The sequence below is a fragment of the Pseudoalteromonas sp. Angola-7 genome (genome assembly GCF_028599255.1).
GTDB lineage: Bacteria > Pseudomonadota > Gammaproteobacteria > Enterobacterales > Alteromonadaceae > Pseudoalteromonas > Pseudoalteromonas atlantica.
Genome location: NZ_JAQREL010000009.1, coordinates 1 through 115,343 on the forward strand (window position 1 = coordinate 1; position 115,343 = coordinate 115,343).

At 40.9% G+C, this 115,343-nt stretch carries 106 protein-coding genes, 1 tRNA gene and 1 pseudogene (1 of these 108 running past the window's edge); 53 read left to right on the forward strand and 55 right to left on the reverse strand.

The window, feature by feature from the left end; all coding sequences use genetic code 11:
- Positions 1-276: 276 nt before the first annotated feature.
- The 6 genes from lpdA to ampD all read right to left on the reverse strand — a co-directional run bounded on the left by lpdA (position 277) and on the right by ampD (position 9,131).
- Positions 277-1,704 carry a dihydrolipoyl dehydrogenase gene (gene lpdA / locus PSH50_RS12795; RefSeq protein ID WP_054983299.1) on the reverse strand — a complete coding sequence of 476 codons (1,428 nt, stop codon included), beginning with the start codon at positions 1,702-1,704 and terminating at the stop codon, positions 277-279.
- Between the two features lie 175 nt (positions 1,705-1,879).
- Positions 1,880-3,790, reverse strand: a complete 1,911-nt coding sequence (gene aceF / locus PSH50_RS12800; RefSeq protein WP_273609707.1) for a pyruvate dehydrogenase complex dihydrolipoyllysine-residue acetyltransferase — start codon at positions 3,788-3,790, stop codon at positions 1,880-1,882.
- A 10-nt stretch (positions 3,791-3,800) separates the two neighbouring features.
- Positions 3,801-6,467 carry a pyruvate dehydrogenase (acetyl-transferring), homodimeric type gene (gene aceE / locus PSH50_RS12805; protein WP_024031395.1) on the reverse strand — a complete coding sequence of 889 codons (2,667 nt, stop codon included), beginning with the start codon at positions 6,465-6,467 and terminating at the stop codon, positions 3,801-3,803.
- Between the two features lie 90 nt (positions 6,468-6,557).
- A complete protein-coding gene (gene pdhR / locus PSH50_RS12810) occupies positions 6,558-7,307 on the reverse strand; it encodes a pyruvate dehydrogenase complex transcriptional repressor PdhR (protein ID WP_004588597.1) in 750 nt (249 codons plus the stop codon).
- Positions 7,308-7,711: 404 nt separating this feature from the next.
- Positions 7,712-8,563 (reverse strand): beta-lactamase regulator AmpE, encoded by an 852-nt coding sequence (ampE, locus tag PSH50_RS12815; protein ID WP_273609708.1) that lies wholly within the window; start codon positions 8,561-8,563, stop codon positions 7,712-7,714.
- A gap of 13 nt (positions 8,564-8,576) precedes the next feature.
- Positions 8,577-9,131, reverse strand: coding sequence for a 1,6-anhydro-N-acetylmuramyl-L-alanine amidase AmpD (gene ampD / locus PSH50_RS12820; protein ID WP_273609709.1), 555 nt, complete (start codon positions 9,129-9,131; stop codon positions 8,577-8,579).
- A gap of 215 nt (positions 9,132-9,346) precedes the next feature.
- Between ampD and nadC the strand changes: the two genes are divergently transcribed.
- The 8 genes from nadC (at position 9,347) to yacG (ending at position 17,588) form a co-directional block, all read left to right on the forward strand.
- Positions 9,347-10,192 (forward strand): carboxylating nicotinate-nucleotide diphosphorylase, encoded by an 846-nt coding sequence (gene nadC, locus PSH50_RS12825; protein WP_273609710.1) that lies wholly within the window; start codon positions 9,347-9,349, stop codon positions 10,190-10,192.
- Positions 10,193-10,666: 474 nt separating this feature from the next.
- Entirely contained in the window at positions 10,667-11,089 is a 423-nt protein-coding gene (locus PSH50_RS12830) for a pilin (protein WP_273609711.1), read from the forward strand.
- Positions 11,090-11,150: 61 nt separating this feature from the next.
- Positions 11,151-12,491, forward strand: coding sequence for an O-antigen ligase (locus tag PSH50_RS12835; protein ID WP_273609712.1), 1,341 nt, complete (start codon positions 11,151-11,153; stop codon positions 12,489-12,491).
- A gap of 89 nt (positions 12,492-12,580) precedes the next feature.
- Complete coding sequence (locus tag PSH50_RS12840) at positions 12,581-13,810, forward strand: type II secretion system F family protein (RefSeq protein ID WP_273609713.1); 1,230 nt, start codon at positions 12,581-12,583, stop codon at positions 13,808-13,810.
- 152 nt (positions 13,811-13,962) lie between these two features.
- Positions 13,963-14,865, forward strand: coding sequence for an A24 family peptidase (locus PSH50_RS12845; protein WP_273609714.1), 903 nt, complete (start codon positions 13,963-13,965; stop codon positions 14,863-14,865).
- A 1-nt stretch (position 14,866) separates the two neighbouring features.
- Positions 14,867-15,487 carry a dephospho-CoA kinase gene (gene coaE / locus PSH50_RS12850; RefSeq protein WP_273609715.1) on the forward strand — a complete coding sequence of 207 codons (621 nt, stop codon included), beginning with the start codon at positions 14,867-14,869 and terminating at the stop codon, positions 15,485-15,487.
- A 146-nt stretch (positions 15,488-15,633) separates the two neighbouring features.
- Positions 15,634-17,310, forward strand: coding sequence for a type IV-A pilus assembly ATPase PilB (pilB, locus tag PSH50_RS12855; protein WP_273609716.1), 1,677 nt, complete (start codon positions 15,634-15,636; stop codon positions 17,308-17,310).
- A gap of 47 nt (positions 17,311-17,357) precedes the next feature.
- Positions 17,358-17,588, forward strand: a complete 231-nt coding sequence (gene yacG, locus PSH50_RS12860) for a DNA gyrase inhibitor YacG (protein WP_004588606.1) — start codon at positions 17,358-17,360, stop codon at positions 17,586-17,588.
- A gap of 67 nt (positions 17,589-17,655) precedes the next feature.
- On the opposite strand, the gene PSH50_RS12865 is transcribed toward yacG, so the two are convergent.
- Complete coding sequence (locus tag PSH50_RS12865; RefSeq protein ID WP_029773363.1) at positions 17,656-18,147, reverse strand: Spy/CpxP family protein refolding chaperone; 492 nt, start codon at positions 18,145-18,147, stop codon at positions 17,656-17,658.
- 185 nt (positions 18,148-18,332) lie between these two features.
- Between PSH50_RS12865 and PSH50_RS12870 the strand changes: the two genes are divergently transcribed.
- Genes PSH50_RS12870 through PSH50_RS12880 form a run of 3 tightly spaced genes read left to right on the forward strand, consistent with a single transcriptional unit; the run spans position 18,333 to position 21,365 of the window.
- On the forward strand, positions 18,333-19,022 hold the full coding sequence (locus PSH50_RS12870) for a response regulator (RefSeq protein ID WP_004588608.1): 690 nt from the start codon (positions 18,333-18,335) through the stop codon (positions 19,020-19,022).
- Positions 19,000-20,415 carry an ATP-binding protein gene (locus PSH50_RS12875; protein ID WP_273587505.1) on the forward strand — a complete coding sequence of 472 codons (1,416 nt, stop codon included), beginning with the start codon at positions 19,000-19,002 and terminating at the stop codon, positions 20,413-20,415. The genes PSH50_RS12870 and PSH50_RS12875 overlap by 23 nt, the downstream gene beginning before the upstream one ends.
- Positions 20,416-20,417: 2 nt before the next feature.
- Entirely contained in the window at positions 20,418-21,365 is a 948-nt protein-coding gene (locus PSH50_RS12880; RefSeq protein ID WP_273587506.1) for an alpha/beta fold hydrolase, read from the forward strand.
- Here the strand turns inward: PSH50_RS12880 and PSH50_RS12885 are convergent.
- Positions 21,325-22,242, reverse strand: coding sequence for a cation diffusion facilitator family transporter (locus tag PSH50_RS12885; protein WP_029773365.1), 918 nt, complete (start codon positions 22,240-22,242; stop codon positions 21,325-21,327). The two genes, PSH50_RS12880 and PSH50_RS12885, sit on opposite strands and share 41 nt — an antisense overlap.
- Positions 22,243-22,350: 108 nt before the next feature.
- Here PSH50_RS12885 and trmL point away from each other — a divergent pair, with 108 nt between their 5' ends.
- Positions 22,351-22,815, forward strand: a complete 465-nt coding sequence (gene trmL / locus PSH50_RS12890; protein ID WP_029773366.1) for a tRNA (uridine(34)/cytosine(34)/5-carboxymethylaminomethyluridine(34)-2'-O)-methyltransferase TrmL — start codon at positions 22,351-22,353, stop codon at positions 22,813-22,815.
- A gap of 99 nt (positions 22,816-22,914) precedes the next feature.
- On the opposite strand, the gene gpsA is transcribed toward trmL, so the two are convergent.
- From gpsA to PSH50_RS12910, 4 genes are read right to left on the reverse strand one after another with little or no spacing between them, the layout of a single operon-like run.
- Positions 22,915-23,922: an NAD(P)H-dependent glycerol-3-phosphate dehydrogenase gene (gene gpsA, locus PSH50_RS12895; protein ID WP_024031407.1), complete on the reverse strand. Its 1,008-nt coding sequence runs from the start codon at positions 23,920-23,922 to the stop codon at positions 22,915-22,917.
- Between the two features lie 3 nt (positions 23,923-23,925).
- Positions 23,926-24,411: a protein-export chaperone SecB gene (gene secB, locus PSH50_RS12900; protein WP_004588614.1), complete on the reverse strand. Its 486-nt coding sequence runs from the start codon at positions 24,409-24,411 to the stop codon at positions 23,926-23,928.
- 34 nt (positions 24,412-24,445) lie between these two features.
- On the reverse strand, positions 24,446-24,703 hold the full coding sequence (grxC, locus tag PSH50_RS12905) for a glutaredoxin 3 (protein WP_004588615.1): 258 nt from the start codon (positions 24,701-24,703) through the stop codon (positions 24,446-24,448).
- 31 nt (positions 24,704-24,734) lie between these two features.
- Complete coding sequence (locus PSH50_RS12910) at positions 24,735-25,166, reverse strand: rhodanese-like domain-containing protein (protein WP_004588616.1); 432 nt, start codon at positions 25,164-25,166, stop codon at positions 24,735-24,737.
- Positions 25,167-25,746: 580 nt separating this feature from the next.
- Between PSH50_RS12910 and gpmM the strand changes: the two genes are divergently transcribed.
- The 4 genes from gpmM (at position 25,747) to PSH50_RS12930 (ending at position 30,698) form a co-directional block, all read left to right on the forward strand.
- Positions 25,747-27,291 carry a 2,3-bisphosphoglycerate-independent phosphoglycerate mutase gene (gene gpmM / locus PSH50_RS12915; protein WP_004588617.1) on the forward strand — a complete coding sequence of 515 codons (1,545 nt, stop codon included), beginning with the start codon at positions 25,747-25,749 and terminating at the stop codon, positions 27,289-27,291.
- 3 nt (positions 27,292-27,294) lie between these two features.
- A complete protein-coding gene (locus PSH50_RS12920) occupies positions 27,295-28,434 on the forward strand; it encodes a murein hydrolase activator EnvC (RefSeq protein ID WP_273609717.1) in 1,140 nt (379 codons plus the stop codon).
- 36 nt (positions 28,435-28,470) lie between these two features.
- The gene (locus PSH50_RS12925) at positions 28,471-29,736 is read left to right on the forward strand and encodes a S41 family peptidase (protein WP_273609719.1); all 1,266 of its coding nucleotides are present in this window, start codon (positions 28,471-28,473) and stop codon (positions 29,734-29,736) included.
- A 200-nt stretch (positions 29,737-29,936) separates the two neighbouring features.
- On the forward strand, positions 29,937-30,698 hold the full coding sequence (locus tag PSH50_RS12930; protein WP_004588620.1) for a divergent polysaccharide deacetylase family protein: 762 nt from the start codon (positions 29,937-29,939) through the stop codon (positions 30,696-30,698).
- Between the two features lie 153 nt (positions 30,699-30,851).
- Here the strand turns inward: PSH50_RS12930 and rpoH are convergent, their stop codons facing one another.
- The 4 genes from rpoH to ftsY all read right to left on the reverse strand — a co-directional run bounded on the left by rpoH (position 30,852) and on the right by ftsY (position 35,983).
- Positions 30,852-31,715, reverse strand: coding sequence for an RNA polymerase sigma factor RpoH (rpoH, locus tag PSH50_RS12935; protein WP_004588621.1), 864 nt, complete (start codon positions 31,713-31,715; stop codon positions 30,852-30,854).
- A 260-nt stretch (positions 31,716-31,975) separates the two neighbouring features.
- Positions 31,976-32,962, reverse strand: coding sequence for a permease-like cell division protein FtsX (gene ftsX / locus PSH50_RS12940; RefSeq protein ID WP_004588622.1), 987 nt, complete (start codon positions 32,960-32,962; stop codon positions 31,976-31,978).
- The gene (gene ftsE / locus PSH50_RS12945) at positions 32,959-33,636 is read right to left on the reverse strand and encodes a cell division ATP-binding protein FtsE (protein ID WP_004588623.1); all 678 of its coding nucleotides are present in this window, start codon (positions 33,634-33,636) and stop codon (positions 32,959-32,961) included. The genes ftsX and ftsE overlap by 4 nt, the downstream gene beginning before the upstream one ends.
- 232 nt (positions 33,637-33,868) lie before the next feature.
- Positions 33,869-35,983: a signal recognition particle-docking protein FtsY gene (gene ftsY, locus PSH50_RS12950; RefSeq protein ID WP_273609721.1), complete on the reverse strand. Its 2,115-nt coding sequence runs from the start codon at positions 35,981-35,983 to the stop codon at positions 33,869-33,871.
- Positions 35,984-36,190: 207 nt separating this feature from the next.
- Between ftsY and rsmD the strand changes: the two genes are divergently transcribed.
- The 14 genes from rsmD to PSH50_RS13020 all read left to right on the forward strand — a co-directional run bounded on the left by rsmD (position 36,191) and on the right by PSH50_RS13020 (position 52,411).
- Positions 36,191-36,796, forward strand: coding sequence for a 16S rRNA (guanine(966)-N(2))-methyltransferase RsmD (gene rsmD, locus PSH50_RS12955; protein WP_273609723.1), 606 nt, complete (start codon positions 36,191-36,193; stop codon positions 36,794-36,796).
- A 145-nt stretch (positions 36,797-36,941) separates the two neighbouring features.
- Positions 36,942-37,157 (forward strand): 30S ribosomal protein S21, encoded by a 216-nt coding sequence (gene rpsU, locus PSH50_RS12960; protein WP_002957797.1) that lies wholly within the window; start codon positions 36,942-36,944, stop codon positions 37,155-37,157.
- A 20-nt stretch (positions 37,158-37,177) separates the two neighbouring features.
- Positions 37,178-37,624, forward strand: a complete 447-nt coding sequence (locus PSH50_RS12965; RefSeq protein WP_004588626.1) for a GatB/YqeY domain-containing protein — start codon at positions 37,178-37,180, stop codon at positions 37,622-37,624.
- A 372-nt stretch (positions 37,625-37,996) separates the two neighbouring features.
- Positions 37,997-39,748 carry a DNA primase gene (dnaG, locus tag PSH50_RS12970; protein ID WP_024031414.1) on the forward strand — a complete coding sequence of 584 codons (1,752 nt, stop codon included), beginning with the start codon at positions 37,997-37,999 and terminating at the stop codon, positions 39,746-39,748.
- 124 nt (positions 39,749-39,872) lie between these two features.
- Positions 39,873-41,720, forward strand: coding sequence for an RNA polymerase sigma factor RpoD (rpoD, locus tag PSH50_RS12975; RefSeq protein WP_273609724.1), 1,848 nt, complete (start codon positions 39,873-39,875; stop codon positions 41,718-41,720).
- A 66-nt stretch (positions 41,721-41,786) separates the two neighbouring features.
- Positions 41,787-42,668 carry a 50S ribosomal protein L11 methyltransferase gene (gene prmA / locus PSH50_RS12980; RefSeq protein ID WP_004588629.1) on the forward strand — a complete coding sequence of 294 codons (882 nt, stop codon included), beginning with the start codon at positions 41,787-41,789 and terminating at the stop codon, positions 42,666-42,668.
- Between the two features lie 282 nt (positions 42,669-42,950).
- On the forward strand, positions 42,951-43,922 hold the full coding sequence (dusB, locus tag PSH50_RS12985; protein WP_004588630.1) for a tRNA dihydrouridine synthase DusB: 972 nt from the start codon (positions 42,951-42,953) through the stop codon (positions 43,920-43,922).
- Positions 43,923-43,941: 19 nt separating this feature from the next.
- Positions 43,942-44,232, forward strand: coding sequence for a DNA-binding transcriptional regulator Fis (gene fis, locus PSH50_RS12990; RefSeq protein ID WP_002957804.1), 291 nt, complete (start codon positions 43,942-43,944; stop codon positions 44,230-44,232).
- Between the two features lie 324 nt (positions 44,233-44,556).
- On the forward strand, positions 44,557-46,143 hold the full coding sequence (gene purH, locus PSH50_RS12995; protein ID WP_273609726.1) for a bifunctional phosphoribosylaminoimidazolecarboxamide formyltransferase/IMP cyclohydrolase: 1,587 nt from the start codon (positions 44,557-44,559) through the stop codon (positions 46,141-46,143).
- Between the two features lie 97 nt (positions 46,144-46,240).
- Positions 46,241-47,062: a class I SAM-dependent methyltransferase gene (locus tag PSH50_RS13000; RefSeq protein WP_024031417.1), complete on the forward strand. Its 822-nt coding sequence runs from the start codon at positions 46,241-46,243 to the stop codon at positions 47,060-47,062.
- Between the two features lie 16 nt (positions 47,063-47,078).
- The gene (gene purD / locus PSH50_RS13005) at positions 47,079-48,362 is read left to right on the forward strand and encodes a phosphoribosylamine--glycine ligase (RefSeq protein ID WP_273609727.1); all 1,284 of its coding nucleotides are present in this window, start codon (positions 47,079-47,081) and stop codon (positions 48,360-48,362) included.
- Positions 48,363-48,736: 374 nt separating this feature from the next.
- Positions 48,737-51,277 (forward strand): EAL domain-containing protein, encoded by a 2,541-nt coding sequence (locus tag PSH50_RS13010; RefSeq protein WP_273587513.1) that lies wholly within the window; start codon positions 48,737-48,739, stop codon positions 51,275-51,277.
- 28 nt (positions 51,278-51,305) lie between these two features.
- A complete protein-coding gene (locus PSH50_RS13015; RefSeq protein WP_055252638.1) occupies positions 51,306-52,115 on the forward strand; it encodes a DUF2797 domain-containing protein in 810 nt (269 codons plus the stop codon).
- 2 nt (positions 52,116-52,117) lie between these two features.
- Positions 52,118-52,411, forward strand: a complete 294-nt coding sequence (locus PSH50_RS13020; protein WP_004588636.1) for a hypothetical protein — start codon at positions 52,118-52,120, stop codon at positions 52,409-52,411.
- 49 nt (positions 52,412-52,460) lie between these two features.
- Here the strand turns inward: PSH50_RS13020 and PSH50_RS13025 are convergent, their stop codons facing one another.
- The 6 genes from PSH50_RS13025 to PSH50_RS13050 all read right to left on the reverse strand — a co-directional run bounded on the left by PSH50_RS13025 (position 52,461) and on the right by PSH50_RS13050 (position 57,422).
- Positions 52,461-53,378, reverse strand: a complete 918-nt coding sequence (locus PSH50_RS13025; protein ID WP_273587514.1) for a histone deacetylase family protein — start codon at positions 53,376-53,378, stop codon at positions 52,461-52,463.
- Between the two features lie 77 nt (positions 53,379-53,455).
- Entirely contained in the window at positions 53,456-54,997 is a 1,542-nt protein-coding gene (locus tag PSH50_RS13030) for a serine hydrolase (protein WP_138579473.1), read from the reverse strand.
- 11 nt (positions 54,998-55,008) lie between these two features.
- Entirely contained in the window at positions 55,009-55,503 is a 495-nt protein-coding gene (locus tag PSH50_RS13035; protein ID WP_273587515.1) for a gamma-glutamylcyclotransferase family protein, read from the reverse strand.
- A 15-nt stretch (positions 55,504-55,518) separates the two neighbouring features.
- Positions 55,519-56,145: a LysE family translocator gene (locus PSH50_RS13040; protein WP_273587516.1), complete on the reverse strand. Its 627-nt coding sequence runs from the start codon at positions 56,143-56,145 to the stop codon at positions 55,519-55,521.
- A gap of 11 nt (positions 56,146-56,156) precedes the next feature.
- On the reverse strand, positions 56,157-56,930 hold the full coding sequence (locus PSH50_RS13045; RefSeq protein ID WP_096740215.1) for a hypothetical protein: 774 nt from the start codon (positions 56,928-56,930) through the stop codon (positions 56,157-56,159).
- Between the two features lie 9 nt (positions 56,931-56,939).
- Complete coding sequence (locus tag PSH50_RS13050; protein ID WP_004588642.1) at positions 56,940-57,422, reverse strand: CreA family protein; 483 nt, start codon at positions 57,420-57,422, stop codon at positions 56,940-56,942.
- Positions 57,423-57,590: 168 nt separating this feature from the next.
- Between PSH50_RS13050 and PSH50_RS13055 the strand changes: the two genes are divergently transcribed.
- Complete coding sequence (locus PSH50_RS13055; protein WP_004588643.1) at positions 57,591-57,920, forward strand: 5-carboxymethyl-2-hydroxymuconate Delta-isomerase; 330 nt, start codon at positions 57,591-57,593, stop codon at positions 57,918-57,920.
- Between the two features lie 112 nt (positions 57,921-58,032).
- Here the strand turns inward: PSH50_RS13055 and PSH50_RS13060 are convergent, their stop codons facing one another.
- Together PSH50_RS13060 and PSH50_RS13065 are read right to left on the reverse strand one after the other, a co-directional pair.
- A complete protein-coding gene (locus tag PSH50_RS13060; RefSeq protein ID WP_273587517.1) occupies positions 58,033-59,913 on the reverse strand; it encodes a methyl-accepting chemotaxis protein in 1,881 nt (626 codons plus the stop codon).
- A gap of 195 nt (positions 59,914-60,108) precedes the next feature.
- The gene (locus PSH50_RS13065; protein ID WP_064387367.1) at positions 60,109-61,062 is read right to left on the reverse strand and encodes a LysR family transcriptional regulator; all 954 of its coding nucleotides are present in this window, start codon (positions 61,060-61,062) and stop codon (positions 60,109-60,111) included.
- 144 nt (positions 61,063-61,206) lie between these two features.
- Here PSH50_RS13065 and PSH50_RS13070 point away from each other — a divergent pair, with 144 nt between their 5' ends.
- Together PSH50_RS13070 and PSH50_RS13075 are read left to right on the forward strand one after the other, a co-directional pair.
- Positions 61,207-62,028 carry a DUF4437 domain-containing protein gene (locus tag PSH50_RS13070; protein WP_273587518.1) on the forward strand — a complete coding sequence of 274 codons (822 nt, stop codon included), beginning with the start codon at positions 61,207-61,209 and terminating at the stop codon, positions 62,026-62,028.
- A 355-nt stretch (positions 62,029-62,383) separates the two neighbouring features.
- Positions 62,384-62,731, forward strand: coding sequence for a hypothetical protein (locus PSH50_RS13075; protein WP_273587519.1), 348 nt, complete (start codon positions 62,384-62,386; stop codon positions 62,729-62,731).
- A 43-nt stretch (positions 62,732-62,774) separates the two neighbouring features.
- Here the strand turns inward: PSH50_RS13075 and PSH50_RS13080 are convergent, their stop codons facing one another.
- Positions 62,775-63,524: a hypothetical protein gene (locus tag PSH50_RS13080; protein ID WP_273587520.1), complete on the reverse strand. Its 750-nt coding sequence runs from the start codon at positions 63,522-63,524 to the stop codon at positions 62,775-62,777.
- 206 nt (positions 63,525-63,730) lie between these two features.
- On the opposite strand from PSH50_RS13080, the gene PSH50_RS13085 reads away from it, so the two are divergent.
- From PSH50_RS13085 to PSH50_RS13095, 3 genes and pseudogenes are all read left to right on the forward strand, one after another.
- A complete protein-coding gene (locus PSH50_RS13085) occupies positions 63,731-64,924 on the forward strand; it encodes a protein-glutamine glutaminase family protein (RefSeq protein WP_273587521.1) in 1,194 nt (397 codons plus the stop codon).
- A 62-nt stretch (positions 64,925-64,986) separates the two neighbouring features.
- Entirely contained in the window at positions 64,987-66,054 is a 1,068-nt protein-coding gene (locus PSH50_RS13090; protein ID WP_273587522.1) for a hypothetical protein, read from the forward strand.
- Between the two features lie 129 nt (positions 66,055-66,183).
- Positions 66,184-66,439: pseudogene (locus PSH50_RS13095) on the forward strand (site-specific integrase); the annotation flags it as partial.
- A gap of 3 nt (positions 66,440-66,442) precedes the next feature.
- On the opposite strand, the gene PSH50_RS13100 reads toward PSH50_RS13095, so the two are convergent.
- The 5 genes from PSH50_RS13100 to PSH50_RS13120 all read right to left on the reverse strand — a co-directional run bounded on the left by PSH50_RS13100 (position 66,443) and on the right by PSH50_RS13120 (position 69,598).
- Positions 66,443-67,390, reverse strand: coding sequence for a sce7725 family protein (locus tag PSH50_RS13100; RefSeq protein ID WP_273587523.1), 948 nt, complete (start codon positions 67,388-67,390; stop codon positions 66,443-66,445).
- Between the two features lie 27 nt (positions 67,391-67,417).
- Positions 67,418-68,284: a sce7726 family protein gene (locus PSH50_RS13105; protein WP_273587524.1), complete on the reverse strand. Its 867-nt coding sequence runs from the start codon at positions 68,282-68,284 to the stop codon at positions 67,418-67,420.
- A 177-nt stretch (positions 68,285-68,461) separates the two neighbouring features.
- A tRNA-Ile gene (locus PSH50_RS13110) sits at positions 68,462-68,538 on the reverse strand.
- 269 nt (positions 68,539-68,807) lie between these two features.
- Positions 68,808-68,966 carry a YqaE/Pmp3 family membrane protein gene (locus PSH50_RS13115; protein ID WP_004587604.1) on the reverse strand — a complete coding sequence of 53 codons (159 nt, stop codon included), beginning with the start codon at positions 68,964-68,966 and terminating at the stop codon, positions 68,808-68,810.
- A gap of 65 nt (positions 68,967-69,031) precedes the next feature.
- Positions 69,032-69,598 (reverse strand): BON domain-containing protein, encoded by a 567-nt coding sequence (locus PSH50_RS13120; protein WP_004587605.1) that lies wholly within the window; start codon positions 69,596-69,598, stop codon positions 69,032-69,034.
- Positions 69,599-69,915: 317 nt separating this feature from the next.
- Here PSH50_RS13120 and PSH50_RS13125 point away from each other — a divergent pair, with 317 nt between their 5' ends.
- Positions 69,916-70,572 (forward strand): LiaF domain-containing protein, encoded by a 657-nt coding sequence (locus PSH50_RS13125; protein WP_121638040.1) that lies wholly within the window; start codon positions 69,916-69,918, stop codon positions 70,570-70,572.
- 68 nt (positions 70,573-70,640) lie between these two features.
- Here the strand turns inward: PSH50_RS13125 and PSH50_RS13130 are convergent, their stop codons facing one another.
- Both PSH50_RS13130 and PSH50_RS13135 read right to left on the reverse strand, forming a co-directional pair.
- Positions 70,641-71,057 carry a VOC family protein gene (locus tag PSH50_RS13130; protein WP_004587607.1) on the reverse strand — a complete coding sequence of 139 codons (417 nt, stop codon included), beginning with the start codon at positions 71,055-71,057 and terminating at the stop codon, positions 70,641-70,643.
- Between the two features lie 71 nt (positions 71,058-71,128).
- Positions 71,129-71,305, reverse strand: a complete 177-nt coding sequence (locus tag PSH50_RS13135; RefSeq protein WP_273587525.1) for a hypothetical protein — start codon at positions 71,303-71,305, stop codon at positions 71,129-71,131.
- Between the two features lie 122 nt (positions 71,306-71,427).
- Here PSH50_RS13135 and suhB point away from each other — a divergent pair, with 122 nt between their 5' ends.
- Positions 71,428-72,231 carry an inositol-1-monophosphatase gene (gene suhB, locus PSH50_RS13140; RefSeq protein WP_024031435.1) on the forward strand — a complete coding sequence of 268 codons (804 nt, stop codon included), beginning with the start codon at positions 71,428-71,430 and terminating at the stop codon, positions 72,229-72,231.
- 53 nt (positions 72,232-72,284) lie between these two features.
- Here the strand turns inward: suhB and PSH50_RS13145 are convergent, their stop codons facing one another.
- From PSH50_RS13145 to queA, 7 genes are all read right to left on the reverse strand, one after another.
- Positions 72,285-73,094, reverse strand: coding sequence for an ABC transporter substrate-binding protein (locus PSH50_RS13145; protein WP_248443977.1), 810 nt, complete (start codon positions 73,092-73,094; stop codon positions 72,285-72,287).
- Positions 73,095-73,110: 16 nt separating this feature from the next.
- Positions 73,111-74,901, reverse strand: coding sequence for a bifunctional diguanylate cyclase/phosphodiesterase (locus PSH50_RS13150; protein ID WP_029772780.1), 1,791 nt, complete (start codon positions 74,899-74,901; stop codon positions 73,111-73,113).
- 318 nt (positions 74,902-75,219) lie between these two features.
- Positions 75,220-76,167 carry a protein translocase subunit SecF gene (secF, locus tag PSH50_RS13155; protein WP_004587611.1) on the reverse strand — a complete coding sequence of 316 codons (948 nt, stop codon included), beginning with the start codon at positions 76,165-76,167 and terminating at the stop codon, positions 75,220-75,222.
- 9 nt (positions 76,168-76,176) lie between these two features.
- Complete coding sequence (gene secD / locus PSH50_RS13160; protein WP_273587526.1) at positions 76,177-78,036, reverse strand: protein translocase subunit SecD; 1,860 nt, start codon at positions 78,034-78,036, stop codon at positions 76,177-76,179.
- Between the two features lie 19 nt (positions 78,037-78,055).
- Positions 78,056-78,391, reverse strand: a complete 336-nt coding sequence (yajC, locus tag PSH50_RS13165; RefSeq protein WP_004587613.1) for a preprotein translocase subunit YajC — start codon at positions 78,389-78,391, stop codon at positions 78,056-78,058.
- Between the two features lie 25 nt (positions 78,392-78,416).
- The gene (gene tgt / locus PSH50_RS13170) at positions 78,417-79,541 is read right to left on the reverse strand and encodes a tRNA guanosine(34) transglycosylase Tgt (protein WP_004587614.1); all 1,125 of its coding nucleotides are present in this window, start codon (positions 79,539-79,541) and stop codon (positions 78,417-78,419) included.
- Positions 79,542-79,716: 175 nt separating this feature from the next.
- A complete protein-coding gene (gene queA, locus PSH50_RS13175; protein WP_004587615.1) occupies positions 79,717-80,748 on the reverse strand; it encodes a tRNA preQ1(34) S-adenosylmethionine ribosyltransferase-isomerase QueA in 1,032 nt (343 codons plus the stop codon).
- Positions 80,749-80,949: 201 nt separating this feature from the next.
- On the opposite strand from queA, the gene PSH50_RS13180 reads away from it, so the two are divergent.
- Positions 80,950-83,481, forward strand: a complete 2,532-nt coding sequence (locus tag PSH50_RS13180) for an EAL domain-containing protein (protein ID WP_273587527.1) — start codon at positions 80,950-80,952, stop codon at positions 83,479-83,481.
- 187 nt (positions 83,482-83,668) lie between these two features.
- Positions 83,669-83,881 (forward strand): hypothetical protein, encoded by a 213-nt coding sequence (locus PSH50_RS13185; RefSeq protein ID WP_024031438.1) that lies wholly within the window; start codon positions 83,669-83,671, stop codon positions 83,879-83,881.
- A gap of 119 nt (positions 83,882-84,000) precedes the next feature.
- Here the strand turns inward: PSH50_RS13185 and PSH50_RS13190 are convergent, their stop codons facing one another.
- The 7 genes from PSH50_RS13190 to PSH50_RS13220 all read right to left on the reverse strand — a co-directional run bounded on the left by PSH50_RS13190 (position 84,001) and on the right by PSH50_RS13220 (position 92,641).
- Positions 84,001-84,921 carry a hydrogen peroxide-inducible genes activator gene (locus tag PSH50_RS13190; RefSeq protein WP_004587618.1) on the reverse strand — a complete coding sequence of 307 codons (921 nt, stop codon included), beginning with the start codon at positions 84,919-84,921 and terminating at the stop codon, positions 84,001-84,003.
- Between the two features lie 82 nt (positions 84,922-85,003).
- Complete coding sequence (locus PSH50_RS13195; protein ID WP_273587528.1) at positions 85,004-86,272, reverse strand: inorganic phosphate transporter; 1,269 nt, start codon at positions 86,270-86,272, stop codon at positions 85,004-85,006.
- Positions 86,273-86,312: 40 nt separating this feature from the next.
- On the reverse strand, positions 86,313-86,990 hold the full coding sequence (locus PSH50_RS13200) for a TIGR00153 family protein (protein WP_004587620.1): 678 nt from the start codon (positions 86,988-86,990) through the stop codon (positions 86,313-86,315).
- Positions 86,991-87,140: 150 nt separating this feature from the next.
- Positions 87,141-87,842 (reverse strand): phosphate signaling complex protein PhoU, encoded by a 702-nt coding sequence (phoU, locus tag PSH50_RS13205; protein WP_004587621.1) that lies wholly within the window; start codon positions 87,840-87,842, stop codon positions 87,141-87,143.
- A 45-nt stretch (positions 87,843-87,887) separates the two neighbouring features.
- Complete coding sequence (gene pstB / locus PSH50_RS13210; RefSeq protein ID WP_004587622.1) at positions 87,888-88,715, reverse strand: phosphate ABC transporter ATP-binding protein PstB; 828 nt, start codon at positions 88,713-88,715, stop codon at positions 87,888-87,890.
- A gap of 26 nt (positions 88,716-88,741) precedes the next feature.
- On the reverse strand, positions 88,742-90,391 hold the full coding sequence (gene pstA / locus PSH50_RS13215) for a phosphate ABC transporter permease PstA (RefSeq protein ID WP_004587623.1): 1,650 nt from the start codon (positions 90,389-90,391) through the stop codon (positions 88,742-88,744).
- 15 nt (positions 90,392-90,406) lie between these two features.
- Complete coding sequence (locus tag PSH50_RS13220) at positions 90,407-92,641, reverse strand: ABC transporter permease subunit (protein ID WP_273587529.1); 2,235 nt, start codon at positions 92,639-92,641, stop codon at positions 90,407-90,409.
- Between the two features lie 657 nt (positions 92,642-93,298).
- Between PSH50_RS13220 and PSH50_RS13225 the strand changes: the two genes are divergently transcribed.
- The 3 genes from PSH50_RS13225 to ppx all read left to right on the forward strand — a co-directional run bounded on the left by PSH50_RS13225 (position 93,299) and on the right by ppx (position 97,551).
- Entirely contained in the window at positions 93,299-93,805 is a 507-nt protein-coding gene (locus tag PSH50_RS13225) for a glycine cleavage system protein R (protein WP_024031441.1), read from the forward strand.
- A gap of 178 nt (positions 93,806-93,983) precedes the next feature.
- Positions 93,984-96,071, forward strand: coding sequence for a polyphosphate kinase 1 (ppk1, locus tag PSH50_RS13230; protein ID WP_256846222.1), 2,088 nt, complete (start codon positions 93,984-93,986; stop codon positions 96,069-96,071).
- Positions 96,064-97,551, forward strand: a complete 1,488-nt coding sequence (gene ppx / locus PSH50_RS13235; RefSeq protein WP_138611625.1) for an exopolyphosphatase — start codon at positions 96,064-96,066, stop codon at positions 97,549-97,551. Before ppk1 ends, ppx begins: the two co-directional genes overlap by 8 nt.
- 193 nt (positions 97,552-97,744) lie before the next feature.
- Here ppx and PSH50_RS13240 read toward each other — a convergent pair whose 3' ends face one another.
- The 8 genes from PSH50_RS13240 to PSH50_RS13275 all read right to left on the reverse strand — a co-directional run bounded on the left by PSH50_RS13240 (position 97,745) and on the right by PSH50_RS13275 (position 107,037).
- Positions 97,745-98,200, reverse strand: coding sequence for a hypothetical protein (locus PSH50_RS13240; protein WP_004587628.1), 456 nt, complete (start codon positions 98,198-98,200; stop codon positions 97,745-97,747).
- Between the two features lie 293 nt (positions 98,201-98,493).
- On the reverse strand, positions 98,494-101,616 hold the full coding sequence (locus tag PSH50_RS13245) for an efflux RND transporter permease subunit (protein WP_273609728.1): 3,123 nt from the start codon (positions 101,614-101,616) through the stop codon (positions 98,494-98,496).
- Positions 101,613-103,148, reverse strand: a complete 1,536-nt coding sequence (locus PSH50_RS13250; RefSeq protein WP_273587531.1) for an efflux RND transporter periplasmic adaptor subunit — start codon at positions 103,146-103,148, stop codon at positions 101,613-101,615. The genes PSH50_RS13245 and PSH50_RS13250 overlap by 4 nt, the downstream gene beginning before the upstream one ends.
- A gap of 4 nt (positions 103,149-103,152) precedes the next feature.
- The gene (locus tag PSH50_RS13255; protein ID WP_273587532.1) at positions 103,153-104,475 is read right to left on the reverse strand and encodes a TolC family protein; all 1,323 of its coding nucleotides are present in this window, start codon (positions 104,473-104,475) and stop codon (positions 103,153-103,155) included.
- Between the two features lie 260 nt (positions 104,476-104,735).
- The gene (locus PSH50_RS13260; RefSeq protein ID WP_273587533.1) at positions 104,736-104,933 is read right to left on the reverse strand and encodes a hypothetical protein; all 198 of its coding nucleotides are present in this window, start codon (positions 104,931-104,933) and stop codon (positions 104,736-104,738) included.
- A gap of 5 nt (positions 104,934-104,938) precedes the next feature.
- Entirely contained in the window at positions 104,939-105,100 is a 162-nt protein-coding gene (locus PSH50_RS13265) for a hypothetical protein (protein WP_273587534.1), read from the reverse strand.
- A 63-nt stretch (positions 105,101-105,163) separates the two neighbouring features.
- The gene (locus tag PSH50_RS13270; protein ID WP_273587535.1) at positions 105,164-105,769 is read right to left on the reverse strand and encodes a paraquat-inducible protein A; all 606 of its coding nucleotides are present in this window, start codon (positions 105,767-105,769) and stop codon (positions 105,164-105,166) included.
- A gap of 2 nt (positions 105,770-105,771) precedes the next feature.
- The gene (locus tag PSH50_RS13275; RefSeq protein WP_273587536.1) at positions 105,772-107,037 is read right to left on the reverse strand and encodes an EAL and HDOD domain-containing protein; all 1,266 of its coding nucleotides are present in this window, start codon (positions 107,035-107,037) and stop codon (positions 105,772-105,774) included.
- A gap of 145 nt (positions 107,038-107,182) precedes the next feature.
- Between PSH50_RS13275 and PSH50_RS13280 the strand changes: the two genes are divergently transcribed.
- The 3 genes from PSH50_RS13280 to PSH50_RS13290 all read left to right on the forward strand — a co-directional run bounded on the left by PSH50_RS13280 (position 107,183) and on the right by PSH50_RS13290 (position 109,509).
- Positions 107,183-107,941 (forward strand): ABC transporter substrate-binding protein, encoded by a 759-nt coding sequence (locus PSH50_RS13280; protein WP_273587537.1) that lies wholly within the window; start codon positions 107,183-107,185, stop codon positions 107,939-107,941.
- A gap of 69 nt (positions 107,942-108,010) precedes the next feature.
- Positions 108,011-108,577, forward strand: a complete 567-nt coding sequence (locus tag PSH50_RS13285) for an alkylphosphonate utilization protein (protein ID WP_273587538.1) — start codon at positions 108,011-108,013, stop codon at positions 108,575-108,577.
- A 116-nt stretch (positions 108,578-108,693) separates the two neighbouring features.
- A complete protein-coding gene (locus tag PSH50_RS13290) occupies positions 108,694-109,509 on the forward strand; it encodes an META domain-containing protein (RefSeq protein ID WP_138579535.1) in 816 nt (271 codons plus the stop codon).
- 43 nt (positions 109,510-109,552) lie between these two features.
- Here PSH50_RS13290 and PSH50_RS13295 read toward each other — a convergent pair whose 3' ends face one another.
- On the reverse strand, positions 109,553-110,392 hold the full coding sequence (locus PSH50_RS13295) for a 23S rRNA (adenine(2030)-N(6))-methyltransferase RlmJ (protein WP_055252599.1): 840 nt from the start codon (positions 110,390-110,392) through the stop codon (positions 109,553-109,555).
- A 238-nt stretch (positions 110,393-110,630) separates the two neighbouring features.
- On the opposite strand from PSH50_RS13295, the gene zapB reads away from it, so the two are divergent.
- From zapB to PSH50_RS13330, 7 genes are all read left to right on the forward strand, one after another.
- Positions 110,631-110,861, forward strand: a complete 231-nt coding sequence (gene zapB / locus PSH50_RS13300) for a cell division protein ZapB (RefSeq protein WP_024031454.1) — start codon at positions 110,631-110,633, stop codon at positions 110,859-110,861.
- On the forward strand, positions 110,861-111,163 hold the full coding sequence (locus tag PSH50_RS13305) for a cell division protein ZapA (protein ID WP_004587640.1): 303 nt from the start codon (positions 110,861-110,863) through the stop codon (positions 111,161-111,163). The genes zapB and PSH50_RS13305 overlap by 1 nt, the downstream gene beginning before the upstream one ends.
- Before the next feature lie 62 nt (positions 111,164-111,225).
- A complete protein-coding gene (locus PSH50_RS13310) occupies positions 111,226-112,248 on the forward strand; it encodes an MBL fold metallo-hydrolase (protein ID WP_273587540.1) in 1,023 nt (340 codons plus the stop codon).
- A 37-nt stretch (positions 112,249-112,285) separates the two neighbouring features.
- Positions 112,286-113,764 (forward strand): LysM peptidoglycan-binding domain-containing protein, encoded by a 1,479-nt coding sequence (locus PSH50_RS13315; protein WP_273587541.1) that lies wholly within the window; start codon positions 112,286-112,288, stop codon positions 113,762-113,764.
- A 67-nt stretch (positions 113,765-113,831) separates the two neighbouring features.
- On the forward strand, positions 113,832-114,320 hold the full coding sequence (locus PSH50_RS13320) for a peptidylprolyl isomerase (protein WP_273587542.1): 489 nt from the start codon (positions 113,832-113,834) through the stop codon (positions 114,318-114,320).
- A gap of 26 nt (positions 114,321-114,346) precedes the next feature.
- Positions 114,347-115,075 carry an SDR family NAD(P)-dependent oxidoreductase gene (locus tag PSH50_RS13325; protein WP_121638058.1) on the forward strand — a complete coding sequence of 243 codons (729 nt, stop codon included), beginning with the start codon at positions 114,347-114,349 and terminating at the stop codon, positions 115,073-115,075.
- Positions 115,076-115,085: 10 nt separating this feature from the next.
- Positions 115,086-115,343, forward strand: partial view of an amidohydrolase gene (locus PSH50_RS13330; protein WP_273587543.1) — the start only. It continues 585 nt past the right edge of the window; 258 of the gene's 843 nt are visible here — the first part of the coding sequence; its start codon is at positions 115,086-115,088; its stop codon lies beyond the right edge, outside the window.

Sequence of the window (115,343 nt, forward strand, 5' to 3'; positions counted from 1 at the left end):
ATCAGCTATCAGCTATCAGCTATCAGCTATCAGCTATCAGCTATCAGCTATCAGCTATCAGCTATCAGCTATCAGCTATCAGCTATCAGCTATCAGCTATCAGCTATCAGCTATCAGCTATCAGCTAGAAATTTTGCTCATATTAACTTACGTGTCAAGACGAGCTTGTCTTAAACTGACGGCTGACGGCTGACGGCTGACGGCTGACGGCTGACGGCTATAAAAACAAAAAACCCAAGCCGAGGCCTGGGTTTTTAAACAGTTAACTAAAAGAGTTTACTTCTTCTTTTTAACCGCTTTTTTGTTTGGTAAATCAGTGATTGAACCTTCAAAAATTTCAGCTGCAAGGCCAATAGACTCGTTCAATGTTGGGTGAGCATGAATAGTAAGTGCTAAATCTTCACCGTCTGCGCCCATTTCAACTGCTAAGCCGATTTCGCCAAGCATTTCGCCTGCGTTAATACCCACCATAGCACCACCGATTACACGGCCACTGTCTTTATCAAAGATAAGCTTAGTTTGACCTTCTGTACGTGCAGATGCAATTGCGCGACCTGATGCAGCCCACGGGAATACCGCAGTTTCAATGCTTAAGCCTTGCTCTTTTGCTTCTTTCTCAGTCACACCTACCCATGCGATTTCTGGATCAGTGTAGGCAATTGAAGGAATACATTTAGGGTCGAAGAAGTGCTTCTGACCAGAGATAACCTCTGCTGCAACATGGCCTTCGTGTACCGCTTTATGCGCAAGCATAGGTTGGCCAACTAAATCACCAATTGCAAAAATATGGTCTACGTTAGTACGTAATTGCTTATCAACATTAATAAAGCCACGCTCATCAACATTAACACCTGCTTTATCAGCATCAAGTAAGTTACCGTTAGGCGTACGGCCTACAGCAACAAGTACTTTGTCGTAACGTACTGGCTCAGCTGGTGCGTTTTTGCCTTCAAAAGTAACGTATAAGCCATCATCTTTCGCTTCAACGCCAACAACTTTAGTAGAAAGCATAACATTGAATTTTTTGTTTACGTATTTTTGGTAAACCTTGATGATATCTTTATCCGCAGCCGGAACTAACTGATCTGCAAATTCAACTACATCAATATCAGAACCTAGTGCGCGGTAAACCGTACCCATTTCAAGACCGATAATACCACCACCTAATACAAGTAGTTTTTCTGGTACGTCTTTAAGCTCTAATGCGCCAGTTGAATCAATTACACGGTCATCTTCTGGGATGAACGGTAAGCTAACAGGTTTAGAACCCGCAGCAATGATTGCGTTATCAAATGTAATAGTTGTAGTGCCGTCAGCACCTTCAACGTCTAAAGTGTTGCTGCCAGTGAATTTACCGTAACCTGGTACAACTTTAACTTTACGCATCTTAGCCATGCCGTCTAAGCCACCTGTAAGCTGGCCAACAACCGACTCTTTCCAAGAGCGAATTTTGTCTAAATCAATTTGCGGAGCGCCAAAAGTAACACCGTGAGATGACATTTCTGCAGCGTCATCAATCACTTTAGCCACGTGTAAAAGTGCTTTTGAAGGAATACAACCAACATTAAGACATACGCCGCCTAATGTTTCACGCGATTCTACTAATGTAACTTCTAAGCCCAAGTCAGCAGCACGGAAAGCCGCAGAGTAACCACCAGGACCACCGCCTAGTACAACAACTTGAGTTTTTAATTCGTTGCTCATGCTATTACCTTAATTGTTTGAACGGGACACTGCCCTAAAATTTAACTGCCATGTTTCTGCATGGGCAGAAAATCAGAGCAATTCACAAATAGTGCAAAGATTGTATCATTGCATATAGTAAGAATCCCAGCTAAAAACAACTGGCTGGGATTTGATTTTGTTCATATTGTAGCGATTACATCACTAATTGACGTATGTCGCTCATGTAGCTAGCAAGCATTGCGGTAAAGCGTGCAGCTAGAGCACCGTCAATCACACGGTGATCGTACGACATAGAAAGCGGAACCATTAATTTTGGTTCAAAGTCTTTACCATTCCACTTAGGCTTCATTTCAGATTTAGATACACCTAAAATTGCAACCTCTGGTGCATTAACAATCGGCGTAAATGCCGTACCGCCAATACCGCCTAAGCTTGAAATAGTAAAACAGCCGCCTTGCATATCAGATGACGTTAACTTACCTTCACGCGCCTTTTTAGAAATATCCATTAGCTCGCGAGATAATTCAATAATGCCTTTTTTGTCCACATCTTTAAATACTGGAACAACTAAGCCATTTGGCGTATCTACTGCCACACCAATATTGATGTACTTTTTAAGGATAAGGCTTTCACCGTCTTCAGACAATGACGAGTTAAACGTTGGAAACTCAGCAAGTACTTTCGCTACCGCTTTCATCACAAACACAAGTGGTGTGATTTTAACGCCAAGCTTTTTCTTCTCGCTTAACACGTTTTGTTCTTTACGGAACACTTCAAGGCTTGTGATATCAGCTTCGTCAAACTGTGTAACATGTGGAATTTGCACCCAGTTACGGTGTAGGTTTTTACCCGACAGCTTTTGAATACGCGATAGTTTTTTCTCTTCAATTTCACCAAATTTAGCAAAATCTACTTTCGGCCACGGAATTAAGCCAAGCTCACCACCGCCTGCATTGCCTTTACCAGCAGCTAATTGGCCTGATTCAACTTGCTTAACTAGGTTTTTAACATAGTTTTGCACGTCTTCTTTTACTACACGGTTTTTACGCCCTGAGCCTTTAACGTTTGCTAAGTTAATACCAAACTCACGCGCTAAGCGGCGAACAACTGGCGATGCATGGGCATATGCACTGTTGTTTTCAAAACCTTCATCGCTTGCTTTAGCCGCAGGTGCAGCTTGAGCTGGCGCAGACTCGGTTTTTGCTGGTGCAGCCGCTGGCTTTTGCTCAGCCGGGGCTGCTGCTTTTGCTGGCGCACTGCCTGCAACTTCAAAAACAAACACAAGTGAGCCAGTTTTGACTTTATCGCCAGCGGCCACTTTAATTTCTTTAACGGTACCAGCAAACGGGGCTGGTACTTCCATTGCCGCTTTGTCGCCTTCAACGTTTAAGATAGATTGCTCTTCTTCAACCGTATCACCAACAGCAACCATGATTTCAGTTACTTCAACTCCATCATCGCCAATATCAGGCACGTTTACTTCTTTTGTGCTTGGCTCGGCGCTTTGAGTAGTCTCTGCTGGCGCAGATTCTTGCTTTGGCGCATCTGATGCAGGTGCACTTGAGCCAGCTACTTCAAAAACAAACACTAAAGAGCCTGTTTTTACTTTGTCGCCTTCGGCTACTTTAATTTCTTTTACAGTACCGGCAAAAGGAGCTGGTACTTCCATAGATGCTTTATCGCCTTCAACACTTAAAATTGACTGCTCTTCATCTACGCTGTCACCAACAGCGACCATGATTTCTGTTACTTCAACTTCGTCGTCACCAATATCTGGTACGGTTACTTCTTTAGTTGAAGAACCTGAAGCTTCTGCAGGTGCAGACGCCTCAGTTTTAGCTGGCGCTTCTGGCTCACTTTGTGAACCTGACGCTTCGCCTTCAAAAATCATGATTAACGACCCTGTTGTTACAGTGTCGCCTTCGCTTACTTTAATTTCTTTGACTGTACCTGCTTGCGCAGCAGGTACTTCCATTGATGCTTTATCGCCTTCAACGGTTAGTAGCGATTGATCAACATCTACTTTGTCGCCAACGCTTACTAAGATTTCGGTTACTTCTACGTCATCGCCACCGATATCTGGTACATTAATTTCAATACTCATTGCAAACCTCTTATGCGTACAGTGGATTTAGTTTGTTTGTGTCAATGTCGAACTTTTTAATTGCTTCAACAACCACTGACTTTTCAACATCACCACGTTTAGCAAGTTCAGATAACGTAGCAACAACCACGTAGCTTGCATTAACTTCAAAGTGACGACGTAAGTTTTCACGGCTATCAGAGCGTCCGTAACCATCTGTACCAAGCACTTTATAGTTGCTGCTTGGAATAAATGAACGCGCTTGCTCTGCGTAGTTTTTCATGTAGTCGGTCGCAGCAACAGTCACTGAATCGTTTAATACGCTAGTGATGTAAGGCGTTTTTTGCTCGCTTTCTGGGTTAAGCATGTTGAAACGCTCAACGTCTTGACCGTCACGGGTAAGCTCATTGAATGATGTTACTGAGTAAACATCAGAAGCAATACCGTACTCTTCGCTTAAAATGGCTGCAGCTTTGCGCACTTCAGTCATAATAGTACCTGAGCTTAATAGCTGTACGTTGGCTTTTTTACCTTCGTAGCTTTCAAGCTTGTAAATACCTTTACGAATACCTTCTTCAGCGCCTTCTGGCATTGCTGGTTGATGGTAGTTTTCGTTCATAAGCGTTAGGTAGTAGTAAATGTTTTCTTGGTTTTCACCGTACATACGACGAATACCATCTTGAATAATTACCGCTACTTCAAATGCGTACGTTGGGTCGTAAGAAATACAGTTAGGAACCGTATTTGCAAGAATATGGCTGTGACCATCTTCGTGCTGTAGACCTTCACCATTTAGCGTAGTACGACCTGCTGTTGCACCTAATAAGAAACCACGTGCTTGCTGGTCACCCGCCATCCATGCCATGTCGCCAACACGTTGGAAACCAAACATAGAGTAGTAAATGTAGAATGGGATCATAGGTAAATCGTTAGTGCTGTAAGATGTTGCAGCAGCTACCCATGACGACATTGCACCTAGCTCGTTAATACCCTCTTGAAGTACTTGGCCTGATGTAGCTTCTTTGTAGTAAGAAACAATATCGCGGTCTTGAGGGGTGTAGTTTTGGCCATGTGGATTGTAAATACCGATTTGACGGAATAAACCTTCCATACCAAATGTACGTGCTTCATCAGCAATAATTGGCACAATGTTTTTGCCAATGCCTTTGTCTTTTAGTAACACGTTAAGTGCACGTACAAAGCCCATTGTGGTAGAAATATCACGTTTTTGCTCTTCAAGTAGCGGCTTAAACGCGTCTACTTCTGGCAGTTTTAGCTCTTCAGTAAACTTAGGAATACGTGTAGGTGTGTAACCTTTAAGTGCATCACGGCGTGCGTGTAAGTACTTGTATTCTTCTGAACCTTCTTCAAGCGTTAAGTATGGAAGATCTTTAATTTGCTCTTCTGATACTAAATCTTGTAGGCCTAAACGGTCACGTAAGTGTTCAACATGGCTCATGTCCATTTTTTTCACTTGGTGCGCAATGTTTTTACCTTCAGCCGCTTCACCCATGCCGTAACCTTTTACAGTTTTAGCAAGAATTACGGTAGGACGGTCGTTTGTTTGCTCAGCTTTTTTAAATGCAGCATACAGTTTTGATGGCTCATGACCACCACGCTTAAGCGCAAAAATTTCGTCATCAGTCATATCTGCAACAAGTGCAGCTGTTTCTGGGTAACGGCCAAAGAAATGCTCACGTACGTACGCGCCATCTTTCGCTTTATATGTTTGGTAATCACCATCAATTGTTTCGTTCATCAATTGTAGTAATTTACCTGATGTATCTTTAGCCAGCAGAATATCCCATCCGCTGCCCCATACAACTTTAATTACGTTCCAACCAGCGCCTTTAAATAGGCCTTCTAGTTCTTGAATAATTTTACCGTTACCCATTACTGGGCCATCTAAACGCTGTAAGTTACAGTTAATTAAGTAACATAGGTTGTCTAGCTTTTCACGTGCAGCAAAAGAGATTGCGCCGCGTGATTCTGGCTCATCCATTTCACCGTCACCTAAAAACGCGTATACACGTTGGTTTTTAGTGTCTTTTAAGCCACGGCCGTCTAGGTATTTTAAAAAGCGTGCTTGGTAAATAGACGCAATTGGACCTAAGCCCATAGATACCGTTGGGAACTGCCAAAATTCAGGCATTAATTTAGGATGCGGGTATGACGGTAAACCTTTACCATCTACTTCTTGACGGAAGTTATCAAGCTGTTCAGCCGTAAGACGACCTTCAACAAATGCACGCGCATATATCCCCGGAGAAATATGACCTTGGTAGTAAACTAAGTCACCGCCGTCGACCTCATTTGGCGCTTTGAAAAAGTGGTTAAAACACACTTCATAAAACGCAGCTGATGATTGGTAAGACGCCATATGGCCGCCTAAGTCGAGATCTTTTTTCGATGCACGTAATACAATCATGATTGCATTCCAACGAATAATCGAACGAATACGACGCTCAAGGTTTACATCCCCTGGGTACGCCGGTTCTTGATCTACTGGAATAGTATTAACGTAGTTAGTTGTTGTGCCAGTTGGCATATCAACGCCGTCTAAACGGGCTTGCTCTAACACTTGCTCAAGTAAATACTGAGCTCGTTCAACACCTTCTTCGCGCACAACTGATTCAAGAGCTTGTAACCACTCTTGTGTTTCTAGCGCGTCTACGTCAATTTTATTGACTTCAGACATATGGAGGTTTCCTTATGTTTAAAATACGAATGTTGTTAATTTAATACCACGTATACCTAATTTAGTGTGTTCTAAGTACAGCGTATTAGCTTAATTTTGTTTTGTGCGTCTTAAACTACGTTCAATTCGCGAATGCTCTTTACCCGCTTCAAGTAATGCTTCTTCAATAAAGGCTAAATGGGCATTACTTGCTAGTCGGGCTTGTTCTGGATTGCCCTCAATTACGGCATCCATTAATAAGCGCCGGTGCTGGGCTAATTGATTGCTAATATCTGGTTTTTTTAATAAAACCGTTAAGTTTTGCAATACATTTTGCTCCAGTAGCGCTTGCATGCCTCGCACTAAGTGAAGTAAAACCACGTTGTGTGAGGCTTCGGCTACACTAAAGTGAAACGCATTAATTGCTTTGGCTTTTAATTGTAAATCGTTATTAACTTGAGCAATTTTATCAAAGCTTTGTTTAACCTTGGTAAAATCGGTGCTGGTACCACGAAGCGCCGCATAATATGCAGCAATCCCTTCAAGTGCATGACGAAATTCAAGTAAATCGAACTGTGATTCAGGATGCTTACTGATCAAATCAAACAGCGGATCAGTGAGTCCCTCTTCAAGCTGATTTTTTACAAACGTGCCACCGCCTTGCCTGCGAGTGACCAATCCTTTTGCTTCTAGCTTTTGGATAGCTTCACGCAGTGAGGGGCGAGACACCTCAAACTGTTTTGCTAGTTCGCGCTCTGGCGGCAGTTTTTCACCTGGCGCTAATGAGCCCTCAAGAATCATATTCTCAAGTTGCTGTAAAATAACATCAGATAATTTTGCTGCTTTAATCTTTAAAGACATTAATCAACGTCCACGTTGCATAAATACTAAAAAGCCTAATTTTTAAGGCCTAGAGCTTGACGATTTACCCAAAAGGTAAATTGGTCATACCAAAAATTTTCAATAAGGTATCAAAAAGGCAAATCACTGTCAATTTACGGGTTATTTGAGCAATTAGAGTAGCGTAACGCATTTTGAACGAAGTTCAAACAATGCACAATTGAGGTTGTTTTATTCAAACGTTAACAAGATGAAAACAAATGGTCTGACCAGAGCTAATTAGAATATTCACTCTAGTTGAAATTATTGAAGAAATTAATTTTTGAATCAAAGAAGGTCGTAGCAGCGGGTTTACCCCGCGACCAACAGCCTCACCGCGATACTCACCCTAAGCGAGGTACACCTTGCGCGATATAAAATCGCGACTACGATAAACCGCCAAATAAAGTAAGCAGTGCAATAAGTACTAAATAAAAAAGCACGTTGCGTTTAACTAATTTAATCATACAAGTGGCTTCAATAGCACATCCGTAATAACGCTGCTCTACTTGCTCAGCCGCAAGCGCTGTACACGTAACTACTTTGCGGTTTGACGTTTTAAAATCCAATACATAATGCAACCAGCAGCTTGTACCTTTATTAAAGTTACCAATAACTAAGTAGCCAAAGCTTGCAACACGCGCTGGTAGCCAATCTAGCCAAAATAATAATTTGTGCAGCAGCGTAAAACGATTTGCAAACACCACTTTATGGTTTTCTTTGACTAAATCGGCCAACGTACGCACTATTGCATACAACACGGCTCCTGGGGCGCCAAGCATTACAAACCAAAAAATAACGGCGCAATAAAATCTAAAATTAATCCACGCTAAAGTTTGCCCAAATGTTTCTCCGCCCTCTTCATCCTCTAGGTGTTTTTGCCCCATTTGTAGTGCGTATAATGAGGCCGCGGTTTTATCATCCCGCGTTAGTGCATTTAAATACGACTTATATAAAGCGCGGTGCTTAGCACAACCAAAACAAACCAATAAAACCGCAACATTTATAGCTAACTGCCACAGTACAAAGTCAGAAAGTACATATATAAGCGCAACAGCCACTACCGGCAAAACTAACCAAATTAAAAAGCCAATTGCCGAGCTAAACAATCCGTTTTCACTAAGTAATTTACCCGAGCGATTTAAATAACCATTAACGTAATGGCTTATTTGCCAATACTGTGAGCGCGCACCTAAACGCTCAAGTATTAGTGCAATAATTATAGAAACTAAAATCATGATAGCGACTCACTTAATTTGCTTGTTCTAGCCTGCTTATATAAGCAGGCCAATTAAAACTTTCCCCAGGGTCGGTTTTTCGCCCAGGTGCTATATCGCAATGCCCTACTACTCTCTTAGTGGTTATAAGCGGGTAACGGGTCATAATTGCCTTTGTTAGATTATGTAAGCTGGTGTACTGCGCCTGAGTGTAAGGTGTGGTATCTCTACCTTCAAGCTCAATACCTATACTAAAATTATTACATGCGCTTTGCCCTTCATATTCAGATTGCCCGGCATGCCACGCACGTTTATTAAATGGCACATATTGAATAATCTCGCCAGTACGTTTTATAAAACAGTGCGCTGACACTCTAAGCCCATTTAAATCACAAAAACTGGGGTGCGCATTACAGTCAATCTCACCCATAAACAGTGCATCAACGTATTCGGTGCCAAATTGCCCAGCCGGCAAGGAAATATTATGAATTACCAACAGCGAAATATCGGTATTTTCAGGGCGCTCATCAAAATGCGTACACGGCCGCTGTGTTATATTAGCGACAACTCCGCTTGAATCTATCTGCATTATTTTAATACCACGGTATACATAAACTTGATGCTAAAGGATTTATATAAAGAATGATAGCCATTGCGGCTAGCTAACATTCAGCTGCTAGTATTACTTTTAGCAGCCATGCTATATATGTAGGTGTAATAACCCCTGCTCATTTAAAAGCACTTCTATTAGTTATTTAAACATAGTAAAATTTGCTTAATTTATTAACACTTATGAGCCTTCATATGTCAATTTCGCACACGCTTATTACTCAACTTGTCACCCTCGCCTTAGATGAAGATCTAAATTATCAATCAGCACAAGACGGCGACATTACCGCGCAGCTTATTCCACAAAACGAGCACGCAAATGCTAAAGTAATTACCCGCGAAGACTGCGTTTTTTGCGGTAAAGACATCATTATAGAAGTGTTTAAGCAAGTAGATCCAAGCGTTGAAGTAAACGTATTAGTAAATGATGGCGACTTTGTGCCAGCAAATAGCACCTTATTTACAGCTAAAGGTTCTGCCCGCGCTATTTTAACTGCAGAGCGTACCGCGCTTAACTTTGTACAAACGCTTTCGGGTACCGCAACCACAACTGCAAATTATGTAAAAGAGCTTAGCGGCACCACAACCCAACTGCTCGATACCCGTAAAACAATACCAGGACTCAGAGCTCTGCAAAAATACGCTGTTAAATGCGGCGGCGGTGCAAATCATCGTATAGGCTTATTTGATGCGTTTTTAATTAAAGAAAACCACATAGCAGCGTGTGGCGGAATTGATAAAGCAGTCGCACAAGCCAAGCAAAACCACCCTACAAAACCCGTAGAAGTAGAGGTTGAATCGTTAAGTGAACTTGAGCAGGCTATTGATGCCGGCGCCGACATAATCATGCTCGATAATTTTAGCGTTGAACAAATTCAGCAAGCTGTGGCCACTACTAATAAGCGCGCTAAATTAGAGGTTTCTGGCAATATGACGCTAGAAACGCTTAAAACTTACTCGCAGGCAGGTGTAGACTTCATCTCCAGCGGCGCACTTACAAAAAATTTACAATCAATCGATTTATCGATGCGTTTTGTATAAAAGCACGACAACAATTTAGTTTTATTGATGCTAATTAATTGACAAAACGCATGAAAAGACTTTTAATAATCCAAAAGGCTTACTTTGTAACATTTTGTTAAATAAAGTATCCTTTTTAGAAAATTTTGTGTGCTTTAAGCATAAAAAAAGTGTTAGACTAACCCTGTTGTATTACTTCCTTGAAAAATATAGTAATAAGTAACTGCTTTTTGTTTTAATCTTCAAAAAATACCTAAAAGATTAAAGCAAATGGTCAGTATGTTTCCTATATTTAGTCTACTTTGTGTTTAGGTAGCCTACGCAAGTTGCAACATAATGAACTCACATTTAGCTTTTGTGTTTCATACCTAAGGCTAAAAGTACGTGAAAATTTATTTTTAAGTAAATCTGTAAAGTTAATCAGGTAAATTAAACTTGGCATTTTCGCCACTAGCCTGTCTACCTTACAAAACATTATCCTTTAGGAGAGGAAACATGAAAACAATGACTCAAAAACAACAGGGTTTCACCCTAATCGAATTAATGATTGTTGTAGCAATCATCGGTATTCTTGCCGCAGTAGCATTGCCTGCGTACTCAAATTACCAAGCCACATCAAAACTAACAGCTGGTTTAGGTGAGATATCAGCTGGCCGAACTGGTTTTGAAATAGCAAAAAACAACGGTGAATCTGGAGCTCCAGGGGTTACAGATATTGGTTTAAGTGCGTCAACTCAAAACTGTAGTATATCTACAACAGCTACAACTATTGTTTGTAATATACAAAATGCACCCACGCAAATTTCAAGCGCTGTTTTAACTTGGACTAGAAGCGCCGAAGGCACTTGGACATGTGCAACCAGCGGTATTCCAGCAGCGAACAAAGATTTAGCACCTAAAAGCTGCCCACAATCTTAATGCTTTATTAATTAAAAAAGCGCCTCTGCTGGCGCTTTTTTAATGCGTAAAATTGGCAATAATGAATAAAGTAAATCAGTTCAAAAAATTAACCATCAGCTTGCTCTTTCTCTGCACACTAACATCTTTTATACCAATAACTTCATACGATTATCATAACCACCAACGAATTATTCAAATAACTTTCTTTCTTAGCGTAAGCTTTCTCGTTATTACTGCTTTTATCTCTAATAAGAAACCTGTTATGAGATCATTGGATAAAAAAAGTTACTTGTTATTCATTATATTTATCTCTTTTGGTTATTTATCATCATTAATGAGTCAGGAGCAAAGCTTTAGCTTGCTTTATACATTTCATATGAGTTTACTTATTGTATGTATGTACTATGTAAGTACCATAAGTGATAAGAAATCTATTTTATTTATCATTTATGCATTATTAATATCCCACACAAGCTTAGTATTAATCTGTTTGCTCAATATCATTTTTACACTTTCTGATCAGCAACCACTAAACCCTTACATAATATATTCTGGCTTTATCAATATCCGCTTTTTTAATCAGGTACAGGTCTTTATTCTTCCTTTTTTAATACTACTTCTGAAATTTAAGAATATTCAACGCATCGTATTCATAGTTTTATTTTTAAACCTGTTACTCATATTTATTGGTCAAGCCCGTGGCGCTTTGCTCTCTTTTTTAACCTTCTCGGTGTTAGCCCTTATATTAAAAACCTCTTTAAAAAAGCAAATACTAACAGGGTTAGCTTGCCTAGTTGTAAGTTATATTAGTTTTTATGTACTGGATTCACTTAATCAAGGAGGTGCTGAAATACTTCGTACAAGCTCATCAGGACGAATTGACTTGTGGCAGAATACGTTATCCAATTTAACTTGGAAGAACTTACTAATAGGAAATGGTCCCGGGGTATTTGAAATGTCGCTGGGAAGCTCTGCACCCTTTAGCCATCCACATAACTCATTAATTGAAATTTTGAATGAATGGGGTGGAATTGCTCTTATATGTATTGTTGTGTTGGTATTTACAATGCTAAAAAAAGCATTTAAACACCTAAAAAAACATAAAAATGATATAGTTACAGAAGGTATTTTTTATTCCTTTACTATAGGTTTAACCTATTCGCTATTCTCTGGTGTGCACGTGATGCCTGTTTCACAGACTTTATTATTTATTATGTGGGGCTTACTAATTGGCAGGGTTTATAAGAAGAAAAACCAGCCACTTTCTATTAATATGTATGTAAAATTTTTTTTAGCATGTGTATTTATTCTCGGATGGGCATTCTACTTACAAAAAGCAATAGAAATTTATAATAATATAGACCCTGATAAAGGCTATATATACGGCCCACGGTTTTGGTCTGTTGGCCAGCGTTTTTGACAAAACATATTTTCTACCAAGAATCATTAGTTTAAGTTATGCTTATGATGATTATAAATCTTTAACCCGAATAAAACTGAGTACTTCCAATGGCAAAAAAACAAGAAGATAAAGGCCTTGATACCTTTCAATGGGTAGGCGTAAGTGCACGAGGGAAAAAACTTGAAGGGGAACTAACAGGCTCTAGTGTTGCCCTAGTTAAAGCCCAGCTTAGAAAACAAGGTATCACCCCATCAAAAGTTAAGCGCAAGCCTAAGCCGTTATTTGGCATACAAAGTGTTCAAAAAATTATTCCTAAAGATATTGCGTTAGTTACACGCCAAATTGCCACTATGTTAATGGCCGGCGTTCCATTAATTCAAGCCATTGAAATGATTGGCTCAGGTTCCACCAACAAAAGTGTTGGTAAGTTAATGGAAACAATTGGCGATGAAGTTAAAGCAGGTCAACCTCTCTCACAAGCACTTAGAAAACACCCTCGCTATTTTGATGATTTGTATTGTGATTTAGTGGCATCGGGTGAGCAATCGGGTGCGCTTGATAAAATATTTGACCGTGTCGCTTTATATAAAGAGAAATCTGAAGCGCTTAAATCAAAAATTAAAAAAGCGATGTTTTACCCTATTTCAGTGTTAGTTATAGCTGGTATTGTTACGTCTATATTGCTTATTTTTGTAGTACCTCAGTTTCAAGATATATTTGCAGGATTTGGCGCACAACTACCTGCCTTTACCTTATTTGTTATTGGTATATCTGAATTTATGCAGGAATATTGGTGGGTAATTTTAATAGCCATTGTTGGCTTTGGTTACGCATTTAAAGAAGCCAAGATCAGAAGTTTAAAACTTAGAGATGCAACAGACCGGGCTATATTAAAACTCCCTGTAATTGGTATGATTTTAAATAAAGCCGCTGTTGCACGATATGCCCGTACGCTTTCGACCACCTTTGCTGCAGGTGTACCCCTTGTTGATGCGCTAGATTCTGCAGCAGGTGCATCCGGCAACGCTGTGTATCGCTATGCTATTTTAGACATTAAAGCAGAGGTGAGCTCGGGTAATCAAATGAACTGGGCGATGCGTAACTCTAAAATATTCCCTGATATGGTTATTCAAATGGTGGCCATTGGTGAAGAGTCTGGCTCGCTAGATGGCATGCTAGCCAAAGTAGCAACAATTTACGAGCAAGAAGTTGATGATGCAGTTGATGGCTTATCTAGCTTATTAGAGCCGCTTATTATGGCTGTACTTGGTGTGCTTGTAGGTGGCTTAATTGTTGCCATGTACTTGCCAATTTTCCAGTTAGGCTCTGTAATTTAAAAACATAGCTGTAAGCTGTAAGCTGTAAGCTGTAAGCTGTAAGCAAAATTTCAAACGCTAATTAATAGCTTGCAAGATAAAATGAATAGTAAGAACTATTCAACACAGTAAAATAAAATTGGCCTATAAATGGCCTGAAGTTAGGTATTTTAATGGAAAATCTTTTTCTTGATATAACCACTGCGATGCAAAGTCAGCAGTGGTTTTATTTAACCACGGTTGGCTTAGTCAGTTTATGTGTAGGCAGCTTTTTAAATGTAGTTATTTATCGATTGCCGTTAATGATGCAGCGAGAATGGCAAAGTGAATGTAGGTTATTATTAGAAGATGAACTAACAGCCAAACCTACACAAGCCAGTAACAGTGAGTCATTTAATTTAGTAAAACCTAATTCTACCTGCCCTAAATGCAAAACCACGATTAAGCCTTGGCAGAATATCCCTATTATTAGTTGGATTGTGCTTAAAGGTAAATGCGCTAATTGCAGTAACCCAATATCAGCGCGTTACCCGATAGTTGAAGCCATTACCGCACTATTAAGTTTAGTTATTGCCTACAGCTTTGGCGCTACTGAGCACGCCCTTTTATATATTTTTGTAACCTGGATTTTAGTGGCGCTCACCTTTATTGATATTGACCACATGCTACTGCCCGATCAGCTCACTTTGCCTTTAGTATGGCTTGCGCTTATAGCCGCTGTAATGGGTATAACAATAAGCCCAGGCGATGCGATAGTAGGGGCCGCATGCGGCTATTTAAGCCTGTGGAGTGTATTTTGGTTATTTAAGCTATTAACCGGTAAAGAAGGCATGGGCTATGGCGATTTTAAGTTACTGGCCGTATTTGGCGCACTGCTTGGCTGGCAGTCACTATTAACCATTATTTTGCTTTCAAGCGTGGTGGGCGCCATTATTGGTATTGCCCTTCTAAGCATACAAGGTAAAGACAAAGCAACCCCTATCCCATTTGGCCCCTACTTAGCCATCGCTGGTTGGATAACACTGCTGTGGGGCGCTCAAATTCAAGCTGCGTATTTTAATTTAATTGGTTATTAGTATGAATAAACCAGCAACTAAAATAAACAATTGGGTATTGGGTTTAACAGGCGGTATTGGCTGCGGTAAAACGGCTGTTAGTAATATGTTTGAAGAACTGGGTATTTGCGTTGTTGATGCCGATATTATTGCTCGCCAAGTAGTAGCCCCTAACAGCACAGGGCTAAATGCAATTATTGAACACTTTGGCGAGGGTATTTTACTACCCGATGGCACATTAAACAGAGCAGCACTGCGCACTAAAATATTTACCAACAATGATGATAAAGAGTGGCTTAACGCACTATTACACCCGCTTATTCGGGGAAAAATACTTACCGATTTAAATAATGCAAGCAGTGCCTATGTTGTATTAGTTGCACCATTATTGTTTGAAAATAAACTTAATAAATACTGCAACCGTACTTTATTAATTGATGTACCACAGACTGTGCAGATTGAACGTACTATAAAACGCGACAATATTAGCCTTGAGCAAGTAAATAGCATTATAGCGTCACAAATGCCACGGGAAGAAAAACAACAAAAAGCCGATGATATTCTAAATAATGACCGCGATTTACAGCTTGTTCATGCAGAACTTGTTGTTCTTCATAAAAATTACCTACAATATGCAGTATAAAATACAACTAATGCCCCTTAATGCGGTCATAACAACATAAACTCGTAATTTGGTTAGCAAAAAAGGTGTTGATAAGCACAACGAATTTAATCACCTGCTTTTTTCTGATAAATTGTTAACTATTGAAGGACTAAAATAGGTGCGCAATGAATATTAACTCACCGTTATTGAGAAAATTTATAACGCTTGGCCGCATTGATGCCGATACCGTAAAAGCAAAACAGCAAGAGTTTGCCTCAACCGCTGAGCTTATATCTAAATGTGGAAAAATTGACAGCAACGACTTAGCTGAACAATGTATAGACTTATTTCGCGTACCGTATTTTGATTTAAAAGACTTCGACCCTGCACAAATCCCCGAAGACTTAGTTAAAGAAAAGCTAATACGTAAACACCACATTTTACCGCTGGTTCAAAAAGGTAGAAAAGTATACATTGCCGCCTCAGATCCGACTGACTACGGTGCCTTTGAAAACTTTGAATTTAGCACCGGCTTATCGTGCGAAATAGTCGTGGTTGACTATATTCAGCTAGATAACAAAATTGAGCAACTACTTGATGCTGCAGGCAGCTTAGATTTAAGCGCCGATGAATTTAAAGAGTTTGCCGACCTAGATAGTGAAGGCCCTAAAGAAACCACACCTAAAGATGATGATAAAGACGATGCGCCAATCATTGTTTATATCAATAAAATTTTAATGGATGCCATTAAAAAAGGCGCTTCTGATTTACACTTTGAACCTTACGAGCACAAATACCGTATTCGCTTTCGTATTGACGGTATTTTGCATGAAGTTGCCAACCCACCAAATACATTAGCAAGTAAGCTATCGGCGCGTATCAAAGTAATGTCGAGGCTCGATATTGCTGAAAAACGTAAACCACAAGATGGCCGTATTAAATTAAAAATTACAGAGCGTAAAAGCATCGATTTTCGTGTAAGTACTATGCCTACGTTATGGGGCGAAAAAATAGTAATGCGTATTCTTGATTCATCAAGCGCCATGCTAGGTATTGACGTATTAGGTTACGATGAGGATCAAAAAAAGCTCTACATGGATGCGCTTGGGCAACCACAAGGCATGATACTAGTTACCGGCCCAACGGGCTCTGGTAAAACCGTATCGCTTTATACCGGTTTAAATATACTTAACCAGCCAGAGCGTAACATTAGTACCGCCGAGGATCCGGTTGAGATAAACCTTGAAGGGGTTAACCAAGTACAAATTAACCCTAAAGCCGAAATGACCTTTGCTAACGCCCTGCGTGCCTTTTTACGTCAAGATCCAGATGTAGTGATGGTAGGTGAAATACGTGACCTAGAAACCGCAGAAATTTCAATTAAAGCGGCGCAAACGGGTCACTTAGTGTTATCAACACTACATACCAACTCAGCGCCCGAAACCATAACACGTTTATTAAATATGGGCGTGCCTGCGTATAACGTGGCAAGCTCTATAAGTTTGATTATTGCCCAGCGCTTAGCTAGGCGTTTATGCCCTAAGTGTAAAACTCCAGAAACACTGCCAGCAGAAGAATTGGCTCGTCAAGGATTTAGCACAACACAAATTGAAGATATGACACTATACGCACCCAAAGGCTGCGAAAATTGCACCGATGGTTACAAAGGCCGTGTGGGTATTTACGAAGTAATGCAAATTACCCCTGAAATTGCACAAATTATTATGCGCGGTGGCAACTCGCTCGAAATCGCAGAGGTATCGCTACAAGCTGGGTTTAATAACTTGCGATTATCGGGTTTACGAAAAGCCGCCGATGGTTTAACGTCTCTGGCTGAAATTAATCGCGTAACCAATATGTAAAAGTGATAGCCCTAATTAGGGCTAAAACACATTGTAGAGAGTAAAGTATGCCAACAATTGTTAACTGTCCAACCTGTAAAAACAAAGTTGAATGGTCACAGCAAAGCCCACACCGTCCTTTTTGTTCTAAGCGCTGTCAGCTTATTGATTTAGGTGAATGGTCTTTTGAGAACAATAAAATATCAACGCCTATTTCCTCGGCTAACCAAATTAGCCAAGATATGATTGAAGATATTGAAGAGATGATGGCTAAAAACGATGACGACTTTTTTAAATAAACGTTTTTCACCCTCTTAAACGACAAAAGCCAGCATTAAGCTGGCTTTTTAGTGTTTAATCTATAAATTAGTCTCTTTGCTTACGGTGTTTTTTACCCATACGCTTTTGCATTTTTGCAAACTTTTCTTGCTGCTCTGCGTTAAGTACCTGCATTACTTGATGCTGTGTTTTTAGCTTAATTAAGCCAAACTCAGTGCCTTTTTCGTGGCGTGCAGCTAATAGCTCTTTTGCAGCGTTTTCGTCAAATGTTGGTGCGCTAAGTAAAGCATCCATTTTCTCTTTTTGAGCCTTACGCTGTGCTTTACGGGCTTCTTTATCATCGCCGCGCACTGCTTTCATCTGTGTTTTTTGCGCTTCAAAAATAGCTTCAAGCTTAGTTTGCTGTTCTTGCGTTAAATCAAGCTTGTCGGCACCGCGCTCAGATAATAAAAAACGCGCTTGAGAATGGCCTTGCTTATCGTGCATGCCGCCTTTTGCTAATACGCTACCGGCGCCAAGTGTAGCCGTTGCTAGACCACAAATAAGTACTAATTTTGAAAGTGTATTTACTTTAGTCATAATCATCACCTTAATATTGGATGGATTGAATTTGGTTGTGACTGCTAAGTCAGTGAGTTAACTATACATCTTGCAACGCAAAGTAACGCAAAGTAACGCAAAGCAGTGTAAAGGTTGTGTAAAGATTCACTTTTGCACAATTTAAGAAGTAAAATAACCATATAGAAATTGCCTAAGGGTTTGAAATGAAGCTATTAATGATTGATGACGACACAGGTTTGTGCGAACTACTTACTGAATATTTAGCCGCGCAAGGTTTTGACGTACAAAGCGTTCACGATGGTGAGCAAGGCTTAAAGCTTGCTCTATCAAATGACTACGCGCTGATATTGCTTGATGTCATGCTCCCCACCCTTGATGGTTTTGAGGTACTTAAACAACTTAGGCAAACAAAGCTAACACCAGTTATTATGCTCACTGCAAAAGGCGAAGACTTTGATCGCATTTTTGGCTTAGAGCTAGGCGCAGACGATTACATACCCAAACCATTTAATCACCGCGAGTTACTTGCCCGTGTAAAAGCTATTACCCGTCGTATAGAGCACATAAATAGCCTAAACGTTGCAACGCCTAGCAAAATGAATATAAATGGCATTACGGTTAATCTGGCAGCCCGAGAGGCCGCTATTAACGAGCACACCCTCACGCTTACTGGCACAGAGTACGAAGTACTGGTGTTACTAATTAAAAACGCCGGCGAAGTTGTTAGTAAAGAGCAAATAAGTGAAGAAGTATTAGGCAGGCGCTTAGCTTCGTTCGACCGCTCAATTGATATGCACGTTAGCAATATTCGTAAAAAAATAGCTGAGCATATTCAAGGCGAGCGAATAAAAACAATGCGAGGAACAGGCTATGTCTTCATCCAAGGTGAGTAACAAACATTACTTTGCATGGCTAAAGCACCCTCGGCATTATTTATTTTTTAAAATATTTATTTGGTTTTGGCTAACAATAACAGGCACGGTGGCTGCGCTTATATTCTTAAGCAACATTACGGCAATTAATGCAGTAAGCACCGAGCCTTTGCGTGGGCCAATGAAAAAAAACCTAATTTATACTGCCAAAAGCATTGAGCGAAGCGCCACTAAGCACAAACGCACCCTTGCTGATGTTTTATCGCACCCTAGGCTTTCAAAACGAAAGATTTTATTTTTAGGCGCAGCACAACCCGAAGACGCATTAAGCAATAAAGAGATCCCCGCTGAAATAGATTTAAACTTACTTAGCTTTAGTCAAAACTTGGCGCCACAGGTCATTTTTACCGAAAAATACCAAGCTTTCGGCCCTGTTAATATTAGCGTGCCAGAGGGGCAGTTTTACCTCTACGAAATAGACATTAATCACCAACCTCCTTTGCTCATGCGCTTTAAGTTAATGCCGAATTGGATGAAAGTACTCGTAGCTATTTTTGCCTCTTTAATCCTGAGTTTTATTTTTAGTCGCAATTTAATCGCCCCAATTAACAGCCTTAAAAAAGCAGCTATAAAGCTTTCATCAGGCGATTTATCAGCGCGAGTTGCCATACCTGCAAGCAGAAAAGACGAGTTAGGAGTACTTGGGCGCGACTTTAACAGCATGGCTAATCAGCTTGAGCAACTTATTAGTGCCCAAAAGCGCTTACTGGCTGATATATCTCACGAGTTACGCTCCCCGCTTACGCGTTTAAAAATGGCAACGGGGCTTGCACAAATGCAAGCCAACGAGGCAAGCCAATCGTATTTATTACGTATAGAAAAAGAAGCAAACCAGCTTGATAAAATGATTGCCGACGTGCTGCAAGTGTCGCGTTTAGAAGCGCAAAGCCAAACACTGTCACTACAAAAGCAATCGTTAAAAGATATAGTAGAGCACGTATTAAACGATGCGCAGTTTGAAGCCAAGCAAAATACTAAAACACTTACTTTTAGTGGCAATGCCGATGTAATGCTAAGCTGCGATGAATCATTAATTGCCAGCGCACTCGAAAACCTATTACGTAACGCAATAAAGTACGCGCACAGCAACATTAGCTTTAACGTACACTATAACAACCAAATCTATATAGAGATTTGCGACGATGGCCCTGGCGTTCCAAATGAGAAACTGAGCAAGCTTTGTGAGCCCTTTTTTAGGCAATCTGATGCTCGCGACAGAGTAAGTGGCGGCACAGGGCTTGGCTTAGCTATCGCTAAAAATGCTATTATTGCCCACGGCGGTAGTTTAGCGCTATCTAATAAAGAAAAAGGCGGGCTTTGTGCCAATATCACCCTGCCACTAATTAAAGAGTAAGCATGTTTTACAGTACCGAATCAGCGCTTGAAAGTAACCAAGCACGCATTAATCACTTTTACGAAAATGTACTTAATAAAAACTATTTTAATGCATCTGAAGGTAAACTGTTTTTTGCTTACGCAGTGCCAGAAACAGCTAACACTGCCATAGTAATTAGCTCTGGGCGCATAGAAGGGCTTGAAAAATACAAAGAGCTACTGTGGGAGCTTTACACTAATAACTATGCGGTATTTATAGCCGACCACCAAGGGCAAGGCCGCTCGTATCGATCGTTAAAAAATAAGCACAAGGGTTATGTAAAACGCTTTAGTGACTACAGTGCCGACTTAGATTTATTTAACCAACATATTGTAAATAAACACTGGCAAGGCAAAAAAATATTATTAGCCCACTCTATGGGCGGCGCTATAGCGTACGATTATTTTGCAAATTACCCGCATACTTTCAGCGGCGCGTTTTTATCTGCGCCCATGTTTGATATTTACACTAAAGGTATTCCTAAACCGGTAGCTAAATTTATAGCCAGCGCCGCCACTAAGCTCGGTTTTGGCTACAGTTATGCGCTAGGGCAAAACGATTACAACCCAGAAGAATTTGCGATTAATACCTTAACCAGCAGCCAAGTGCGGTACAACCTATTTAGGCTCACTTATCAACAACAGCCACTTTTACAGTTAGGCGGCGTGACTTATGGCTGGTTAAATGCAAGCTTTGCTTTTATGTCTGCCGTGGATACCCACACAATCAACCTCCCTATTTTTATTGCCAGCGCACAAACCGATGAAGTGGTTGATAACAACGCGCAACAAAAGCTCGTAAATAGGCTCCCTAATGCCGAGCTGCAAAGCTTTGCAGGGGCTAAACACGAGTTATTGTTTGAACGCGACGAAATTAGAAAACCTGTGCTTATGCGCTTGTATCAGTTTTGTTCTTCGTTTGATACTTAGGTACGACCGAGAGCGGATCTAGATGAATTAAAATATCAACCTCAGAGTCAAAGCGCTCGGCAAGCGCCTTTTCTACATCGTCAGCCACATTGTGGGCACGTATTAAACTTAAATGATCATCAAGCTCTAAGTGCATTTGCATAAACTTAATTTTACCGCCTTGACGAGTGCGAATATCATGTACACCGTGTACATCTTTATGTGCGTTAGCAATATCTAAAATACTTTGCTTTTCATCATCTGGGAGTTCTTTATCCATAAGATGATCGGCACTCTCACACGCAATATCCCAACTGTTATAAAGTAAGTAACCGGCAACGCCTATGGCAAACAGCGGATCTGCGTATAACACCCCATAATACGAGAGCAAAATAGCAAGTAATACCGCGGCGTTTAAAATTAAATCCCCTTTGTAATGCACCGAGTCTGCTTTAATAGCAATGGATTCGGTATGCTTAACCACTTTGATCTGAAAAAACACAATCACTAACGTACAAGCAATAGCAAATATACTCACCCACACACCTAACAGTGAATGACTAAGCACAATTGGGTTAAATAATCGCTCAATACCGTGAAACGCCAATAAACACCCCGACCCTGCTATAAACGCAGCCTGGCCAAGTCCGGCTAGGGCTTCTGCTTTGCCATGACCAAAACGGTGATCGTCATCTGCAGGGCGCAGTGCATACCCTAGCACTAAAAAGCTCATGGCCGTGGCGGTAATATCCATTAATGAATCGGTTAATGAGCCAAGCATAGAAGCTGAACCCGATGCCAACCATGCCCAGGTTTTAGCGGCTATCATTAAGCTAACCATAACCATGGTAACTATGCTTGATGTTTTAACCCAAAATTCGTAACTACGGTGATGCACGTTAATATTCACTACTTGCGGTATTCAATGGCGGGAGTATATCATTTTTTTTACCGGTTTCGTGTATACTGCCATTCGTCAAATTATAGATTAATAGAAAGGCGCATTATGCTGGATATCGTTTTATATCAACCTGAAATTCCACCAAATACAGGAAATATCATACGCTTGTGTGCAAACACAGGTTACTCATTGCATTTAATTGAGCCATTAGGTTTTGAGTGGGACGATAAGCGAGTAAAACGTGCCGGGCTAGATTACCACGAGTTTAGTAACGTACAGCGCCATGCCTCGTTTGAAGCCTACCTTGAAAAGTGCCAACCTAAAAAAGTGTATGCATGCACTACTAAAGGCAGCCAGTTTCATCACGAAGCCAGTTATGAAGCCGGTGATTGCTTGGTATTTGGGCCAGAAACTCGCGGTCTCCCCGATGAGATGATTCAAGCGCTACCTAACGATCAGCGTGTGCGCATTCCTATGCAGCCCAATAGCCGTAGTATGAACTTATCTAACGCTGTGGCGGTATTCGTTTATGAATCATGGCGCCAGCTAGGCTTTCCTAACGCGCAATAAGCACCTTGTACCAAACAATAAAAAAACCGACATAGCGTCGGTTTTTTTAATAGCAAAGCATGTTCATGCTTTTAATAAAGTGGGCATTATATGCTCACTTTATTCAGCGCGCTGCTCTCGGCCTAATAGTGCCATGGCGGCTTCTTTCATATCTTTATTTTCATAAAGTACTTTATAAATTTGCTCAGTAATAGGCATTTCTACACCGGCGCGTTGTGCTAATAAATACACTTCTTTTGTGTTTCTAAAGCCTTCAACAACTTGCCCGATGGACTCAATAGCAGCATCAACCCCTTCACCTTTACCTAATGCCAAACCAAAGCGACGGTTGCGCGATTGATTGTCGGTACATGTTAAGATTAAATCGCCAAGTCCGGCCATACCCATAAAGGTTTCTTGCTTTGCACCTAAGGCACACCCTAAGCGCGTTAGCTCAGCTAAGCCGCGAGTGATCAGTGCAGTACGTGCATTAGCACCAAAGCCCACCCCATCAGACATACCAGCACCAATGGCTATTACGTTTTTAACCGCGCCACCTAACTGAATGCCAATAAAGTCATCGTTGTTATACACGCGGAACGAGCGCCCACAATGGAGTAAATCTGCAAGTTGTTGCGCAAACTCCGTTGAGGTAGACGACACCGATATAGCAGTAGGTAGCCCCATTGCCATTTCTTTTGCAAAGGTTGGGCCTGATAAAACCGCAAGCGGCATCTCATCACCTAGTTCCTGCAGGGCCACCTCTTGTAACAAGCGACCAGTATTTGGCTCAAGCCCTTTTGTTGCCCACGCAACTTGCGCACCTTCAACCAGCGCAGGTTTAATTTGCTGCAATGTATCTGCAAAGGCATGGCTTGGCACAACCACAAGTACAATGGCACTGCTGGCTACGGCTTGTTGTAAATCGGCTTGTAATAAAAGAGTGTCGGGGAATGGTACATCAGGAAGGTAACGTTGATTTTTCCGCTCAGCTGCAAGCGTGGCAACGTCGTCGCTATTGCGACCCCAAAGTGTCACTTGGTGACCATTTCGGGCTAAGCAAATAGCAAGAGCGGTGCCGTAAGACCCCGCTCCTAATACAGTAACAGCTGAAGTTGCTGTACTCATAAATTATGCGTCTGCTGAAACCTGCTCAGCTTGCGCAGTACGTTGTTGCATGTATTGTGCAAATAACGCATCAAAGTTCACTGGCGCAAGGTTAAGCTGTGGGAAAGTACCACGGTTAACAAGATTAGATACGGCTTCACGCGCGTATGGGAATAACACGTTAGGGCAGTATGCACCTAGCATATGTGCTAGTTGTACTTCTTCAAGCTCACCAACTGTAAAAATACCGGCTTGCTGAATTTCACATAAAAACGCAGTTTCTTCACCAATAGAAGCAGTAACCGTTAATGCTAAAACCACTTCAAACACACCTTCGTCTAGCTTATTAGAGCGCGTGTCTAGGTCTAGCTTAACTTCTGGCGTCCATTCTTTTTGAAAAATCGCAGGTGAGTTAGGCGTTTCAAACGATACATCTTTAGTGTAAATACGTTGAATAGTAAATTGTGCGCCACCTTCTTGTGCTGCTGCGTTTTGATTTTCTTCGTTCATTGTGCTTCCTACGTGTTAGTTTTTATAATTAAAATTAAGCATTTAGCTTAGCGTCAAGTTTACCTTGCGCTTCAATAGCCATCATGTCGTCGCAGCCACCGATATGTTCATCATTAATAAAAATTTGCGGTACTGTGCTTGCACCACCTGCTTTAGCAATCATTTCATCGCGAAGCTCTGGTTGAACACCAATATCAATATTTGTGTACTCAACGCCTTTACTGTTTAAAAGTGCAAGAGCACGTTGGCAAAATGGACAGTACGCTTTGGTGTATAAAACAACATTACTCATAATAAATCCTCTATCGGTACTACTAAACTGATTAGCGACCTGTTGTAGTTGGAAGGCTGGCAGATTGCCACGACCCCATACCACCTGATAATACATAAACCGATTCAAAGCCTGCTTTATGCATTGCATTAGCAATACCTTGAGCAGTCATGCCTGTGGCACATACTAGTATAATGGGTTTGCTCTTGTGCTTTTCAAGGCTTGAAAAGTCAGATTGTTTTGCTTTTTCAGGGCTTAAGTGTTCAGCACCCGCAATACGACCTGCGTTAAATTCTTTTTGAGCACGAATATCAACTACTTTGCCATCTTCACGATTAATAAGAAGTGTTAATTGCTGTGGGTTTATTTCTCTCACTGCTGAAAACTTGCTCTTTATCCAGCCGCTTACAATAAGGAATACAAGACCAACCCAAGCTAGGCTTAAAATAGGATGATTTGTAATAAATTCAATATATTGATCCATTCTACTTCCACTATGAAATTATGTTCTAAATCTAGGGGCGTGTTGGCCTTTGTGGATTGAAATTTGTTCAATCTAGAGGCGATTAAATCGCGGCGCGAGATTTGTAACCTAGTGGGCTAAGTAAAAACCGAGCAAAGCTTCCGCGTCCTGCTCACGCCCTTACCTACATCCATGTAGGCAACAAAAAGGTAATAGTCCCTAGAAAGAACCCAATGGGCAGCGCATGTTTGGTATTTATGCTACGTTATCGCCTATTTATGGGGAATAACCACACTTCATAGACTCTGCCTTACCTAAAAACCAAACATACTGCTGCAAATTCAGCCACCAAAGTGCAACACGCCCTAATATTCTAGGTATTTTGTACTTTAGCCACGCAAGTATACCCAAACCAAGTTAAAATGCGAGTTTGCTGCGCTTTAAAAACACATAAAGCACCCCATATATGAAAGTAAGTAAAAAATTTAATATCTTGTTCTCAGTGCTGATTCTGGCGCTAAAACACGGTATGCTAAAACTAACCAGATAACCTTTTCGGTGCACAGTGCCCATCAACAGGTGCTAATTTTCAGGAGCTATTATGACAGAGCATAAAAAACCACTGGTATTAATGATTTTAGACGGTTGGGGATACCGCGAAGATGAGCAAAGCAATGCGATTCTTGCAGCCAACACCCCCGTTTTAGACAATCTATGGGCAACCCGCCCACGCACATTAATTTCAGGCTCAGGTTTAGATGTAGGCTTACCTGAAGGGCAAATGGGTAACTCAGAAGTAGGCCATGTAAATTTAGGTGCTGGTCGTGTTGTTTATCAAGACTTTACTCGCATTACCAAAGCAATCAACGATGGCGAATTTGACTCAACTCCTGCACTTGTTGAAAACATCGATAAAGCAGTCGCTGCAGGCAAAGCCGTGCATATTATGGGTTTATTAAGCCCAGGTGGTGTTCACAGCCACGAAGATCATATTGTCGCGAGTATTCAATTAGCCGCTAAACGCGGTGCAAAAGAAGTATACTTTCATGGCTTTTTAGATGGCCGTGATACACCACCACGCAGTGCTAAAGCATCAATAGAGCGTATAGAAGCCTTATTTGCCGAGCTAAATTGTGGCCGCTTAGCGTCTCTTGTGGGGCGTTATTACGCCATGGACAGAGACAACCGTTGGAACCGTGTAGAAAAAGCCTACAATGTAATGGCATTAGGTGAAGGCGAGTTTAATTATGCTGATGGTGTGTCGGCATTAGAAGCCGCCTATGAGCGCGACGAAAACGATGAATTTGTAGCTCCAACCACCATCACGCCACAAGGCACTGAAGCAGCACAAATTAATGATGGCGACACTATCATCTTTGCTAATTTTAGAGCCGACCGCGCCCGTGAAATCACCCGTGCCTTTGTAGAGCCAGGCTTCGATGGGTTCGAAAAGAAAAAATCACCACAGTTAAGCGCATTTGTAATGATGACAGAATACTCAGCCGATATTGATGCCCCTGTCGCATTTGGCCCTACGCCATTGGTAAACGTATTAGGTGAATGGCTTGAAAAAAATGGCAAAACGCAGCTACGTATTTCTGAAACAGAAAAATACGCTCATGTTACGTTTTTCTTTAGTGGCGGACGCGAAGATGAATTTGAAGGCGAATCACGCGAATTAATTCCTTCTCCACAGGTTGCCACTTACGACCTTCAGCCAGAAATGAATTCAGAAATGCTAACCGACAAACTTATTGAAGCTATTAAAAGCGGTAAGTTTGATGCCATTATTTGTAATTACCCGAATGGCGATATGGTGGGTCACTCTGGTGTGTTTGAAGCCGCGGTTAAAGCCTGTGAAGCTGTTGATGCATGTATAGGCCGCGTGGTAGAAGCGCTAGATGAGTTTGGCGGTGAAGCGCTTATCACTGCTGATCACGGTAATGCAGAGCAAATGGCAAATACTGCCACGGGCCAAGCTCATACCGCTCACACTAGCGAGCCAGTGCCATTTATTTATGTAGGACGCGATGCAACGCCAAGTGAAGGCAAAGCATTAAGTGATGTAGCACCTACTATGCTACACCTTATGGGCATGGAGCAACCAAGCGAAATGACCGGCACGCCAATCATGACGTTGAAATAACACATGAGCAAACCAGTAAATTGGTTTAGTGTTTATACATTTGTATTGGTTTCGTTAGTGGTTGCCCCTGCAACCGCTAACGAAAGCCGCACTAAAAAAGACCTATCTGAAGTGCAATCTGCATTAGAACAAAGCCAAGCAGAGTACAACGCACAGCGAAAAAAAATTGCCGCACTGCAAAAAAACTTAAAAAAACACGAGCTAGAAATAGCTAAAAATGCCAAAGCCCTCAATATGGCTGAGCAATCAGTAAAAGAAACCGAGCAAAAACAACAAACGCAGCAACACAAAGCACAGCAATTAAAAGCGCAACACACGCAATTTCAAGCCATTTTAGCCGCCCAGCTAAAAAGTGCTTACATGGCTGGGGGCGACGACTACCCCAAAATGCTTTTAAATCAGCAAGACACAGCTAAATTTGAGCGTACCTTAAGCTATTACAACTATTTAAATAAAGCGCGCATAGAACAAATTGAAGAGCTTAAAGTACTACAACAACAAATTGCAGAAAACCAAGCCGCACTTGCCAAAACCAAACAAAAATTAGCCGCCTTATTTGAAGAACAAAAAAGGCGCCAAAGCGCGCTAGTAAATGCCCAAAGCGAGCGCCAAACTAACCTTAAAAACTTACAAGCACAGCTTAATAGCACTAAAAGCTCGATTAATTACTTAAAAGACAACGAGCAAACATTAATCACCACCATTGAAGAACTTGAGCAAGAGAAAACTCAAAAAATTGAACTGCTCGGCCTTAATAAAAGTAAAGGCAAGCTTAATTGGCCCAGCAAAGGAAAGCTAAAACACACATTTGGTCAGCGCAAACATGGCGGCATAGACTGGAAAGGCGTGTTAATTGGTGCAAAAGAAGGCACTAATGTAAACAGTATTAATAATGGCCAAGTTGTATTTGCTGATTGGCTTAAAGGCTTTGGCTGGGTTATTGTGGTTGATCATGGTGAGGGCTTTATGAGCCTATACGGCCATGCGCAAACATTATTAAAAGATGTGGGCGACATGGTTCGAGAAGGCGAAACGCTGGCATTAGTAGGTCAAAGCGGCGGACAGTCGAGTTCTGGTCTATACTTTGAAATACGCCACAAAGGACGCGCAGTAAATCCTGTTAAATGGTGCAGACGTATTTAAGTGAATAAAACAGCTGCACCGCATTAGGAGCAGCTGATGACTCAAAAAATACCACAAACACGCTCATTTCCCTCTTCCCGTACGCGCTATTCGTTTTTATTGTGCGCATTGACCTATATTGCTATTTTTTGTTTTAGCAATTCATTACTTGCCAGCTCAGTTAAAGATCTTAAAAGTCAGCAAATTTCTGAAATACTCTTCAACATTAAAGCCTATTATGTTGATGACTTATCACTGACAAAAGGAGCACAGGGTGCCTTTAATAATCAGCAAGTAGAAATTTTACTCGACCAGCTAGACCCTTATTCTAAATACCTCAATGAAAATGACTTAGACGCTTTGTTTAACAATACAAATGGGCATTACACTGGCGTAGGCATTGAAGTGAAAGACATTGACAGTGACATTACTATTGTTGGTGTTGTTAAAAACTCCCCAGCCAAAAAGGCTGGTATTTTAGCGGGCGATATTATAGTTAGTGTTAATGATACAAACACGCAAACACGTAGCTTAGAGCAAGTAGCCGCGTTGATAAAAGATACCCGCTTTAACGCGGTTAAACTAACAATAAAGCGCGCAGGGCAGCAGCAACCAATTAGCTTTGCGGTAAACCGCAAAGAAATAAACTTAGAAAGCGCCACTAGCCAATTACTCGACTCAGGCACTGGGTATTTAGCCATAAATAATTTTTCTAATCACACCTTACATGAAGTGGCGCTGCAGGTAGCTGCACTTAAAAATGATTATCGCACGCCCCTTAAAGGGTTAGTCATTGATTTACGTGACAACCCAGGTGGTACTTTACAAAGCGCAGTGGCGGTAGCGGATCTATTTTTACAAAGCGGCACTATCGTCACCACTAAAGGGCGCTATTACGACGCTAATCAAGCCTACTACGCTAAACGAGGCGACATACTTAAAGGCTTGCCTATTGTGGTGCTTATTAATGAAAATTCGGCCTCTGCGGCTGAAATACTCGCCGCTGCTTTAAAAGATAATAAGCGTGCTACAGTGGTTGGTAATCAGTCTTATGGCAAAGGCTCGGTGCAATCTTTGATCCCACTTGGTGATGGTAATACAGCGCTAAAATTAACAACTGCTAAGTACTTTACACCTGCGGGCGTATCGATTGAAGGCGTAGGAGTTACCCCCGATGTAGCAATTGCGCAAGCAACCCTTCCACAATCAAATAAAGCCGTTATAATAAAAAATGAGCAGAACAAAAATACACCACAATTTGAACATGAAATACTGGGCGACTTGCAGTTAGTAAAAGCTAAGCAATTACTTAGCATGCAATAGTAAATAATCTAAACTCTAGGTAAGCGATTTAATAACAGAATAAATATTAACACTATTAGATTCTGCTATTCTTTAGCTATAAATTTTAAGTAAATTCAAGGCAGTTAGCGCTAAAAATGGCTGCTGAGATAGCTTTATTACCCGGCGCTGAGATTAAAAAATACCCTTAATAAATTAAAAAGATAATAAAAACTATAAACGTGAAAATAATAAAATGGCTGTTGTTGGCTATCTGCTTTGTATCTAGCACTGCTTGGGCAAAGCAAATAGCCATCGTAATTGATGATATTGGCTATCATCAGCGAGATTTAGAATTTCTTACCTTACCAGGGCAATTGTCGTATTCAATTTTGCCCCACACACCCTACTCTCAAATTTTTGCCACGCTTGCCAGCCAAGCAAATAAAGAGCTTTTATTGCATGTACCTATGCAAGCCTTAAACGGTAAAGCACTCGGCCCTGGCGGGCTCACCGTAAATATGGATAAAGAACAGCTACAAAAAACTTTAGGCACCGCACTGGCAAGCTTACCGCAAGTAAAAGGGGTTAATAACCATATGGGGTCGGCTCTCACTCAACAAAGCCAAGCCATGAAGTGGACTATGGAAGTACTTAAAAAACGTAATTTATTCTTTTTAGATAGCCGTACTACCGACTTAAGCCAAGCGCAAAATGCGGCAAATTTTATCGGGGTTGAAAATATTGGCCGCCATGTGTTTTTAGACAATATAACCACGCATGAGCAACTGCAGCAAAGGCTGGATGAGCTAAAATATAAAGCAACTAAACATCACTTTGCCATAGCGATTGCCCACCCCTACCCAGAAACCATCGACTTTTTACGCCAAGCGCTACCTGAGCTCACCGAGCAAGGCTTTGAGTTAGTTCCGGTATCGCAACTAGTGCATAAAAAATACATACAATTAGCACAGGCGCAAGGTAAAGGGATCAACGCTAGGTAGCTTTAAGCGGTATTTTAAGTATATTTAAACCATACAACTAAGCTAATAAAAGCAATATTAATAGCTAAAACGTTGATTAAAATACTTACAGCCACAAAGCAAAAGCCCCGCATATTAATGCAGGGCTTTTTAAGTTTTACATTTTTTGCGCTATTAGCTCATAGCACTTTGCAGCTTTTTCATCGCTGTTTTTTCTAGCTGGCGAACACGCTCAGCAGATACACTGTATTTTTCAGCTAGCTCTTGTAGTGTTGCTTTGTCATCAGACAACCAGCGTGCACTTACAATGTCTTGTGAGCGTTCGTCTAGCGTTTTAAGCGCGCTAAATAAACGAGTATGTGACTGCTCTTGCCATTGTTGCTGCTCAATATCGTCAGCTAAATCAGCTGAGCCGTCTGTTAAATATTGTACTGGTGAATATGTACTTGTTGGTGCGTCGTCGTTATCGTCGCCCGTTAAGTCAAAGCCCATGTCTTGGCCGCTCATGCGCGATTCCATTTCACGAACTTCTTTTTCACTCACACCTAGCTCATTCGCTACAGTGCTTACTTCAGCTTGGTTAAACCAACCTAAACGTTTTTTGTTTTTACGAAGATTAAAAAACAATTTACGTTGCGCTTTAGTGGTCGCAACTTTTACGATGCGCCAGTTTTTAAGCACAAACTCATGAATTTCTGCTTTAATCCAATGAACAGCGAAAGACACTAAACGTACACCCACACTCGGGTCGAAACGCTTAACCGCTTTCATCAGGCCTATATTGCCCTCTTGGATTAAATCGGCTTGCGGTAAACCATAACCCGAGTAGCTTTTAGCAATATGTGCTACAAAGCGTAAATGCGACATAATGAGTTGCTTTGCAGCACTAAGATCGCCTTCTTCTTGAAGTCGTGTTGCTAGCTCTTTCTCTTGCTCAGCTTTAAGCATAGGAATTGTGCTAACCGCTTGAAGGTAGCCGTCCATACTTGCGCTTTGTTGCCCAACTGTAAGTGCCATTGCGTATAAATCTTTACTCATTTTTCACCTCGGTGATAAACATTTGAAACCATCTTAGCACTCTTTCTCTAAGAGTGCTAACCCCAATTTAAAACTTTTTTTAAGCGTAAATCAAGCGGTTTTTTAGTGTATGTTAAGTCTACTACATGCGACTGAATAAGTGATGAACTAAGGGATTGCAAGAGATTAGCGCAAGCGTAACAGCGCATTTACAACTAATCTCATTTGAGGATAATAATATACAAACATGACATTTTTGAGTCAGCCATTAGCAGCTGTACTTATACTTTATCAGGCTCAATTTCTTTAATATATCGGTTAACCGATAAGTAAGAACCAATAAAGCCTAAGCTGGTTGCTAGTAATACTAATGCGCCAAACTCATTAAGCGTTAAACCAATTAACGAAAAGCTTGTTTGATACACGCCCGCAACGCTGCTTACTGCGCTAGTTAACCACCACATCATTAAGGCAATACAAATAAATGCAAACAAGCCCCCTATAACGCCATACCAAATGCCGGTCCACAAAAACGGAGCGTGTATAAACGTATTGGTAGCACCTACTAACTTCATTACTTGTATTTCTTCTTTTTTATCCATAATCGATAAACGAATCGTATTACCAATAATAAGCGTGACAGAGGTAAGAAGTAATAAAGCAATTGTGATAACGCTTTCTTTTAATAAGTCTAATAATGCATTTAGGCGCTCAAGCCAAGCAATATCAAGCTTACCAAAATCTACTTCGCGCTCGTTCTCAAGCTTTGTTAGCAGCGCTTTAGCCGCATTAGGCTGGCGATGCCGCTTAGTAGGTGTCACTAATACAACATCGGGTAGTGGGTTGCTATCTAGGTACTCTAAAGCTTGCCCAAACCCCGACACATCTTTAAATTCAGTTAATGCTTGCTGCTTAGAAATAAATTCAACACTTTCTACCTCGGCGTAAAGTGCTAAACGCTTTACTAAGGTTTGTGTTTCTTGTTCGCTCATACTTTCTTTTACAAAAAGCGATATTTCACTGGCTTCTTCAAACCCGCTACTGACTTGCTGTACATTTTTTACGACTAAATAAAGCGTTGCAGGCAATGTTAAACTTAGCCCAAGTACCGCAATTGTCATTAATGATGCAAGTGGCGTACGCCACATTTCACCTAAACTGTGCACCCCTTGGCGAAAAATATTAATAATAAAAAAATAACCGCCAGCTATGGCTGATTTTTTTTGTTTGTCGTTTGAGTTTTGGCGTCCTTTAAATAACAAGCTCACAGCGTGCCCTCCGCAAGTGGGTCTTCAAGCATTCGGCCATCTTTTAAAGTCAGGCTACGGTATTTTAAACGCGACACCAGACCTAGATCGTGTGTTGCTATAAGTACTGTCGTACCATGTTTATTAAAATCTTCAAATAGCCTTAATATTTCCATAGAGAGCTCGGGGTCAAGGTTACCCGTTGGTTCATCAGCTAATAAAATAGGCGGAGAATTTACAATCGCTCTGGCAATACCTACGCGTTGCTGCTCACCACCAGAGAGTGTAGAAGGATGACATTTAACTTTATCTAACAGCCCTACTTTATCTAGCGCACCATGAACTCGTTTAGCGATTTGTTTATGATGAGTGCCTTCAATAATCAACGGCAGTGCAACGTTATCAAACACAGTGTAACGCTCTAACAAACGATGATTTTGAAAAATAATACCAATATCGCGGCGTGCATAAGGAATTTGCCGAGAATTAACTTTATTTAAATCAACACCATTAATTAGCACGTTGCCTGCAGAGGGGCGCTCCATTAAGCTAATGAGCTTTAATAAGGTACTTTTACCCGCACCACTGTGGCCTGTTAAAAAAGCCAGTTCGCCAGGCTTAATATGAAATGTAACTTTTTCGAGAGCGCGATGCCCACCCGGATAGGTTTTACTTACTTGCTGAAAATTTATCATTTTTTATTATGCCAGTCCCAAATTAGTAAAATGGAATTCCTTAGCTAGGGCCTGCAGACCTTTCAGGATTGAAATTTGCTTTGCCTAGAGACTATTTAATCGCGGCGCAAGGTTTATAGCCCAGAAGGCTAAGTAAAACCGAGCAATAAAAAGTAAATAGTCCAAAGGGCAGCGCATGTTTAATCTCAAAAGATAAACAGACCAAAAAAGGGAGCAAGCTCCCTTTTATGTATTAAGCGTCATCCTCATCTTGGCTAAATAAAGCGTCAATAAAGTCATCGCTTTTAAATGCGCGTAAATCATCAATACCTTCGCCAACACCAATGTAACGAATAGGAATATTAAACTTATCTGCAACCGCAAATATAACCCCACCTTTAGCAGTACCATCAAGTTTTGAGAGGGTAATACCGGTTAAACCAACACATTGATTAAATAAGTTTACTTGGCTAATTGCATTTTGACCTGTACCCGCATCAATGGTTAGCATAACTTCATGCGGTGCATCGGGGTCAATTTTCTTCATTACGCGTGCTATTTTTTCAAGCTCTTGCATTAAGTTATCTTTATTTTGCAAGCGCCCTGCTGTATCAGCAATTAATACATCTACATTACGCGCTTTAGCGGCTTGAAATGCATCAAACACCACCGAGGCACTATCTGCACCAGTGTGCTGGGCAATAACAGGAATGCTGTTACGCTCGCCCCACACTTGCAGCTGCTCTACGGCTGCTGCACGAAAGGTATCACCTGCGGCCAACATAACCGACTTACCTTCATTTTGAAATTGCTTAGCTAACTTACCAATGGTTGTCGTTTTACCTACGCCGTTTACACCGACCATTAATATAACAAATGGTTTTTTATCAGCATGTATCTCAAGCGGTTGCTCAGCTGTTTTAAGCATTGCGGCCATTTCTTGCTTCATTAAGTCATAAAGCGCATCGCCATCTTTAAGCTGCTTGCGATCGGCGACATCAGTAAGGCTATCAATCAGCTTCATGGTGGTATCAACACCTAAATCGGCGGTAAGAAGCTGTGTTTCTAAATCTTCAAATAAATCATCGTCTATTTTTTTACCACTAAAAATAGATGCAAAGCCAGAGCCTATATTTACACGGGTTTTTAATAACCCTTTTTTAAGACGTGAAAAAAAGCCTTCTTTTTTAGGCTTTTCGGCAAGTTTAGCTTCTTCTTTTGCAAGCTCTGCCGTAATGCGCTCTTGCTCTAAACGATCAGCTTCGGCCTCTGCTGCAATACGTTCTTGCTCTGCACGTTCAGCTTCTGCCTGTTCTTGTGCAATACGCTCTTGTTCTAAGCGCTCAGCTTCTGCTTGCTCTGCGGCAATTCGCTGTTGCTCTACACATTCAGCTTCTGCTTGTTCTGCAGCAATACGCTCTTGTTCTGCACGTTCAGCTTCTGCTTGTTCTGTGGCAATTCGCTGTTGCTCTAAACGCTCAGCTTCTGCTTCTGCTGCTGCAATACGCTGCTGCTCTAAACGCTTAGCTTCTGCTTGTTCTGCTGCAATACGCTGTTGCTCTAAACGTTCAGCTTCTGCTTGTTCTGCAGCAATTCGCTGTTGCTCTAAACGCTCAGCTTCCGCTTCTGCAGCAATACGTTCTTGCTCTGCACGTTCAACTTCTGCTTGCTCTGCGGCAATACGCTCTTGCTCTACACGTTCAGCTTCTGCTTGCTCTGCGGCAATACGCTCTTGTTCTAAGCGATCAGCTTCTGCTTTTTCTGCAGCAATACGTTCTTGCTCTGCACGTTCAGCTTCTGCCTGTTCTTGTGCAATACGCTCTTGCTCTAAACGCTCAGCTTCAGCTTTTTCTGCTGCAACACGCTCTTGCTCTAAACGCATTTGCGCTTCTTGCTCTGCTAAACGAGCGGCTTGTGCTTGTTGTTGTACCTGTGCTTCAGCTTGCTCTTTCGCAAGCAACTCAGCGTTGGCTTTTTCAATTGCTAATTTTTCATCTTGCTCAGCTTGCTCGCGCTCTGTGTCTAAACGTTGTTGCTCAGCTCGCTGTGCAGCCATACGCTCTTGCTCTAAACGCATTTGCGCTTCTTGCTCAGCTAGACGAGCAGCTTGTGCTTGTTGTTGCGCCTGTGCTTCGGCTTGCTCTTTTGCAAGCAACTCTGCATTAGCCTTTTCAATTGCTAAACGCTCTGCTTGTGCTTTTTCAGCAGCAATACGTGCTTGTTCTTCACGCTCTGCTTCGGCCTTTTCTGCCGCTAAGCGCTCAGCCTCTTGTTGCTGAGCTAATGCCTGTTGTTTATCAGCTTCTGCTTGTTTTTTATCTGACTTACCAAAACCGAGCCAAGACATGAATTTACTTTTTTTTGCCATACTTGCTAATAACCACTTATAAAAATCTGATAAACTAAAATTTGAAATAGCTTGGTGTGGCTCAGCAAAGCGTGCCGGCCAAACAACCGTTCAAAACGTAAGTGCTAAATAGTAACACTTTTAATGCGGTTGAAAAATGAAGCTAAACGTAAACTACGCACAATATTATCTGAGCTAGATCCCTTATACCATTTTTTAGTGACCTAAATGAGAAAAAAAACAACGAAAAATAAAGTAATTAGCAAATCTACTGACGGCTTTATTAGAGTAATCAGCGGGCAATTTCGTGGCCGTAAACTGCCGGTAAAAAATGTAGAAGGGCTACGCCCAACAACAGACCGCATTAAAGAAACCGTGTTTAATTGGTTAATGCAAGATACGCGCGATGCAACAGTACTCGATTGCTTTGCAGGCTCTGGCGGGCTTGGCTTTGAAGCGCTTTCTCGGTTTGCTAAAAGCGCCACGTTTATCGAACTAGATGCCTCGGCTGCTAAGCAAATTGAGCAAAATATTAGTACCTTAAAGCTTGAAAATGCACAGGTAAAACACACTAATTCACTCTCATATTTAGAGCAAAAGAATACAAATTCACCATTTAATTTAGTTTTTGTTGACCCACCATTTCGTAAAAACTTAGCGCAAAGTAGCTGTGATTTATTAGAAAATAACCAATGGCTTAGCGAAGACGCGCTCATTTATGTTGAGGTGGAAACCGAACTAAGCAGCTTTTCACAACCAGATAACTGGCTGTTAATTAAAGAGAAAAAAGCAGGGCAAGTATTCTGCAGGCTATACCAACGCCAGCCAAATTAACACTATTTAAGCCGCTGCATTTCTGTTAATATTATCCTTTACATGTGGTGTTGCTTCGGATTACAATACCGCACCATTTTTGAACCACTTGATCAATGTTTGATCAACTTGAGCAACGCTCATAATTTAGGTAGGTGAATTTTTAATGCCAGTAATTAAAGTAAGAGAGAACGAACCGTTTGACGTAGCACTTCGTCGCTTCAAGCGTTCATGTGAAAAAGCAGGTATCCTTTCAGAAGTTCGTCGTCGCGAGCACTATGAAAAGCCAACAGCTGAGCGTAAGCGTAAAAAAGCTGCAGCGGTTAAGCGTCACATGAAGAAGCTTTCTCGCGATAACGCACGTCGCGTTAAATTATACTAATAGTATTAGGTCTTGTATAAATGAGCCTTTTAATAACGCTAAAAGATGCGCAAAAAGATGCGATGAGAGCGAAAGACAAACAACGTCTTAACCCTATTCGCATGGTGCTTGCCGCAATCAAGCAACGTGAGATTGACGAGCAAATAACACTAGACGACGCAGGTATTACCTCCGTTATAGTGAAGCTTGTTAAACAACGTCGTGATTCTTACACTCAGTACAAAGATGCTGGGCGTGAAGATTTAGCCGAAATTGAAGCCAATGAGATCGCAGCACTAGAAACTTTTTTACCTCAACAATTGAGTGAAGAAGAAATAGTTGCCCTTATTGATGCGGCTATTGCTGATACTAATGCAGCAGGTATGCAAGACATGGGTAAAGTAATGGGCATAATCAAAAGCAAAGCCGAAGGACGTGCCGATATGGGCAAGCTTTCTGGTTTAATTAAGCAACGATTAACAGCCTAATACTCCCACATACACAAAGTATGATTAAAGCAAACCGAGCCTAGTGCTCGGTTTCTTCGTTTAAGTAGACAAACAAAACGCTTTTAAGTAATGCTCGTGCATGTAATTAAGTGATTTATTGTGTAGCTACAAAAGCACATCGAAGGCTAGGTAAAATGGGTTATTTAGGGCTATCACTTACTGCGCCTGCACTGCTCTACCTTCAATATCCTAGCTTTGCACGCTGTTAGCGTCAGGTTTAGCACCTAAAAATGATTAAGTATTATTGCCCATGGATATAATGTAGCTTTTTAGCTTACCGATACCCCTTTTATAAATGCGCGCATTGTGTTGAAATTACACCTCACCAATTGTTAGGACTACTTACAAAACATGGCTGGAAAGATCCCACGAAATTTTATTGACGATTTACTCGCCAGAACAGATATTGTAGAGCTAATAGACTCTAAAGTTGGTCTTAAAAAAGCAGGCAAAGACTACCAAGCTTGCTGCCCTTTCCATAACGAAAAATCTCCCTCGTTTACTGTTTCTCAAGATAAACAGTTTTACCACTGCTTTGGCTGTGGTGCTAATGGCAACGCTATTTCGTTTGTTATGGAATACGACAAGCTTGAATTTGTTGATGCCATAGAAGAGCTCGCAAGCCTTTTAAATTTAGACGTACCTCGCGAGAAAGGCAGTAGCTCAGCACCTGAGCGCACGGCAGCGCAAAAGCGCTCAGATTACGATTTAATGTTACACACAGCACGCTTTTATCAGCATCAATTAAAGCACCACAGTAACTCTGCTGCGGTGATTGACTATGTAAAAGGGCGTGGTTTAAGTGGCGAAACCGTTAAAAAGTTTATGATTGGTTATGCGCCGAGCGAATGGGAAGCGCTGTGCCAACAACTTGGCAGAACAAAAGAGCAAAAAGAACAGCTGGTCGAGCTTAAGCTCGCCTCCGAAAAAACACCAGGTAGGCAGTTTGATTTTTTCCGCGATCGGTTAATGTTCCCTATTCGTGATAAACGTGGCCGTGTTATTGCCTTTGGCGGGCGTGTAATGCAAGCCGACCAAGGGCCTAAATACCTCAACTCACCAGAGACCCGCATTTTTCATAAAGGCTTTGAGCTATATGGTCTTTATGAGGCAAAACAAGCACATAAAAAGCTTGAGCATGTACTTATTGTAGAAGGTTACATGGATGTAGTTGCACTTGCAGAGCAAGGTATTGAATATGCCGTAGCTGCGCTTGGTACCGCAACAACAAGCGAGCATATGCATACGCTATTTAGAACCACCGACAAAGTTATTTGTTGTTACGATGGCGACAGAGCGGGCCGCGACGCTGCATGGCGAGCACTAGAAAATGCCCTGCCCTACTTAAACGATGGCAAAGCATTACACTTTGTATTTTTACCTGACGGCGAAGACCCCGATTCACTGGTTCAGCAAGAAGGTAAAACACAGTTTGAGCAACGCTTAAGCCAAGCAGATGATTTTACCAAAGTGTTATTTAATAAGCTTAGCCAAGAAGTAGACCTAACACTCGACTCAGGCAAAGCGAAGCTATTAAGTGCCGCTTTGCCGTTAATTGAAAAAATTCCGAGTGAATTTTACCAAGAAAATATTTTAGAGCAGTTAGGGCGATTAATTGGCCGTACGCGTGAGCAGCTAAATAGCCGCTTAAAAACACCAAAGCAACAACACGCTGTTGAGCGAAAATTTAAAATTACCCCAATGCGCCAAGCTATTGGTATTTTAATTCAGCACCCACAGTTAGCTAAAAGTGTGCCCCATTTGCCAGAATTGGCGCAAATGAACATAGCGGGTATTGGTTTGCTACTGCGCTTACAAGAGCGCGCACTGCAAAAAGACAATGCGAACACAGCAGTTTTACTCGAATCATTTAGAGATTCCGAGGATTACGAACCGCTAGTAAAGCTTGCCACATGGCAGCACCAAATTAGTGATGAGCGTTTAGAGACTGTTTTTCAAAATACTTTTAAATTTATTGAAGATCAGTGTTTAAATTATCGACTAGAGACCCTATTAATAAAGGACAAGACACAGGGCTTATCAAGTGATGAAAAACTAGAATGTCATTTACTTATGACAGCGCTAAAAGCGAGTAACAGCTAGTCAGACTTGATTTAAACTGTTATACTGTGCTATTCACTGCGTCACATTATTAAAGTTAGTTAAAAGGCTAACTCTATGATGACGCCTGTTGTATCAACTTATCAGAGTGGAAGAAACAATCTCTATGGATCCAACTCCTCAGTCACAATTAAAACTTCTGATTCAAAAAGGTAAAGAGCAAGGCTACTTAACTTTTGCTGAAGTAAATGATCACCTTCCACAAGACATAATCGACTCAGATCAAGTAGAAGATATCATTAGCATGATTAATGACATGGGTATCAAGGTTAGCGAAAACGCGCCTGATGCTGATGAATTAATGATGCAAGAAACCACGACAGACGAAGACGCAGCAGAAGCTGCTGCTGCAGCCCTTGCAACTGTAGAAAAAGAAATTGGCCGTACAACTGACCCAGTGCGCATGTATATGCGTGAAATGGGTACTGTTGAACTTCTTACACGTGAAGGCGAAATTGTAATCGCTAAGCGCATTGAAGAAGGTATCAACCAGGTACAAATTTCTGTTGCCGAATACCCTGAAGCGATTACTTACCTTCTTGAACAGTGGGATAAGTTTGAAGCAGAAGAAATGCGCTTAAGCGACATTATTTCAGGCTTTTTCGACCCTAACGAAGACGAAGCGCAAATCTCAGCAACTCACATTGGCTCTGAATTAAGTGAAGAACAACTTGATGAAGACGATGATGAAGATGACAAAGACAGCGATGACGATGAAGACGAAGAAGAAGTAGATACAGGCCCAGATCCAGAAGAAGCCCGTATTCACTTTGAACACTTACGTGATTTATACGTTAAAGCTCGCGCTACCTTTGATGAAAAAGGGCGTTCGCACCCAGATTCTCAAGCCGCTATTTTTGAAATTGGCGAGCTTTTCAGAACTTTTAAATTAGTACCAAAACAGTTTGATCGCATGGTTAACAACATGCGTGAAATGATGGATAGAGTGCGTATTCAAGAACGCCTTATCATGAAACAAGCGGTACAAATTGCTAAGCTCCCTAAGAAAACGTTTATTAAGCACTTTGCTAATAACGAAACTGACTCAGCGTGGCTAGACCTAGAAATAAATGCTAACGAAAAACATTCAGCTAAACTTGAAGAAGTGAAGCCTGAAATTATTCGTTGCATCCAAAAGCTATGTGTAATTGAAGAAAGCACAGGCTTAAGCATTGAGCGTATTAAAGACATTAACCGTCGTATGAGCATTGGTGAAGCAAAAGCGCGCCGTGCGAAAAAAGAAATGGTTGAAGCTAACTTACGTCTTGTAATCTCAATTGCTAAAAAATACACAAACCGTGGTTTACAGTTCTTAGATTTAATCCAAGAAGGTAACATTGGCTTGATGAAAGCGGTAGATAAGTTTGAATACCGCCGTGGTTATAAGTTCTCGACTTATGCTACGTGGTGGATTCGCCAAGCGATTACCCGCTCAATTGCTGACCAAGCAAGAACAATCCGTATTCCAGTACATATGATAGAAACGATTAATAAACTTAACCGTATCTCTCGTCAAATGTTACAAGAAATGGGTCGTGAGCCAAATCCTGAAGAATTAGCAGAACGCATGATGATGCCTGAGGATAAAATCCGTAAGGTACTTAAAATTGCCAAAGAGCCAATTTCGATGGAAACACCAATCGGTGATGATGAAGATTCGCACTTAGGTGACTTTATCGAAGATACCACTATTGATTCGCCAATCGACTCGGCAACAATGGAATCTCTTCGTGGCGCAACAAATGACGTGCTAGCAGGCCTTACAGCCCGTGAAGCTAAAGTACTTCGTATGCGCTTTGGTATTGATATGAATACCGACCACACCTTAGAAGAAGTAGGTAAACAGTTTGACGTAACACGTGAGCGTATTCGTCAAATAGAAGCGAAAGCACTGCGTAAATTGCGCCACCCTTCTCGCTCTGATTTACTAAAAAGCTTTTTAGACGCTAAATAATTTAGCGCTTCATATAAACTAAAAAGGCCGCTGTAGCGGCCTTTTTTCTATTTAAAGGAAACAACCATGGCTTGGATCCAAATCCGTATCAATGCCAATGCTGCTACCGCAGATGCAGTGAGTGACTTATTAATGGAAGCAGGCAGCGCCTCTGTTACTTTTATTGACGCTAAAGACACGCCTATTTATGAGCCTAAAATTGGCACCGTTGAGTTTTGGGCCGATACCACTGTAATTGGTCTATTTGAAGCCAATCATGATATGAACGCGGTAATTGCATTACTTAAGCGTCATGATGAAATTAAAGACACACTGGTATACAAAATTGAGCAACTAGAAGATAAAGACTGGGAACGTGAGTGGATGGATAACTTTCACCCAATCCAGTTCGGCGAAAAACTGTGGATATGCCCAAGCTGGCGCGACATTCCAGACCCAGATGCAGTCAATGTATTGCTCGACCCAGGCCTTGCATTTGGTACGGGTACGCATGCAACAACGGCACTGTGCCTTAAATGGCTAGAAAGCCAAGACCTAACCGGCAAAACGGTAGTTGATTTTGGTTGTGGATCGGGCATTTTAGGCATTGCAGCCATTAAACTTGGCGCAGAGCGCATGATAGGTATTGATATTGACCCGCAAGCTCTAGAAGCAAGCTTAGATAACGCACAGCGTAACGGCGTAGCCGATAAGCTTGAGGTATACCTGCCAGAAAACCAACCTGAGTTTAGTGCTGATATTGTAGTGGCTAATATTTTAGCGCAGCCGCTGCGTGAGCTTCACAGTGTAATTTTGGGATTACTTAAACCGGGTGGCAAAATTGCTATGTCGGGCATATTAGAAGAACAAGCCCAATCGGTTGCCGATATTTACGCCCCCTTTATTGAGCTTGACGATATTGCACTAGAGGGTGATTGGACCCGTGTAAGCGGTACAAAAAATAGCTAACCGCATACATTTATAAATTTAGAGTTTTAACTCAAAACTTGCATGTAAAGCCTGTATTTAACAGGCTTTACTATTTTTTTACAGTTAGAAAATTAGCACGTATAATTTGACAAAATTATTTTTTGTTTAAATTTCAAACAAATCGACCCACTTGTCATGCGGTTATCAAAAGTCAATACGAAAAGGGCAAAAAAAAGTCACTTTTGTTCAATTTATAGCCTTTGATTTTTCCTAAAAAAACCGTAAACTTAGCGCCCCTTGAAAAGAGGCCTATTGAATACAGTGCGTATCGGTTCATACCAACTTGAGAATAATGTAATAGTCGCGCCAATGGCAGGTATTACAGACAGACCATTTAGACAGCTTTGCCGCCGCTTAGGCGCAGGCTTGGCCGTGTCTGAAATGTTATCGTCAAACCCGAAGGTTTGGAAAACTGAAAAATCGATGAACCGTATGGATCACAGCGGTGAGTCGGGTATACGCGCGGTGCAAATTGCAGGAGCTGATCCTGAGCTTATGGCGCAGGCCGCACAATTCAATGTTGCTAACGGTGCACAGATCATAGATATCAATATGGGGTGCCCAGCAAAAAAAGTGAACAAGAAACTCGCAGGCTCTGCATTATTACAGTTTCCTGAACTTGTGGAAGAGATAGTTGATGCAGTGGTTAACGCTGTTGATATCCCGGTCACACTTAAAATCCGCACAGGATGGGATCAGGACAACCGTAATGGTGTAGAGATTGCGAGAATAGCTGAGCGTTATGGCATTGCGTCACTTGCCGTACATGGGCGTACACGCGCATGTATGTACAAAGGTGAAGCAGAATATGCCACGATTAGGGATATAAAACGCTCAGTGTCGATACCTGTGGTTGCTAATGGTGATATTACATCTCCAGAAAAAGCAAAGCAGGTTTTGGACTATACGGGTGCAGATGCCATCATGATTGGCCGAGCCGCCCAAGGTCGCCCTTGGATATTTAGGGAGATAGACCACTATTTGCGAACTGGAGAACACTTACCACCACCTGCTATTTCAGAGGTGCGAAGTATTTTAATGGAGCATTTAGATAACCTCCATGCGTTTTACGGCGAGCCAATGGGAGCGCGAATCGCTCGCAAACATGTATCTTGGTATTTGCAAACCCATGACAGTGACGGTCAGTTTAGGCGAGTATTTAATGCGCTCGACAACCCACAAGCACAGGTTGACGCATTAACGCAATACTTTAAAACACTAGCAGCTAACTAAGAAAGAAAGAGATTAAATAATGTTCGAACAAAACGTGACTTCTCCATTTATCACAAACCCTCATGTTCAGTCACACGAGAAACCGCAGCCATTGCGTGATGCAGTAAAAAAAGCTGTTCACCACTATTTAAAGCAGCTTAACGGTCAAGATGTGCAAGACGTTTACGACCTTGTTCTTTCAGAGCTAGAAGCGCCATTACTTGAAGAAGTAATGACATACACACGTGGTAACCAAACTCGTGCGGCAATTTTACTAGGTATCAACCGTGGTACTTTACGTAAAAAGCTTAAAAAATACGGCATGAACTAATACCAATTATATTGAAAGCGTAAGCATGCTAACGAGCTAAACAAGCCCATAACGGCGTTAAAAATTTCTTATGTAGAATAACTACACTGTAAAATTTTTGCCTTGTTATAGACTTGTTTTTCTATCGTTATAACTGCTTACTAATCCAATACAATTGGTATCATGCAAAAAAGCACCTTAGGGTGCTTTTTTTATGCGCACAATTTAGTAGAGATGTTGCAAAATGCTCACGCTTATTGGCGCTTTATAAGTCGTTTTTTGAGTAGTAATCAGTTAAAATGCCCGCTTCTAAGCTAGCTCATTAACTGAGGAAATTAAACTACAATGGATACTCATCGTCCTATTCGTCGCGCACTATTAAGTGTGTCTGATAAAACCGGTATTGTTGAATTTGCCCACGCACTAGAAGCGCAAGGTGTAGATATTTTATCAACTGGCGGTACTTGCAAACTCCTTGCTGATAACGGCATAAAAGTGACTGAAGTATCAGATCACACAGGTCATCCTGAAATCATGGATGGTCGCGTAAAAACCCTTCATCCTAAAATTCACGGCGGTATTTTAGCGCGCCGCGGACAAGATGAAAGCGTAATGGCAGATAACAACATCTCTGCTATCGATATTGTTGTAGTTAACTTATACCCCTTTGCGAATACTGTCGCTCAAGAAAACTGCAGCCTTGAAGATGCTATTGAAAACATTGATATTGGCGGACCTACCATGGTTCGTGCAGCCGCTAAAAACCACAAAGACGTCACCATCGTGGTAAACGCAAACGATTACGAGCGCGTTATTAGCGAAATGCAAAGCAACAATGGTTCAACAACGTACAAAACACGTTTTGATTTAGCCATTGCCGCGTATGAGCACACAGCTCAGTACGATGGCATGATTGCTAACTACTTTGGCAAAATGGTACCTGATTACACTGAAGAAGCCGCTGAAGAGACTAAATTCCCACGCACTATCAATATGCAATTCACTAAAAAGCAAGATATGCGTTACGGTGAAAACTCACATCAAGATGCTGCTTTTTATGTTGAAAACAACGTAAGCGAAGCGTCTGTTGCAACAGCTACTCAACTACAAGGTAAAGCCCTGTCGTTTAATAACATTGCAGATACCGACGCAGCACTTGAGTGTGTTAAAGAATTTGATGTACCTGCATGTGTTATTGTTAAACACGCAAACCCGTGTGGCGTTTCAATTGGCGAAGATATTCTTAGTGCTTACGACCGCGCCTTTAAAACAGATCCAACCTCAGCGTTTGGTGGCATTATTGCCTTTAACCGCGAGCTTGACGCTGCAACAGCACAAGCCATTGTTGAGCGTCAATTTGTTGAAGTAATTATTGCCCCTAGCGTTTCAAGCGAAGCAGCAAAAATTGTTGAAGCTAAAAAGAACGTACGCTTATTAGCGTGTGGTCAATGGAGTAGCAAAGCAACTGGCCACGATATTAAACGCGTTAACGGCGGTGTTTTAGTACAAGACCGCGACCTAGGCATGGTTACCCAAGGCGATTTAAAAGTCGTATCTAAGCGCCAGCCTTCTGATCAAGAACTTAAAGATTTACTATTTTGCTGGAAAGTGGCTAAGTTTGTTAAATCAAACGCGATTGTATATGCCCGCGACGGTATGACCATTGGCGTAGGCGCAGGCCAAATGAGCCGTGTTTACTCAGCTAAAATAGCGGGTATTAAAGCCGCTGATGAAAATCTAGAAGTACCTGGCTCTGTAATGGCATCAGATGCGTTTTTCCCATTCCGTGATGGTATAGACGCAGCCGCAGCCGCTGGTATTACTGCGGTTATTCAACCGGGTGGTTCAATGCGCGATGAAGAAGTTATCGCCGCCGCTGACGAAGCTGGCATGGCGATGGTATTTACCGGCATGCGCCACTTCCGCCACTAATCACACAAAGGGTTAAACACAACGTTTAGCCCTTTTTGTTTGCAATCAATTCACGTATTCTGGTTCAACACCTATTTAAAATGTTAAGGAACAAACGATGAAATTTGCACTAAAGTCACTACTTGTTGCCTCGCTTACGCTGACCTCAACAATGGCACTTAGCCATAACCATGAGTCAAGCCTTAGCCATGCTATTCAATCAAGCGAGCGTAGCGCTAAAAATAGCGCCCGCGATGAATACCGCCACCCTGAGCAAACACTGGCATTTTTTGGTTTTAAACCAACAATGACCGTGGTTGAAATTGCCCCTGGTGGTGGTTGGTACAGCGAAATTTTAGCCCCTGCACTTAAAGAGCAAGGCTTATATTACGCAGCGCATTTTCCGAGTGATTCATCGGTAGGTTACTACCAGCGCTCTTTAGCCGGCTTTAAGAAAAAAGTGGCCGAAGATGAGCGTTTTAGCAAAGTAAAAATTTCTGAGTTTGCCCCATTAACGCACACTGATATTGCCCCAGCCGGCACTGCCGACATGGTATTAACCTTTCGCAATGTACATAACTGGTACATGGGTAAAGACACTAAAGGCGCACTCAGTGCATTTAAGTCTTTTTATAAAGCGTTAAAACCAGGTGGCGTATTAGGTGTAGTTGAACATCGCTTAGATGAAAGCCGACCTGATGAGGATCAAAAATCAACCGGCTACATGAAGCAAAGTTACGTGGTCGATTTAGCTAAAAAAGCTGGATTTGAATTAGTTGCAAGCAGTGAGATTAACGCCAATCCAAAAGATACAGCCGATCACCCTAAAGGGGTGTGGACGCTACCACCTAGCTTACGCCTTGGCGAACAAGACGCTGATAAATACAAAGCTATTGGTGAAAGCGACCGTATGACGCTGAAATTTAAAAAACCGCTTTAAATAGGAATATTTCGCCATGAATGTATTAGTCATTGGCAGCGGCGGCCGCGAACACGCACTTGCGTTTAAGGCCGCTCAAAACACGAAAGTACACACTGTATTTGTAGCACCGGGTAATGCCGGTACTGCACTTGAGCCAAAACTAGAAAACGTTGCAATTAACGTTGAAGACCTAGATGGCCTATTAAGCTTTGCACAACAAAACAATGTAGAACTTACTATTGTTGGCCCTGAAGTACCGCTTGTATTAGGCGTAGTAGATAAGTTCCGTGAACATGGTCTCGCTATTTTTGGTCCAACAGCCGGTGCAGCGCAGCTAGAAGGCTCTAAGTCGTTTACTAAAGACTTTTTAGCTCGCCATGCCATACCAACTGCTGATTACCAAACGTTTGAACAAATTGACCCTGCCCTTGCTTATTTAAAAGAAAAAGGCGCGCCAATTGTAATAAAAGCAGATGGCCTAGCAGCTGGTAAAGGCGTTATTGTGGCAATGGATGAACGCGAAGCAGAAGACGCTATTCGCGATATGCTTGCCGGTAATGCTTTTGGCGAGGCTGGCAGCCGCGTCGTGATCGAAGAGTTTTTAGAAGGCGAAGAAGCTTCTTTTATTGTTATGGTTGATGGTAAAAACATTTTGCCATTTGCAACAAGCCAAGATCATAAGCGTGCATACAATGGCGATGAAGGTCCAAATACTGGCGGCATGGGCGCATACTCACCGGCACCTGTAGTAACCGACGAAATCCACCAGCGCATTATGAACGAGGTCATCGTTCCTACCGTTGAGGGTATGGCAAGCGAAGGCCATCCCTACACAGGCTTTTTATACGCAGGCTTAATGATTGATGCCCAGGGCACGCCAAAAGTAATTGAGTACAACTGTCGTTTTGGTGACCCTGAAACGCAACCTATGATGCTTCGTCTTAAATCAGACTTGGTTGAACTAGTTGAAGCGGCAAACCGCGAAGAGCTTGATAAAACAACCATTGAGTTTGACCCGCGCGCAGCCGTAGGTGTTGTACTTGCCGCTAAAGGCTACCCAGGTGATTACCCTAAAGGTGATGCAATATCAGGCCTTAAAGTTAACTACCCTGCTGATAAAAAAGTATTTCATGCGGGTACTAAGCAAGATGGCGAAAACGTTGTCACCGCAGGTGGACGTGTATTATGTGCAACGGCACTCGGCAATACCGTTACCGAGGCACAGCAACGTGCATACGAGCTTGTAAAACAAATTAGCTGGGAAGGTATGGAGTACCGCACCGATATTGCTTACAGAGCGATTGCCCGAGAGCAGTAGCCTGTAACTAAATTATTGGTTTAACTTAGGGCCTGTTTATCTTTCGAGATTAAATTTGCAGCAGTGTGTTTGGTATTTAGGCAAGGCAGAGCCTATGTAGTGTGGTTATTCCCCATAAATAGGCGATAACGCAGTATAAATACCAAACACGCGCTGCACGAAGGTTCGTCCTAGGGACGATTAACTCTTTGTTGCTCGGTTTTTACTTAGCCCACTAGGTTACAAACCTCGCGCCACGATTAAATCGTCCCTAGTTAGAACAAATTTTAATCCTGAAGGATAAGCAGGTCCTAAAAATTTAACTAAAAAAGCGCAGTTTATATGCGCTTTTTTAGTGCTACACTAATTAAAAGATTTATTACAAGTATACAACGTTGGAAACGAAAACTTTACGTTATCATGCCGCGGCCATAGCCATACTGATTTTCATATTTTATATTATTAGCACACTCGCTTCTAACCTGGTTGTGCCGACTCGCTATACCATCGATAAAACCACGCCTGTATATTTAGACTTTGCCTACTACATAGATGAAAGTAAATCTCACACACTCAACGATATTATTTTAAATCCCGAGCTAATCACCCACCAGCCGTTAACCGATATTCAATGGAGCTTTAAGCAGCAAAACTATTGGCTATTTATAGACCTTGAAAATAAAAGTTTGGATGCTCAAGACATTGTTGCCCATTTTGATAACCCGATGGTTGATCACCTCAGCGTGTATCGGTTAAACAAAAGAAATGAGCTTATAGAAAGCTATAAATTAGGTGATAAAGTAAAGTCTCTCACGCTTTTTCAATATAGCGTACCGCATATACGTTTTGCACTTGAGAGTAAAACAACAGAGCGCTTAGCCATAAAAATAGATACAACGGGGATCAGCAAAACCCCAGTTAATTTGTATCGCCATAAAGAATTTGTTGATTTAGTTCGCTCGCAAACCGGCATTTGGGGCATATTTGCCGGCGTGTTATTAATGGCTGCCCTGTATAATTTAGTGCTTTATTTTGGGATTAAAGACCGCGTTTATTTAGTTTATATAGGCTATATAATTAGTGCGCTGTGTTTAATGGGCATTGTAATGGGCTTTGGCTTTTACTTGTGGCCCCTAGAGTGGCAATTGTACTTACACGAAAAAGTGATTTTTTCAAACTACGCAATGGCCTTTTTTACGCTCGCCTTTTGCACCATGTTTTTGCGCTACCACAAGGACAAATGCTGGCGCTATAAAATGAGTAAAGCACTACTTATTTTAATATCTTTATTATCAATCACCACTTTATTTATACCCGAGTACATTGCAGCACCCATCTTTTTTTGTGTATTAAGCTTGTTATATATTACGTGTGTTATTTTAATTTATAACAAACTACGCACGGGCTTTAGGTGGGCGAAGTTTTACGTTTTTTCGTGGGTTCCCCTCATTGTTGGCGCGGCAATACAGCCATTAGAATTAACGGGCTATTTGGATTATAGCTTTGCGATTCGTCACGCGTTTTTAGTGGCTATATTGTGTGAAGTTATTTTAATGGCTATGGCACTTGCCGATAGAGTGCGCTACCAGCGCGAGCGTGCGCTTTATCATGCTACACATACTCAGCAAACTAAATTACTTAACAGTGCCAAATTAAAACAAGCGTTTATGAGCTTACAAGCACAGGGGCGAAATACCACCTTGTGTTTAATTAAAATTCGCCATTTTAACTCGCTCAATACCATTATCACCCCATCGCAGGGCTACACTTTAATAAAGCACGTGGCTAAACAAATAGAGTTAGAGCTTAGCCATGAGCGCGAATTTACCAACCTAGATACAGATTTTAATAACAGCCCCCGCTTAGCCGACTTAGGCAGCGGGGTATTTGCCTGCATATCTACTAAAAACCAAAACCAGGAGTCACTTGAAGGGGCCTTAATTAAAGTTATAAATAGCCTGCCCAAGCAATACGAAATTCAAGGCTTAAACTTACAACTTACCTATAACATAGGGATTAGTAGCGCAGCCCACAGTGACGACTTTGAGTACTGGACAAAACGGGGTTACTTGGCACTTAAAAAAGCTAAAAGTAATAACGATTTAGTAGTAAGCGCCTCTAACGGCAGTAATATATTAATGGATGTGGCATTGGCCGCTAAATTACAAAAAGCAATTAAAAACAACCAACTAGCGTTATACTATCAGCCTCAAATAGGGCTGAACTTTAATCAAGTATGTGGCGCCGAAGCGCTGCTACGTTGGCCCGACCCTGCTTTTAAAGGCGTATCGATAGAAGAGCTGATCACCCTTGCTGAGCACACAGGTATTATTAACGAGCTTACCTTATGGGTTATTGAGCAAGCCTGTAAAGATATCCTCAAACTAACCGAGCAAGGCTATAACGATCACCCAATTAGCGTAAATTTAAGTGCTAAAAATCTGTCGATTAAAAACCTAGCCGAAAAAGTCGAAAACGTCCTTATAAAATACCAAGTTCCGGCGCAGCTTCTTAAGTTTGAATTAACGGAGTCAGCATTAGTCGAAAGCCACGAAGCGCTTATTTCATTGGTTAATGAGCTTTCTGATTTAGGGGTGCGCGTGGTCCTTGATGACTTTGGCACTGGCTATTCATCGCTAAGTTATTTGGTTAATTATCGCTTTACGGAGCTCAAAGTAGATAAATCGTTTGTATTTGATTTAACGAATAACACCGCCAATAAAGTGATTGTGCAAACCGCTATAGATATGGCACATAACCTAGGGCTATCTATAACCATGGAAGGCATAGAAACCCAAGATGTGCACCACTTATTAAAAGAAATGGGCGCCGACAGAGCGCAAGGTTACCTATACGCTAAGCCACTTCCCCTAGATGACTATTTGTATTTCTTAAAAAGCCAATACAGTTTAAAGATGTTAAACTCCACGTTTTAATATCAACATCTTTAGGGGCCAAGTAAAGATGCAAGGCACTTTGCGTAAATTAAAATCGAGCTTAACAGAGCCAGTTCAATATCATCTTCCTGTGGGCGACAACCTAGTCGACCTAAACGCACTCATTGGTAAAGAGTTAACGCTGACGTTTAGCGGTACCATTTTATGCTCAAACTGTGGCAAAAAAACCAAAAAGAGTTACTCGCAAGGCCACTGTTTTGTGTGTATGCGTAAGCTTGCTAGCTGCGATATGTGCATTATGAAACCAGAAACCTGCCATTACGATAAAGGCACCTGCCGCGAGCCACAATGGGGCGAAGAAAACTGCATGATCCCGCATTATGTGTATTTAGCCAACACCTCTGGGCTTAAAGTAGGCATTACTCGCCATACGCAAATACCGACACGTTGGGTTGATCAAGGCGCCACTCAAGCACTGCCTATTTTTAAAGTACAAACACGTTTGCAATCAGGCTTAGTTGAGGTGGCATTGGCCGAGTTTATTGCTGATAAAACCAATTGGCGTAACATGCTAAAGGGTCAAAACGAAGCCATTGACCTTAAAGCCGCTGCGGCAGAGCTGATCCCGCAAATTAGCGATAAATTAAACGAGCTAAGCGAGTTATTTGGTGCCACAGCCATAGAGCAACTTGATGAAGACGTGGTTGATTTAAACTTTCCGGTGACAGAGTACCCTACTAAAATTAGCTCGTTTAATTTTGATAAAAACCCAGTAGTAAGCGGCGTACTGCAAGGTATAAAAGGTCAGTACTTAATTTTTGATACTGGCGTTATTAATGTGCGTAAATTTACCTCATACGAGGTAACCGTAGGGTAACTATGCTAAACAGCTTTCCACAGTTATTAATTGTTTATAATGAGCTTGAAATAGCGCACGATAAACAAGAACAAGAAGCGTGTTTGCACAGCGTTACGCAAAGTGAGCTTAGTAATGTGCGTGTGTTGAACAAGCAAGGTGAGTACGTTGACCTGCAAGGCGCTGCATGCGCCCCTCTTTCACAGGAGCAGCTAGCGCAACTGGTCACCACTTATTTATTAAATGAAGGGCAATGCTGCCTTGGCAAAATTAAAACCCTTAATACCAAGCAGGCGTTTGATTTACTAGGTTTATAACCCTTTAGTTATACCAATTCGCTTAATTAAGTATTATTGCGGATTGGTATTAGTACTCACTAAGCACTTTTATATGCGCTACAGCACTTCTTCCTAATGCTGATAGCGCATAGCCCCCCTCAAGGTAAGATATAACACCCTTGCAGCCACTCTCTTTTGCAACGTCGCATAATTGCTCTGTAAGCCAGCTGTAGTCATCTTCTACAAACTTTAAACTTGCCATGTCATCTTCTAGGTGGGCATCAAACCCTGCACTAATAAATAGCAGCTCTGGCTTAAAGGCTTTTAATTTGGGCAACCATTGGGTATTAAACACTTCTTTTAAATCATCGCCACTACTGGCAATTGGCAAAGGGGAGTTAACTATGTGGCTGTTATTTTTTACGGCCGTGTTTGGGTAAAATGGGTATTGAAATAGCGAACAAAGTAATATGTTTTCATCGTTTATAAATATGTCTTGGGTGCCATTACCATGGTGTACGTCAAAATCAGCAATTGCTATACGTTTAATGCCTTTACTTTGGGCATACTTAACCGCTATAGCTAAATTATTAAATACACAAAACCCAGAAGAAGCGTGCGCATTGGCATGATGCCCTGGCGGGCGTACAGCGCAAAACGCCGCATCGAGTTTATCTGCGAGTATTTCATCTACAGCCAGCAACCCTGCTCCTACGGCGCGCTCTACCGCTTTAAATGAATCAGGGCAAAGCCAGGTGTCGCCATCAAGGTTATGCAGCCCCTGCTGAGGAACTAAGCGCTCCACAAGGTTAACTAATGACTCATCATGGGCTAATAAGTAATGCTCACGCTGCGCTTTAGGCGCTTGTAGATGCGTTAAGCCAATATCTACACCACTTGCCAAAAGTCTATCAGCAATAGCGTCTAGGCGCTCTGGGCACTCTGGATGTTCGTCAATCATTTTATGTTTACGGCAATGAGGATGTGAAATAACTGCAGTACGCATAAACGCTCCTTTAATGTGAGTGCTTAATATAACAAAGCCACCTTACGGTGGCTTTGCGACTTTGGTGTATAGCATCACTACTTAGCTTTTAAATTTAGGTTTCTAAAATCAAAACTAAAGTCTGTTACCGCTGTTGATACCGCGCGCATTTTGGCGCTATTTACACGGTTGTTTGCGCCCATATCAAAACGAATAAACGCATCGGCCTCGAGTAGCTTTTCATCCCACTTAACAATAAACGTATTACCTGTGTAATGCTCAAGCGTGCCTTTTAAGCGTTTGGTATGGGTAAAATCAATACGTAGTTTGCCATCGAGTTGCTCAATAATTACATCGCCGTACCAATCGTCATGTAACGTGCCGGTGTAATTTATATTAGGTAACTGTGGCTGGTAATCTGCTGGGGTGTCGGGTTTTGCATTGGCGTAGGCTTTTTGTTTACTCGCAAAATGTTTTTTAGCCAACTCTTCAACCCAGTCTTTATCTTCAAGCTCAAGGGCGTCTTCTAGCACTTCGTGGGTTACTGCCGAAAGTGCACTAAATGCTTGCTGATTAGATAAAATAACAATGCCGAGCTTTTTCTCAGGCAATAATGTAACTTGCGACACCATACCTAAAATGCCCCCGCCATGGCCTAGCTTTTTAAAGCCGTGGTAATCTTCAATGCTCCAACCTAGCCCATAGCCTCTAAATTGCTGATGATAGGCCTCATACGCACTTTTAGAAGCCATAGAGGTAATGTGCGGGTGCCACATTTGCGCTTGCTGTTTTTCACTAAATAGTTGCTCGCCGCTTGGCATTTTTCCGCCAGCTAGCTGCGTTAGTAACCATTGGCTCATATCGTTTACGCTCGATGCAATAGCCCCTGCACCTCTAAAGTCTTCTAGGTAGTTAACAAAAAAAGGATTGAGCTTACCATCCATTGGTATGTGGCCAATTGCCCAGTTTTTATTGCTTTTTGGAATACGCGAAAAGCCCGCGCGCGAGTTATCCATGTGCAAAGGCTGTAATATATTTTTTTCGATGTAATCGTTCCAGCTCATTCCTGATACACGTGCCACCACTTCGCCTGCGGTTACAAACATTAAGTTGTTATAGGCATACTGGCTGCGAAAGCTGCTGGCTGGCTTTAAATACTGTAGGCCGGCTAAAATATCCTCTATAGATTTATCAGTACTTGGCCAAATCATTAAATCGCCCTGCCCAAGCCCTAAGCCACTGCGATGGCTTAATAAATCACGAACACGCATTTCGCGGGTGACGTAGGAGTCGTACAACCTAAACTCAGGTAAGTGGTCAATTACCCTGTCATCCCAGCTTAACTTACCTTCATCAACCAACTTAGCCAGCGCTGCACTGGTAAACGCTTTTGTGTTTGAGGCAATACCAAAAAGTGTGTCTTTGTTCACTTTTGCATTTGTATTGAGGTTGCTTGTCCCAAACCCTTTAGCAAATACAACTTTATCGTCTTGCACAACCGCTACCGCCATACCCGGTACGTCAAAGCGTGCCATTGAGGTGTTAATAACCTCTTCTAAGTCCGTGGTATTAATTTGTGCCCAACTATTAAAAGTGGCACTGGCAAGCAACGCTAAACTGGCTAATTTGGTGAGTTTCATGATTATCCTTATTATTTTTGGTGCACTGCAAATTCAATATCAGCACGCTCTTTATTTGTATCGGGCTTATGCGGCCGATTAAGTATTGCATCACTGTATTCTTTTGGTACACCTGCCTCAAGCGCGCCGCGATGAACGTGCTGAATATACCAGTCGTATGGCAGTACATCGTTATCGTGGGTGTTTGCAATATAGCAATGGGCTTCTATTTGCTCCCCATCTAACAAAGCGGGCTTAATAGCCACGCAATCGTAGCCTGGGCCCTCTATGGTGTCTAAAATTGCTTTTTCGGCTTCATCAAGTTCATACACCACGCCATATACCAAGGCGTTTTTGTCATCACTTTGTTGAATACTGCACTTGCCCGAGCCATCTTTAAATAGCATATTAAACGTAAGCTCGTAGCCTTTTAGTACCGCCGTGCCAACTCGCTTTGCTTTTGGCAAACGCGCAAGCAAGCGGTTAGAGGACATATTCGATCCAAACGAAAAATTATAAATAGGCATGACTTCTCCCTAGGGTTAAATTACTACACGAATGGCTAAAGCAATTAAAATAACACCTATACCCCGGTCAAACCAATAGCCGCTTTTTTGAAAAAACGCCCGTACACTGGGCTTTGACAACACTAAAGAAAGCATAGAAAACCACACCCACGTTGCCAAAGCCATATAAACCCCATACACAATTTGCACGCTAGTTGGTGTAGTTGCACTAATAACTAAGGTAAATAACGACATAAAAAAGAGAGTGGCTTTAGGATTAAGCGCGTTGGTTAAAAAGCCGCGCCTAAATGCATGCCATACGCTTTCCTGTGGGGTAGTTTTGTTTTCTATGTTGTCTGTTTTATTTACCGGTGGTTTGGCAGCCCTTAATGCTTGTACACCTAAATAGGCTAAATACGCCCCCGCAACATACTTTAATGCCATAAATAAATTAGGCGATTGCGTTAAAATTAGGGCTACCCCTAATACGCAATATCCTACGTGTAATAAAATAGCAGCGCCCACGCCAGCGCTTGTCCATAGGGCGTTACGCCTGCCCTGCTGTATACTTTGTTTGAGCACCACGGCAAAGTCGGGGCCTGGGCTGGCTACTGCAAAAAAGTGGGCGATGGCAATCAGTAAAAATTCGTCTAAGTAGTTCACAAGCATCCGGTTTAAGTTGGTGCATAGGCAAGCAATAGCGGATTAGCAGAGTTATCAACTAATGCTTTGATCTCTTTTTGGGCTTTTTTAAATTGGCTGCGCAAATGTGGCTTTAAATGTTTTTTAGAGTCACGATCGTTTTTAAAATAACTAATCAGCGCGTGCATAAATACGGTATGGGTTTCGCTCAGCTTCGCTTCACGATTAGCATAAGGGTTATAGCACGAGCCACACCCGCCTTTAAATTGATACACAGTGTTGCTCATCATTACCCCAAACCCTAAAAAACAGGCCAGCGCATCTGCCGCTTGTGGCAAGTAGTCTTTACCGCCTGGCGGTAACACCCCAACATGATGAATTAATACAGTAGCCAGCGTGCCGGCAAAGCTGGCCACTAAATCTTGCGGCTGATTAATTTGATTAGGATTAAACGAGACATTAATCGTATGGCTTGGCGGTACAATAAGTTGACTTTGCTCTCCGCGTAAGTGTTCAGCAAATTCAAAATGCGGAAATACTTGCGGCTGTAACTGCTGTGGCGCAACTAATTGTATTGGCCACGCACTCATACCTGCGTAATCACGTACTCGTACAAATACCTTAGTGGCCATTTCCTCAATACTTGATACCGAATCAGGAAAGTGCGCCACCGTTGGCAATATTATTTGCGTGTGCTTGGTAAAAAATGCGGCATCAAAGTGCTCTACCGCCCAAATAAAGGTATCAATTAGCCACTGCTGCTCGGCTTGTTCTAGCAGCGGCTTTGATTTAAATAACGCTAACATAGTGTGCTCTTATTTTTGTTCAAGTGCCCAGTTCCAAGCTTGTGTATTGTATAAAGGCACAGTTGAAAGTGCGTGGTGGTGGCTGCCGCTCGACTCTTTAGTCGAGTACGATAAGTACAGTAATGTGCGGTTTTGTGCATCGTAAATACGGCGTACTTTTAGCGATTTAAATAAAATACTTTTTGATGACTTAAACACCACTTCGCCCGACTTACTGCGATCTATTGCTTGTAACATATCGGCTGTAATTGGCCCAGTTTGGCGACACGCAATAGACATATCAGAGGGATCTGAAAAATCTAAGTCGGCCTCAATATGGCTAATATGGCACGTAACCCCTTTTACTAACGGGTCTTGCTGGGAATTTACCACTACATCTTTAGTAGTAAACAGACCTAAGCTCACCGATGCAACATCATCTGAGCAGGCACTTAAGGTAACCACTGCACTTAATAGCACAGCTAAACGTTTAAAGCGGTGTGGTAATTTCATATTAATCCTTAATTTTGCTTTATAAGCGAAGGTTCACGTGACTGTTTTTATACTACCATCAAAAATTAATACAACTAAATTTAGGCCATTGAGGGGTTAGCGCACAGTTCAGGCTTTGGTACAATTATACGTACGCCCACGTAGTAACTCATAATAGGAAACGCGTAAATGCCGCACATTATTATTGAACACTCTGAAGATCTTCCTGTATTACCGCAAGTACTTGTTGAAAAAGTGCACAACGCGACTTTTCAAAGTGGTTTATTTGACTTAGAAACCATTAAAACCCGCGCTATTGCTTATCAGCAATACCAGCTAGGTGAAGGAAAAGAAGGGTTTATTCATATTGCGGCGCATATCATGGCCGGGCGCTCTATTGAACAAAAACAAATGTTAAGCGAGAGCTTGCTTGAGTGCTTAAAAACTTATTGCCGAGATTCTGACAGCTTAAGCGTTAATATTTACGACATTCAACACGAAATTTACCGTAAAAATTAACCCTTTTAAAAACGCGTTGTTATTAACCTAAGCTTTGGATAATAAACCTCTTAACCAAAGCTTAGATTAACTAAGTTACAACGCGTTTTTTAGCTTAATGTTGTCACTTTTTTTAAAGTGTAAATTTACCCAGTAAGTCTTTTAATATATTCGACTCTTCATTTAACCCATTGCATAGCTGCTCTGAGGTTTTCATATTTTGTTTTGTTTGCTCAGCAGAATCAGAAATCATCACCACATTTTGACTAATTTCTGAGGTAGCCAACGTTTGCTCGCGGGTGGCTGTTGCCACTGAGCTATTTAGCTCACTTAGGGTAACAATTTCTTGAGAGATACCCGTTAAGGTACTCCCCGTTACTTTTAAACGTTCGGCGTTTTCTAGGGTATTTTTACTGCCAAGCTCTATAGCCGACACCGTACTTGAAGCCTTAGAATTTAATGTGTCTATCATTTCGTTAATTTGCTCGGTCGACTCTGCAGTACGCATAGCAAGGGTTCTTACTTCATCGGCTACAACGGCAAAACCACGGCCGTGTTCGCCTGCCCGCGCGGCTTCTATGGCTGCATTGAGCGCCAATAAGTTAGTTTGCTCCGATATTGCTTTAATAACATCAAGCACCTGCGTAATTGACTTTATCTCTCCTGAAAGCTCAGTTACCGAGGCAACCGAGGTAGCCATGGCGTTTTCTAGCTGCTCCATTTGCTTTATCGTGCTATTTACAAACTCCACCCCTTTATGAGTCGCTTCTTCTGTTGAAGTCGCAATGTCAGAGGCATTACTGGCACTGTTTGAAATGTCTTGTACGGTTACTTCCATTTCGTTAACGGCTGCCGCCACCGTTTGCGTGCTAGATGATTGTACCTCGGCCAAGTTAGCCGCGCCTTGTACTTGTACTAACACATTTTCAGAAATGCTTTTAACATGGTTTGCTGAGTCCGACACTTGCTTAAACATGCCATGTAGCTGCTCTAAAAATAAATTAAAGTTAGCGGCAAGCTCTGATACTTCGTTGTTATCGTTAGTAGGCAGCCTTACGGTTAAATCGCCATCTTTTTTAGTTAACGCGCTCACTGCAGCGGTTATGTTTTCAATGGGTTTAAATATTTGCGACACTAAAACTCTGGCCAGGGCAAAGCCAATAATGGCAATGATCACACCAAATAATAAATTGCTATTAATGGCACTATTTATTGGCCCGTATAACTGCTGCTCGGGCACTTTTGCCACTAAATGCCAACCTAATGACTCAATAGGCGTACTCGACACAACATAATCTTCACCTGCCATTGTTTTACTAATAATGGCGCCATTTTTTATATCGTTAATATTAATTTTTTGACCCATTTTACTTCTATCACTGTGAAGCATTACCTCACCTTCATCAGAGACCAAATACACCACGCCGGCTTCGCCAATACGGTATTCGTTAATTAAGTTGATCATAGAATCGAGCGAGCGCCCCACGCCGGTAATGGCGGTACGCTCACCGTTAATTTGCAGTGCATAGTTAATAAAAACCACCATGCTATTTGTGGTTTTATCTATATCCAGTGCTATTTCAAAGGGTCTGTTAGAAGATAAAAACTGATCAAACCATACATCTTCGCTTCTATCTATCTGTCTAGATATGCCAATATCGGTGTAGTAGTTGTTGGTATTTTTGGAAATTATATAAGCAATAACTGCGTTGTTATCTTTTTTAATACTGGCTAAATAATTAATATAATCGGCTCTTGCTTGCTCACTTTCACCGTTGCTTAGCCACTGTTTAACAAAGCTGTTTTGCGCAATTTCTTTGGCAACAATTATAGGAGTGGCAAGTTCGAGTTCAATTTTGCTTTTTACTTCACTCAGAGCGGTGGGTAGATCAACCTTTGCGAGCTTTTCATCGGTATGATTTTGAATACTATTTGAAAATAAAAATGTAGAAACCGCTAACGGCACAACAATAGCCAAAATAAGACTAATATAAACTTTTTGTTTAAGTAACATACGATACCTGTAAATGGATAAAGGACTTAACTAACACTTGCTTAGAATAAATATAGGATCGGCTGAGCAATAAGCCCAATAATTAGAAAAAATAGAACATAAAAGAAGAGCGTGTATTTTAATTTAATCCACCACAGGAAAGCGAATTAAATTTAAAGGCGCAAGGCTAGCAACACTAACCTCGCGTAAGGTGCACTAGGGTGAATCGGGCCATTCTTGCTCGTTAATTATCCCTTGCGCAATCAGGTTTTTTCTTAATTGGCTAATCGTGTGTTTTAACTCATCACGAATAAGCCTAATGGCAGGCGTTATAAGCTGGCGGCTAGGCAGTACTAACCACATTTCAGTGAGGGGGATTTTGTAATCAGGCATTAGCCTTTTTAGTCTGCCCGCTAATAAATCTTCAGCTACATCAATGGCCGATTTTTTGGCTATCCCGGTGCCATCAACACACCAACGCCTTACTATATCGCCATCGTTAACGGCGCGGTCGCTGCTCATTTTAACCTTGTATTTTTGATTATCGTTATACAGCTCCCACCCATCATGCACTACCTCGTAGAGCTTATATAAAAGGGCATTATGATTCAGTAGGTCATCTGGCGTTAACGGCTCACCGTGCTTTTTAATGTACTCAGGCGAGGCGCATAGCACATGTGCAATGTTACAAATTTTAAAGCCGTATAAATTTAGCTCCTGTGCAGCCTCTTTAGTTAAGGCGCGCAGCGCAACATCAATTCCATCACGATAAAAATCAGCGCGGCTGTCGCTTGCTTGTAAGCGCAGCGTCACTTCGCTGTGTTTATCCATAATATTATTTAGTAATACCCGCATAAGGTTGCGCCCCATTTCCGATGACACGGCTATTCGCACTTCACCACTAATAGATTGCTGCTCCTCATGAATAAGCACTTGCCCTTGTTGCAATAAATCGAGTGCCTGCTGACACAGAGGTAAATACCGTTCCCCTTCAGGCGTGAGGCGTATTTGCCTTGTTGTGCGCACAAATATTTGTGCCCCAAGCGCCTGCTCTATACGCTTTAACGAGACACTTGCAGCCGATGAGCTCATATCTAATTGATTTGCAGCAGCTGTAATTGATTGCAGCTCAGCCACTTTGAGTAATACTTGTAAATCAGCTATTTTCATCAAACCCTCTTATTGCATAAACCAGCATGCGTAACTATAGCGTTATTATCCACGTTTTTGCGAAAGTGTATTTAACTTATGCCCATTTATTGACTAAATTTTAAGCCGTACTATAGCGCTATACCAACTTAACGGAGCTTTTAAATGAAATTTTTACTAAACGCATCAACTCTTGCACTGGTTGCAACACTTATATCAACGCCAGCCTCTGCAGAGCAAAGCACATCAAAAGTTGTTGCTGCAAGCAATATTGACTGGGGTTACTTAAACCCGCTACGTGGTGATAAAAGCCCTGGCGCTGCAGATTTATGGGGAAACCGCACAACCGACACCGCAACAGGCATGTTAGTACGCTTTAAAAAAGGCTTTGAATCTCCGCCGCACATTCACAACATTACTTACCGCGGTATCGTTATTGAAGGGCAAATGCATAATGACGACCCAACAGCTGAAAAAATGTGGATGCCAGCGGGTTCGTTTTGGACACAACCTGCAGGTGAAAACCACACCACTGCAGCCAATGCTGAAACAAATTTAATTTACTTAGAAATCGACTCTGGGCCGTACTTAGTTAAACCAACTAATGCCCAGTTTGATAATGGTGAGCGCCCGTTAAACCTACATGCAGACAACATAGTATGGCTAAACAGCAGCGATTTAAACGACATTAACGCCCAAGGCGTTCAAACAGCCTACCTTTGGGGAAGTACAGCCGATATGAACGGCTCAATGATTAAACTTCCTGCCGGCTTTAAAGGTGAAATAAAAACAGATGCAAGCGAATTTCGTGCTGTTGTTATAGCCGGCGCCGTTGAGTACAGCTCAAGCGAGCAAGATAAAGCGCAAAACCTAAGCGCAGGCAGCTATGTAGAATCAACCGGTAACTTTACCCACACGATTAAGAACACTAGCGACAAAACAGCCACTATTTACATTCGTACTAACAGTAAGTACCAAGTAAATTAGTTGGTTAAAGCCTCTAGCAAGCCATTGCTAGAGGCTACTTATTCACCTATTTAAATCTTTATATGCAAATCCAGCCATCGCCTTTCGATATTAAAATACAAGCATAAAAGAAACACTGAGTGTTAAAAAATACGAAAAAGAGATAATCGAAAAGTCTCGCGCCTACACTCCCGCTCAAGCTCATGCAATTAGTGAACACCAAACTAGAAAATATAATTTATCTACACAAATAGCCTACGCAGCAGGGTTAAGAGCCCATGAACTTTTAACGATTGCCAGAGTATCAGAGCGAAAAACAGATAGCCGTCCAGCACTAGACAGCAAATGGCTTGGTCGAGAAGGTTGTATTTATACAGTGAAAGGCAAAGGTGGCCTAATCCGTGATGTACTAATACCTAACGCACTGGCTATACAGCTAGAACAAAGGCGCTTAGCACAGCCCATAACGGTTCGTGATAGGGAAATTAACTATTTGCAACGTTATGATATTGGTGGTGGTCATAGATGGTCATGCTCATTCTCAAAAGCATCCAGTCGCACACTCTTCTTTTCTAATGGCGGGCATGGCCTCAGGCATAGCTATGCACAAGAGAGAATGGCTGAGCTAAAAAGCTTAGGTTTAAGTAGAGCAACTGCTCTCGAAACTGTATCCCAAGAGCTAGGCCATTTCAGGGCTGAAATTACTGAGGTATATTTAAGGTAATACGTGATAACTCTTAATTCACATTAACTGGGTTTGATATTTTTCACTTTTTAATTGCCCCTTCTCTAATTAAAAATTGTCTTGCTTTTGATAGTTGCACCTTATTTTCACCTGCTATTAAAATATCTTTTTCAATAGTTTGTAATTGTTGCTCAAGCATTAAGTTAGCTTCAGCTTGATTTATTTTCCCGAACATAATCATTGCAGTACGCAACAACCCTGCGGAATCAAGAAATAGTTTAATATTTTCAATTACTTGATATATTTGTATGGCATCAAGCTTTAAAAACTGTTCTTTATTGGAGAGGTACGAACTAAATTGCTTAATAATTACAACAACATTTTTCAGTTTCTTCTCATAACGTTGGTAAAAGATAAGAGCATCTTTCGGTAGTTCAGCTTGCTGTTCAAATGTCAGATAAGTCTTTGTTAGGTTGTCAATATGAAGTTCTACTAATCCCTCAAAACCAACTATATTTTCGTATGAATGACTATTGTTTTTTCTAATCATATCCTCAAAGATAATTGATATCGCGTGTGAAAAAGTAAACTCATTTTCAGGGATCGGAGTATCTACTTGAGCTTCTATTTTCTCAAAAAAAGATTGTAACCATGCATTTGCAGCAACCAAAAAACTTAACTGAGATACATAGACATAAGCAATACGATGTTCTAAGTCCTTTTTCATTTTATTTTGGGCTATAACTCTAACTTTAAAACTCAAGAAAGCTGATATTAGGGCTCCAAATAAGCCACTGAGTATAGAAATCAGTAAGGTATTGCCACTATCCATAAATTACCTCATATGCTTTAACAGTCTGATCTTCCCCCGATGCACATATCTTTAACATACTAATCTCAGACTGAGTAATTTTTCGTCCCTTCTTTACCTACAATTACCATTTAAACCAATAGCAATAACTTGCAGATCCAATTAAACTGTCTATATTTTAAACAGCCAAAGTGAGTGAATTCAATTTTAAAGACTTAAGGATAAGCATGTATCTAAGCAAAGGTTATTTTTTACTAATTATATTATTACTTGTTCTTGTAAGTGGTTGCAGTTCCTTGTCCGAAGAAAAATCAAGTAACAGAAATATTGGCCCAGAAATCTTCAAAAATATCGAAGTTTGGAAATACGGGGTTCCATCTGAGCATTATGACATTTTAGAAACAAGTGTAACACCTAACCCGCAAGTCGCCCAAAACGGGCAACCAATCTACCCATCTTATGAAGCAGTTCGAAACTTTGGAGTAGAAAGAGCAAAATTTTTGAAGGGAAACGCTATTTTAATAGTTTCAAAACCTATAAATCAACATCAACCGATTCAACCCCCCCAGCAAATACATTCAGCAACAATTATTAGATATGAATCTGTTTCTGACTTAGTAAAACAAACCCAGTTACCTAATAATGTTATTAATTTAAACATATCTAAACTTGTTGATAGTTCCAACAACCCGCTAGATAAATTCAATATATATTCGCTATCAAAAATTGATGAAAAAGAGCTCAAGGCCAAATTAAAAACACTACCTATCTTTCCCGAAAATAGCTATAGCGGTTGTCATGCAAGAGCACATTTTGACTATTTAGAGCTTTCGAAGGTCACAAATAAAACTTATAAAGTCTGGCTTATGTCTAGCGCCCTTTTGGCACCTGCTACTAGTGGTAGAATATCATTTGGCTCAAGCAATGGTGAAAAGACATCTTGGGATTATCATGTGGCTTTAGCATATACAGATTTAAAAAAACAAGAGTGGGTAATTGATAGACTTATTTCTCCAGAGCCAGTTCCTATAATAGACTGGGTTGAAAAGTTTGAAATTGACGGATATGCAGCATTAATAAGAGGTAACCCTGACAGCTACTTATTTAATAAGACAGAAGTGCCTGTTTCCTCTAGCGGTAATCTGTCACATTTTATGCCTAAAAATGTTTTTAATGGTTCCTTTTACAAATACTCTGGACAATCTTTTAATGAGCATTGGGCTGCTAGCGATATAGCTGTTGATGCCCTCAGTTCTCAGTTTCAAAAAGGCAATTTCTCTGCATGCGAATGGAACATTTTTTACTCAGACTCTATGACTTTAAAAAGTAAACTGGTTAGTTCAAATACACCAGCAGAATGTATGAAGGCTAAAAGCTTGTTTAATAATGAGTTTGAAAAATGGAAAACTCTTGGCCTGTAAAAAATATTCTTGCAATTGTCATTGAAACCTTCATATGACATTACGAGCAACAAGGAGATATCATGAGCGATGAAATACTAAATGAATTGCAAGCCCTTAGGGACGAGTTAAATGTTCTTAGGACTATTCAAAACAATAATGATGAAAAAGACTTCCTAAGAATTAAGTCAACAATCGAAGACTCATTGGTTAATTCTGTTGAAATTGAAAATAAATTGATAGAAGTAACGAATCGAATAAAAGCAACCGAATTATTTAACGTTTTGATATCTATAAATAACCCAGAATCACGAGCTTTGGGATTTAAATTTACTGACGTTGTGAAAGTGAAAGCTGTAGATATATTGACGCGGGAAATTACTTCAGAAAAAGCTAGGAATAGGTTCTCTAGTGTATTGAAAAAAGTATTAAATAACCCTATAGCTTCGGTTCTGATTGAATCAAACCCTGTTGCTGGTGTTATTTCTAATGTTGTGAATTTTGCTTCAGATTTCCTTGATACAGAGCTTTCAGATAATGGCTTGTTTCAGAAAACAAAAATAATTACTAAAGATGTAATAAAAGAAGAACGGATTGAAGAGTTTAATGAGTCATTAAGTAAACATATTGAATTATTTTCAGGTCTAAATGCATCTTCAATTAAGTTAGATTTAAAAGTTGAGAGTCTAATGGAAAAAGCAAAAATATTAAACGCCTCATTTATAGGGATAAATCAAAAGCTTAGGTCTAAACTATCACTTCCATTAAGTGGCGGATATTCAAGTGAGTTACAGCAAAGGCTTAGCCTAACAAATGATGAATATGGTTTTAAAAAATACTCAAACTTATTATCTGACCGAGAAGTTATTGAAGCGTATAACATTTCACTGTTTCTAGAGTCAGAAAAGAATGCTGTCAATGAGCTTGTAGACAATTATTCTAAAGTATTAAAGGGATTTCTAGAAGATTATAAAGGCATTCTAGAAAATACCAAAGGAAGCATTGAAGAAATTGATGATGAGTTAGTTGATAATGTTATTGCTAAAATTGAAAATTATGAAAATGATATGTTCAAAGTACATAATGACAAAGTTTTACTAAGGGATTTAGAAACTACCAAAATAATCGCTGAAAAGAACATGTTTCATTAATTGCACTAAGTTAAGTACTGGCTTATGTGCGATCTAGCGGTTTTGAATTTGAGTCAAGTAAAATCTGGCTATATTAACTAACATAGGCGGCTACTGCTTCCGGTAAAGAGCCATTGTTTAATAGTACTGCCAATAACGGTTCGTGATAGGGAAATTAACTATGTGCAACGTTATGATATTGATGGGGCCATAAACACTCATTCTCAAAAGCATCTAGTCGCACACTCTTTTTTCTAATTGCAGACATGGTCTTAGGCATAGCTACGCACAAGAGAGAATGGCTGAGCTAAAGAGTTTCGGTTTAAGTAGGTCTATAGCTCTTGAGACAGTATCGCAAGAGCTAGGCCATTTCAGGGCTGAAATTACTCAAGTTTACTTGAGATAAAAGCTACCCATTGATTAGTACTTTATACATTAATTCAAAGTGATGAGCAATTGATAGCTTTTTAATATATGCCAAGCTGGTTTGACAACCATTCTGATAGATTTCTAGCAATTCGTTGAGAGACTTTGACCACACTAAGGTTTCAGGTTTAGTTCTTATAAAAGCCTCTAATTCTGAAATAGCCTCTTCAAGCAAAATCGGCACTTCATCAGCTACTTGCCTCTCAGCTGATAAAAAATGCCTTATATATATTTCTAAAGTCGGCTTATCAAAAGTGATATGAAGAGCAGCTGTTATGGCCTGCCCGCCTCCCTCTGAGAAGTAATCACCCACCACAGAAAAGTCACCGTAGCCTTGAAAACCTCGACTTGCATAGTTGACATGCAAATCAGTAAAAAACTCTTCTAACTGAGCTCTATATTCTCTATTAGTGGACCTACGATTAAAGCAATCATCAATTAATACACGCTCAAAATCACTAAATTGTGATTGATAAAAGTTACTTGAGCAATGCTCTATAAAAATATGCTTTTTAAACTGCCTATTCGTTGCTGATATCTCTTGTAAAAATTGGATATCCTGAAATTGACCAAAATGAATAATTGAAAAACTATGTTGTGGGTACCTATCGAGAATAGTGTTAATTTCTGTATTTGTAGATGTATCATTCACAATTATTCCAAATTCAGCATTAGGATAGGTATTAGAAATTCCATCTAAAAGTTGCTCTCTTGCGAGCGAATTGTTGGCTAACTCTCCAACTTTAGGGTTTGAAACAATGATATAATTTGAATTATTTTCTTCTAAGACTTCTATACATTTAAGAATGTCTCTGCTTGACTGCCTAACTGGCTCAATAATGGGTGTAGAATTGCTCTCTGCAATTTTGTCGATAACATAACGAACAGCTAATAATTCAAACTGCTTACCACGTAGATAAGAGTGATACATTTTCACATTCCTTGTATTGTGTATTTACTAACCAACAATACAGGATTGTAAATTTAATAAAAGCTTTTTATTCAAGCGACTTGACAACAAGACTGAGGTTAATGATTTAGGAAAATCCTTAAAAGTGCTTTTTTCTAAATCTGAGTATTCCCTAGCTCTAATTTGTTTCAGATATTCCTTATGAAGAGTGTTTATATCAAGTTTTGCAAATAGCTCGATACAATCTTGTTTTCTTTTTGATGGGCTCAGTGCAGGGCTATAATCAAAGTTATTGCTAATAATCTGCATATACTCAGGCACTCTTAAACAATTTAATATTGTTTCTGAACAAAAAGTTTCTATGTTTGTAGATGCTTCTCTTAACATTTTTAGGCTATATCTATCTGTTAATTCATAAAGCCCAGTAGTACCGTCTATAACCTTTAGAGCCTTCTCTACATCAACACTTGGTACAACAAGATAAACCCTTTCAAAAGCTTTTTTATAAGTTTTCAACTGAGAGTCTAATCTTTGAAAAGAGTCAAACTCAGTTTTAATTTCATATGCTGTTGAAGTACCATTAAAAATAGCAACATCCGCAATAGTATTATTAACCTTGAACTCTGTGACATAGAGTGAATTTGAGAGCTTATGCCTCCCTCTTACTATTTTTTCTGCGATAGCATTTTTATATATATATTCATTTGGGTAATGCTGTCTCAATAAGTGAAATGCCCGCTCAAAAAATGCAGGTAGGTTCTGATAATCGAGGCGAATCACATTGGCTTCTAACTCAGAAACTATCTTTTCAAGCGTATGACTCTCACCAAACTTGGCAAGCTCCACTAGGATGCTTTTATTAAAGACCTTGCTCATAAGTTGAAAGTCGTATTTGGTCAGTTCGATATTTTTCATAACCAGTTAAGTAAAAAACATTCCATTTAATTTACCCATAAACAGAGTAACCCATGAATTCAAAATATACATGTAATTATTGCATCATTTTAGGTTCATTAATATTATAAAAAGTAGCACAGAGGTAGCACAGGGTAATTTCTGTTAGTAGGTGTTTACTTAGGAAGCTTGTAAAAATGGTGGCCCCTCCCAGACTCGAACTGGGGACCTAACGATTATGAGTCGTGTGCTCTAACCAACTGAGCTAAGGGGCCAACTTTGTATAACTACGAGGTAGTTAATTTTTGAAGCGTTTAGCCACTGAGCGACTAAAGCGGGTTGCAGTATAAAAAGTTTTTTAAGGCTTGTCACTAGCAAAAACCTTTATTTTAACAATCAGTAAGCTGACTGCTTAAATAGTAATCTTTTTGCATGCGAATAGGCAGGAAATAACAGAAAAATAAACACAGAAGTATGCAAGCCGCTTTTTTACAATTTTAATAACTATAAAAAAGTGGCCGGCTCACATTGAACACACCACACATTATTTTTTAGCAATAATGTAGATAGCGTGAATTAAACCAGGGAAGTAACCCAGTAAAGTTAGTAAAATATTTAGCCAAAAGTGCATACCTAAACCAACTTGTAAAAATACACCCAGTGGCGGTAATAAAATCGACAGTATTATACGAATGATATCCATGATATAACTCCTTTAAAAATGACAAGCAAAAAGCCCAGCTAAGCTGGGCTTTTTAGTATAGTGTATTATTCAGCAACAATAGTTAGTTCATCTACTACGTCACGAACATCTTCAGCATTTTTAGCAATTTTTACTGCTAACTGCTTTTCAGCTTCTGTTTCAACAGAACCTTTAAGTTTTACTATACCGTTGTCGGTATCAACGTCGATATCTGTACCGTCAACTTCTGAGTCAAATAAGAAACGTGTAGTAATTACTGTGGTGATTTTAGCGTCAGTTAAGTCGTTATCGTCATCATCCATAGTGTCACGATCTTTGTCGTCCATATCCATGTTTTTCACAACAGTTAGGTTGTTTTCTACATCAGATACGCCATCTAGGCTAATTACAAGTTCTTCAGCTAGCTCTTTATCAAGGTCGCTGTTTACTTTACCTGTAAGTACTACCTTGCCATTTTTTACATCAGTGTTAATGTCAAAGTTGTTTAGATTAGTGTTCATAAGAAGCACTGTTTCTGCCTTACCATCAATCCAAGCATCTTTACTTTCATTTTCCCAAGTGCCCGCTTGAGCACCCATAGCTGTAGTACCTAGAACTAAAGCCGCAATCATAGATTTGTTGAATGTTTTCATAATCTTTCTCCTTTTGATTAAAGACACTTTTATGTATGCGAGCTTTAGGCCAACTTTATTAACACTTTAAATTCATAAAGTTAGCTATTTTATTGGGTATAAATAAAAATACCTCCGAGTAAACATTTACAGGCTATTAGGTAAAACTTTCTTAAGTGGTGAAAATAACGATTATATTGCTGTTTTGGTTAATCTATCGTTAATATAATAAATTAAGCGGAGTTATTAAAACAATAAGCCATTGATATATAAATAGTTAAGTTTTGGTACACCACTTGCTATGTACAGTGGTAACTCATATAAAAAGGATTATTCCCATGTCTGTAAAAATTGAAGACCGCCCAATAGAGCAAGTTCGCGAACAAGTAATAGACCAACTTATTTATAACTACAGCCATGGCGTTATTTCAGCTGAAGCCTTTGAAAGGCGCTTAGACAGTGCAATGGAAGCAACCGATAATACTGCGTTACTTAATTTAGTAGAGGATTTAACCCTTACTACAGATACCCAGTACAGTGCTCAAAAGCAAACGCAATTTGCCCCTAACTACAGCGCCCAACAAGCGGATGAAGAAAACTTAACACTGCGAAGCATTTTAGGCTCAAGCGAGCGTAGCGGCCAATGGGTGGTGCCTAAAGATATTTATATTCAAAACTATATGGGGTCGATTGTTTTAGATTTTACTGATGCTATTTTTGCCCACCAACATGTTACCGTGCATGTAAATTGTATTTTTGGCAGCGAAGAAATTTACGTACCAGAGCACGTTAATGTAGTTTCTAAAATGTTTTGTATATTAGGTAGTTTTGAAAACAAAACGGTGTCGCTTAATAAGCGCCAAGGCCCCACAATTAACCTAGAAGGTAAAACAGTTTTAGGTTCGGTGGAGGTAAAAGTTAAACGCACCATTAAAGAAAAATTTGTGAGTTTTGCTAATGATTTAAAGGCCCAGCTTGGGGTGAGTAATAAATAATACGGGTAAAAACAAATGGGTAGAAAAGCCATATTATGCGCTTTTCTACACCGTTATTTATGCCTATTTTATAAGTCGTTATTACGCTCGCTTGGAATGTCACTCATATACTGCACAAACTCAACCTCGAACCCTGCTGGGTCTAAGTAATATACGTTTTTTCTAAATGGGTTTTCTGCGCCCTCTTTATCAATGCTAAATCCGGCGTGTTTTAAGCGCTGTATAACAGCGTCTAGGTTGTTTGTAACGTAGGCAAAATGAGCCAGCCCGACTTGATGCCCTGCCAAATCTCTGTTTTTATGCTCGCCATTATCGCTTATAGCAATGTAGTGATTATCGTCGCCAAAATGTACCCAGCGCTTAGGTTTGCCATACCAGGTGTTATGCCCTTCACTTCTAATTGACCAATAAGGAAAAGCTGCTTGGTAAAATTTAAGCATGGCATTTATATCGTTTACTACTAAATGTACGTGTTCTAATTTCATTATTATTTACCCTAGTTGATTGCTTAAACACAAGATAAAACCTCAAGCTAACTTTAGGTAAAGCACTTTTTTTACTTTTTAGTATTATTGGCGTGTACTGCCCTTTTAAGATTAATTTTTACATCAATACGTTGGCTAGCAGGACGCGAAAGCTTTGCATCATGGCTGTGATTAAGTTGCCCTTTGGTTGAACAAATTTCAATCCATACACGCCAACATGCCTTAGATACGAATAAATTTACATGCATTTCAAGGCCGTACAAAAAACGCACAAAAGTATTTAGGGTTTATTGTTTACTTTATGGCAAAAGTCGCTAAAATACGCCGGCTTAAATATATAAACGTTCTTTTACAACCCAAAGGTAATACCATGCATCCAATGTTAAACATTGCGGTTCGCGCTGCGCGCAACGCAGGCAAAATTTTACTTCGCGCAAGTGAAGATTTATCAAAAGTTGAAATTCAACAAAAAGGCACTAACGACTTAGTGACTAACATTGATAAAGAAGCCGAAGCCGTAATTCGTGATACAATTTTAAAATCTTACCCTGATCACTGCATTGTTGGTGAAGAACTAGGTGAGCACAAAGGTAAAGATGCAGATTACCAATGGATTGTTGACCCGCTTGATGGCACAACTAACTTCATCAAGGGTATCCCTCATTTCGCGGTTTCTATCGCACTTAAAGTAAAAGGTCGTTTAGACCAAGCTGTAATTTACGATCCAGTTCGTGGCGAGCTTTTCACTGCATCTCGTGGTCAAGGCGCACAGCTAAACAGCAAGCGTTTACGCGTTACTAAAACCGTAGAATTAGCTGGTTCAATTCTAGCAACAGGCTTCCCTTTCAAACAAAAACACCACTTAGATGCATACACAGACGCGTTTAAAGCATTGTTTACACAAACTGCTGATATTCGTCGTGCAGGTTCTGCAGCGCTAGATATGGCATATGTAGCGGCGGGCCGTGTTGATGGCTTTTTTGAAATTGGTTTAAAACCATGGGACACAGCAGCAGGCGAGTTACTTGTAAAAGAAGCTGGCGGCATGGTTGTTGATTTTGCAGGTGGCGTTAACTACAACAATAGCGGTAACATTATTTGTGGTGCTCCTAAGCTTACCCAAGCAATTATTCGTGAAATTCGCCCAGTATTACCTGAAGCGTTACTTCGCTAATAAAGTGCATGTAACCCTATTATAAAAAAGGAGCCTATGGCTCCTTTTTTGTTTTAAAAGTAAGGGTTATCGAGCTTTAGCTCCGTGGTATAACCTTTTGTAAAAGGGAGAGAGTTTATGTCTTTTGCAAAATACTCATCAAATAACGCATCAAACTCTCCGCTGTTTTGCATGTTTTGCAACCCAAGCTCTATGGCTTGCGCTAAAACTGGCTTACTACTTACAACAAAATAATAAATACCGGTGGGATAACTAATAAATAAATTAGGCACAATAACTAAGTTACTCTGCGCATTGGCAACAAGCTCAGAATTAACTTCGATAAATGAGCGAGGAAAGTAATCGATTCTGCCCCGGCTAGTGAGCGTGAACATAGCTTGATAGTTACTCAGCGGCCTTACATGTAAGCCGTTATAAGCCATTATTTTTGTATCTGGCCAATCATGCCCTTGCACTGCCGAGAGCTCACTTAATTGCGCTAACGTGGTAATGCCTTTAAATTTCTCGACATTTTTTTTACTGGTTAATAAAACGCGCTTGCCTATAAAGCCTTTAAATAGCGGGACTTTAACGGCTATTGCCCGTGCCTCTCGTTCTGGGCTGCTCATGCTCCAATAAACATCTAACTCTGTTTTATCTAGCTCAATCAGGTCACGCTGTTGCTGTAAGCTCACTGGCTGCATTTTTATGTCTACAGGATAGTTAGCCCGCTCTAGGGCTCGTGTTAATAGCTCACTTAGGTATTCTTCACGGGCATTTTGCACACTTTGCTTTTGAGCAACATTAACAATCTCTACCCCTTGCACAAAAAAACTAACCGCAAATAAAGCAAACCCACCAACTACTACTTTTAATGGCAACATAATAATTACCTATTTTTTATACCACCTGTTTATTCTCTGGTGCTAAGCGCACTACGGCAGGCGCAGGCTTTCTGCGCTTACAAATAAACAAATAACTATGGCGATATCGCTTAGCCTCTTTTTTAGCATCTGTTGCAAGTGCTGCAACTTGATGGCTGTTTTTACATTCTTGTAAGTCGGGCTCCACAAGGCCAATTGATAACGTAAGTAAAGGTACAAATTGCTTTTCTCCCTCACGATTTGTAGCCCAGTAACCTTTGCTCTTAATGTGCTCAGGCGTAAAAAAAGTGCGTGATTGCAGTTCAAACTGCTCAATTATGGTATTACAAATATACACAGCATCTGATTGGTCAAACACAACCATAAAGTCATCACCACCTATATGTCCTACAAAGTTAGCACTGTTTTCGCATGCTTGCACGGTTACATCTGCCAATAATTTAATCACACTATCGCCACTGGCATAGCCGTATAAATCATTGAACTGCTTAAAGTGATTAAGATCTATATAGGCAAGCGAAAACGCACTTTGTGAGCGTAACCTTTGCTCTATTGCCTCATTAATCGCTACATTACCAGGGAGCATAGTGAGTGGGTTAGCGTGCTGGGCGTGACGAATTTTTTCTTCTGTTATGTGCTTTAAAATATCACGTAAAGGGGCAAGCCCTAAGTAACGTTCATTACGGGTGATCACAATATGGCGGCGAATATCAAAGTCTTGCTCTGTAATTTGCTGACTCACGGTATCAAGAAGTTGGTTTTCATCCACCACTAAAGGTTGTTTATCCATAAAGTCAGTTACGGGGCACTTGTCGTAAAGTGCATGGCCATAGGGCGCTGCAAACACCTCTGTGAGCTGATCTTTATGTAGTAACCCAACCGGTTGGCCGGCTTTATTTAAAACCGCTAGGCTCATCACGGCTTTGTCTTTTTCGAATAGCTTGTGGGCGTCTTTGCAACGGGTTTCGCTGTCTATTGCTTCTTGTGTAACAGCAAGCCAGCCAATCGCCATTGATTGATCAAACGTATTGCTTGGCTGTTTAAAGTTCAATGCTTGTAATTGCTCTGAGCTGTAATCAAGGCTTGGGTTTGAGTTTGGTTTTTCCAGTAAAAAACCTTGTACGTTTGCTATCCCTAAGCTTTCAACATAGGCAAGCTCTTCCACTCTTTCTATGCCTTCGGCTATTACGGCGGTGTTTGTTGCTTTTGCGAGTACCGTAATCGATTTTAAAAACTCTTTTTTAACTTCGCTTTCATCGCAATGATCAATAAAGTAACGGTCGATTTTTACAAAATCGGGGCATAGTTCAGACCACTGTTTTAAACCCGAGTAACCAGCACCTAAATCGTCAATGGCAATGGTAAAACCCAGCTCGCGGTAGTGTGCAATTGTTTTTAATAATAAAAAACCATCGTCGACCTTTTCTTGCTCTGTTACCTCAATTACCACGCGGTTTGCTGCTAAACCAAACTGCTCTATTAAGTGCAGGGTTTCACCTTTTGGGTGGCAAGGGTCAAGCAAGGTTTTAGGGCTTACATTTAAAAATAACTTACCGTTTAGATTAAGCTTTACAAAGTTTTCAATTGCTTTTGAGCGGCATAATAGCTCAAGCTCTGAAATTAAAGCGTGTTCACTGGCCGCTTCAAACAGTCGGTTAGGCATTTCCAAAGGGCTGTTTTTAGGCCCTCGACTTAGCGCTTCGTAACCTATAATTGTTTGATTAGCTATATCAAAAATAGGCTGAAATAACGTGGTTATTTCACCGTTACTTAAAATGTACTCTAGTACTTTGCGCTGCATCGTCACTGCAAAACCTGATTGTCGTTTAATAGGGGCATTAAAGTAGCAAGCCTGTATGACAATTTTATGGCATTAGGCGCTATTGACCATTCAGGATTAAATTTGCTCAATTTAGGGGCGGTACAACCTCAGCGCTAAGTTTATAGCCTAATATACTGTTTACTATTCATACGTTATTGTAATGGCTTAATTATATAACCGGCTCAAGGCTTTAAGTTCAGCCTAAAAGGCGTGTACGTTTAGCCTTAAAGGCAACCAAGCTCTATAAAACCGCGCGCAATAAAAAACCGCTCAATTGAGCGGTTTTATTTAGCGTTAACTCTATTACGGCAATGCGTCTAGGTCTGCGCCTTCTTTTTCAATTACCTCTGGTATTAAATCTTCTTTACTTACGCCCATGGTAATAGCTACCGAGCTTGCAACGTAAACTGAAGAATAAGTACCAATGAACACACCAAATAACAGGGCTGTAGCAAAGCCGTGAATGGTTTGTCCGCCCCACACAAATAGCGCAATCAATACCAAAATAGTGGTGATTGACGTTACAAGTGTACGGTTAAGTGTTTGCGTTAACGACATGTCGATAATTTCGATAGTGTCGTCGATGCGTACTTTACGGAAGTTTTCACGAATACGGTCAGATACAACAATAGTATCGTTAAGTGAGTAACCAATTACCGCCAATATTGCCGCTAAAATAGTTAAGTCAAACTCTAACCCTAATACAGAAAACAAACCCACTGTTATAATTACATCGTGTAATAGTGCACCTACCGCGCCCACAGCAAAACGCCACTCAAAGCGAAATGCCACGTAAATCAAAATACAAATAAGCGCAGTTAACATGGCAAGGCCACCCTGCTCTTTTAAGTCTTCCCCTACGCTTGGGCCTACAAACTCAATGCGGCGCATTACTACACTCTCATCAGCTTGCTTTAAGGCAGTAATAACTTGGTTACCAATAACTTCGGCTTTTACTTCACTGCCACGCGGCGCTAAACGAACCAAAATATCTTGGCTAGAACCAAACAGCTGCACTGAAGCATCGGCAAACCCGTTTTCAGCTAATACTGAGCGTACTTTTTTCAAATCTGCAGGTTGCGAAAAACCAACCTCTACAGCGGTACCGCCAGTAAAATCTAAACCAAAGTTTAAACCTTTGATAAAAATTGAGGCAAACGACGCTAAAATTAATAGCGTAGAAAAACCCATAGCCACTTTACGAAGTGACATGAAACGTAGGGTTTTACCACCCAAACTTAAAATTTGCATGTCCGCTCCTTAAATTGAAAGTTTATCAATGCGCTTACCACCAATAAATAAGTTAATTACCGCACGGGTACCAACTATGGCTGTAAACATTGAAGTTAAAATACCAATTGCGAGTGTTACGGCAAAACCTGCAATAGGGCCAGTGCCCACTGCAAATAAAATAACCGCAGCAATTAAAGTGGTAATATTGGCATCAAAAATAGTACTAAAGGCGCTATCGTAACCAAAATGAACGGCTTGTTGAGGGCTGCGGCCATCGGCCAGCTCTTCACGAATACGCTCAAAAATAAGTACGTTAGCATCAACCGCCATACCCACTGTTAATACAATACCGGCAATACCTGGCAGCGTTAAAGTTGCGCCTGGAATTAACGACATTACACCTACAATAAGCACTAAGTTAGCTGCTAGTGCAATGTTGGCAACTAAACCAAACCCTTTGTAGTAAATAAGCATAAAGGCAAGTACAAACGCAAAGCCAAGGGCTACAGCTGTCATACCAGCTTCAATGTTTTCTTGACCTAAGCTTGGGCCTACTGTGCGCTCTTCAACAATTTGAATTGGCGCTACTAATGCACCGGCGCGTAATAGTAAGCTTAAGTTGTGGGCTTCGGCTGGGTTATCAATACCTGTAATACGGAATGAGCGGTCAAGACGAGCTTGAATAGTCGCAACGTTAATAACCTCTTCTACCTTAATAGGTGGAAGTGCTTTACCGTCATCATCTTTTTTACCCGATGGCTTGTATTCAATAAATACCGTTGCCATGCGCTTACCAATAGCACGCTTGGTAAAGGCATTCATTTTTGCCCCGCCTTTGCTATCTAAGGTAATGCTTACTTGTGGGCGCTGATATTCGTCGTTTCCTGATTGTGCACCAGTGATATGGCTACCTTCAAGAATGACACGTTTTTTAAGTACCACAGGGTAGCCATCACGGCTCATGATCATTTCTGTGCCCGCAGGAATACGTCCTTGAGCAGCAGCACTTGGGTCTGCGTTTTCGTCTACTTCACGAAATTCAAGCGTGGCCGTTGCACCTAAAATTTCTTTAGCGCGTGCTGTATCTTGTACACCTGGTAGTTGCACAATAATGCGCTCAGCACCTTGGCGCTGTACGTTAGGCTCTGCAACACCAATTTGGTTGATACGATTACGAATAATGGTTTCGTTTTGCTTAATAGCGTAGTCACGTATTTCTTTAAGCTTTTGCTCACTCATAGTGGCAAAAAATGCGCGATCGTTACTGCTATCATCAATGTATACGTTTAGTGGGTAGCGCGATGCTAAAAAGCGTTCAGCCGCCTCTTTATCTTCTTCGGTACGCATTTCTACACGCATACGCTCAGAGCCCGCTACGCGGCGAACACTACGGTAACGAAGTTTTTCTTCGCGTAGGTCGCTACGAAAATCTTGTTCCATTTGCTCTAGCTGATTATCTACCGCGGTTGCCATGTCGATTTCCATGGTGAAGTGAACACCACCACTTAAATCAAGACCTAGCTTCATAGGGTTACCACCCAATGATTTTAACCATGCAGGTTGCGCAGGTGCCATATTAATAGCAGAGATATAATCGTCGCTAAGAGAATTACGCAGTAAGTCTTGCGCTTTTAGCTGTTCTTCAACATTTTTAAAACGTACTAATACTTGGCCGCCTTCAAGCACGGTAGACTTAGCTGTTACATTATGTTGTTTGAGGGTTGCGTTTACTTTGTCTACTACACTGAGATCGACATCTGCGCCTTTTGCCCCCGAAACCTGAATGGCCGGATCGCGGCCATACAAGTTTGGAGAAGCATATAAAAGGCCAATGGCTACCACAGCTAAAACAAGTAAATACTTCCAAATTGGAAACTTGTTTAACACAGGCATGTCCTTTTTATTTTTATAGTGACTTCATTGTGCCTTTAGGCAATACAGCAGATACTGCCGATTTTTGTACTGTTACTTCAGCTTGCTCATTTAAAGAAATCACGATGAAATCTTTATCTTCAGTAATTTTAACAATTTTACCTACTAAACCGCCTTGGGTAAGTACTTCATCACCTTTAGCCATCGCGCTCATAAGGCTTTTGTGCTCTTTAACACGCTTAGCTTGTGGGCGGTAAATTAAAAAGTAAAAAACTAAACCGAAAATAGCTAACATAATTAGCATTTCCCAGCCACCACTTGCAGCAGGTTGACCAGCAGCGGCGTGTGCGTTTGAAATAAATAAACTCATAATACTTCCTCTATATTTTTAAATTTTAATTTATATCTGCAAGCTCTGGCACGTCTTGGCCACGGCGAGCATAAAAATCACTAACAAATTCTTCTAGTTTACCTTCGCTAATTGCATTGCGTAGGCCTTCCATAACACGCTGATAGTAACGTAAGTTATGGATTGTGTTTAGTCGTGCGCCTAAAATTTCGTTACATTTATCAAGGTGATGCAAATAAGCACGCGAATAATTTTTACAGGTATGACAATCACACTCAGGATCAAGTGGGCCAGTGTCTGTTTTATGTACTGCGTTACGAATTTTAATTGTACCTGTGGTAATAAATAAATGACCATTACGTGCATTACGGGTAGGCATTACACAGTCAAACATATCAATACCACGGCGTACAGACTCAACTAAGTCTTCAGGTTTACCTACACCCATTAAGTAGCGCGGTTTGTCTTCTGGCATTTTGTACGCACAATGATCAAGAATATTCATCATTTCGTTTTTAGGCTCACCAACCGATAGGCCGCCTAATGCGTAACCATCAAAGCCAATTTCTTCTAGGCCTTTTTGTGATTGTGCACGTAACTCTGGGTACATACCACCTTGGATAATACCAAATAAGGCTGATGGGTTATCGCCGTGGCCTTCTTTAGAGCGCTTAGCCCAACGAAGCGATAGCTCCATTGAGTCTTTTGCTTCTTTTTCGGTGGCAGGGTATGGCGTACATTCGTCAAAAATCATGACGATATCTGAGCCTAAATCACGCTGTACTTCCATTGATTTTTCAGGCGACATCATAATTTGGTCACCATTTACCGGCGATTGGAACAACACGCCTTCTTCGGTAATTTTACGCATAGCACCAAGGCTAAATACTTGGAAACCACCTGAGTCGGTTAAAATTGGAAAGTCCCAATTCATAAAGTCGTGTAAATCACCGTGTTGTTTAATGATTTCAGTACCTGGGCGTAGCATTAAATGAAAGGTGTTACCCAAACAAATTTGTGCCCCTGTGGCTTTAACTTCATCTGGGGTCATGCCCTTAACAGTACCGTAAGTACCTACTGGCATAAATGCAGGCGTTTCTATTACACCACGGTCAAAAATCAAGCGGCCGCGGCGCGCTTTTCCGTCGGTGCGGTCTAATTCAAATTTCATATCATCCTCAATGTCGGAAAAACAGTCCAACAAGCTATAATTTAACCGCTCGATTCTACCCTTTTTGCCCCGTTATTACTATTAGCTGCGCTAAATTCACTGCGTATTAGCGCAGGCAAATAAAAACCCAGCGTGCGAGCTGGGCTTTTAAAAACGGTACCGGATAAAAACGTGCTTATTTACGTGTTAAAAACATCGCATCGCCGTAGCTAAAAAAGCGGTACTTTTGTTCTATAGCCGTGTTGTACGCGCCCATAATGTTATCTTGGCCGCTAAAGGCACTTACTAGCATTATGAGGGTTGATTCTGGCAAGTGGAAATTAGTCACCATGGCATCAACTACATTAAACTGATAACCCGGAAAAATAAAAATATCGGTATCGCCAAAATAGCTCTCTAATTTACCGCCGTGTACTTTTGCTGCCGACTCCAGCGAGCGCACAGAAGTAGTTCCCACAGCTATAACACGGCCACCGTTAGCTTTTGTATTAGCAACAGCGTGAACCACCTCATCAGGTACTTCAATGTATTCAGAGTGCATGACATGTTCATCTACGCTTTCTACACGCACCGGCTGAAACGTACCTGCGCCAACATGTAGCGTAACAAACGCCATGTTTACGCCTTTTTGTTTTAATGCCGCCATTAGCTTATCGTCAAAATGCAGCCCTGCTGTAGGCGCTGCTACTGCACCGGGCTTTTCGCCATAAACGGTTTGATAACGCTCGCGGTCAGCTTCGGTGTCTGGGCGGTCAATGTAAGGAGGTAAAGGCATGTGGCCAATGTCGTTTAGAATATCGAGTACATTTTGGCTGCGATCAAATTCAAGCTCAAATAACGTATCGTGACGCGCAATCATTGTCGCTTTGGCTTTTCCTTCTAAAATAACTTCGTTACCAGGCTTTAACGACTTACTTGCTCTTACATGGGCAAGTACGCGGTGTTCATCAACTACACGCTCTACAAGTACTTCGACTTTACCGCCAGAGGCTTTTTGGCCAAACATACGGGCAGGAATAACGCGGGTATTATTAAATACTAATAAGTCACCTTCGTTTACTAAATCAAGTAGGTCGCTAAACACTTTGTGTTCAACGTTGCCAGTTGGGCCATCTAGGGTTAGTAAACGGCTGCTGGTTCTGTCTTGTTTAGGAAAACGAGCAATTAATTCATCAGGTAAGTCAAAGCTAAAGTCAGCCACGCGCATAGTCGGTATTCCACATCATTAAAATCGCGCCAAGTGTATATCTATCCTCGGCTAAGCTCAAGATATCTACCACAGTTGAGAGGATTCACCCTATTTTAGATACATTTGAGTAACTACTTTAAATAATCTTGTTCTTATTGGTAAATATCATTATTCTTACTGTCCTTAATAATGATGGTTTAGTTTTGGGGTTATAAAAAAGTGGCAGATAAGCTGAAGTTGCTCATTCTAAACGCAAGTAGCGAAGAACGCCGCACTATACGGGCCACTTTAGAGTACTTAAACGTATTTGAATTTATTGAAGCCGCAGATAGCCTAGATGCACTCACCCTGTTAAAAAAGCAGCCAGTAAACATGATTATTACGGGCTTAAGCGTGGGGAAAATAGATGGTTGGCGTTTTTCTCGCATGATCCGCTCAGGCTTACTTAACACCCCAAAAAACACCCCAATTTTACTTATTCCGCCTATTTATTGTGAGCGTATAGCTGAAACCACTGCTCGTAGTTATGGCATAGATGCCGTACTGCCTTTTGAGCACCAAGATATGCTGCCGCAGGTGCTGGCCAATGTTCTGTCTACGCATTTAGAAAAAAGCAGCCGCCTTAATTTACTCTTGCTTGAACCAATAGCGCAAAAAGCCGATGAAATAGCAGAGCAACTTAAGCTCAATTTTGCCATTACCCATGTGACCTCAAGCCAAAGTGCTTTAAACGCTTACAACCAACAACAATTTGCCATTGTACTGCTTGATGCAACCGCGTCGCGCGCTGATACTTCAAGTGTTTTAGTCGAAGAAATACTGCAACATAACCCTAAACAAGCCATTGTAACTATTATTGATAATAACGATGCCGACTATGCAGAGCAGCTGCTGCTATCCGGCGTTACCGACTTTATAAGAGCGCCATATGACCCGTCGTTTTTAAATAAAGTATGTGACCATGCTGCGCGCCGTGAAGACTTTATGGTTAGTTATGCTGAGTTTGCCCAAAAGGTTGAACAGTTAAGTATTAGCGAAGTACGCTACAAAGAGCTTTTTTCAGCGCACCAACGCATTTTGCTGCATTTAAATACGGTGGTTTTAGAGCTCGACCAACAAGGTAAAATTCGCTTTATCAATCCTGCTTGGGAAACACTAAGTGGCTTTGGGGTTAAATCGTCTTTGCAAAAATCATTAATCGATTATTGCTCTGATGAATGCCAAGTAAAACTAAATACGACCATTAACGATATTCTTAATGGCGGCATGCACCAGCAGCAGGTCGAGATTCAACTTAATCATAAAAATGGCAATCAGATTTGGGTGGAATGCCGCTTACAGCTAATAAAAAACAGCCGCAATAATGCCACCATTACTGCCACAATCGACAACATACACGAGCGTAAACAAGCTGAATTAAAGCTGCGCCACTTAGCCCTGCACGATACGCTAACAGGTTTACATAATCGTTATTATTTTGATCAACAACTCAATAAAATATGCCAAACCAAGCACACCTATGGTGATGTAGAGCACGCACTTATTTACATCGATTTAGATCATTTTAAAATAATTAACGACAGCAAAGGCCACCAACAAGGCGACATTGTACTAAAAGATGTAGCTCAATTATTTGAAGCAAACATTAGCGCTAAACATTTAGTGTGTAGAATAGGCGGTGACGAATTTGCTGTTATTTTAAAAAATACGCAGCTGCTTGACGCTCACCTAATTGCAGAGAGTATTTGTAGCGCGATTGAACAGCACGAGTTTAAATCTGAAGACCAAGTATATTCAATTAGCTGCTCTATTGGCTTAACGCAAATAACGGCTAAAAATTACGACCCGAGTGAATGCCTCAAGCAAGCCGATATAGCCTTATATATTGCTAAAAGTTTAGGCCGTAACCTAGTCCACTGCTACTCAAAAGAAGATGCGCAAAATAACACCTTGCAAACCGGGCTTGAGTGGGGCCATGAGATTCGACAAGCACTTCAGCAAGATAATGTAGAGCTGCACTATCAGCCAATATGGGACTTTAAAGCCAATAAAGTGGCTTATTTTGAAGCGTTACTGCGTTTAAAAGTAGACGATAAACTTATTTTCCCTAATCAATTTATTCCCTCTCTTGAGCTGCTAAACGACACCTTTTTAATGGACCAATGTGTTATTCGCAATGCCATTGCTAGCGTGGCTGAACACCCAGATTTAAACCAAGTGGCTATTAACCTTTCTGCTCAGTCATTTTTAGATGAGCGCTTATTGCCACATATAGAATCGAGCCTAGAAAAATACCACGTACCGCCTTCGCGTATTATTTTTGAAATTACCGAGTCAGCCTCAGTTAACAATTTAAAAGCCACCCGTAAAATGATAGAAAAACTAAACAGTTTAGGCTGTCATTTTTCTATTGATGATTTTGGTACAGGCTTTAGTACATTTAACTATTTAAAACAGTTACCTGCACAGCATGTAAAAATAGATGGCTCGTTTGTACGCGACATGATTAACGACCCCATTGACTTAGCACTGGTTAAGGCCATTAACGATATAAGCCGCTCCCTTGATAAGCGCTCTGTGGCAGAATACGTAGAAAGCGAAGAGATATTTTTTGCACTAAAAGAGATTGGTGTTGACTACGGACAAGGCTATTTTATTGCCCGTCCTGTGCCTGTAGAAAAAGTACAATCGACGCTTAAAATTATTTACCAGAAGAAACCTTTTATCCAACAACACACTAGCGCCAGCTAAACATTTTTAAACAGTTTTAAGCATTTTATTACTATCATTATTGCACTTATTGCCTATACTTTACGTACCACTTAGTAAATGTCTTGTTATTTTGATGATTTAACAATAAAAACATGACATTACCTATAAGCATACATGACTAGCAATTACATAGAGGTTAAAGCTTGTCAGGTTTAAGGAGGAAGGTATGGCGCAGTTGATTATTTTACTTCTCGTAATACATTGTGTAATTGCGTATCAGTGCTATCGGTACGCGCAGCTAAAGGGCTACCCAGTAGGCGTATTCGCTACTTTAGGCCTACTCCCGTATTTTAATGTAGTGGTTTGGATTTACTTGCTTTTTCTACCCGAACTAGAACCCTTTGAAAGCCAAACACATAGCAAACAGCAGCCCTTGTAGGCTGCTGTTTTGTTTATGCTACGCTGGTGCTTAATAGTGGCCAATAACCACACTGCACAAACCTTGTTTACCAAAAGCAACATATTACTGCTGCACTTTAACCTTAAAGGTAAATAGGCTTAACTCTCAAAGTCTAAGCTACATTGGCGAGCCAAAAACACTTCTAGCTGTTGGCTGAATAACTTAAAGTCGCGAATTCTTCCTGTTGTTTTACGCCACAGTATGCCTATATCTCTGTAGGCATCGCCTTGCGATGGGGTAGCTATCATGTTTTTATCTTTAAGAATGCCCGCATTAATCGCCATTTGCGGTAAAAATGTAACCCCTAACTGATGCTCTACCATGCTTAATAAGGTATGTAAGCTTGCAGCTTCAAAAGGGTTAATACAGCTTGAGCGGTTTAGATGACACGCACTCAATGCATGCCCCGTCATACAATGCTCTCGCTCTAATAAAAATACACTAGCATCGGGTAGCAAGTTAAAGTCTTCAACGCCTTTAGCAGGGCTGTAATCTTTATGGTGCACTAAACTAAAGTGATCTTTAGCCAATACTTGAGTATGAAACTTCTCCGTTTGGTACGGTAAGGCTAATAAGGCTAAATCAATATGGCCGTGTTCAAGCTTATCTAATAACTTGTCGCTGGTATCTTCAACAAGTACCAACTCTAAATCACAAAAGGTTTGCTTACAAAAGTGATACAAAGGCGCCGCTATGAAGCTGGCGATAGTGGGTATAACCCCTACCACTAACTTACCACTGAGTGGCGTTAAAAAGCTTTTGGTTAGCTCTTTTAAACTAATTGTATCGTTAATAATTTTACGAGAGCGCTCCACGACCTCTTCACCAATACTGGTAAACATAAGGCTGCGATTTTCTCGCTCAATTAGCTGACAACCGAGTGTTTCTTCAAGGTTTTGAATTGCACTGCTTAAAGTAGATTGCCCAATAAAGCACGCACTTGCTGCACGGCCAAAATGCTGGTGCTGATGTACAGCTAATAAATACTGTAGCTGTTTAATACTTGGTAGGTTGGTCATTTTTTCTTTCCACAAATAAAAAGACCCCAACACCTAGGGCGTTGAGATCTTTTCAAGCTAAAAGTCTTTGAGTACTTTTTTGTTAAACCCCAAACGCGGTTCTTAGTACGTAGAAAATAACAATAGCAAGGGCAGCGCCAACTGGCAATGTAATTACCCAAGAAACTACAATGTTTCTGATAACACCCATGTTAAGTGCAGCAATACCACGTGCCATACCTACACCTAATACCGCACCAACTAAGGTTTGTGTAGTAGAAATTGGCATACCTGTACCTGATGCAATAACAACGGTAGACGCAGCAGCTAATTCGGCAGCAAAACCACGGCTAGGCGTTAAGTGAGTAATACCTTCACCTATCGTTTTAATTACCTTTTTACCTAAAATAGCAAGACCGGCAACAATACCAAAACCACCTAGTGGTAAAATCCACCAAGCAATAGCCGCTTTTTTAGCAATTTCACCGTTGCTTTCAACAATGTTCACAACCGCAGCAAGTGGACCAATTGCATTCGCTACATCGTTTGAGCCATGCGCAAACGCCATACAACACGCTGTTAATACCATTAATACCGCAAATACTTTTTCTACGTTATTAAATTGCATTTGTTTATCGGCTTTAGGGTCGATATTTAAACGTGAAATCGCAATTTTACCAATAATAGCCACAATCAGAGCAATTGCGATCGCAATTAAATAACCTTCAGTAGCGCCTAGGTTAATACCTATATGCTTTAAGCCTTTTTTGATTGTTACTAGCGCCATAATAAAGCCCGCTAAACCCATGTACAAAGGTACAAAGCGTTTTGCGTTTTTAAGTGGTGCATCAGTATCAAAAATCAGCTTTTGCGCACTCATAAAGATTAAGTAAGCAATAAAGCCCGAAATAGCAGGTGTAATAATCCAGCTACCTACAATACCACCTACTTTATTCCATTGAATAGCCTCTGTACCCACTGCAACTAATGCAAAACCAATGATTGCACCAATAATTGAGTGAGTTGTTGAAACAGGCCAACCTAAAAATGAGGCAATTAATAGCCAAGTACCCGCTGCAAAAAGTGCAGAGATCATACCTAAAACCATTAAATCAGGGAGAGCAGCAAAAGGCGCAGCATCAATAATACCTTTACGGATTGTTGATGTAACCTCACCACCTGCTAAGTAAGCACCAGCAAATTCAAAAATCATAGCAATAATAATTGCTTGTTTAATTGTTAACGCTTTTGAACCTACCGAAGTACCCATCGCATTAGCAACGTCGTTCGCGCCAATACCATAAGCCATAAAAAAGCCGACTGCTGCGGCAATTAAAACTAATACCGTGCCGTAAGATGCAATGATATCCATTGTGTAACCTTAATCTTTCGTTTGAACTGATTTTTATAAATTAACGAGCTAGCATCAGCTCAAGACGTGATCCTACGCGCTCTGCAATATCTGCAAGTTCGCCAACCCATTCAATTATTTTGTATAAAAACATAACATCAATTGGGTTTAGCTCGCTTTCTACATCGCGTAGTTGGCGGCGTACTTTAATTTGCATTTCATCCGTGTCTTGTTCTATGGCATCCAATTCTACGAGCATTTTTTCTACTAAAGTCACCTCGCGACCTTTAAAGCCCGTTTCTAACAATTCTTCTAACTCATTAATTGCTTTTGATGCTTGTTTAGTCGCATCAACACAACGTGTTAGATAAGCTAAAAAGTCTGCTTGCATAGCGCTAGGAATTGTCATTTCACGGCCAATTACGCGCCCTGCAATGTCTTTAGCCTTATTTGCTATTTTATCTTGTTGAGTTACGAGTTCGAGCAGATCTGTACGCTCTACCGGCATGAATAAACCACGCGGTAATTGTAAGCGTATATCTCTTTTCATATCATCAGCTTCACGCTCTAAATTACGAATAGTTAAGCGAAGCTCTTCTGCTTGCTGCCACTCTTCTTTAAATACGTGATTAAAAAAAGGTATCAAGGCTTTACTTGCTTGATGAACCTTCTTGATGTGTTCTTCCATTGGTTTGATAGGAGATTTTGCAAATACTCCTAAAAACGCGTTTGTAGGCATAACTGACCCTTTAATCAAATTGATATGCTTTGCAGCATGAATTTTACAGTATTAGCCGCGATTGTGAACGCTTTTTATTATTTCATCATGGCTAACAATGCATAAAGCGGCACTAAGCCGCTTTAATAAAAAAGAATGATAGATAAAAACCTACAACGATTTTTCTATATCTTCTTGAGATGTATGACGAATATCTTTACCGTTAACAAAATAAATAATGTATTCCGCAATATTTTGGCAACGGTCGCCAATACGCTCTAATGAACGTACAGACCATACTAAATCCATAATTTTAGGAATTGAGCGTGGATCTTCCATCATGTAAGTCATAATTTGACGTGTGATTGCTTCATATTCACGGTCAACTTTTGCATCTTCTTTATGTACTTCAAAGGCGCGTTGTACATCCATGCGTGCAAACGCATCAAGTACATCATGTAGCATTTTTAAAACTTGGCGACCCATGTTTTCAATATTCACTAATAAATCTTGCTGATCTTTAGTAAATGAATCCAAAGCCACTTTAGCAATGCGCTCTGCTTCATCGCCAATGCGCTCTAAATCGGCAATCGTTTTTGCAATGGCTATTACTAAGCGTAAATCGCTCGCTGCAGGCTGACGACGAGCAATGATGCGCGTACATTCATCATCAATGCTAACTTCCATCGCATTTACTTTGTAATCGTTCTGGCGTACTTTTTGTGCCAGTTCAGCATCATTACGACTTACTGCATCTAATGCACTGCTTAGCTGCTGCTCAACTAGGCCACCCATGTTAAGTACATGGTTACGAACATTTTCTAGCTCTTGGTTAAAGCGCCCAGAAATATGCTTATTTATATTATGTTCCATAATTACCTTCTCTTAAATTCGTTTACAACACTAAAACGTATACGACTAGCCGTAACGGCCTGTAATGTAGTCTTCCGTTTTCTTTTTGCTTGGCGTTGTAAATAAGGTATTTGTGTCTGAGTATTCAATCAACTCGCCCATGTACATAAAGGCCGTTTGATCAGATACACGCGCTGCTTGTTGCATGTTATGTGTCACAATAACAACGGTAAATTTGTTCTTTAAATCGTTAATTAGCTCTTCAATAACCAAAGTAGAAATTGGGTCAAGTGCCGATGTTGGTTCATCAAGTAATAGTACTTCAGGTTCAATCGCAATTGAACGGGCAATAACTAAACGCTGTTGCTGACCACCCGATAGACCAAATGCACTATCGTGTAATCTGTCTTTTACTTCATCCCATAAAGCCGCACCGCGAAGTGATTGTTCTACCACTTCATCTAGCTTACGCTTTTCTTTAATACCTTGTAAGCGTAGGCCATAAACCACATTTTCATAAATTGATTTAGGAAATGGGTTAGGACGCTGAAACACCATACCCACGTTACGACGAAGCGCGGCTACATCTACACTTTTATCGTAAATGTTTTGGCCATGAAGTAATATTTCACCTTCAATACGACACACATCAACTAAATCGTTCATGCGGTTAATACAACGCAATAGCGTTGATTTACCACAACCCGACGGGCCGATAAACGCCGTAACTTGGCCTTTCGGAATATTCATATTTACTTTGCTAAGCGCTTGCTTTTCACCATAGTAAAGATCAAGGTCCTTAATCTCTAACGCTTTTTGGTCATCAGTTAAGTTTTCTAAGTCTAACTTCAAGCTTTTGTTAGCTTGGTTTACTTGTGGAGCGACTGTAATCATGTTTGTTACCTATAATTCTTTACTAATTAGTGTTCAAGCGATCTGAATTTTTCACGTAAATGGTTACGTATGCCTATCGCTGTTATGTTGAGGGTAATAATCACCGACACTAATAAGAAGGCCGTTGCGTATACCAGCGGGCGTGCCGCTTCAACATTCGGGCTTTGAAAGCCCACATCATAAATATGAAAGCCTAAGTGCATGAACTTTCTATCTAAGTGAAAATAAGGGAAGTTGCCATCAAGTGGTAACGTAGGGGCCATTTTTACCACACCTACGAGCATTAACGGCGCAACTTCACCGGCCGCTCGAGCAACTGCAAGTATTAAACCCGTCATAATTGCTGGGCTTGCCATAGGAATAATAATACGCCATAAGGTTTCAACTTTGGTTGCACCAAGCGCTAATGAACCATCACGCACTGTACTAGGAATACGCGATAAACCTTCCTCGGTTGATACAATAACAACCGGTAATGTAAGAATAGCTAATGTAAGCGCAGACCACATAACACCTGGCGTGCCAAATACTGGCGTAGGCGCAGCTTCTGGGTAAAACAGTTGGTCAAGGCTACCACCTAACATGTAAACAAAAAAGCCTAAGCCAAATACACCGTAAACAATAGACGGTACACCGGCAAGGTTAATTACCGCAATACGAATCATCTTAGTTACTGCATTTTTAGCTGCGTACTCATGTAAGTAAATTGCAGCAACAACACCAAATGGGGTCACAATAACGGCCATTAGCATAACCATAAATACTGTACCAAATATAGCAGGGAATACGCCGCCTTCGGTGTTTGCTTCACGTGGGTCGTCTGATACAAACTTACCCAGTTGCACAAAGTAATGACCTAATTTTGAGAAAAAGCCCATGTCGTTAGGCAACCAAACATCAAGCACTTGATACAGTGGAATGGTGACTACTTCACCACGCATGTCCTTAACTAAAACTTGGTCACGTTTGGCTTTTTTACGCAGTGCAAATAACTCTTTTTCAAGTACTGCGTATTCGTTACGTAACTCGGCACGTGCTTGAGCAAGCTCAGCAACACGCTCATCGGTTAGTTCGTCATCAAGTAGGTACGCTTTTTCTTGTAAGCGAAGACGCTCTAATTCGTAGTTGATATGACCGATGTCGCCATTTTGTAAATCAAGCGCTTCGTCGTTTAAATCAACCGCACGCTCTACTAGCTCATGTAAGGTTTCGATTTTATCGCCAGTAACCGGCTTTCCATCTTTAATTACACCTTCTATGTAGCCATAAAAGTTACCGTTTTTACTGCGCTCAAATACAGCAAGCGTAGCCGGTGTACTTTGCTCAGTAATATCGGTTTCTAATATCCAACGAAAATCTAAATCTACATATTCGCGGTTACCTGTTTTTATAAGTAAACGCTCAACTTCGTCTTTATTAAAATCTGATACATCAATACCTGTTGCAGCTAAACGCGCTGTAGGCACAAGTTCTCGGTCGTAAACTTCACCAATTATGGTTTGTTTTGAAATAGACCCTTCTAGCTCAAATTGAACTACCTCTGATGGCCAGAAAAAGCTTAATCCCTTCCAAGCTATCATTGCTAATAAACCGAGAACTGAAATTAAGCTGATGCTTACCGCACCACCTGTCATCCAAATCCAAGGAGAACCAGACTTAAACCACTGCTTTACCATGTCGTGTCTCTCCACTTACATTGAGCTGTATTTTTCACGCAGTTGCTGACGAACAAACTCAGCCACTGTGTTGAAAATAAAGGTGAATATGAATAGTACAAATGCTGCTAAGAATAATATTCTATAGTGCGAGCTGCCTACTTCTGATTCAGGCATTTCTACCGCAATGTTTGCTGCAAGCGTACGCATACCTTGGAAAATACTCCAATCCATAATTGGCGTATTACCTGTTGCCATTAATACAATCATGGTTTCGCCTACTGCACGGCCAAGTCCCATCATTACAGCAGAGAAAATACCAGGGCTTGCTGTAAGTAGTACAACACGTACTAGCGTTTGCCACTGCGTAGCACCAAGTGCTAGTGAGCCATTTGATAAGTGTTTAGGAACACTAAATACGGCATCTTCTGCAATCGAGAATATAGTAGGAATAACGGCAAAGCCCATCGCAATACCCACCACTAATGAATTACGTTGGTCAAACGTCATACCAAGCTCATTGGTTAGGTATTGACGTACATTGCCGTCAAACATCCAAAGCTCTACTGTTTCGCTCATTGCAAACGATACCCAGCCTATAAATAATACAACCGGAATAAGTAAAATAGAGTGCGACCCTTCAGGGATTTTATGGCGAATACTCGCTGGTAACTTAGTCCAACCTAGTGCTGTTGCTAGCACACCTAACGGTAATAAAATCAATAAGCCGACAATAGCAGGTAGGTGCTCTTCTATAAGTGGCGCTAACCACAGGCCTGCTAAAAAGCCTAATATTACAGTCGGGAGGGCTTCCATAATTTCTACCGTTGGCTTTACCACTTTACGCAGCTCGCTCGACATAAAGTAAGCGGTGTAAATAGCGGCAGAAAGCGCAATGGGTACTGCAAATAGCATGGCGTAAAGCGCTGCTTTTAACGTACCAAACGAAATAGGAACCAAAGAAAATTTAGACTCAAAGTCATCACTTGCTGATGTAGATTGCCAAATATAACCAGGCTCAGGGTAACCTTCGTACCACACTTCTTGCCAAAGCGCAGACCAGGTAACCTCTGGGTGCTCATTATGAATTTCTAATACGGTTAGTTGGTTATCGGCTAAAATAAGGGCAGCATTTGAGCGCGGAGCTATAGCAAAGTTTTTAATCTCGCCATCACTTACTTTACCTTGCCAAAGTTTTGCCTCACTTGTGGTGTAATACACACCTAGCTCACCATTACTGCTTGTAGTGAAGAAAGTTCGACGATAAAACTCGGTAAAAATGTTCAGCTTGGTTTGTTTAGTTGTTTCAAACGAGCGAATTTTTTGATACTCACGGCCGCTGTCTGTATTTACTTCAAACCACTGCGATACTTCACCGTTATCGTTTGCAAGCATGAGTGAGTTAGCACCAGCAAGTAGCTGCGCAGACACTAAGTTAGCACTTTCTTCGTTAGCCGAAAGCAGCTGAATTTGCTCTACTTCGCTTGGGTAGCGTGTATCGTAAACATAAATTTGATTTGCCGAACGTACAAATGTGCGGGTGGTGTCTGGCGAAATTAGAAGCTCATCAACACGGCCTTCAATATTAAGCTCAGTGCGCTCAACTACCCATTCTACTTCACCGGTAAACATGTTTTCTTCAGCAACAAAGCTGCTAAATAAAACGCGTTTGTCTTCGGTTAAAGCAACCACGGCTGTTTTATCTTCGTAATGACTAAATGCAAAACGCTTAATGGCAGCACCTTGCTCGTCAACTTCTAATGCCATTTTGCCAAGTGGATAATCTAAACGTGGCGTTAGCTTTCTTTCGTTGTTAGGAAAAGTAACTAAAAACTTAGGTGCTACCAGCACCACTGAGCCATTTTCTAAACCAAACGCATAATGCCCCTGAAACGGCGCACTGTTTGCAAAGCTTGATGCATCACTAGGTAGCTCGGCGCTTAATGTTTTAAGCTTTTTACCAAAGCTGCCATCTTGCACACTATAAAAATCTACCTTTCCTTGCTGAGAGAGTAAAAAAGCAACCTCAGTTTGCTCCTCAACACCTAAGCCCACAATTTGTTCAGCATTAGCAACGTTAAAACTGTTACGTTTTTCTACTTTTGCTGATTCAAAAATTGGTTGTACTACATAAAGAAGGTAAAAGAATATTAATAACAATGCTATTAATACCATTACTCCGCCTGCGGAAATACCCCACTTTGCAAACCGGTCTTTAAATAGACGGCTTCGATCCGTATTTAAAGTCGGCTTATTCGGATTGGAAGTCATCAAAACACCCTTTAATTCTGTCGTTGCGCAAATTATATTTCATCAAGATGACAGTAATGTTACAGATGTAATAAATACCCGCCTAAACGCTTTAAAATCAGTCCTTTTTTCTAATGACAGCGCTTGCTTAATTGTTACTCACTGATATGCCACAACATAAATCGATACAAAAAAAGGGAAATATTTAATATAAATGCCCTAAATTAGTGCCTATTTAGCTATTTAATAACGCGTTTTACTGCCCTGCTGGAGATGACTAAATTTATGCTTTTATGGCGCATTAGTTGTTAACACTTTTATGGTTAAATAAAGTGCATAGCGCTCAAAGCATGGAAAAAATAAATGTTATGGTTCATAAATGACACTTATTATCAAAAGTGCTATAAAATTGTTAATAAATTCAGTGTGAGTTTATCTTCTTATGGGAACTAATTTGTGCTTTTATTGGACAAACAATTTAACGCAGACAATACTAAATCTATGTATAACGAAACCAGACCGCAGCGCTAAAGTTAAAAAATTCAACGATAAAGACACAAATAAGTAATAATAAACAATTAGTTTTTTATGGGTTTATATTACCCACTACAATGATAGAAACGTTATAAACACTTAATGCCTACGCATTTACATTTTCAGGCTTAGAGAGAGCTATTTATGAAGCAGTTGGTGATCACCATTTTAGGGCAAGACCGGCCCGGATTAGTAGAAAGTATTTCATCGGTTATCTTGCAAAATAAGGGTAACTGGCTGAGCAGTAATTTAAGCCACTTACTAGGCCACTTTGCCGGCATTATTCAGGTAGAAGTAGCGCAAGAGCACTTTGAAGCATTGCAAAACGCATTAAATGCCTTACCTAAACTCGACGTACGGATTGAAACTGGCAACACAGAAGTAGAGCCAAGTAGCAAAGAGCAAATAAATTTTGTCATTACTGGCAATGACCGCCCGGGCATTGTGCAGGAGCTGGCAAGTGTAATACGCCACAAAGGCGCTAGCATTACTCACTTAAACTCAAGGCAACAAAGTGCGCCAAATTGGGGAGTGCCTATTTTTAGTGCCGTAGCGACTGTAACCTTACCCAGTGGTATGAATAAAGAAGAAGTTATTGATGCACTTGAATCGATTACCAGTGATTTAATTGTAGATATTGAAGAGGCATAGCCCAAACGCCGTTGACATAAAAATGACATGGTAGTCATTTTTATGTCATCTAACTGGCGTATGTTTGAGTAAAAAGGGCTGATTATTACTACTTTTATCGCTTTTTACATTGTAAGCCTCATAAGCGCACGCACAGCCCCAAATTAAATTTGAAACATATCCTGATAACGGAATAGATATGAATGCCCATATAGAGCCCCCTCAAACAACTGAATATTTTGCAAAAGAATTAAGCTGGCTGTCATTCAACGAGCGTGTACTACAAGAGGCTAAAGATAAAAATAATCCGATTATTGAGCGCATGCGTTTTTTGGGCATTTTCTCTAATAATTTAGATGAATTTTTTAGAGTACGTGTTGCTGATGTAAAGCGCCGAATTTTATTAAATAAACTCCCCGATGCTAATTTTGAAGAAGACGAAATACTGCTTAGTGAGATACAAAAAAAAGTACTCCAGTTAGGTAAAAAATTTAACCACATACATCAGCAGGTATTAACAGACTTAAACCATCATAACATTCATGTTAGTCGCCCTGATGAGCTCAGTGAGTTTCATTTAAACTGGTTAAAAAATTACTTTCATGATCACGTTCTTCAACATACCTCTCCTATTTTGCTAAACGAGAACAAAGACTTCTCTACCTATATAAACGACACCATGACCTACTTGTTTGTAGAAATGAGTGATGAAAAAAGTTATTACGCAATGCTTGAGGTACCCACCGACAGGGTTGATCGCTTTATAAACCTGCCTCCAGAAAAAACCCGCCGTCATAAAACTATTGTAATGCTTGATGATGTCATTACTTACTTTTTAAACGATGTATTTAGTAGCTTTTTTTCTTATAAAAGCATTGCCGGTTATGCAATAAAATTAACTCGCGATGCAGAGTACAACCTAGACGACGAGCTAGAGGCTGGCTTACTTGATAAAATGTCCAAAGGGTTAAAACAACGTATTTATGCTGAGCCAGTAAGGTTGGTTTACGATCAAGCCATGCCTGAAAACATGCTAAAAGTGATGAAAAAGCGCCTCGGTGTCACGCATCATGATGCGTTAATCCCCGGGGGGCGTTATCGTAATTTTAGAGACTTTATAACGTTTCCTAATGTAGGGCGCCAATATTTAGAAAACAAACCCCTCCCAGCATTGCAAAGTAGTGCGTTTAATAAACATGCCAGTGTATTTGACGCTATTAGCGAGCAAGATATTTTACTGTATTACCCCTATCATACTTTTAATCATGTGCTTGAATATGTGCGCCAAGCGGCCTTCGACCCTAAGGTTACGCAAATAAAGGTTAATATTTATCGTGTAGCGAGCAAATCTAGGCTGATTTCATCGTTAATTAATGCCGCACAAAACGGTAAATTAGTGACCGTTATGGTTGAGCTAAAAGCACGTTTTGACGAGCAGAATAATATTGAATGGGCAAAGGTGCTAAGCAGTGCAGGTATTAAAGTAATTTTTGGTATACCCGCACTAAAAGTGCACAGCAAATTATGTGTGGTGCACCGTAAAGAAAAAGGCCAAATAGTAAAATATGCTCATATTGGCACAGGTAATTTCCATGAAAAAACAGCCAAAATTTACACTGACTTTAGCCTATTTACTCGCCACACTGGTATTTGTGAAGAAAGCGACAGCGTATTTAGATTTATTGAAAGCAGTTATAAACCGTTCAAATTTGACTACTTAATGCTTTCGCCAATTAATGCCCGTGAAACGCTGCTTAATTTAATCAATAACGAAATTGACCATGTTAAAAACAACAAACCAGGCAAAATAACGGTAAAAATAAATAACCTCGTCGATAAAGAGCTGGTAGACAGGCTTTACCTAGCTGGTCAAATCGGCGTTAAAATTAGAATTATTGTACGTGGCATGTGCTCGCTCATCCCTGGCGTGCCTAAACTTAGCGATAATATTAAGGTAATTAGTATTGTTGATCGCTTTTTAGAGCATCCTCGCGTAATGGTATTTGGCAACAATGGCGATGAAAAAGTATTTATATCCTCTGCTGATTGGATGACACGTAACCTAGATCATCGTGTTGAAGTAGGTGTTCCTATTTTGGATGTTAAGTTAAAACGCCTTATAGTTGATATATTAGAGCTACAATTTAAAGACCGCACCAAAGCACGCATTATTGATAGCGAGCAAAAAAACGCTTATGTAAGAAGGGGTAACCGTAAAAAAATTCGCTCGCAGATAGCAATTTACGATTATCTAAAAAAATGGGAACACACTTATTATAATGAATGATCACCCTTCAATAGCCGCAGTTGATTTAGGCTCCAACAGCTTTCATTTAGTGGTTGCCCGAGAAGTAAACGGCACTTTGCAAATTTTGCACAAAGAAAAACAACGCGTTTATTTAGCCGATGGGTTAGATGATAAATTTCGCTTAAGCCAAGCTGCAATAGACCGCGCCCTCGTGGTACTAAAGCAATTTGCTAAAACCTTACATGAGTTCCCCGCAAGTAATGTAAAGGTAGCTGCCACTTACACTTTTAGGCGCGCTAAAAATATTAACGCCTTTTTAGCCCAAGCTAGCGCTGTGTTTCCTTTTCATATTGATGTAATTGCAGGTCAAGAAGAAGCGCGCCTTATTTATCAGGGCGTTGCGCATTATGTTCATAATGAAGAAAACCGTTTAGTGATCGATATTGGCGGTGGCAGTACCGAGCTTATAATAGGTAAACATTTTAAGCATAAGCTTTTATCTAGCCGTAATATGGGCTGCGTTAGCTTTACAAAGCAGTTTTTTAGCGATGGAAAAATAACGGCCAAACGCTTTAACAAAGCGCAAATAAGAGCCGAGCAAGAGCTTGAAGCCATTTTTTCTAATTATGTAAGCGAAAATTGGCAAACAGTAATTGGCACGTCGGGCACTATAAAGTCAATTTTAGCGATGATAAGCGCCACAAATCCGCAACAACCTAACATCACTTACGACGATTTACTCGCGTTAAAACAACAGTTTATTAGTGCTAAACATATTGATAACTTAGCTATTGCAGGGCTTACACCCGAGCGCCAACAAAGCATATGTGGTGGTTTAGCAATTTTAATTGCGATATTTACAGAGTTTGCCATTAAAGAGCTGACCTACAGCGATTTTTCGTTGCGCGAAGGGTTGCTGCACGAAATGCAGCAAAAGCTGGCCGATAAAGATATTCGCTCAAACACCATTAATAATTTAAGTGAGCGCTACACCGCTGATAAAGCGCATGCAGCGCGTGTTGCTGATACGGCTATTTGGCTCTATAAACAGTTAAAAAATGTATGGCATTTAGATAATAACGACGATATTGCTTTGTTAACGTGGGCAGCAAAATTACACGAAATTGGTTTATCAATTAACTCATCGGGGATTAACAAACACAGCGCTTATATAGTGGCGAATAGTCAATTGCCCGGTTTTACGCAGCAAGAGCAACTTATTTTAAGCTCACTTATACGCTTTTATCGTAAAAAAATTAAACTGACAGAGCTGCCAGAGTTTTTAACTATTTCTCAAAAGCATGTGCTTAAACTGATTGTTATTTTACGCTTAGCCATTTTATTTAATCAAAAGCGCCAAGTGAGCTTAAAGCCGGATATGGAAATAAGCGCAAGCAACCTAGGCTTATTTATTAAGTTTAGTAACAGCTATTTGCAAGAGCATACATTGCTACAAGCAGACCTAGAGCAAGAGCAGCTCTATCTTAAAAAAGCAGGGATTCAGTTTGAGTGCGTTTAATTTTATAAGGCTATTAAAGCCTGTGACATTGTTTGTTCTAAAGTAATGTAATTGCGACACGCGCTTTTTAAAGTGAGCTTGCTGCTTTATTTACACCCCATGTAAAGCACACATAATAAAGCGCCCTCGGGGTAAACCCAAGGGCGTTTGAAGCTTTACCTATAAAGATAAAAGCCGAGTTATTTTATCAGGTTTACATATCCATATGTCGGTTTGAGCTTTGCATCATTTGCTTAACGCCTTGCTTTTCAAGCTCTAAAATTTGCTCGAGCTTTTCTTTACCGTTTTCTGTCTCAGCGCGCTCTAATAAGTACTCGTAAAGTTCGATTACTTTTTTGTGCTGCTCAGAGAGGTAGTTTTGAATCACCTTTTCATCAAATTCTTGGTCTTTGCTAATATCGTTAAACGTAATTAACTCGGGGTTGTCTGCAAAGTATTCGTAGCTGTAAGTATCTAAGGTGTTGATCTCTGTAATTGCTTTAAAGCCAACTAAGTCTTCAGCTAACTTTTTTTCATAATCTAAATAATAGTCCACTAGCATCGCGTTACGTTCATCAAGTAACTCCTTAACGCTGTAAAAATTTGCCGCCATTTGTGTGTGAAATAAAACGGTCCAATCGTACACTTCTTTAATTGTTTTAACTTGCATGTGCATTCCTTACTAAGTTGACTGTATAAGGTATAGGTTGCGTAAACCGTGCCAACATAAACTCAATTAAAAACAATGCATTAAAAATAAAAAAACAGGAGCTAGGCGGGTTATTTGGTACAAGTTACAAAATACGGGTAATTTTTATAGGGCAATAAAACAGGTATTGCCCACAGTGTGCTATTAGAGCCTGCTGAATTAGGGGCAGCTATCAAGCTCACAAGGGTAAAAACCGTACACCGCGATTTAACCACCCCTACATTCAGCAAATTTTAACTCACAAAGAACAACACCTATTGACTAATATGCTGCTTTTTCCACAGTAAATACACCGCAGGTATAACCAATAACGTAAGTATAATTGCGCTTAGCATCCCGCCTACCATCGGCGCAGCTATTCTACTCATCACTTCGCTACCGGTGCCGGTGCCGTATAAAACGGGTAATAAGCCAGCAATAATGGTAGCTACCGTCATCATTACGGGGCGCACTCTTAGCCCTGCACCTTGCATAATAGCGTGTTGTAGCGCTTGTAAGTTAAATGCAGTTCCAGTTTGCTCGCACTGCTGGCGTTGCTCTGTATAAGCTTGGTTTAAATATACAAGCATTATGACGCCTATTTCTACCGCAACACCGGCCAATGCAATAAACCCTACACCCACTGCCACCGAAAAGTTAAACGCTTCAAAGTACATTAGCCAAATGCCGCCTACCATAGCCAAAGGAAGGGTGGCAATAATAATAAGTACTTCGCTTAGGCATTTAAAATTAAGGTATAGCAGTATTACAATAATCGCGAGTGTAAGCGGGATCACATAAGTAAGCTTTGCTTTTGCGCGTTGCATGTATTCGTACTGCCCTGCCCAAGTTATTGAATAACCAGCGGGTAATTGTAGTTTATCGCCAAGTACTTGCTGAGCTTGTGCTACATAACTGCCAATATCACTGCCTTCAATATCAATTAAGCTCCACCCATTTAAACGCGCATTTTCGCTTTTAATGCCGGTAGGGCCATCTTCAATAAATACTTTAGCAACATCACCAAGTGCAATATGTTGGCCTGATGGTGTAATAATAGGTAATAATTTTAAATCTTCAGGCGAAGCACGAAAGCTCTGCGGGTAGCGTAAATTTACTTGGTAACGCTGTTGCCCTTCGATTGTTTCAGTCACGTTTGAGCCGCCAATTGCTGTGGCTACAACCTGTTGTACGTCGGCTATATTTAGATTATACCGTGCTGCTTTTTCGCGGTTTATATCCACTTTAATATAACGCCCTGTGGCTACACGCTCTGAATACACTGAGGCTGTGCCGGGCACATCTTTTAACAATTGCTCAATTTGCTGCCCAATATTTTGAATTTCTAACAAGCTTGGGCCCGCAATTTTAATACCCACAGGCGTTTTAATACCGGTGGCAAGCATATCAATTCGCGTTTTTATTGGCATAACCCACGCATTTGTAAGGCCCGGTAATGTAACTAAGCTTTCCAGCTCGGCTTTAATTTTTTGCTTCGTCATGCCCTCTCGCCACTGTGATTTAGGCTTAAATTGAATAAAGGTTTCAATCATTGTCAGCGGTGCGGGGTCGGTTGCGGTATCGGCGCGCCCTATTTTACCAAATACAGTTTTTACTTCAGGCACAGAGGCTATGAGCTTGTCTGTTTGCTGTAAAATTTTTCGTGCTTCACCAATAGAGAGCCCTGGGTAAGTTGTTGGCATATACATTAAGTCGCCTTCATCTAGCAAAGGAATAAACTCACTGCCTATTTTGTTTACCGGATAAAAGCCTATAACCGTCACTATAAATGCAATAAATAACGTACTTTTTGGAAATTTAAGTACGGTGGCTAACAGCGGTTTATACCCTGCAACCAAGGCTCTATTAATAGGGTTTTTATGCTCAGAAATGACCTTACCCCGAATAAAGTAGCCCATTAACACCGGCACTAAGGTTATAGCTAAACCGGCAGAGGCTGCCATCGCATACGTTTTTGTATAAGCAAGCGGGGCAAACATGCGCCCTTCTTGCGCCTCTAAAATAAATACAGGCATAAAACTTACAGTAATAATGAGCAAACTAAAAAATAACGCAGGGCCTACCTCGGTGGCCGATTTAGTCACTATTTGCCAGCGGTTTTGCTTGGTCAGTGGCGTTTTTTCCATGTGTTTATGCATGTTTTCTATCATTACGATAGCACCATCTGTCATAGCGCCAATAGCAATAGCAATCCCGCCTAACGACATAATATTAGCGTTTACACCTTGCCAATACATCACAATAAAAGCCATTAATATACCCATAGGCAAGGTAATAATAGCCACCAGCGATGAGCGCACATGAAATAAAAAGACCACACACACTAAGGCTACAATAATGAGCTCTTCAAACAATTTACTACTTAGGTTATCGACCGCGCTTTTTATTAACGTGGAGCGGTCGTAAACCGGAATTATTTCAACCCCTTCGGGTAACCCTTGTTTTAAAGACTCAAGTTTTGCTTTTACCCGAGAAATCGTTTCTTGGGCGTTTTCGCCATAACGCATCACCACAATGCCACCCGCAACCTCGCCTTCGCCATTTAGCTCTGCAATGCCTCGTCGCATTTGAGGACCTAAGCGCACATCCGCTACATCTCGTAATTGTAATGCACTTCCTTGGGCGTTAATTCCTAATGGAATGGCTTCTAAGTCGGCAACACTTTTAATATAACCTGTGCTGGTTACCATGTATTCGGCTTCAGCCATTTCGATTACTGAGGCGCCAGTTTCTTGATTACCTTGGCTAATTGCAGTTTGTATCAAACTAAGAGGAAGGCCATAAGCACGTAACTTAACGGGGTCTACAACCACTTGGTACTGCTTTATCATGCCACCTACAGCGGCTACCTCAGATACACCTTCAACGCTTTGCAGTTCAAATTTTAAAAACCAGTCTTGCAAGCTACGAAGTTGGCTAATATTGAGCTGATTTGTTTTATCGACTAACGCATATAAATAAACCCACCCCACTCCTGTGGCATCGGGCCCAAGTTGTGCCTTTGCACTTGCCGGCAAGCGGCTTTCTACCTGACTTAAATACTCTTGTACGCGGCTTCGGGCCCAGTAAATATCGGTATTTTCATCAAAAATAATATACACATACGAGTCGCCAAAAAACGAAAAACCGCGCACCGTTTTAGCGCCAGGCACAGACAGCATTGCTGTGGTGAGCGGGAAGGTAACTTGGTCTTGCACTACTTGGGGTGCTTGGCCTGGGTAGCTGGTTTTAACAATTACTTGTACGTCCGATAAATCCGGAAGCGCATCAACGGGTGTCTGTTTTACACTGTAAATACCCGCGCCAAATACAATAATACTCAGTAACAAGACGAGAAAACGATTAACAACCGACCAGCGAATAACAGCAGCTATCATAATGACTCCCCATGCATTGAATGATGAGCTGCACCTTTGTCAGTAGGGTGCTCAGCAATTTTGCTTATTACAAATTCACCCTCAATAATGCTAAATGTAAAATGAACCTGCTGATCAGGTGAAAGCGCACTAATATCAAGCTCTTTAACAAGTATAAAGTCCATAGTAGCAGGGCCTCTGTTCCATTTAGCGATAGCCTCTCTACTAATATTAATAACCCGCTGCGCTGCGTTTATATTATTTATGGTTCCGATTACTGTGGCTGTTTGAACCGCTTCAGCCTTGTCCATTTCCATGTTAGGCATGTCGCTCTTGGCGGGTATTTCTGGTGCGCTCATACGCTTAAAGTCCGAGTCTTTACTCGATTCAGAGTCTATTAAAAACTGCGCAGCAGTCACCACACGGTCTTCTTTGGTAATGCCCGATAGAATAGCCACCTCATGTTGGCTAATTTGCCCTACTTTTACCGCCACCGATTTAAAACGCCCATCGCCTAGGGCAAGTACTACTCGGTTTTGTGCGCCTGTACGAATAAGCGCTTGCTTAGGTATAACTAATTGCGGTGAGTCACTGTGTGTGTGAATACTTACTTGGGCAAACATATTAGGCTTAAGTAGCCCTGCTGTATTTTCAAAACGCAGCCTTACACGTAAAGTGCGATTTTGAGCATTCAGCGCTGGATAAATGTAATCTACTACGCCCTGCCACTGCTTACCTTGAATGTAATCAAGGGTCATTGTAACGGGAAGCCCTTTGCTCACTAAAGCTGCTTGGCGCTCAAATACTTCTGCCTCTACCCATACTTGATCTAATTTAGCGATACTCATCATTGAGGTGCCAGGCTTAACATAAAAACCTTCTCGGATATTAAGCTCATCAAGCACTCCACTTTGGCGCGAGTAAAATGTAATGTTTTGCATCACTTTTTTATTTTTTTCTAAGCGCTTAATAAAGCCATCAGACACATTTAGCGACTCTAAACGCGCTTTAGCAGCACGAATCAATACGCTATTTTTTCTATTTACTGCGAGTAAAAATTCTTCTTGTGCGTTCACAAGTTGAGGAGAGTAAAGTGTGTAAAGAGGCTCACCAGCACTAACGGGCTCCCCTTGCGCTTTTACAAATAGGGTTTCTATCCACCCTTCTACGCGGGGGTGAATATGGGTTAACTGATCTTGATTGTATTGCACATAACCGATTGTTTGAATATCACTTTGCAGTGTTTTCAGTTGCACTTTACTGGTTTTAACGCCTAAGTTATTAACCACTTCAGGTGATATTTTTATAGTACCTGGGCTGTCGTTTTCAGCGTTTGCGTATACAGGCACCAGCTCCATCCCCATTGGTGATAGCCCTGGTTCATCGCGCCTATAATTACTGTCCATGGGAGCAACCCAATACAGCGGCTTCGTTTTTTTATTATCAGCGGTTGTGGCTAAGTGCTCAGTGTCATCAATCAACCAGCGATTAGCAATAAGCATTAACGTGGCACCAATAAGCAGCGCTACAAGGTATTTTAAGTTAGTTTTCATTGTTTTATCCTTGTAACTCAGCCATTACTAGCGAGTCTAAACTGGCTGCGTAATAATTTAAGCGAGCAATAATTATGTGTTTGTCTATTTGAATATTAAGGGCATCTATTTTGGCGTTTAGCTCACTAATACGCGCGCGCATAACATCAGAAAAGTCGCCATCGTCACGGGTATACGCGTTTAAAGTAGCCTGAGCTTGCTGCGACATTTGCGGTAATAACGTGTTTTGATAAAGCGTATTGCGCTGCTCAATTCGCTCAAGCTGACTAACCTCTTTAAAGTACTGTCCTTTTAGGCTTTGTAGCGCCACGCGTTTGTCGGTTTTAATGGCCTCTGCATTAGCAATAGCCGCATTAACTTGCTGATCTTGCCTGTTATCGGTAAATAAAGGTAAATCAATACTCACCCCCACCGAAAGCAAATCAGCACGCGATCCACCAGCTTGGTTATCAGCGCGGTAGCCATAACCCATATTTACGCCAAGTTGTGGCTTATAACTTTGTTTAGCAAGGCTCACTTGTGTACGTTTAGCGGCTATACGTTGATCTATAGCCACCATAGAGGGATGCGCCATAAGTAATTTAATGAGCTCATCAAAGTCTAAGCTGTTAAATTGGGTAAGCGGGGCTGGCGCTGTAAAAGTTAGGCTTAATGGTTGGCGTAATATGCTCTGTGGTAGCCACTGGGCTAACCCTTGTTTAGCGGCATCTAGCTGCTGCGCTAATACAATCAGTTTATCTTCAAGGCGTGTGAGCTCCAATTGTGAGCGAATAATATCTTGCTGACGGGTTTTACCTAAACTACTGGAGTAACTGGCTTCGGTAACTTCAATTAACTGGCTAAACAATGCTTTATCTTGTTCAATTAACGCAATACTTTGCTGCGCTCTGTAGGCATTTAACCACAGCTCCATTACCCTAGCTTTTACTTGCGCCTTTCGCTGGGCCCTAAGCCACGGGTGCTCAAGTGCTTCTTCTTTTATTGCTTGTTGGCTAAGTGCTAGGCTATTACCACGGCTAAAGCTTTGGCTTATACCCACTTTTAACTGCGTCATGTTTTCTTGATCAAACGCAAAGCCATCTACGGGTACACTTTGCAAACCTATGCTTAATACGGGGTCTGGTAGTGTTCCTGCAGCAATACTTTGCGCTGTGGCGGCGGCTTGCTTTTGCTCACTGGCGCTCAGCCACGGCTCGTTATTGAGCGCTAGGTTTATGGCATCCGTTAAATTAAGGGTTGATGCTTTTGCTATAGCATCACTATTAAATACAGCACCAAATAAGGTGGCGCTCAGTAATACAGCTTTAAAAATTACAGTGCGGGTCATTGCCTGCTCCATCTAAAATTAAAAGTAAAATCTTAAATTAACAAGCAGAACAGGCGCTTTAAGCGAATATAGCTAAACTTCACTCATACCAATGGTGTTAAATTAGTCGTTATTTATAGCGACAGTTAAAGAGTGATAACAAGGCATAAACATCGGCATGTAGTTGTTCTACATAAGAGGTTTATAACGCTGTTAACGCTTTATTTGGCACGCTAAATGACTAAATAATCAAGTCGATTGGTATCACACCTATCCTGCGTTTAAGCAAACATAGGAGGGCGATATAAGGTATTACTAGGTGGGGAGGAAATACCGCTATTAAGCTGGGTAACTTTTTCACTCGATAACGAAAAAGCAGTAAATAAGGCCGGGGACGTTAAAATAGAGCTGCTTCCACAGCCATTTATTGGGCAATGACAATCATTTTGAACATCTGCTTCATCACTGCAGCAATCCATTTCCATCATACCTGTAGCAATTTACTCTCGCTCATTACATGTGTGGCATGCTTTGCTGATAGGCTCATATGTGGCATTTCGCACTGCTGATTTACAGACGCAACGGCTTGCCCCACAAACGTGAGTAGCATCACAACAACGAGTAAATTTGAGTAAAAACGCTGCAAAACAAAGCCTATTAAGTAAATTACCCAGTAATAATATTTGAGTTATTGAGCTAACTCAAATAATTAATTTTCTTTTTTAGGTGGTGTAATTAAGCTACTCGCTAAAATAGCAAAAATACAATAAGCACTAAAATACCAAAATCCCTCACCAAAAGTGCTATGCATAATTAGTAAATCGCTACTTTGCCCATGTGCATTGCCTGCCAAATAAGTCACTATTAACGCAATAACAAACACATCCACCATGCTCCACTTGCTCAGTGCGCAAATAACCACACCTAACTTATTTTTAAATCTGCTGGGCGACAAGCAGCAATACAGTAATTGCAGCAGTAATTTTAAGCTTGGGATCACAATAGAGAACAACCCAACTAACGCCGCTACAAATAAATTATTATTAGCTAGCTCGTTTACGGTTCCCCAAATACTTTGTGTTTTGCTATACGCGTTTATTTCACCCTCTAATTTATCAAGTCCTAACATGCTAGAGAACATCATTAACATACTACGGGTACGGCCATCGCCTTCCTCAGCCAGCATTTCTATGCCTGCTTTGGCGAGTTGCGATTTATCAATGTTGCCCTCAATCGATAATACAGGTTTGGTAACACCAGGAAATAACAGCCCTAATGCAACCACAATACTTAAAATAGATAACCAATTACGCATATTTATTCTGCAATAGCCTCAATAATTTCGTCACTATACAACAGTGCATCAAGAACATAATTAAAAATATGACCTATATGCAAATCACTGTTTATTGCCGGCATTAACACCGCTATTTTATCCATTTCATCTAGTTCAAACGCCCTAATAAGCGCAAGGCTTTGCCCTAAAATGCCCTCATTGTTTAATAATGCCTGGGCAATACTTTCATCTAGGGAAAACTCTTTAACAATTGCTTCAAGGTTTGTATCTAAAATTGCATCCATCACAGAAAACAACCCAACCAAGTAGCCCTGACCAACCAGTTCTGCGTGGTTTTGCCCTAGCAATAGCGCAATAAACTGCGCTCTGGTTAAGGCAAGTTTTGTGAGTTCTGAGGGTTTATCGGCGCCTAATTCGCTCAGCGCCAGCACGCGTACCAGTTGCCTTATGCTGTCCTCTCCTAAATACACAACCGCTTGCGAAATAGAAGTAATGGTTAATTTAGTACTGCCCGAGCGGGCATTCGCTAATTTCAATACTCGCGCTGTAATTGCCACGTCTCTGGCTACTTGTTTTTGTATTTCATCAAAGCATAAAGATTCTTTTGCCGTAAAGCGCAGTAAATCAAACACAATCACCTTACCCGGCTCCACATCTTTGTAAGTGATCATCTCTGGGCGGGCAAAAAAGTAACCCTGAAATAAATCGCAACCGGCTTGTTTTAACGAGTGAAATTGCGCATGAGTTTCTATACGCTCAACAATAATTTTTGCATGCGGATTAGCGCGTTTAATTTTTTTTATGCGCATATTGGTTTTAATTATTACATCGTCCATTTCAATTTTGATGTAATCTACATGCGCAAGTAATGGCGCCCATTTATCGTCGCCATCGTAATCATCTAGGGCAAACTTGTATCCCTCTTGCTTGAGCGCTTTCACGCGCTGAGTTACCTCAGCTATTTTGTTCGTACGCTCAACAATTTCTAACACACAATTTTGTGGTACTAACAATTTAGGAAAGTTTTCTAAAATAGTGGCCGAAGAAAGGTTAATAAACGCTAAATGATGCGCTGTAAGTTTGTCTGGCCCTAGCATCATCAGCGTATTAAAAAACAAACGGCTGGTTGCTTGCTCATCAGATGTTCCCACAGGAAATGCGTTATGGGCTGAATCACGATAAAGCAGCTCATAAGCAAACACATTCTGCTGCGCATCAAAAATAGGTTGCCTTGCAACAAACTGTGTTATCTTTTGCCCGTTCTGTAGAATATTTGTGGGATTCACTTAATAAAAGCCTATCTAATTTGACGTTGTTTATTACAATTAGGTTATACACTGTAATTCAACTGCTATGAAGATTCTAGAATCATTGCAAGCGGAGTTAAATTACATAACGCTCAAGGTTAAAAGTTTAGCAAAGGTTACGTATTTGTTTTTTTTAAAGTTGTTTTTACCCTTATTTATTTTGCATCTTGCTACGTTTGCTCATGCCCAGCAAAACCAGCCAGAACTAAATTACAATGTCAGTGCATCAGGTAGTCACTACCCTTTTTACACCAGCAACCCAGAAAAACCCGGCATTTTGCCAGAAATAATCACCGCTTTAATGACGCAAGCAAATATTACCGCCAATCACGTTGAGCTTCCCACTAAGCGAATTACCAAATATTTAGAAAACGGCTTTATTGATTTTGATGTAATTTCTTTAAAATGGTTAGCGCATAGCGAGCGAGATAACCCTTACTATATTTTTTCAGAGCCGCTGATCCCCGCAACAGAAATGATTGTTGCACTGCCTGATAACGTCGCGCAGTATCAAACTAAGCAAAGTTTATACTCTAAAGAGGTTGGTACAGTACTTGGCTACTACTACCATGATGATGCAAAATTTAACCGCGTCGATTTTCCCTCTGAAAAAGAGCTAATGATTGCATTATCTAAAGCGCGTATTGATGTTGCCATTATGGGTATTCATACCGCAGCGTATTGGTCTAAACAATTAAATATTAATGCTGAGTTTGGCGCCCGGCATTCGCATGGTTATTTAAGAGTGCGTTTACTAGCTAAGCACAAAGCGTTACTGCCTAAAATTAACCAAGTACTTGCGCACTTTCATAGCAGTGGTTACATAAAACGCATAGAAGATAAATACATTAACCCAATACCCGCACAAAATTTAAGGGATTAGTATCGCCGCCTACCTTTGCTAGGGTATAATACAGCCAAATGTAAACCTCTTCCTATATAAGAACGCCTTATGAGTATTGAAAAAGCCTTAATCGAGCGCAGTAATAACCAGTGTGAATTATGCAGCGCAACCGAACACTTATCTGTTTACGAAGTGCCTCCTGTTACCGAAACCCATTCAGACAAATGCATTTACACCTGCCAAACCTGTAAAGATCAAATAGAAAACAACAGCGAGCTTACCCCAACACATTGGCACTGTTTAAACGACAGCATGTGGAGCAAAACACCTGCCGTACAAGTAGTGGCTTACAGAATGCTAACGCGCTTAGCTGTTGATAATGGCTGGGCACAAGATGCGCTCGACATGATTTACCTAGAAGAAGACACCCTTACTTGGGCGAAAAAAGCCCTTGCTGAAGATGACGATATAAAACACGTAGACAGTAATGGCGTAGTGCTACAAGCTGGCGATACGGTTACTTTAATTAAAGACTTAGACGTTAAAGGTAGTAGCTTGACCGCCAAACGCGGCACAGCAGTACGCAATATAGGCTTAACAAATAACCCTGAACATATTGAAGGGCGAGTAGACGGCCAACGTATTGTTATTTTAACAAAGTTTGTAAAAAAATAGCGTTAAAGCATTATATTAAGGCGCATTAGCGCCTTTTTTGTGCCTAAAAAAATTAAGCCATGATTAAGCTCCTCCCCCCTACACTTACCAGCAATATAGGAATAAGGAGCGCAAGCATGGCAAAGCAGCAATTTAGGTTTCAAAAACGTACATTTACTGGCTTAGGTTTATTAGCCCTAAGTGCACTCACATTGGCTGGCTGTGAAAAACCAGCTAACGAATCACAATCCACAGTACAAGAAAAAAGCGTTATGGGTTTAACCACGCAAGTGAGCTATAAAGATCGCAGTATGCCACGCCCTGGCTCACAACTAATTGTAACGCTATCTGATGTGTCAAAAGCAGATGTAAAAGCCGAAATAATTACGCAACAAGTAATTGATATAAATAAAGCGCCGCCGTATACCGTGGAGCTAGCTTATGATGACAACAACATTGTTGATAAACACCGCTATAACCTCACCGCTAGAATCATTAATAAAGACAAGGTTCTTTATACCAGCACAATGCAGTACGACCCTTTTAAAAATGCAAACTCGGGGATTCTTCACGAAATTGAGCTTGAAAAAGTCGCCTCACCTAAAAGCGATGTTACGCTTGCAAATACATACTGGAAAGCCGTTACAATTAACGCGCAAACAGTCAGTGTAAGAACAAAAGAGCCATTTATACAATTTGATAAAGATAACCGCGTTAACGGCTTTTTAGGGTGTAATAATGTCAGTGGTAGCTATAGCACAGAGCAACATTCAATTTCGTTTAGCCAATTGGCAAGTACAAAAAAAATGTGCTCACAAAGCATGGAGCAAGAAGCGGCTATGTTAAACATGCTCAATAACACGCAAAAGTGGGCTATAGAAGGTGAGTCTTTAGAATTAAAAGATAGCAGTGGCAACACGCTTGCCACCTTTAATGCGGTTTATTTTAATTAAATAAAAGCCCAGCTGGGCTTTTACTTTACATAATGGCAGGCAGTTATTCGTCGACTAACTGCTCGCTTCTATAAAACCCGCTAGGCTCACTTAAAAGCTCAACTAATTCAGGTAATATGCTGTCCATAGTTTGTTTTAATTTCCACGGTGGGTTAATAACAATCATGCCTGATGCCGTCATACCGTGTACGTCAGTATCCGCTTGCGTGCCTAACTCAAATAATTGAATATTTCGCATTCCCGACTCAATCAGCCCTTGCTCCATTGTATTGATTCGCTCTCTATCAACAACGGGGTACCAAATCATATATGTGCCGGTTGCAAAGCGCTGGTGCGCCTTAACTAGTGTGCTTACTACAGTATCGTAATCGTCTTTTATTTCATAAGGTGGGTCAATAAGCACACATGCACGGCGCGAAGCTGGCGGAAGTAGCCCTATTAATCCGGCAAAACCGTTTTCGCCACGTACGCGAATAGAGCGCTTACCTTGCATGTTTTGCTCAAGTAACTGCAAATCGCGCGGGTGTAATTCAAAAAACCAGCCTTTGTCTTGACGACGTAAGTAATGCTCAGCAATTTTTGGCGAACCGGGGTAAAACGCCAGTTCATCCCCATCATTAAACGATTTAATTAATGCAATATAATCGTTTAGCGCCTCGTGTTTACTGCTATGTTGCCAAAGCTTAGCAATGCCCTCTTTGTATTCTTGTGTTTTTTGGGCATCAGATGAACTTAACTCAAAAAATCCCGCACCTGAGTGGGTATCAATATAATCGAGGGGTTTATCTTTAATAGTTTGATATTGAAGTACCTGTGCAAGTACTAAATGTTTAAGCACATCGGCAGGGTTACCTGCATGAAAAGAGTGTCTGTAACTAAGCATTGTTAATTTTCGCTATACGCAATTTAATATCGGCAGTGAACCATAAGCTCTGTATTTTGGCAACCTATACACCGCTTTGCGAGCAGTTAAGTGAACCATTTATGAACAAAAAAGCCGCCACCCTGAATTATCACTTAATAAACAATAAAATTGTGCTAAAACCACCGTAAATGCTGGCAAAACAACACACTTTGCTTTACATTTGCATGACATTAATTACAGTTATATGAGCGCCTTTATGAACAACACAACTCTTCAACAACTCGAACAACTGATTGACTCGCTTATCGAGCGCAACAACCAATTACAAACAGATGTTGCTAGCTTAAAAGAGCAAAACGCAAAACTAAGCGACGAAAACGAAATTTTACAACTAGAAGCCCTTGAAAACGAAGAAAAGCAAAAAGATGCCAGCTCTACGTTAACAGGCTTACTTGATAAACTACAAAGCGCACAACAGGCAAGCTAATGTCTGAGCTGCAAAACCAGCGGGTCACAGTTGAGTTGCTAGGTAAAGAGCAGCAGTTTGCATGCCCGGTTGGGCAAGAAGATGCATTAATAGCAGCAGCACAAAATTTAAATGACTTGGTTGAGCAAACAAAGCAACGCTCATCAGTTCGCAACGAACAACAGGCGATACTTTTAGCAGCACTTACACTTAGCCATGAGTTGCTAGAAGCTAAAACGCATGCCAGTGTAGAGCAACAGCAGCAAGATCAACTCATTGATAAACTCAGCCAATGCTTGGCGAGTGACCCAATAAAAAAATAAAAAGCGCCCCGTGCGCTTTTTGTTTATTATGAGGGTAAATAAATGCTGCGCAGAGACACACAATGACATTAAAACCCCTTTTAGTAACTGTAATCCCCGCCCTTTTTATTACCCTTAGCCTATTTTCTCACTCTAGTAAGGCAGCGGTTACTTGGCAGCAAATAAACGAGAATGTGCAATTTTTAAAACAACAAGATAAGTTACGTTTTTACGATTCCAACCAAGTGCTCATAGAGGGCGAGCAATGCGCACTCATGGTTGATGCAAGCGGAAACTTTGCAGCCGTAGAAGCACTGGCAAAACAGTTAAAAAAACACCTTAAAACCCCGCTCTGTTATTTAGTTGCAACTCACTTTCATGACGACCATTTACTCGGCATGGCCGTATTACAAAATGCCTTCCCAAAAGCGCAGCTAATAGTGCATAAACAGGTAGCCGATAATTTTGCCACATACCAACAGGCTTATGATGATAAGTTAGCAGGCTATGAAAAAAGTATAGAGCTGAGCTATCAGCGCTTAGCCACATTACCCGAGCAACAGCAAGCACAGTGGCGCGAAAAGCTCTCTTTAGCTAAACAACGTTTTTTACGTTGGAAAAACTATCACTTAAAATCACCTAGCACCGTAATCGGTAAACAACAAAGTATTGATTTAGGTAACTTTTCGGTACAAATAACACCCGAAAAAGCCCACACAAACGGCGATTTAACACTTAGCACCAATAATGGCACGCTGCTAATAGGCGGCGATATTGTTGACTGGCTACCCTACCCAGGCCACGGCCAGTTACAAAATTGGCAAGCCTTGCTCAAACGCTATATTAATCAGCCTAATTTGCGTACAATACTTCCCGGCCACGGCGGGGCGCTTGAAAAAGCGCAACTTAAGCAGCCTTTAATGTTTTTAAAAAATTTAATAACCCATGTGAAAAATAATAAAAAACAAACGCTTGAGCAACTTACTGAGAGTTTCCCTGCGGATGTTTTAGCACCATATAAACAAGAAGCGTTAAATACAAAGTCGAGCCAGTTATTTTTACAGGCTGGGCTTAAGCGCGCCCAGTTAATTGAGCACGCGCAGTAGTGTTATAAAAATAAAGGATTGTAGATAAGAGATGAAGATGCGTGGATTGCTTGTAAGTTGTGTAATTATTTTTTTGTATGGCTGTAACAGCACACAAACACAACCCGAAACAGACGCACCACAAATTTTTACTCACTTTGAGCCAAGCTACGAAAACCAAATAGAGCTTGAGCCTGTACAGCCAAAACAATTACAGCAAGCCAATACTGCACCGCCGGTAAAGGCAAAAAAAACAATTGTAAAAAAGCGCCCCACCAAAGCTAAAAACCTATGGGTGCATATTGCCAACAACCTACATTTTACGGTGTATCAAAATCGCGCCTTAAAAAAGCGTATTAACTGGTATTTAAAACAACCTAACTATTTACCCACTGTAAATAAACGCGCCGCGCCTTATTTGTATCATATCGTAAAAAAAATTGAGCAAAAGCGCCTGCCTATGGAGCTGGCTTTACTGCCCTTTGTAGAAAGTGATTTTAGACCCACCATTGCCTCATCGCAGCAAGCAGTAGGCGTTTGGCAATTAGTGGCCGCCACAGCGCATCATTTTGGGATTAAATCCGATCAGTGGTATGACGGCCGACAAGATGTACTTGCCTCCACCGATGCCGCACTTGAATACCTCAGCTATTTACACAAACGCTTTGATGGCGACTGGCTACACGCCCTAGCGGCTTATAATAGTGGTGAGGGGCGTGTTAAACGAGCCATTGAGCGAAATAAAAAACGCGGTAAAAGTACCGATTACTTTTCTCTAAAGCTGCCAAAAGAAACGGCCGACTACGTACCTAAACTGTTAGCGCTAAGCTACTTAGTTAAACACCCGCAAAAAGGCTTTAAGCGTCCTAAACTGGCTAATAAACCAATAACAACGCAAATGAATGTTGGCCAACAGTTTGATTTTTCGGTCATCGCTAAGCTCTCTGGGGTTGGCTCAAAACAGTTGCACGAGCTTAACCAGGGCTATTTAAAAAATCAAAGCTCACCTAATGGCCCCCACTCATTGCTTTTACCTATCGGCCAAGAGGCACTGTTAAAAAGTCAGTTTTTTAAGTCTAATTTTGCAGGCGAATACATCGTTAAAAAAAATGATACGCTATACAGCATCGCAAGGCGCTTCAGCATGTCGGTAAGCGCGTTAAAGCAGCTCAATGGCAAACAAAATAATATGATAGGCATAGGTGAAAAACTGCTGGTTGGACAGCCTAAAACGCTCCCAAAATCGCTCACTATAGATTATCAAATTAGTCCTTATTTAGAGCCACAAGAAGTCGTGATCCCCACTCTTGAAATAGGCTATGAAGTAAAACAAGGCGATAGCTTGTGGAGCATTAGTCAGCTTTACGAAGTGCCGCACAGTGATTTAGCTAAATGGAACAACTTAAGTGCCTCAAGCATTTTAAAGCCTGGCACGCAATTAACGCTATTTATTCCCCAGGCAGAAAAACCCAAACAGCCGCAACAAAAACAAGATTTACTGCAAGATCTACAAAAATCACTTATTCAACCACGCTGAGTTTATAAAGCTCGGTATTTCGCGTAAAATCGGCTTTTAACTTAGTCAAAAACTTAAAGAGACAAGCATGCAAATTAGCAAAAATTCAGCAGTTGAATTTCATTACACATTAAGCGAAGCGGGCGAGCAACTAGAAAGCAGTATAAACCACGCGCCTCTTAGCTATATTCATGGCAGCGAAGGCATGCTTCCTGGCTTAGAAAAAGCCCTTGAAGGTAAAGCCGCAGGCGATAAGTTTAGCGTTACACTTGAGCCTAGCGAGTCATACGGTGAGCGCGTTGACGATTTAATTCAGCGTATTCCGCTTAAGCACCTACAAGGTGACGTAAAAGTGTGGAAACCAGGTATGACTGCGATGGTGAACTCAAACCAAGGCCAACACCAGGTAACATTAGTTAAAGTAGGCCGCTTTAATGCAGATTGCGATTTAAACCACCCGTTTGCAGGCAAAACGCTAACGTTTGATTTAGAAGTGGTATCGGTTCGTGAAGCAACCAGTGAAGAGATTTCGCATGGCCATGTTCACGCTGAAGGCGGCTGTGGTCACTCTCACTAATCACACACCTTAAATTAGGAGCAAGTATGTCTAAGGTTGCTATTGTTACAGGCGGTACAAAAGGCATTGGATTAGCGGTTGTAAAACGCTTTATTGAAAATGGCTACACGGTGCACAATCTGGATATTGAGTACAGCGAGCTGGGGGTTTTTCACCAATGCGATGTGAGTAATGTTAGTGCTGTAAAAGCCTGTATTACGGCCATTTGTAAACAAAGCTCACGCATAGATGTACTTGTTTCTAACGCTGGTAAACACCTCAGTGCTAGCATTGAGGATACCGATGAGCACACTTTCGATGCATTATTTGCATTGAACGTTAAAGGGGCCTATGCGGCTGTACAAAGTGTACTACCCAGCATGAAAGCGCAAAACAATGGCGCCATTATTTTAATAGCCTCAGATCAGGCAATAATTGGTAAGCCTAACTCGTTTGCCTACAACCTGACAAAACATGCTCTTGCTTCTATGGCAAAAACCACAGCGCTTGACTACGCCCAATTTAATATTCGCGCGAATGCGGTATGCCCAGGGACAATAGAAACCCCTCTATTTCACAACGCGATAGATGCTTATTGTAAAAAAAGTGGGGCTAACAAGGCTGATATAGTGGCAGAAGAAGCAAGCCTTCAACCGCTAAACCGCTTAGGACAAGCTGATGAAGTTGCCGCGTTAGTTAGCTTTTTAGCAAGTGATGATGCAAGCTTTATAACCGGTAGCCTACAACATATTGATGGCGGCTATACCACACAATGAGCACATGCCAATGAGCCTGAAAATTATTGACCCCCACGTGCATTTTTTTAACCTTGCCGAGGGGCAATATACTTGGCTGCAAGGCGAAAACCCACCAGCATGGCCAAATTTAGAGTTAATAAAACAACCTATTAGCGAAAAAGAGCTACTAGAGAGCAGCGACTTTACCCTCGCCGGCATAGTACATGTAGAGGCTGGTTTTGATAACAACGCCCCCATTAACGAACTTAATTGGCTAACGGCGCATTTAAAAAAGCTTCCCTTTAAA

Excerpts from the sequence above, each read along its gene's own strand:
- PSH50_RS13305 (WP_004587640.1), top strand. The coding sequence starts at position 110,861 with ATGTCTGAGCTGCAAAACCAGCGGGTCACAGTTGAGTTGCTAGGTAAA.
- PSH50_RS13070 (WP_273587518.1), top strand. The coding sequence starts at position 61,207 with ATGAAATTTTTACTAAACGCATCAACTCTTGCACTGGTTGCAACACTT.
- nadC (WP_273609710.1), top strand. The coding sequence starts at position 9,347 with ATGTCAATTTCGCACACGCTTATTACTCAACTTGTCACCCTCGCCTTA.
- PSH50_RS13220 (WP_273587529.1), bottom strand. The coding sequence starts at position 92,641 with ATGACTTCCAATCCGAATAAGCCGACTTTAAATACGGATCGAAGCCGT.
- PSH50_RS13020 (WP_004588636.1), top strand. The coding sequence starts at position 52,118 with ATGCTAAACAGCTTTCCACAGTTATTAATTGTTTATAATGAGCTTGAA.
- ampD (WP_273609709.1), bottom strand. The coding sequence starts at position 9,131 with ATGCAGATAGATTCAAGCGGAGTTGTCGCTAATATAACACAGCGGCCG.
- PSH50_RS13225 (WP_024031441.1), top strand. The coding sequence starts at position 93,299 with ATGAAGCAGTTGGTGATCACCATTTTAGGGCAAGACCGGCCCGGATTA.
- purH (WP_273609726.1), top strand. The coding sequence starts at position 44,557 with ATGGATACTCATCGTCCTATTCGTCGCGCACTATTAAGTGTGTCTGAT.
- purD (WP_273609727.1), top strand. The coding sequence starts at position 47,079 with ATGAATGTATTAGTCATTGGCAGCGGCGGCCGCGAACACGCACTTGCG.
- pstA (WP_004587623.1), bottom strand. The coding sequence starts at position 90,391 with ATGGTAAAGCAGTGGTTTAAGTCTGGTTCTCCTTGGATTTGGATGACA.
- suhB (WP_024031435.1), top strand. The coding sequence starts at position 71,428 with ATGCATCCAATGTTAAACATTGCGGTTCGCGCTGCGCGCAACGCAGGC.
- PSH50_RS13125 (WP_121638040.1), top strand. The coding sequence starts at position 69,916 with ATGTCTGTAAAAATTGAAGACCGCCCAATAGAGCAAGTTCGCGAACAA.
- PSH50_RS12875 (WP_273587505.1), top strand. The coding sequence starts at position 19,000 with ATGTCTTCATCCAAGGTGAGTAACAAACATTACTTTGCATGGCTAAAG.
- lpdA (WP_054983299.1), bottom strand. The coding sequence starts at position 1,704 with ATGAGCAACGAATTAAAAACTCAAGTTGTTGTACTAGGCGGTGGTCCT.
- ftsE (WP_004588623.1), bottom strand. The coding sequence starts at position 33,636 with ATGATAAATTTTCAGCAAGTAAGTAAAACCTATCCGGGTGGGCATCGC.
- gpmM (WP_004588617.1), top strand. The coding sequence starts at position 25,747 with ATGACAGAGCATAAAAAACCACTGGTATTAATGATTTTAGACGGTTGG.
- PSH50_RS13290 (WP_138579535.1), top strand. The coding sequence starts at position 108,694 with ATGGCAAAGCAGCAATTTAGGTTTCAAAAACGTACATTTACTGGCTTA.
- queA (WP_004587615.1), bottom strand. The coding sequence starts at position 80,748 with ATGCGCGTGGCTGACTTTAGCTTTGACTTACCTGATGAATTAATTGCT.
- PSH50_RS13015 (WP_055252638.1), top strand. The coding sequence starts at position 51,306 with ATGCAAGGCACTTTGCGTAAATTAAAATCGAGCTTAACAGAGCCAGTT.
- PSH50_RS12835 (WP_273609712.1), top strand. The coding sequence starts at position 11,151 with ATGAATAAAGTAAATCAGTTCAAAAAATTAACCATCAGCTTGCTCTTT.
- PSH50_RS13090 (WP_273587522.1), top strand. The coding sequence starts at position 64,987 with ATGAGCGATGAAATACTAAATGAATTGCAAGCCCTTAGGGACGAGTTA.
- PSH50_RS13315 (WP_273587541.1), top strand. The coding sequence starts at position 112,286 with ATGCGTGGATTGCTTGTAAGTTGTGTAATTATTTTTTTGTATGGCTGT.
- ppk1 (WP_256846222.1), top strand. The coding sequence starts at position 93,984 with ATGAATGCCCATATAGAGCCCCCTCAAACAACTGAATATTTTGCAAAA.
- PSH50_RS13135 (WP_273587525.1), bottom strand. The coding sequence starts at position 71,305 with ATGCATGTAAATTTATTCGTATCTAAGGCATGTTGGCGTGTATGGATT.
- prmA (WP_004588629.1), top strand. The coding sequence starts at position 41,787 with ATGGCTTGGATCCAAATCCGTATCAATGCCAATGCTGCTACCGCAGAT.
- PSH50_RS13200 (WP_004587620.1), bottom strand. The coding sequence starts at position 86,990 with ATGCCTACAAACGCGTTTTTAGGAGTATTTGCAAAATCTCCTATCAAA.
- PSH50_RS12845 (WP_273609714.1), top strand. The coding sequence starts at position 13,963 with ATGGAAAATCTTTTTCTTGATATAACCACTGCGATGCAAAGTCAGCAG.
- PSH50_RS13030 (WP_138579473.1), bottom strand. The coding sequence starts at position 54,997 with ATGAAACTCACCAAATTAGCCAGTTTAGCGTTGCTTGCCAGTGCCACT.
- PSH50_RS13310 (WP_273587540.1), top strand. The coding sequence starts at position 111,226 with ATGACATTAAAACCCCTTTTAGTAACTGTAATCCCCGCCCTTTTTATT.
- PSH50_RS13120 (WP_004587605.1), bottom strand. The coding sequence starts at position 69,598 with ATGAAAACATTCAACAAATCTATGATTGCGGCTTTAGTTCTAGGTACT.
- rpsU (WP_002957797.1), top strand. The coding sequence starts at position 36,942 with ATGCCAGTAATTAAAGTAAGAGAGAACGAACCGTTTGACGTAGCACTT.
- PSH50_RS13065 (WP_064387367.1), bottom strand. The coding sequence starts at position 61,062 with ATGAAAATAGCTGATTTACAAGTATTACTCAAAGTGGCTGAGCTGCAA.
- PSH50_RS13115 (WP_004587604.1), bottom strand. The coding sequence starts at position 68,966 with ATGGATATCATTCGTATAATACTGTCGATTTTATTACCGCCACTGGGT.
- PSH50_RS13320 (WP_273587542.1), top strand. The coding sequence starts at position 113,832 with ATGCAAATTAGCAAAAATTCAGCAGTTGAATTTCATTACACATTAAGC.
- PSH50_RS13270 (WP_273587535.1), bottom strand. The coding sequence starts at position 105,769 with ATGCGTAATTGGTTATCTATTTTAAGTATTGTGGTTGCATTAGGGCTG.
- PSH50_RS12925 (WP_273609719.1), top strand. The coding sequence starts at position 28,471 with ATGACTCAAAAAATACCACAAACACGCTCATTTCCCTCTTCCCGTACG.
- PSH50_RS13145 (WP_248443977.1), bottom strand. The coding sequence starts at position 73,094 with ATGTTGCCATTAAAAGTAGTAGTTGGTGGGTTTGCTTTATTTGCGGTT.
- PSH50_RS13195 (WP_273587528.1), bottom strand. The coding sequence starts at position 86,272 with ATGGATATCATTGCATCTTACGGCACGGTATTAGTTTTAATTGCCGCA.
- PSH50_RS13105 (WP_273587524.1), bottom strand. The coding sequence starts at position 68,284 with ATGAAAAATATCGAACTGACCAAATACGACTTTCAACTTATGAGCAAG.
- dnaG (WP_024031414.1), top strand. The coding sequence starts at position 37,997 with ATGGCTGGAAAGATCCCACGAAATTTTATTGACGATTTACTCGCCAGA.
- PSH50_RS12870 (WP_004588608.1), top strand. The coding sequence starts at position 18,333 with ATGAAGCTATTAATGATTGATGACGACACAGGTTTGTGCGAACTACTT.
- PSH50_RS13055 (WP_004588643.1), top strand. The coding sequence starts at position 57,591 with ATGCCGCACATTATTATTGAACACTCTGAAGATCTTCCTGTATTACCG.
- rpoH (WP_004588621.1), bottom strand. The coding sequence starts at position 31,715 with ATGAGTAAAGATTTATACGCAATGGCACTTACAGTTGGGCAACAAAGC.
- PSH50_RS13245 (WP_273609728.1), bottom strand. The coding sequence starts at position 101,616 with ATGATAGCTGCTGTTATTCGCTGGTCGGTTGTTAATCGTTTTCTCGTC.
- PSH50_RS13100 (WP_273587523.1), bottom strand. The coding sequence starts at position 67,390 with ATGTATCACTCTTATCTACGTGGTAAGCAGTTTGAATTATTAGCTGTT.
- PSH50_RS13250 (WP_273587531.1), bottom strand. The coding sequence starts at position 103,148 with ATGAAAACTAACTTAAAATACCTTGTAGCGCTGCTTATTGGTGCCACG.
- PSH50_RS13285 (WP_273587538.1), top strand. The coding sequence starts at position 108,011 with ATGAGTATTGAAAAAGCCTTAATCGAGCGCAGTAATAACCAGTGTGAA.
- ftsY (WP_273609721.1), bottom strand. The coding sequence starts at position 35,983 with ATGGCAAAAAAAAGTAAATTCATGTCTTGGCTCGGTTTTGGTAAGTCA.
- PSH50_RS13080 (WP_273587520.1), bottom strand. The coding sequence starts at position 63,524 with ATGGATAGTGGCAATACCTTACTGATTTCTATACTCAGTGGCTTATTT.
- pdhR (WP_004588597.1), bottom strand. The coding sequence starts at position 7,307 with ATGTCTTTAAAGATTAAAGCAGCAAAATTATCTGATGTTATTTTACAG.
- PSH50_RS12830 (WP_273609711.1), top strand. The coding sequence starts at position 10,667 with ATGAAAACAATGACTCAAAAACAACAGGGTTTCACCCTAATCGAATTA.
- aceE (WP_024031395.1), bottom strand. The coding sequence starts at position 6,467 with ATGTCTGAAGTCAATAAAATTGACGTAGACGCGCTAGAAACACAAGAG.
- pilB (WP_273609716.1), top strand. The coding sequence starts at position 15,634 with ATGAATATTAACTCACCGTTATTGAGAAAATTTATAACGCTTGGCCGC.
- aceF (WP_273609707.1), bottom strand. The coding sequence starts at position 3,790 with ATGAGTATTGAAATTAATGTACCAGATATCGGTGGCGATGACGTAGAA.
- zapB (WP_024031454.1), top strand. The coding sequence starts at position 110,631 with ATGAACAACACAACTCTTCAACAACTCGAACAACTGATTGACTCGCTT.
- PSH50_RS13260 (WP_273587533.1), bottom strand. The coding sequence starts at position 104,933 with ATGGATTGCTGCAGTGATGAAGCAGATGTTCAAAATGATTGTCATTGC.
- yacG (WP_004588606.1), top strand. The coding sequence starts at position 17,358 with ATGCCAACAATTGTTAACTGTCCAACCTGTAAAAACAAAGTTGAATGG.
- trmL (WP_029773366.1), top strand. The coding sequence starts at position 22,351 with ATGCTGGATATCGTTTTATATCAACCTGAAATTCCACCAAATACAGGA.
- phoU (WP_004587621.1), bottom strand. The coding sequence starts at position 87,842 with ATGGAACATAATATAAATAAGCATATTTCTGGGCGCTTTAACCAAGAG.
- secF (WP_004587611.1), bottom strand. The coding sequence starts at position 76,167 with ATGCAAATTTTAAGTTTGGGTGGTAAAACCCTACGTTTCATGTCACTT.
- PSH50_RS13255 (WP_273587532.1), bottom strand. The coding sequence starts at position 104,475 with ATGACCCGCACTGTAATTTTTAAAGCTGTATTACTGAGCGCCACCTTA.
- PSH50_RS13050 (WP_004588642.1), bottom strand. The coding sequence starts at position 57,422 with ATGAAATTACCACACCGCTTTAAACGTTTAGCTGTGCTATTAAGTGCA.
- PSH50_RS12880 (WP_273587506.1), top strand. The coding sequence starts at position 20,418 with ATGTTTTACAGTACCGAATCAGCGCTTGAAAGTAACCAAGCACGCATT.
- gpsA (WP_024031407.1), bottom strand. The coding sequence starts at position 23,922 with ATGAGTACAGCAACTTCAGCTGTTACTGTATTAGGAGCGGGGTCTTAC.
- fis (WP_002957804.1), top strand. The coding sequence starts at position 43,942 with ATGTTCGAACAAAACGTGACTTCTCCATTTATCACAAACCCTCATGTT.
- PSH50_RS13060 (WP_273587517.1), bottom strand. The coding sequence starts at position 59,913 with ATGTTACTTAAACAAAAAGTTTATATTAGTCTTATTTTGGCTATTGTT.
- PSH50_RS12965 (WP_004588626.1), top strand. The coding sequence starts at position 37,178 with ATGAGCCTTTTAATAACGCTAAAAGATGCGCAAAAAGATGCGATGAGA.
- tgt (WP_004587614.1), bottom strand. The coding sequence starts at position 79,541 with ATGAAATTTGAATTAGACCGCACCGACGGAAAAGCGCGCCGCGGCCGC.
- secB (WP_004588614.1), bottom strand. The coding sequence starts at position 24,411 with ATGAACGAAGAAAATCAAAACGCAGCAGCACAAGAAGGTGGCGCACAA.
- PSH50_RS13035 (WP_273587515.1), bottom strand. The coding sequence starts at position 55,503 with ATGCCTATTTATAATTTTTCGTTTGGATCGAATATGTCCTCTAACCGC.
- PSH50_RS13240 (WP_004587628.1), bottom strand. The coding sequence starts at position 98,200 with ATGCAAGTTAAAACAATTAAAGAAGTGTACGATTGGACCGTTTTATTT.
- ampE (WP_273609708.1), bottom strand. The coding sequence starts at position 8,563 with ATGATTTTAGTTTCTATAATTATTGCACTAATACTTGAGCGTTTAGGT.
- PSH50_RS13295 (WP_055252599.1), bottom strand. The coding sequence starts at position 110,392 with ATGCTTAGTTACAGACACTCTTTTCATGCAGGTAACCCTGCCGATGTG.
- yajC (WP_004587613.1), bottom strand. The coding sequence starts at position 78,391 with ATGAGTTTATTTATTTCAAACGCACACGCCGCTGCTGGTCAACCTGCT.
- PSH50_RS13185 (WP_024031438.1), top strand. The coding sequence starts at position 83,669 with ATGGCGCAGTTGATTATTTTACTTCTCGTAATACATTGTGTAATTGCG.
- PSH50_RS13130 (WP_004587607.1), bottom strand. The coding sequence starts at position 71,057 with ATGAAATTAGAACACGTACATTTAGTAGTAAACGATATAAATGCCATG.
- PSH50_RS12865 (WP_029773363.1), bottom strand. The coding sequence starts at position 18,147 with ATGACTAAAGTAAATACACTTTCAAAATTAGTACTTATTTGTGGTCTA.
- pstB (WP_004587622.1), bottom strand. The coding sequence starts at position 88,715 with ATGATTACAGTCGCTCCACAAGTAAACCAAGCTAACAAAAGCTTGAAG.
- PSH50_RS13045 (WP_096740215.1), bottom strand. The coding sequence starts at position 56,930 with ATGTTAGCGTTATTTAAATCAAAGCCGCTGCTAGAACAAGCCGAGCAG.
- PSH50_RS12910 (WP_004588616.1), bottom strand. The coding sequence starts at position 25,166 with ATGGATCAATATATTGAATTTATTACAAATCATCCTATTTTAAGCCTA.
- PSH50_RS13000 (WP_024031417.1), top strand. The coding sequence starts at position 46,241 with ATGAAATTTGCACTAAAGTCACTACTTGTTGCCTCGCTTACGCTGACC.
- coaE (WP_273609715.1), top strand. The coding sequence starts at position 14,867 with ATGAATAAACCAGCAACTAAAATAAACAATTGGGTATTGGGTTTAACA.
- PSH50_RS12840 (WP_273609713.1), top strand. The coding sequence starts at position 12,581 with ATGGCAAAAAAACAAGAAGATAAAGGCCTTGATACCTTTCAATGGGTA.
- PSH50_RS13325 (WP_121638058.1), top strand. The coding sequence starts at position 114,347 with ATGTCTAAGGTTGCTATTGTTACAGGCGGTACAAAAGGCATTGGATTA.
- PSH50_RS12920 (WP_273609717.1), top strand. The coding sequence starts at position 27,295 with ATGAGCAAACCAGTAAATTGGTTTAGTGTTTATACATTTGTATTGGTT.
- PSH50_RS13190 (WP_004587618.1), bottom strand. The coding sequence starts at position 84,921 with ATGACCAACCTACCAAGTATTAAACAGCTACAGTATTTATTAGCTGTA.
- ppx (WP_138611625.1), top strand. The coding sequence starts at position 96,064 with ATGAATGATCACCCTTCAATAGCCGCAGTTGATTTAGGCTCCAACAGC.
- rpoD (WP_273609724.1), top strand. The coding sequence starts at position 39,873 with ATGGATCCAACTCCTCAGTCACAATTAAAACTTCTGATTCAAAAAGGT.
- rsmD (WP_273609723.1), top strand. The coding sequence starts at position 36,191 with ATGAGAAAAAAAACAACGAAAAATAAAGTAATTAGCAAATCTACTGAC.
- PSH50_RS13085 (WP_273587521.1), top strand. The coding sequence starts at position 63,731 with ATGTATCTAAGCAAAGGTTATTTTTTACTAATTATATTATTACTTGTT.
- PSH50_RS13025 (WP_273587514.1), bottom strand. The coding sequence starts at position 53,378 with ATGCGTACTGCAGTTATTTCACATCCTCATTGCCGTAAACATAAAATG.
- grxC (WP_004588615.1), bottom strand. The coding sequence starts at position 24,703 with ATGAGTAATGTTGTTTTATACACCAAAGCGTACTGTCCATTTTGCCAA.